Source organism: Comamonas trifloxystrobinivorans (assembly GCF_043359985.1).
GTDB classification, from domain to species: domain Bacteria; phylum Pseudomonadota; class Gammaproteobacteria; order Burkholderiales; family Burkholderiaceae_C; genus Comamonas; species Comamonas trifloxystrobinivorans.
This window is the reverse complement of record NZ_JBHZGV010000013.1, coordinates 155,077-240,249: the sequence shown is the minus strand read 5'-3', so window position 1 is coordinate 240,249 and position 85,173 is coordinate 155,077. Positions and strand designations below refer to the sequence as shown.

General features: G+C 63.5%; 80 protein-coding genes. 53 read left to right on the top strand and 27 right to left on the bottom strand.

Going from position 1 to position 85,173, the window contains the following annotated elements; genetic code table 11:
• Nucleotides 1–636: 636 nt before the first annotated feature.
• From gorA to ACFIQF_RS17575, 22 genes are all read left to right on the top strand, one after another.
• The gene (gene gorA / locus ACFIQF_RS17680) at nt 637–2,037 is read left to right on the top strand and encodes a glutathione-disulfide reductase (protein WP_393944857.1); all 1,401 of its coding nucleotides are present in this window, start codon (nt 637–639) and stop codon (nt 2,035–2,037) included.
• A 112-nt stretch (nt 2,038–2,149) separates the two neighbouring features.
• Nucleotides 2,150–3,400, top strand: a complete 1,251-nt coding sequence (locus tag ACFIQF_RS17675) for a M48 family metalloprotease (RefSeq protein WP_393944855.1) — start codon at nt 2,150–2,152, stop codon at nt 3,398–3,400.
• A 184-nt stretch (nt 3,401–3,584) separates the two neighbouring features.
• On the top strand, nt 3,585–4,418 hold the full coding sequence (locus ACFIQF_RS17670) for a hypothetical protein (protein ID WP_393944853.1): 834 nt from the start codon (nt 3,585–3,587) through the stop codon (nt 4,416–4,418).
• Between the two features lie 189 nt (nt 4,419–4,607).
• Complete coding sequence (locus ACFIQF_RS17665) at nt 4,608–6,296, top strand: AMP-binding protein (protein WP_393944851.1); 1,689 nt, start codon at nt 4,608–4,610, stop codon at nt 6,294–6,296.
• Nucleotides 6,297–6,383: 87 nt separating this feature from the next.
• Entirely contained in the window at nt 6,384–7,142 is a 759-nt protein-coding gene (locus ACFIQF_RS17660; RefSeq protein WP_393944849.1) for a 5'-methylthioadenosine/adenosylhomocysteine nucleosidase, read from the top strand.
• A 79-nt stretch (nt 7,143–7,221) separates the two neighbouring features.
• A complete protein-coding gene (locus tag ACFIQF_RS17655; RefSeq protein WP_393944847.1) occupies nt 7,222–8,442 on the top strand; it encodes an MFS transporter in 1,221 nt (406 codons plus the stop codon).
• A 246-nt stretch (nt 8,443–8,688) separates the two neighbouring features.
• Complete coding sequence (locus ACFIQF_RS17650; RefSeq protein ID WP_393944846.1) at nt 8,689–9,465, top strand: SDR family oxidoreductase; 777 nt, start codon at nt 8,689–8,691, stop codon at nt 9,463–9,465.
• Nucleotides 9,466–9,481: 16 nt separating this feature from the next.
• Complete coding sequence (locus ACFIQF_RS17645) at nt 9,482–10,012, top strand: cupin domain-containing protein (protein WP_224150541.1); 531 nt, start codon at nt 9,482–9,484, stop codon at nt 10,010–10,012.
• Nucleotides 10,013–10,030: 18 nt separating this feature from the next.
• Nucleotides 10,031–10,909: an alpha/beta fold hydrolase gene (locus ACFIQF_RS17640; RefSeq protein WP_393944844.1), complete on the top strand. Its 879-nt coding sequence runs from the start codon at nt 10,031–10,033 to the stop codon at nt 10,907–10,909.
• A 15-nt stretch (nt 10,910–10,924) separates the two neighbouring features.
• Nucleotides 10,925–11,761: an IclR family transcriptional regulator gene (locus ACFIQF_RS17635; RefSeq protein ID WP_184704287.1), complete on the top strand. Its 837-nt coding sequence runs from the start codon at nt 10,925–10,927 to the stop codon at nt 11,759–11,761.
• 13 nt (nt 11,762–11,774) lie between these two features.
• Nucleotides 11,775–12,581 (top strand): SDR family oxidoreductase, encoded by an 807-nt coding sequence (locus ACFIQF_RS17630; protein WP_393944843.1) that lies wholly within the window; start codon nt 11,775–11,777, stop codon nt 12,579–12,581.
• Between the two features lie 157 nt (nt 12,582–12,738).
• Complete coding sequence (locus tag ACFIQF_RS17625) at nt 12,739–14,433, top strand: thiamine pyrophosphate-binding protein (protein WP_184704284.1); 1,695 nt, start codon at nt 12,739–12,741, stop codon at nt 14,431–14,433.
• A 40-nt stretch (nt 14,434–14,473) separates the two neighbouring features.
• The gene (locus tag ACFIQF_RS17620) at nt 14,474–15,271 is read left to right on the top strand and encodes an aspartate dehydrogenase (protein WP_393944842.1); all 798 of its coding nucleotides are present in this window, start codon (nt 14,474–14,476) and stop codon (nt 15,269–15,271) included.
• Between the two features lie 18 nt (nt 15,272–15,289).
• The gene (locus ACFIQF_RS17615) at nt 15,290–16,765 is read left to right on the top strand and encodes an aldehyde dehydrogenase (RefSeq protein ID WP_184704279.1); all 1,476 of its coding nucleotides are present in this window, start codon (nt 15,290–15,292) and stop codon (nt 16,763–16,765) included.
• A 170-nt stretch (nt 16,766–16,935) separates the two neighbouring features.
• Nucleotides 16,936–17,898, top strand: coding sequence for a VOC family protein (locus tag ACFIQF_RS17610; protein ID WP_184704277.1), 963 nt, complete (start codon nt 16,936–16,938; stop codon nt 17,896–17,898).
• A gap of 26 nt (nt 17,899–17,924) precedes the next feature.
• A complete protein-coding gene (locus ACFIQF_RS17605; RefSeq protein WP_393944840.1) occupies nt 17,925–18,917 on the top strand; it encodes a Bug family tripartite tricarboxylate transporter substrate binding protein in 993 nt (330 codons plus the stop codon).
• A gap of 49 nt (nt 18,918–18,966) precedes the next feature.
• A complete protein-coding gene (locus tag ACFIQF_RS17600) occupies nt 18,967–19,941 on the top strand; it encodes a Bug family tripartite tricarboxylate transporter substrate binding protein (protein WP_393944839.1) in 975 nt (324 codons plus the stop codon).
• A 24-nt stretch (nt 19,942–19,965) separates the two neighbouring features.
• Nucleotides 19,966–20,187, top strand: coding sequence for a recombinase-like helix-turn-helix domain-containing protein (locus ACFIQF_RS17595; RefSeq protein WP_184704273.1), 222 nt, complete (start codon nt 19,966–19,968; stop codon nt 20,185–20,187).
• Nucleotides 20,188–20,206: 19 nt separating this feature from the next.
• Entirely contained in the window at nt 20,207–21,232 is a 1,026-nt protein-coding gene (locus ACFIQF_RS17590) for a Rieske 2Fe-2S domain-containing protein (RefSeq protein ID WP_393944836.1), read from the top strand.
• Nucleotides 21,229–22,188 (top strand): PDR/VanB family oxidoreductase, encoded by a 960-nt coding sequence (locus ACFIQF_RS17585; protein ID WP_393944834.1) that lies wholly within the window; start codon nt 21,229–21,231, stop codon nt 22,186–22,188. Before ACFIQF_RS17590 ends, ACFIQF_RS17585 begins: the two co-directional genes overlap by 4 nt.
• A 24-nt stretch (nt 22,189–22,212) precedes the next feature.
• Nucleotides 22,213–23,268: a porin gene (locus ACFIQF_RS17580; RefSeq protein ID WP_393944832.1), complete on the top strand. Its 1,056-nt coding sequence runs from the start codon at nt 22,213–22,215 to the stop codon at nt 23,266–23,268.
• 87 nt (nt 23,269–23,355) lie between these two features.
• Entirely contained in the window at nt 23,356–24,624 is a 1,269-nt protein-coding gene (locus ACFIQF_RS17575) for an MFS transporter (RefSeq protein ID WP_393944830.1), read from the top strand.
• Nucleotides 24,625–24,726: 102 nt separating this feature from the next.
• On the opposite strand, the gene corA is transcribed toward ACFIQF_RS17575, so the two are convergent.
• The 4 genes from corA to tsaB all read right to left on the bottom strand — a co-directional run bounded on the left by corA (nt 24,727) and on the right by tsaB (nt 28,092).
• Nucleotides 24,727–25,713, bottom strand: a complete 987-nt coding sequence (gene corA / locus ACFIQF_RS17570) for a magnesium/cobalt transporter CorA (protein WP_184704263.1) — start codon at nt 25,711–25,713, stop codon at nt 24,727–24,729.
• 258 nt (nt 25,714–25,971) lie between these two features.
• A complete protein-coding gene (locus tag ACFIQF_RS17565; protein WP_393944828.1) occupies nt 25,972–26,868 on the bottom strand; it encodes a uracil-DNA glycosylase family protein in 897 nt (298 codons plus the stop codon).
• 34 nt (nt 26,869–26,902) lie between these two features.
• A complete protein-coding gene (gene rimI / locus ACFIQF_RS17560) occupies nt 26,903–27,388 on the bottom strand; it encodes a ribosomal protein S18-alanine N-acetyltransferase (protein ID WP_393944826.1) in 486 nt (161 codons plus the stop codon).
• Entirely contained in the window at nt 27,385–28,092 is a 708-nt protein-coding gene (gene tsaB / locus ACFIQF_RS17555; RefSeq protein WP_393944824.1) for a tRNA (adenosine(37)-N6)-threonylcarbamoyltransferase complex dimerization subunit type 1 TsaB, read from the bottom strand. The genes rimI and tsaB overlap by 4 nt, the downstream gene beginning before the upstream one ends.
• A gap of 160 nt (nt 28,093–28,252) precedes the next feature.
• Between tsaB and dacB the strand changes: the two genes are divergently transcribed.
• Nucleotides 28,253–29,869, top strand: coding sequence for a D-alanyl-D-alanine carboxypeptidase/D-alanyl-D-alanine endopeptidase (dacB, locus tag ACFIQF_RS17550; protein WP_393944823.1), 1,617 nt, complete (start codon nt 28,253–28,255; stop codon nt 29,867–29,869).
• A gap of 194 nt (nt 29,870–30,063) precedes the next feature.
• Here the strand turns inward: dacB and ACFIQF_RS17545 are convergent, their stop codons facing one another.
• The 6 genes from ACFIQF_RS17545 to ggt form a co-directional block, all read right to left on the bottom strand.
• The gene (locus ACFIQF_RS17545; RefSeq protein WP_393944822.1) at nt 30,064–30,948 is read right to left on the bottom strand and encodes a LysR family transcriptional regulator; all 885 of its coding nucleotides are present in this window, start codon (nt 30,946–30,948) and stop codon (nt 30,064–30,066) included.
• A gap of 97 nt (nt 30,949–31,045) precedes the next feature.
• Complete coding sequence (locus tag ACFIQF_RS17540) at nt 31,046–31,789, bottom strand: amino acid ABC transporter ATP-binding protein (protein ID WP_393944820.1); 744 nt, start codon at nt 31,787–31,789, stop codon at nt 31,046–31,048.
• Between the two features lie 9 nt (nt 31,790–31,798).
• Complete coding sequence (locus ACFIQF_RS17535; protein WP_393944818.1) at nt 31,799–32,887, bottom strand: amino acid ABC transporter permease; 1,089 nt, start codon at nt 32,885–32,887, stop codon at nt 31,799–31,801.
• 7 nt (nt 32,888–32,894) lie between these two features.
• Nucleotides 32,895–34,079 (bottom strand): amino acid ABC transporter permease, encoded by a 1,185-nt coding sequence (locus tag ACFIQF_RS17530; protein ID WP_393944816.1) that lies wholly within the window; start codon nt 34,077–34,079, stop codon nt 32,895–32,897.
• A 40-nt stretch (nt 34,080–34,119) separates the two neighbouring features.
• On the bottom strand, nt 34,120–35,133 hold the full coding sequence (locus tag ACFIQF_RS17525; protein WP_393944815.1) for an amino acid ABC transporter substrate-binding protein: 1,014 nt from the start codon (nt 35,131–35,133) through the stop codon (nt 34,120–34,122).
• Between the two features lie 36 nt (nt 35,134–35,169).
• A complete protein-coding gene (ggt, locus tag ACFIQF_RS17520) occupies nt 35,170–36,765 on the bottom strand; it encodes a gamma-glutamyltransferase (RefSeq protein WP_393944814.1) in 1,596 nt (531 codons plus the stop codon).
• Nucleotides 36,766–37,217: 452 nt separating this feature from the next.
• On the opposite strand from ggt, the gene ACFIQF_RS17515 reads away from it, so the two are divergent.
• On the top strand, nt 37,218–37,763 hold the full coding sequence (locus ACFIQF_RS17515) for a GAF domain-containing protein (protein WP_393944813.1): 546 nt from the start codon (nt 37,218–37,220) through the stop codon (nt 37,761–37,763).
• A gap of 355 nt (nt 37,764–38,118) precedes the next feature.
• Here ACFIQF_RS17515 and ACFIQF_RS17510 read toward each other — a convergent pair whose 3' ends face one another.
• Complete coding sequence (locus tag ACFIQF_RS17510; RefSeq protein ID WP_393944811.1) at nt 38,119–39,003, bottom strand: LysR family transcriptional regulator; 885 nt, start codon at nt 39,001–39,003, stop codon at nt 38,119–38,121.
• A gap of 129 nt (nt 39,004–39,132) precedes the next feature.
• Here ACFIQF_RS17510 and argC point away from each other — a divergent pair, with 129 nt between their 5' ends.
• Complete coding sequence (gene argC, locus ACFIQF_RS17505; RefSeq protein WP_393944874.1) at nt 39,133–40,059, top strand: N-acetyl-gamma-glutamyl-phosphate reductase; 927 nt, start codon at nt 39,133–39,135, stop codon at nt 40,057–40,059.
• A 55-nt stretch (nt 40,060–40,114) separates the two neighbouring features.
• On the top strand, nt 40,115–40,258 hold the full coding sequence (locus tag ACFIQF_RS17500; protein WP_393944809.1) for a hypothetical protein: 144 nt from the start codon (nt 40,115–40,117) through the stop codon (nt 40,256–40,258).
• 123 nt (nt 40,259–40,381) lie between these two features.
• On the opposite strand, the gene ACFIQF_RS17495 is transcribed toward ACFIQF_RS17500, so the two are convergent.
• A complete protein-coding gene (locus ACFIQF_RS17495; protein WP_393944808.1) occupies nt 40,382–40,840 on the bottom strand; it encodes a hypothetical protein in 459 nt (152 codons plus the stop codon).
• 442 nt (nt 40,841–41,282) lie between these two features.
• Between ACFIQF_RS17495 and ACFIQF_RS17490 the strand changes: the two genes are divergently transcribed.
• Nucleotides 41,283–42,155: a TIR domain-containing protein gene (locus ACFIQF_RS17490; RefSeq protein ID WP_393944806.1), complete on the top strand. Its 873-nt coding sequence runs from the start codon at nt 41,283–41,285 to the stop codon at nt 42,153–42,155.
• Nucleotides 42,156–42,530: 375 nt separating this feature from the next.
• Nucleotides 42,531–42,869, top strand: a complete 339-nt coding sequence (locus tag ACFIQF_RS17485; protein ID WP_393944805.1) for a hypothetical protein — start codon at nt 42,531–42,533, stop codon at nt 42,867–42,869.
• A 157-nt stretch (nt 42,870–43,026) separates the two neighbouring features.
• On the opposite strand, the gene ACFIQF_RS17480 is transcribed toward ACFIQF_RS17485, so the two are convergent.
• Nucleotides 43,027–43,935 carry a LysR family transcriptional regulator gene (locus ACFIQF_RS17480; RefSeq protein WP_393944804.1) on the bottom strand — a complete coding sequence of 303 codons (909 nt, stop codon included), beginning with the start codon at nt 43,933–43,935 and terminating at the stop codon, nt 43,027–43,029.
• A 136-nt stretch (nt 43,936–44,071) separates the two neighbouring features.
• Here ACFIQF_RS17480 and ACFIQF_RS17475 point away from each other — a divergent pair, with 136 nt between their 5' ends.
• The gene (locus ACFIQF_RS17475) at nt 44,072–44,950 is read left to right on the top strand and encodes a pirin family protein (protein WP_393944802.1); all 879 of its coding nucleotides are present in this window, start codon (nt 44,072–44,074) and stop codon (nt 44,948–44,950) included.
• Between the two features lie 143 nt (nt 44,951–45,093).
• Here the strand turns inward: ACFIQF_RS17475 and ACFIQF_RS17470 are convergent, their stop codons facing one another.
• The 4 genes from ACFIQF_RS17470 to purE all read right to left on the bottom strand — a co-directional run bounded on the left by ACFIQF_RS17470 (nt 45,094) and on the right by purE (nt 48,861).
• Nucleotides 45,094–46,092 carry an SGNH/GDSL hydrolase family protein gene (locus tag ACFIQF_RS17470; protein ID WP_393944801.1) on the bottom strand — a complete coding sequence of 333 codons (999 nt, stop codon included), beginning with the start codon at nt 46,090–46,092 and terminating at the stop codon, nt 45,094–45,096.
• 100 nt (nt 46,093–46,192) lie between these two features.
• Nucleotides 46,193–47,188 carry an L-threonylcarbamoyladenylate synthase gene (locus tag ACFIQF_RS17465; RefSeq protein ID WP_393944799.1) on the bottom strand — a complete coding sequence of 332 codons (996 nt, stop codon included), beginning with the start codon at nt 47,186–47,188 and terminating at the stop codon, nt 46,193–46,195.
• 9 nt (nt 47,189–47,197) lie between these two features.
• On the bottom strand, nt 47,198–48,370 hold the full coding sequence (locus ACFIQF_RS17460) for a 5-(carboxyamino)imidazole ribonucleotide synthase (RefSeq protein WP_393944797.1): 1,173 nt from the start codon (nt 48,368–48,370) through the stop codon (nt 47,198–47,200).
• On the bottom strand, nt 48,367–48,861 hold the full coding sequence (purE, locus tag ACFIQF_RS17455; RefSeq protein ID WP_393944795.1) for a 5-(carboxyamino)imidazole ribonucleotide mutase: 495 nt from the start codon (nt 48,859–48,861) through the stop codon (nt 48,367–48,369). Before purE ends, ACFIQF_RS17460 begins: the two co-directional genes overlap by 4 nt.
• A 112-nt stretch (nt 48,862–48,973) precedes the next feature.
• Between purE and trxA the strand changes: the two genes are divergently transcribed.
• Together trxA and ACFIQF_RS17445 are read left to right on the top strand one after the other, a co-directional pair.
• Nucleotides 48,974–49,930, top strand: a complete 957-nt coding sequence (gene trxA, locus ACFIQF_RS17450; RefSeq protein WP_393944793.1) for a thioredoxin — start codon at nt 48,974–48,976, stop codon at nt 49,928–49,930.
• 239 nt (nt 49,931–50,169) lie between these two features.
• The gene (locus ACFIQF_RS17445; RefSeq protein WP_393944791.1) at nt 50,170–51,144 is read left to right on the top strand and encodes a DUF6882 domain-containing protein; all 975 of its coding nucleotides are present in this window, start codon (nt 50,170–50,172) and stop codon (nt 51,142–51,144) included.
• 130 nt (nt 51,145–51,274) lie between these two features.
• Here ACFIQF_RS17445 and ACFIQF_RS17440 read toward each other — a convergent pair whose 3' ends face one another.
• Nucleotides 51,275–51,682, bottom strand: a complete 408-nt coding sequence (locus ACFIQF_RS17440) for a hypothetical protein (RefSeq protein ID WP_393944790.1) — start codon at nt 51,680–51,682, stop codon at nt 51,275–51,277.
• A gap of 279 nt (nt 51,683–51,961) precedes the next feature.
• Between ACFIQF_RS17440 and ACFIQF_RS17435 the strand changes: the two genes are divergently transcribed.
• Nucleotides 51,962–52,645 carry a hemerythrin domain-containing protein gene (locus ACFIQF_RS17435; RefSeq protein ID WP_393944788.1) on the top strand — a complete coding sequence of 228 codons (684 nt, stop codon included), beginning with the start codon at nt 51,962–51,964 and terminating at the stop codon, nt 52,643–52,645.
• Nucleotides 52,646–52,751: 106 nt separating this feature from the next.
• Here ACFIQF_RS17435 and ACFIQF_RS17430 read toward each other — a convergent pair whose 3' ends face one another.
• The gene (locus ACFIQF_RS17430; protein WP_393944786.1) at nt 52,752–54,275 is read right to left on the bottom strand and encodes an FAD-linked oxidase C-terminal domain-containing protein; all 1,524 of its coding nucleotides are present in this window, start codon (nt 54,273–54,275) and stop codon (nt 52,752–52,754) included.
• A gap of 221 nt (nt 54,276–54,496) precedes the next feature.
• On the opposite strand from ACFIQF_RS17430, the gene ACFIQF_RS17425 reads away from it, so the two are divergent.
• Complete coding sequence (locus tag ACFIQF_RS17425) at nt 54,497–54,910, top strand: hypothetical protein (protein ID WP_393944784.1); 414 nt, start codon at nt 54,497–54,499, stop codon at nt 54,908–54,910.
• Between the two features lie 101 nt (nt 54,911–55,011).
• Here ACFIQF_RS17425 and purU read toward each other — a convergent pair whose 3' ends face one another.
• Nucleotides 55,012–55,860 (bottom strand): formyltetrahydrofolate deformylase, encoded by an 849-nt coding sequence (gene purU, locus ACFIQF_RS17420; protein ID WP_393944782.1) that lies wholly within the window; start codon nt 55,858–55,860, stop codon nt 55,012–55,014.
• A 566-nt stretch (nt 55,861–56,426) separates the two neighbouring features.
• Here purU and ACFIQF_RS17415 point away from each other — a divergent pair.
• Nucleotides 56,427–58,898, top strand: a complete 2,472-nt coding sequence (locus ACFIQF_RS17415; RefSeq protein WP_393944780.1) for an adenosylcobalamin-dependent ribonucleoside-diphosphate reductase — start codon at nt 56,427–56,429, stop codon at nt 58,896–58,898.
• 624 nt (nt 58,899–59,522) lie between these two features.
• Here ACFIQF_RS17415 and ACFIQF_RS17410 read toward each other — a convergent pair.
• From ACFIQF_RS17410 to ACFIQF_RS17400, 3 genes are all read right to left on the bottom strand, one after another.
• The gene (locus ACFIQF_RS17410; RefSeq protein WP_393944778.1) at nt 59,523–59,828 is read right to left on the bottom strand and encodes a BTH_I0359 family protein; all 306 of its coding nucleotides are present in this window, start codon (nt 59,826–59,828) and stop codon (nt 59,523–59,525) included.
• A gap of 163 nt (nt 59,829–59,991) precedes the next feature.
• Entirely contained in the window at nt 59,992–61,278 is a 1,287-nt protein-coding gene (locus tag ACFIQF_RS17405; protein ID WP_393944776.1) for a DUF3108 domain-containing protein, read from the bottom strand.
• A 73-nt stretch (nt 61,279–61,351) separates the two neighbouring features.
• Complete coding sequence (locus ACFIQF_RS17400) at nt 61,352–62,131, bottom strand: IclR family transcriptional regulator (RefSeq protein WP_393944873.1); 780 nt, start codon at nt 62,129–62,131, stop codon at nt 61,352–61,354.
• Between the two features lie 148 nt (nt 62,132–62,279).
• Here ACFIQF_RS17400 and ACFIQF_RS17395 point away from each other — a divergent pair, with 148 nt between their 5' ends.
• Nucleotides 62,280–63,344, top strand: coding sequence for a fumarylacetoacetate hydrolase family protein (locus tag ACFIQF_RS17395; protein ID WP_393944774.1), 1,065 nt, complete (start codon nt 62,280–62,282; stop codon nt 63,342–63,344).
• Nucleotides 63,345–63,481: 137 nt separating this feature from the next.
• On the opposite strand, the gene ACFIQF_RS17390 is transcribed toward ACFIQF_RS17395, so the two are convergent.
• Complete coding sequence (locus tag ACFIQF_RS17390; RefSeq protein ID WP_393944773.1) at nt 63,482–63,928, bottom strand: MarR family winged helix-turn-helix transcriptional regulator; 447 nt, start codon at nt 63,926–63,928, stop codon at nt 63,482–63,484.
• Between the two features lie 263 nt (nt 63,929–64,191).
• Here ACFIQF_RS17390 and ACFIQF_RS17385 point away from each other — a divergent pair, with 263 nt between their 5' ends.
• From ACFIQF_RS17385 to ACFIQF_RS17320, 14 genes are all read left to right on the top strand, one after another.
• Nucleotides 64,192–65,904, top strand: coding sequence for an FAD-dependent monooxygenase (locus ACFIQF_RS17385; RefSeq protein WP_393944771.1), 1,713 nt, complete (start codon nt 64,192–64,194; stop codon nt 65,902–65,904).
• A gap of 28 nt (nt 65,905–65,932) precedes the next feature.
• Nucleotides 65,933–66,166 carry a DUF2783 domain-containing protein gene (locus tag ACFIQF_RS17380; RefSeq protein ID WP_393944769.1) on the top strand — a complete coding sequence of 78 codons (234 nt, stop codon included), beginning with the start codon at nt 65,933–65,935 and terminating at the stop codon, nt 66,164–66,166.
• A 41-nt stretch (nt 66,167–66,207) separates the two neighbouring features.
• Entirely contained in the window at nt 66,208–67,524 is a 1,317-nt protein-coding gene (hmgA, locus tag ACFIQF_RS17375; protein ID WP_393944767.1) for a homogentisate 1,2-dioxygenase, read from the top strand.
• Nucleotides 67,525–67,606: 82 nt separating this feature from the next.
• A complete protein-coding gene (gene fahA, locus ACFIQF_RS17370) occupies nt 67,607–68,926 on the top strand; it encodes a fumarylacetoacetase (RefSeq protein ID WP_393944765.1) in 1,320 nt (439 codons plus the stop codon).
• A 226-nt stretch (nt 68,927–69,152) separates the two neighbouring features.
• The gene (locus tag ACFIQF_RS17365) at nt 69,153–70,358 is read left to right on the top strand and encodes a tyrosine-type recombinase/integrase (RefSeq protein ID WP_393944763.1); all 1,206 of its coding nucleotides are present in this window, start codon (nt 69,153–69,155) and stop codon (nt 70,356–70,358) included.
• On the top strand, nt 70,355–71,509 hold the full coding sequence (locus tag ACFIQF_RS17360) for a PDDEXK nuclease domain-containing protein (RefSeq protein ID WP_393944761.1): 1,155 nt from the start codon (nt 70,355–70,357) through the stop codon (nt 71,507–71,509). Before ACFIQF_RS17365 ends, ACFIQF_RS17360 begins: the two co-directional genes overlap by 4 nt.
• A 326-nt stretch (nt 71,510–71,835) precedes the next feature.
• Nucleotides 71,836–72,345 (top strand): RadC family protein, encoded by a 510-nt coding sequence (radC, locus tag ACFIQF_RS17355; protein WP_393944759.1) that lies wholly within the window; start codon nt 71,836–71,838, stop codon nt 72,343–72,345.
• Between the two features lie 283 nt (nt 72,346–72,628).
• Complete coding sequence (locus ACFIQF_RS17350) at nt 72,629–72,979, top strand: DUF2958 domain-containing protein (protein WP_393944757.1); 351 nt, start codon at nt 72,629–72,631, stop codon at nt 72,977–72,979.
• A gap of 102 nt (nt 72,980–73,081) precedes the next feature.
• Nucleotides 73,082–73,552: an SRPBCC family protein gene (locus ACFIQF_RS17345; protein ID WP_393944756.1), complete on the top strand. Its 471-nt coding sequence runs from the start codon at nt 73,082–73,084 to the stop codon at nt 73,550–73,552.
• Between the two features lie 505 nt (nt 73,553–74,057).
• A complete protein-coding gene (locus tag ACFIQF_RS17340) occupies nt 74,058–74,885 on the top strand; it encodes a DUF932 domain-containing protein (RefSeq protein ID WP_393944754.1) in 828 nt (275 codons plus the stop codon).
• Nucleotides 74,886–74,950: 65 nt separating this feature from the next.
• Nucleotides 74,951–77,011 (top strand): ParB/RepB/Spo0J family partition protein, encoded by a 2,061-nt coding sequence (locus ACFIQF_RS17335; protein WP_393944752.1) that lies wholly within the window; start codon nt 74,951–74,953, stop codon nt 77,009–77,011.
• Between the two features lie 62 nt (nt 77,012–77,073).
• Nucleotides 77,074–77,280, top strand: coding sequence for a hypothetical protein (locus ACFIQF_RS17330; protein WP_024087539.1), 207 nt, complete (start codon nt 77,074–77,076; stop codon nt 77,278–77,280).
• An 856-nt stretch (nt 77,281–78,136) separates the two neighbouring features.
• Nucleotides 78,137–78,451 carry a DUF736 domain-containing protein gene (locus ACFIQF_RS17325; RefSeq protein ID WP_393944750.1) on the top strand — a complete coding sequence of 105 codons (315 nt, stop codon included), beginning with the start codon at nt 78,137–78,139 and terminating at the stop codon, nt 78,449–78,451.
• 426 nt (nt 78,452–78,877) lie between these two features.
• Nucleotides 78,878–79,834, top strand: coding sequence for an IS110 family transposase (locus ACFIQF_RS17320; RefSeq protein ID WP_393944749.1), 957 nt, complete (start codon nt 78,878–78,880; stop codon nt 79,832–79,834).
• A gap of 44 nt (nt 79,835–79,878) precedes the next feature.
• Here ACFIQF_RS17320 and chrA read toward each other — a convergent pair whose 3' ends face one another.
• From chrA to ACFIQF_RS17305, 3 genes are all read right to left on the bottom strand, one after another.
• The gene (gene chrA, locus ACFIQF_RS17315; protein WP_393944747.1) at nt 79,879–81,108 is read right to left on the bottom strand and encodes a chromate efflux transporter; all 1,230 of its coding nucleotides are present in this window, start codon (nt 81,106–81,108) and stop codon (nt 79,879–79,881) included.
• Entirely contained in the window at nt 81,105–81,434 is a 330-nt protein-coding gene (locus ACFIQF_RS17310; protein WP_431193946.1) for a PadR family transcriptional regulator, read from the bottom strand. Before ACFIQF_RS17310 ends, chrA begins: the two co-directional genes overlap by 4 nt.
• A 243-nt stretch (nt 81,435–81,677) precedes the next feature.
• Nucleotides 81,678–81,974 (bottom strand): helix-turn-helix domain-containing protein, encoded by a 297-nt coding sequence (locus tag ACFIQF_RS17305; protein WP_393944746.1) that lies wholly within the window; start codon nt 81,972–81,974, stop codon nt 81,678–81,680.
• A gap of 215 nt (nt 81,975–82,189) precedes the next feature.
• Between ACFIQF_RS17305 and ACFIQF_RS17300 the strand changes: the two genes are divergently transcribed.
• The 4 genes from ACFIQF_RS17300 (at nt 82,190) to ACFIQF_RS17285 (ending at nt 84,903) form a co-directional block, all read left to right on the top strand.
• Nucleotides 82,190–82,537, top strand: coding sequence for a DUF2958 domain-containing protein (locus tag ACFIQF_RS17300; protein WP_393944744.1), 348 nt, complete (start codon nt 82,190–82,192; stop codon nt 82,535–82,537).
• 343 nt (nt 82,538–82,880) lie between these two features.
• A complete protein-coding gene (locus ACFIQF_RS17295) occupies nt 82,881–83,654 on the top strand; it encodes a DUF2285 domain-containing protein (protein WP_393944870.1) in 774 nt (257 codons plus the stop codon).
• 83 nt (nt 83,655–83,737) lie between these two features.
• Nucleotides 83,738–84,019: a helix-turn-helix transcriptional regulator gene (locus tag ACFIQF_RS17290; protein ID WP_393944742.1), complete on the top strand. Its 282-nt coding sequence runs from the start codon at nt 83,738–83,740 to the stop codon at nt 84,017–84,019.
• A 26-nt stretch (nt 84,020–84,045) separates the two neighbouring features.
• On the top strand, nt 84,046–84,903 hold the full coding sequence (locus tag ACFIQF_RS17285) for a replication initiator protein A (protein WP_393944740.1): 858 nt from the start codon (nt 84,046–84,048) through the stop codon (nt 84,901–84,903).
• The last annotated feature ends 270 nt before the right edge of the window (nt 84,904–85,173 follow it).

Genomic DNA, 85,173 nt, shown 5'->3' with positions numbered 1-85,173 from the left:
GGCTACTTGCTGGCGGGTCAGCAAATAGGCATGCAGGAGGTAGCCGCAGGCCAGTGGGAGGTGTACTTGTGCAACACACGTATTGGCTACTTCAACCAAAGCGACAAGGACGGAATCGAAGACGACTACATCACCCTCAAGGTGTTACCCATGTCTGTGAACTAGTTTGTTACCTATGTCCTTGACTCGAACACCCTGCAGCCAGCGTCCCCGACCGCCCCGCGTAGCGGGGCAATCGGGGCAACCTGCGATCGGAGAAAACGCCGGCGTGCGTCATAACTCTCTCCGCGCCAAGGCGCTCCGTTCAAACAGATGACGCAAGTCAGAGCACGAAGTTTGGCTGTCCTGCGGCAGCCAAACCGCCAGCGTTTACTCCGATCGCAGGCGCTGGCTGAAAGGGGTGGGGCAGCCGAACTTCCAACAGCCAACAGCCAACAGCCAACAGCCTGCGTGAATTGCGCTGATTGACTTACGCTCCCGATGGGTGAGTGGCTACTTTGGTGCGGGCTATGCGCGCATGCAAAGCAGCCATTGCGCAGCGATGCCCGCAAGCTTGCTGCGGCATTGCAAGCGCTGGCGGACCGGGCGGGCGGTCTTTGCCAGAATGGGGTGGTCATCAATACACAGGAGAGAGCCATGTCGCCAACCCATAGCTGGAATGCAGATTTGATCGTGATTGGCGGTGGCTCGGGCGGAGTGCGGGCGGCGCGCATGGCGGCGGGCCGGGGCGCCAAGGTGGTGTTGGTGGAGTCGGGTGCCATGGGCGGCACCTGTGTGAATGTGGGCTGTATTCCGAAAAAGTTGTACAGCTACGCGGCGGGCTATGGCGAAGCGTTTGCCGAGGCGCGTGGCTACGGTTGGCAGGTGCCGGGCGATATTCAGCTGGATTGGGGCGCGCTGAAGGCGGCCCGCGCCAAAGAGATCACGCGCCTGAACGGTATTTATGAGGGCCTGATGTCGGGCGCCAAAGTGGAGCGTATCAACGGCAAGGGCAGCTTGGTGGATGCGCACACGGTAGCCGTACATCTGGCTGGCGGCGAGCAGCGGCGCATCACGGCCGCGCATATTTTGTTGGCTACCGGTGGCCAGCCAGTGCTGCCCGATGTGCCGGGCAAGGAGCACGCCATCGTCTCTGATCAAATGTTTGATCTGCCCCAGTTGCCGCGCCGCATGGCGGTGGTTGGTGGCGGTTATATCGGCTGCGAAATGGCGAGCATCTTCCATGGCCTGGGCGTGGAGGTCACGCTGCTGTACCGGGGCGAGCAGATTCTGCGCGGTTTTGACGACGAGGTGCGCGATTTTGTGGCCACGGAAATGCGCAAAACCGGCGTGCAGATTCAGCTCCATACCGACGTGAAAAGCATCAGCCTGGACGCTGCCAGCGGCGAGCGCGTGCTGCACCTGAGCGATGGCCGCGAGCTGCGTGTGGACCAGGTGCTGTACGCCGCAGGCCGCAAGCCGAATGTGGCCGGGCTGGGGCTGGAGGCTCTGGGCATTGCGCAAAGCAAGGGCGGCGCTATCGAGGTGGACGAGCACTTTGCCACCAGCGTTCCCAGCGTGTACGCGCTGGGCGACGTGGTGGGCCGCCTGGAGCTGACGCCGGTGGCGCTGGCCGAGGCCATGGCTTGGGTGGACCATGTGTTTGGCCCGGCTGCGGGCAAAACGGCGCGCCGCATGGATTACGAGAACATTCCCACCGCCGTGTTCACCCACCCGGAAATCGGCACGGTGGGTTTGGGTGAGGCGGCGGCGCGTGAGCGCTTTGGCAAGGTGCGCATTTACCGCAGCGATTTCAAGCCGCTGCGTCACACGCTCTCGGGCAGCAGCGGGCGCTGCCTCGTCAAGCTGGTGGTCGACGACGCGAGCGACCGCGTGGTCGGCTTGCATGTGGTGGGCCAAGATGCGGCCGAAATGGCACAAGGCTTTGCCGTGGCCATGAAGGCGGGCGCCACCAAGGCGGTGTTCGACCAGACCATTGGCATCCACCCGACCATGGCCGAAGAGCTGGTGACGCTGCGCGAGCTTTCCCGCACCTGACAGGCGCTGCTCGCCGGCCGATTCGTCGCAGCTTTGCAACGTTGTATAGCGGGTACCTATAGTGTCCGGGTAATTCATGCATGATGGCGGCTCTGTAAGAGGAGACACTGTCATGCCGGATTTGGTTTACCCGCGCGAGAAAACGCTGGGCTGGATAACGCTGATCCTGGGCCTGCTGGCCTGGTTGCTGATTGTGGTGGGTACCTTTGGCTTTGCGCTGGTCTACCTGCTGTTCGGCTTTATCTTCTATGTGTTTGCCCATTCCGGCCTGATCGCCTGGCTGCGCGGCACCGGCGTGCGCCTGTCGGACGAGCAGTTCCCCGAGCTGTACCTGCAGTACCTGCAGTGCTGCAAAAAGCTGAACATGGTGGACCCGCCCGAGGCCTATATTTTGCAAGGCGACGGCATCATGAACGCCTTTGCCACGCGCTTTCTCGGGCGCAACTTCGTCATCGTGCTCACCGACACCATCGATGCCATTCGCGCCCAGCCTGACGGCATCAACTTCTACTTCGGCCACGAGCTGGGCCACATCAAGCAAGGCCACCTGACCGGCCACTTCTGGCGCATGCCGGTGCTGTGGCTGCCGTGGATTGGCGCGGCTTACTCGCGCGCCCAAGAGTACACCTGCGATATGCATGGCCGCGCCTGCTGCGAACGGCCCGAATCGGCGGCGCGCGCGCTGTCCGTGCTGGCCGCTGGTGCGGAAAAGTGGCAGAACATCAACCTGGTGCAGTACGCGCGCCAGACCATGCAAAACCGTGGCTTTCTGCCCGATCTGCACGAGCTGATCAGCGGCTACCCCTGGCTCACCAAGCGCGTGGCCCGGATGCTCAGCCCCGGCACCAAAATGCCTGGGCGCAACCCGTTGAGCTACCTGTTTGCGTTGTTCGTGCCCTATGGCGGCCGTGCGGCTGGCGGTTTTGCCAGCATCATCGTGGTGGTGGCCGTCATTGGCATACTGGCCGCGATCGCGCTGCCGGCCTACCAGAAAGCAACGGGCGCAGGCGCCGGCGCGGGCGCGGGTGGCCTCAGCGGCATGCTGATGCAAGGCATGCAGGAAAAGCGCGGCAAAGAAGCCTTCAGCAAAGCCTGGCAAGAGGCCACCTCCGCACGCCAGCAACTGGGCCGCTACTACGAGCAAAAAGAAGAAGTGCCTGACAGCTTGGCGCAGGCCGGCGTGTCTGCGGCGGCAGCGGGCTCGCTACGCTATGACAGCAGCGATATGTCGCTCACCGCCAGCACACCCCTGGGCGCGCTGAAGATGGTGCCGACGGACGATGAAGGCACCGTGGTCTGGCACTGCAGCGCCTCTGGCCAAGCTGAGCGCTATTTGCCAGAGGTCTGCCGAGAGAAGGACTGATCGGTACGACTGCCGGCACGCCCCAGCCGACAGGCAGTGCCCCGAAAATGTAAGACACATTTTGCTACATGTAATGCCTAAGTCTCCAGAATCGGCCGGGAGCGCCTGGGCACAATGGCGGGCAGCCTTGCTATGATGCAGGGCTTGGCTGCGCCCGGGGCGCGGCTTTTATCTGGAATGCCGTATGTCTTTTTCTGTTGTTCGAACCCTCTCCTGGGCCGGTAGTGCTGCGGCGCTGGCTCTGCTGGCAGCCTGCGCGCAAGTCAAGCCCGATATGGTGCAGGTGGGGCGCACGCAAGTGGGGCTGGACGCCAACCCTGAGCTGCAATGGAAGTACTGGGGCACGGACAGCGAAATCCTGAACGTGCTGCCCGAGGACCTCTCCAAGAACAAGCCCCTGACGGCCAAGCTCTGGCAGATGCGCACCACGCTCGGCGAGCTGGTGGGCGTGATGTCGGTGCGCTCCAACGTGGACAGCCTGGACAACCGCAACACCGTCTGGACCGAGGATTGCCCCAAGCAGAAGGGTGTGCTGGTGGAGCGTACCCAGGGCCTGAATGTGGGCCGTGTGGATTGCCTGCGCATCAAGCGCACGGCCAATAGCATGGATTGGCTGGCTGCAAACGATCCGGCCATGGCTGCGCGCCTGGAGGCCGCTGGTGTGTTCTTCGCCCGGCCGGTGTCCTATGTCTCCTACCAGTACACCACCAGCAATGGCGGTTATGTGGAGGTGCAGGTGCTGGCAGACCATCGCCTTGTGCGTCCGCAAACGCGCAACAGTGTTGATTTTCTGGCTGCCGGCCGTCCGTTGGTGGATTGGTCGCAGGAGCTGGCGCTGTCCGTGCGGCAAAGCACGGGTTATCTCAACGGGGTGATGAACGTGCCCCCGTTTCCCTACGACATCGACACCAAGCCTTATTACGAAACCAAGACTGTGGATTCGGACGTGCTGATCAGCAAGGACACGTTCAAGAAGGATGCCCCTGCACCTGAGGCCGAAGCGCCAGTCAAGCCGTAGCGCGGCAGAGGCGCTCGCGGCGCATGGGCTGCCCAGCCCCGAACCAAGACCTGCCATGGCACAAACCATGGCATTTTTTTCGTCTGTTTCAGGGTATATCCAGACCCGCAGGCGCCGCAAACTCCGCACAATAGCGCAGATACCAATCAAAGACGGTGCGGTCAAACCGCATCCGCAGGAGACTTGTGCATGACAGATCGCCCCTGGCTGGCGGCCTATCCGGCCGAAATGCCAAAGGACATTGACCGGGACCATGTCCCCACCCTGGTGCAATTGCTGAACCAGGCATTCATCCAATACGCAGACCGCACGGCACTGCATTTCATGGGGGCGACCTTCAGCTACCGCCAGCTCGACCAGTGCAGCACGGCACTGGCGGCCTATCTGCAGACACTGTCGCTGACCAAGGGCGACCGGGTGGCGCTGATGATGCCCAATGTGCCGCAATATGCGGTGGCCGTGGCGGCGGTACTGCGCGCCGGGCTGGTGGTGGTCAACGTCAATCCACTCTATACCTCGTCCGAGCTGGACCACCAGCTCAAGGACAGCGGCGCCAAGCTGATGATCGTGCTGGAGAATTTTGGCGCCACGGTGCAGAACTGCCCGGCCCACCGCCAGCTCGACAAGGTCATTGTCTGCAGCATGGGCGATATGCTGGGTTTCCTCAAGGGCAATATCGTCAACTGGGTGGTGCGCCACAGCAAGAAGCTGGTGCCACCGTTCCAGATCGATCGCAGCATTGCCTTCAATGATGCGCTGCGCGAAGGCGAACGCCACCAGTTCTCGCTCGTGGATGTGGGGGCGGACGACATCGCCGCGCTGCAGTACACCGGCGGTACCACCGGCGTGGCCAAAGGGGCCGTGCTGCTGCACCGCAACCTGGGCTCCAACGTCATGCAGGTGCAGGCCTGGTACGGGCCGGCGCTCAAGACCATTCCGGCAGGCGAGCAGCCGCTGTGCGTCTGCGCACTGCCGCTCTACCATATCTTCGCGTTCACGGTCTGCTTTCTGCTGTCGATGCGCCTGGGCCACCAGGTGCTGCTCATCCCCAACCCGCGCGACATGAAGGCGGTGCTGGGCGAGCTGGGCAAGTATGAATTTCACACCTTGCCCGCCGTCAACACCTTGTTCAACGGCCTGATGAACCACCCCGATTTCGACAAGGTGAACTGGAAGAACCTGCGCGTGGTGGTGGGTGGCGGCGCCGCCGTGCAGCATGCTGTGGCAGAGCGCTGGCTGCAGCGCACCGGCCAGCCGATTGTCGAGGGCTACGGCCTGTCGGAAACCAGCCCTGTGGCCAGCTGCAACATCGTTGGCACTGGCAAGGAATCATCGGGCTCCATCGGTTACCCGATGCCGGGCACCGATCTGGCGATTCTGGACGATCTGGGCCATCCGGTAGCCCAGGGCGAGCGAGGTGAAGTCTGCATTCGCGGCCCGCAGGTGATGGCCGGGTACTGGCAGCGCCCGGACGAGACGGCCAAGGCCATGACCGAGGACGGGTTCTTTCGCAGCGGTGATATCGGCATCATGGAGGCCGATGGCATGTTCCGCATCGTGGACCGCAAGAAGGACATGGTGCTGGTGAGCGGCTTCAACGTCTACCCGAACGAGGTGGAAGATGTGGCAGCTGCCTGCCCTGGCGTGGCTGAATGCGCGGTGGTAGGCGTGCCGGACGAAAAGACGGGCGAGGCCATCAAGCTGGTGGTGGTGCGCAAGTCGCCAGACCTGACCGAAGCGCAACTGCGCGCCTTCTGCTCCGAGCGTCTGACAGGCTACAAGCGGCCCAAGTACATCGATTTTCGGGATGCCCTGCCCAAGACCCCTGTGGGCAAGATACTGCGCCGCGAACTGCGCGATGAGACCCTCAAGGCGTGAGCGCGTGAAAACGTTCTAAAAGCCAAGGCGGTTGGCAAAGCGGAGATTGCGGCGACAATCTCCGCTTTGTTTTTGCCTACTTCAGACGTGACCATCGCCATTCTCAGCGCCCTGCCGCAGGAGCAGGCAGGCATTGCCAACCTGTTGACCGAGCTGTCCATCACCGACCATGCCAGCCGCCGCTACACGTGCGGCAAGCTGCATGGCCACGCCGTGGTGCTGGCGCTCTCGGGCATTGGCAAGGTGGCTGCTGCCAGCACCGCTGCCACCTTGATGGAGCGTTTTGGCGTGCGGGCCATCGTATTTACCGGCGTGGCCGGCGGTCTGGGCGAGGGCGTGCAGGTGGGCGACGTGGTGGTGGCCAGCAGCTATGTGCAGCACGACATGGACGCCTCGCCGATCTTCCCGCGCTACGAGGCTCCGGGTTATGGCAGGGCGCGTTTTGACTGCGATGCGGCATGGAGCGCACAACTGGCACGGGCCGTACAACGCTGCGTGGAGGAAGAGGCCGCGGCGTGGACTGCCAAGCTGGGGCTGCCCGCCCCGCGCATGCACCAGGGCCTGATCGTCAGCGGCGACCGCTTTGTCAGCAGCGCTGCCGAAGTGCGTGTTCTGCAAAGCAGCTTGCACGCCGCAGGGCTGCACGCCATGGCGGTGGAGATGGAAGGCGCCGCAGTGGCCCAGGTCTGCGCCGATCATGCTGTGCCGTTTGCTGCCATGCGCAGCATCTCCGACCGCGCCGACGACAGTGCGCATATGGATTTTCCACGCTTCATCAGCACCGTATCGAGCCGCTACGCCCAGCACATCATCGGCAGTCTTCTGCAGGATCTGCCTGCAGCCTGAACGCATGCAGCCGGTAGCGAGGGTGACTGTGCACGGCGGCCATGCCCGGCACAATGGCGCGCTGGTTTGATGCGCGCCTATGCCGACAATGTCCCTTTTTTCGCCCAATCCCGGTGCTGAGCGGCCGGTGCTGACCACCTGCAAGCTCGGCTTGGGGCAGATGCTGTCGTGGGGTTCGGCGTTCTACCTGCCGGCCATCCTGGCGGGCGCCATGGGCGGGAGCCTGGGCGTGCCGGCATCCCGGGTGTTTGCCGCGTTTTCGCTGGCGCTGCTGGTGATGGCCTTTACCGGCCCGGTAGCGGGTCGGCTCATCGACCGCTGGGGCGGGCGCCCGGTGCTGATGGCGACCAATCTGCTGTTCGCCTTGGGCCTGGTGCTGCTGTCCCGTGTGCAGACGGCGGGCCAGTTGTTTGCCGCCTGGCTGCTGCTGGGGCTGGCCATGGGTGCCGGCTTGTACGAGGCCGCGTTTGCCACTGCCGTGCGCCTCTACGGTAAGGAAGCGCGCGGTGTGATTGTGGGCATCACCTTGTTCGGCGGCTTTGCCAGCACCGTGAGCTGGCCCATAACTACCTGGCTGTTGCAGTCCGTAGGGTGGCGCGACGCCTGCCTGGTCTGGGCCTGCGTGCAGTTGCTGGTGCTGTTGCCGCTGCATGCCACGCTGCCGCGCGCCCAACCCCGGCAGGCGATAGAGCCCGCGCCCGTGTCGGATGGCGCCGCCATGGCCTCCGGCCCGCCGCCAGTGGTGGCCCTGCGCGGCCAGTTGGGCACGCTCGCGCTGCTGGCGCTGACATTTGCCTCCGTGTGGTTCATCGGCACTTCCATGATGTCGCACCTGCCGCGCCTGCTGGCCGTGAGCGGCGCCACCGCCACGGCTGCCGTCGCGGCTGCGGCGCTGGTGGGGCCTGCGCAGGTGGCGGGCCGCATTGCCGACTATGCATTCCTGCGCCGCGCGCACCCGCTGTGGTCGGCGCGGATCGCGGTCATGGGCTACCCGCTGGCAGCCTTGGTGCTGGTGGGGTTTGGAGCTGCTGGCGGCTGGGGCTATGCCGTGGCCTTCGGTCTGGGCAACGGCATCATGACGGTGGTCATCGGCACCCTGCCGCTCGCCATGTTCGGCGCGCAGGGCTATGGGCAGCGGCAAGGCTTGCTGATGGTGCCAGCGCGCATGGCGCAAGCCAGCGCGCCTTTCCTCTTTGGCCTTGCGCTGGAGCGCTGGCACCTGGGCGCGCTGTGGGTGCTGGTGGCCGCTGCCAGCACCGCTGCCACGGCACTGTGGTGTCTTCGCCCCAAACAGGCCTGATGGGTGACCGGTGGCAGCGCGCCCCGGACATATCACCCTGATTCGATAGCGGATCGCGCATACGCAGTGCGGTCTGCGGGCTGATTTCTATCGCCATTACCGCATTCGACGAGGCCAGGCTCCGCGTCATTTTCCGCTCCATTGAGCCCATTTCCTAGGGTTTCCCCTCTGTATTACCCCCCTGGAGTGATCGCTACACTTGCGTTGTTTCAGAAATTAATCATTGTTTCTTAGGTGAAACGAATCATGAACCTCACACCCATGCCGCAAATTGGCCAGTTGCAAGGCCGTCGCATTCTGGTGACCGGTGCCGCGCGTGGCCTGGGCTTTGCTTTTGCACAGGCCTTGTGCGAGCACGGCGCCCATGTGGCGCTGGCCGATCTGCGTGCAGACCTGCTGCCGCAATCGGTGGCTGCGCTGCAGGGGCGTGGCTTTTCTGCCATTGGCATTCGCGTCGATGTCTCCGATCCAGCTTCGGTGCAGCAATGCGCGGAGCAGGCGGTGCGCGAACTGGGCGGGCTGGACGGCCTGGTCAACAACGCGGCAGTGACCGATTCCGGCGGCAAGGGCATGGACGACATTGAACTGGCCAAGTGGGACCAGGTAATGGATGTGAATGTGCGCGGCACCTGGCTGATGACCCGCGCCTGCCGCCCCGCGTTGCGTGAAAGCGGCCGTGGCGCTGTTGTGCATCTGGCCTCTGACACCGCGTTGTGGGGCGCGCCCAACCTGATGGCCTACGTGGCCAGCAAGGGCGCCGTGATTGCGATGACGCATGCCATGGCGCGCGAGATGGGCGCCGACGCCATCACCGTCAACGCCGTGGCGCCGGGCCTGGTGCTGGTGGAGGCCACGCAGTACGTGCCCGAGGCGCGCCACCGGCTCTACATCGACCAACGCGCACTGCAGCGTGAGCAGATGCCCGAGGACGTGGCGGGCGCTGTGGTCTACGCCATGTCGGACGGGGCGCGCTTCGTCACGGGCCAGGTTCTTGCCGTCAATGGCGGCTTTGTCATGAATTAACCGCAAGGAGCGAACCATGAGCGAACAGCAGAATATTCCCCGCACCTGGGATCGTCCCGCAGGCGCAAGCCTCAAGGACTGGATGGAGACGCGCATCGCGCGCTTCTCCACCCGCAAGTACGATTTCGACGCGCTGAAGTTCCAGGCCGACTTCGACCCCAAATACCGCCGTGGCCAGATGCGCTACATCGGCACTGGCGGCACCGGTGTTGCCTCCGACAGCAACACCATCCCCTCCGAGCACTTCACCTTCTCCACGATGGTGATCCCCGCTGGCAATGAAGGCCCGCCGCATATCCATGTGGATGTGGAAGAGGTGTTCTTCCTGATGCGCGGCAAGCTCAAGGTGGTGCTGACCACGCCCGAGGGCGAGCGCTTCGAGACCGTGATGACCGACCGCGACGTGATCTCGGTGCCCCCGGGTGTGTACCGCGAAGAGATCAACATTGGCGACGAAGACGCGCTGATGTGCGTGATGCTGGGCGCCAAGAAACCGATCACGCCGACCTACCCGGCCGACCATCCGCTCGCCAAGATCAAGCGCTGATCCAGCAAGGCCTGCACCATGACCACCGACACCGCCACCCTCTGGAGCGAAGCGCTCATGCGCAAGGCGCAACAGCTGGAATCGCAGTTCGCGCAGCGCTCGGTAGCGCTGCCCGATGGCGTGCAGCTGGCTGTGCGCGAGCGCCCGGCCGCCGGTGTTGCCGCGCAGACCGTAGTGCTGCTGCATGGCATCAGCTCGTCGGCGGCCTCATGGCTGGATGTGGCATTGGCGCTACGCCCTGACTGGCGCGTGCTGGCCTGGGATGCGCCCGGCTATGGTGCGAGCACAGCCCTGCCGCAGACCCATCCGCACGATACCGACTATGCCGCACGTCTGGGCGCCTGGCTGGCCGCAGAGGTGCGGGGCCCAGTGGTGCTGGTGGGCCATTCGCTGGGGGCGTTGATGGCAGCGGCCTGCGCTGCGCAATACGCACCCCAGGCGCTGGCAGGCGTGCTATTGCTCAGCCCTGCTGGCGGCTATGGCTCGCACGATGTAGCTGCCCGCGAAAAGGTGCGCAGCGAGCGCAATGCCTCGCTCGACACGCTGGGCGTGGCGGGCCTTGCGCAACGCATCGACCAGCGACTGCTCAGTCCTGGCGCGGACGCACTGGCGCGCGAGTGGGTGCGCTGGAGCACATCGCGCATGCACGATGGCGGCTACCGCCAAGCCGTGAACATGCTGTGCGACAGCGACCTGGGCAGGCATGCGCCGCTGCCCGTGCCCGTGCACATCGCTTGTGGCGAGCACGATGTGGTCACCACCCCTACAGCCTGCCGCCGCTGGGCCGGGGCCTGGCAGGTGCCTTTTTCCAGCATCGCTGATGCAGGCCATGCCAGTCCGGTTGAAAAACCCGGCGCGGTGGCCGAATGGATCGAAGATAGAGCCTTCTTACTTTGAACCAGGAATACAGCAATGACACAGACCAACCCTTCCGAAACCGGCTCTGAAAAGTACGTGGTGCCAGCGCTGGAGCGCGGATTGCGCCTGCTGCAGGAGTTTGGCCGCGACAGCCGCACCCTGGGCGCCCCGGAGCTGGCGCGCCGACTGGAGCTGCCCCGTGCCACGGTGTTCCGCATGCTCAACACGCTAGAAGGCATGGGCTTTCTGGAGCGCATCGACGGCGGCACCGAATACCGTCTCGGCATGGCCGTGCTGCGCCTGGGCTTCGAGTACCTGTCGTCCCTGGAGCTGACGGAGCTGGGCCAGCCTGTCATCGCCCGCCTGTGCGACGAAATCAGCTACCCCTGCAATATCGTGGTGCGAGACAACCGCTCGATTGTCTACGTCGCCAAGGTCACGCCGCCGCGGCCTCTGGCCAGCGCCGTGCACGTAGGTACCCGGCTGGCGGCGCACGGCACGGTTTTCGGCCGTGTGCTGCTCCTGGACTTTTCATTGGCGGAACTGCGCGCGCTCTACCCGGAAGAGCATCTGGAAGCGTTTTCGCCGAACACCCCCAGAACCGCGCTCGACCTGTTCAACCTGATCGAGGTCGACCGCGAGCGCGGCTACGTCTTCGGTGAGGGCTTTTACGAAACCTCGATCTCCACCGTCGCGGCGCCCGTGCGTGACCACAGCGGTCGCATCGTGGCTGCGCTGGGCTCAACGATTCCGTCACCGCATGCGGGTCAGGCCAAGGCAGCAGGCGTCGCTGAGCGTGTATGTGCAGCAGCCGATGAGCTCTCGGGCCTGCTGAACTATCGCCGTGAGGCACAAGCCGGTGCCCGGGTTCTGTCCATGCCGGGACATTGAAGGAATATTGCAAATGAGTGCTTTCCAGATCAAGGATGTGGTGGCGGTGGTCACTGGCGGATCGTCCGGTATTGGCCTGGCGACAGTGGAGCTGCTGCTGGAGCAGGGCGCTGCCGTGGCCTTCTGCGGGCGCAACGAGGAGCGCCTGCGCACTGCCGAAGCTGCCCTGCGCGAGCGCCACCCCAAGGCCCGTCTGCTGGCTGCCGTCTGCGACGTGCTGAATGCAGAAGACGTGCAACGCTTCGCCACCCAGGCGCAGCAGGTGCTGGGCACAGCAAGCATTCTGATCAACAACGCAGGCCAGGGCCGTGTGTCGACCTTTGCCGATACCTCCGACGAAGCCTGGAGCCAGGAACTGCACCTGAAATTCTTCTCCGTCATCCATCCCACGCGGGCCTTTCTGCCCCAGTTGCAGCAATCCGCCCAAGGGCGCGATGCCGCCATCGTCTGCGTGAATTCGCTGCTGGCATCCCAACCCGAGCCGCACATGGTGGCCACCTCGGCTGCGCGCGCTGGTCTCAAGAACCTGGTGCGTTCCATGGCCACCGAATTTGCGCCGCAGGGCGTGCGCGTCAACGGCATCCTGGTGGGTCTGATCGAGTCGGGCCAATGGCGCCGCCGCTTCGAGGCGCGCGAAGACAAGTCGCAGGACTGGGCCGCCTGGACCGGTGCGCTCGCCACCAAGAAATCCATTCCGCTGGCACGCCTGGGCCTGCCCCGTGAGGCCGCGCAGGCCATCACCTTTCTTGCCAGCCCCCTGTCGTCGTACACGACGGGCAGCCATATCGATGTGTCCGGAGGTCTTTCCAGACATGTGTAACACCCCCTGTGCGGCTGACGCCGCTTCCCCCTCTCTCGCTTCGCGGGAGGGAGACGACGCCCTCGCTGCGGAGCGGCCCTTGCTTGGCGTCCCGCCGATGAACTGCGCCGATGGCATGCGCAGCGCCTGCTATCACTAATACGGATCTGACAAGACCATGACATCTACCGCACCACAAATCACTGTCGGCGCCGCCGTTGCCGAATTTCTTGAGCACTGCGGCGTGAAGGCTGCCTTCGGGGTGATTTCCATCCACAACATGCCGATCCTTGACGCGATGTTCGCGCGCGGCAAGGTGCGATTTGTGATGGCGCGCGGCGAGGCGGGCGCTGGCAACATGGCGGACGCCTGTGCCCGCTCCACTTCCAGCCTGGGCGTATGCATCACCAGCACCGGCCCGGCAGCAGGCAACATCGCAGGCAGCCTGGTGGAGGCCTACACCGCAGGCACTCCGCTGCTGCATATCACCGGCCAGATCGAGACCCAGTACCTCGACCAGAAGCTGTCCTATATCCACGAGGCGCCCGACCAGCTCACCATGCTGGGCGCCGTCTCCAAAGCCGCATTTCGGGTGCGCAGCGCCGAAACCTGCCTGTCCACCTTGAAGGCCGCGGTACAGGCTGCGATGACCGCGCCCACGGGCCCGGTGAGCGTCGAAATACCCATCGACATCCAGCAAAGCGTGATCGACATGCCCTCCGACTGGTCGCCTTTGCCGGTGGCTGTTCTGGCACCCAACGAAGCGGCACTGGACGCGCTGGCAGACACGCTGGCCAAGGCCCGACGCCCGCTGCTGTGGCTGGGCGGCGGTGCGCGCCATGCCGGTGCTGCCGTGCGGCGCCTCAAAGCCCTGGGCTTTGGCATTGTCAGCACGGGCCAGGGCCGCGGCATTGTGCCTGAAGACGATCCGGCCTCGCTGGGCGCCTACAACATCCAAAAACCTGTCGAAGCCTTCTACCAACGCTGCGACGCCATGCTGGCCGTGGGCACGCGCCTGCGCAGCAACGAGACGCTGAAGTACGAGCTCCAGCTGCCGCGCCCGCTGCTGCGCATTGATGTGGACGCTGCCCAGCAAGGCCGCTGCTACATCGACGATGGCTTTGTCTGCGGCGACTCGGCCCTGGCGCTGAACGGTCTGGCTGATCGGCTGGAAGCGCGCGGCTACCGGGCCGATCCCGAGCTGCTGGCCGATCTGCGCCAAGTGCACGATGAAGTTGTGGCCACCATGCGCGATGGCCTGGGCCCCTACAGCACTTTGGTGCAACAGCTGCAGCAGGTGGTGGGCCGCAACTTCAACTGGGTGCGTGACGTGACTGTCTCCAACAGCACCTGGGGCAACCGCGAGCTGCGGTTTTTCGAGCCCAACGCTGGTGTGCACGCCACGGGCGGCGGCATTGGCATGGGTATGCCCATGGCCATTGGCGCGGCCATCGGCGCGGCGCAAAGCGGCTCGGGCCGCAAAACGCTGGGCCTGGCGGGCGATGGTGGTTTCATCCTGAACCTGGGTGAGCTTGCCACGCTGGTGCAGGAAGAGTGCGACACGCTGATCGTGCTGATGAACGACCAGCGCTACGGCGTGATCCAGAACATCCAGGATGCCTCCTATGGCGGCCGCCGCTGCTATGTGGAGCTGCACACGCCCGACTATGCGCAGCTGTGCGCTTCGATCCACCTGCCCCATGCTCGGGTGCAGAACTTCGATGAGCTGCCAGCTGTGCTGGAGTCTGCATGGAGCAAAAAAGGGCCTTTCCTGCTGGAGATCGACATGCGCTCCATTGGCAGTTTCAAGACCGCATTCTCCGGCCCTCCGGTGAACAAGCTGGACCAGATTCCGGCCACCAAGACCCAGTAAGACCTGACAAGACCGGATAAAACCTGGAAGGACCCACACCATGCAGATTGCTCTGATCGGTTGCGGCGCCATTGGCACCGCCTTGCTGGAACTGGTGAAGGACGATGTCGGCCTGCAGATCGCTGCGGTCGTGGTGCCAGCTGAAGGCGCCGAGGCCGCGCGTGCCGTGGCCCAGCGCCTGGCGCCGGGTGCGCAGGTTGTACAGGCCGTGCCAGCAGATGGCATTGATCTGGTGGTGGAAGCAGCAGGTCACGCTGCCATCGAACAGCATGTGCTGCCTGCACTGCGCCGAGGCGTGCCCTGCATCGTGGCATCGGTGGGCGCGCTGTCTGCAGCTGGCCTGCCTGAGCAACTGGAGGCTGCTGCCCGCGAAGGCCGCACGCAGGTGCAACTGATTGCTGGCGCCATTGGCGGCATTGATGCCTTGGCTGCAGCCCGCATCGGCGGCCTCTCCACCGTGCGCTACACCGGTCGCAAGCCGCCACATGCCTGGAGGGGCACACCGGCTGAGCAGGGGCGTGATCTGGATGCATTGGCGACCGAGACGGTGATTTTCGAAGGCACGGCCCGCGAGGCGGCCGCGCAGTTTCCGAAGAACGCCAATGTGGCCGCCACCGTGTCGCTGGCCGGCCTGGGCCTGGACCGTACCACCGTGCGCCTGATTGCCGACCCGGCGGTGCGCGAGAACCTGCACCAGGTTGAAGCCGCAGGCGCCTTTGGCAGCTTCGAGCTGACCATGCGCAACCAGCCGCTGGCAGCCAACCCCAAGACCTCGGCCCTGACCGTGTTCAGCGCGGTGCGCGCGGTGCGCGGCAAGGTGGCACCTGTGGTGATCTGACAACGAAAGAGTTTCATCATGTCGAATCTTGAACTGCTCCCCATCAACATCGGCGGCGAATGGCGCCTGGGCGGTGGCGACGAATCTGCCACGCTGTATCCGGCCACCGGTGAGGTGGTGGGCCGCCTGCGCGCGCCCAGTCTGCAGGATGTGGAAGAGGCCATCCAGAAGGCCGACCACGCATTCCGTACCAGTGGCTGGGCACAGAAGAAGCCGCACGAGCGCGCCGCTGTGCTGCATCGCGTGGCGCAGCTGATCCGCGAGCGCGCCGAGCCGTTGGCCCAGTTGCAGCGCCTCGACAACGGCAAGCCCATCAACGAAACGCGCGCCCTGGTGGCCAGCGCCGCCGGTACCTTCCAATACTTCGCCGCTGCCTGCGAAACCATGGAAGAGGCGATCACGCCGCCCCGTGGCGATTTCATGACCATGAGCGTCTACGAGCCCATGGGCGTGGTCGCTGCCATCACCCCGTGGAATTCGCCTATTGCGAGCGAAGCGCAAAAGCTAGCCCCCGCGCTGGCGGCTGGTAACGCCGTGGTCGTCAAGCCCGCCGAAGCCACGCCACTGCTGGCGCTTGAGCTGGCCAAGATCTGTGAAGAAGCCGGTGTTCCGAAAGGTATCGTCAGCGTGCTGCCCGGCCGTGGCTCGGTGATTGGCGATGCCATCACCAAGCATCCACTGGTCAAGCGCGTGTCGTTCACTGGCGGCACCTCCACCGGCAAGCACATCGCCCGCATCGCGGCCGACAAGATGATGCCCGTCTCGCTGGAGCTGGGCGGAAAATCGGCCACCATGGTGCTGGAAGACGCCGACCTCGACCATGCCGTCAACGGTGTGCTCTACGGCATCTTCAGCTCGTCGGGCGAATCGTGCATAGCGGGCTCGCGCCTGTTCGTGGCACGCAAGCTCTATGGCAACTTCATGGAGCGCCTCACGGCCAAGGCCGCTCAGCTGCGTGTGGGTGACCCGGCCGATGAGCGCACCCAGATGGGCCCGCTGATCACCGCCAAGCACCGCGAGTCCATCGAAAGCTATGTGCAGCTGGGCCTGTCCGAAGGCGGGCAGTTGCGCACTGGTGGTCATCGCCCCGAGGGCGCACTGTACGAGCGCGGCTACTACTACCGTCCCACCATCCTCGAAGGCGTGCAGAACGACTGGCAGATCTGCCAGCAGGAAATTTTCGGCCCCGTGCTCGTGGCCATGCCTTTTGACAACGAGGAATCGCTGCTGGAGCAGGCCAACGACAGCGTCTACGCGCTGGCCGCCGGTATCTGGACGCGCGACTACAAGGCCGCATGGCGCATCGGCCGCGCGGTGCAGGCCGGCACCGTGTGGATCAACACCTATAAGCAATTCTCCATCTCCACACCGTTTGGCGGCTGGCGCGACAGCGGCCTGGGCCGCGAGAAGGGCCGCATGGGCATCCAGCAGTACATGGAGCAAAAGAGCCTGTACTGGGGCCTGAACGAATCACCCCTGGCCTGGGCCAATTGAGATGCAACACCCCCTGAGTCGCTTCGCGCCTTCCCCTCTCTCGCTGCGCGGGAGGGGGACGACACCTTCGCTGCGGGGCGGCCCTTGCTTGGCGTCCGCCGATGGGCCGCGCCGGTTGCAGGCGATGTGGGCAGCGCGTGGCGCGTGATCGGGTGAAGAAAGGATTTTTTATGAGCGTACTGGGCATTGACGAAATCAGCTACGGCGCAGGCGATCTGGCGGCCTGCCGCCAGTTCTTCATCGACTGGGGGCTGAATCTGGTGACAGAGCAGGCCGATCGGCTGGTGTTCGAGACCCTGAATGGCTGCCGCGTCATCGTGGCCGCCACCGACCACCCTGATCTGCCACCGGCCATCGAAACAGGCCCCACGCTGCGCGAGGTGGTCTGGGGCGTGGAGAGCGCTGCCGATCTTGCGCTCTACGAAAGCCGTATCGCACAGCTGCCGGGCTTTGTGAAGCAGGGTGCGCGCATCGGCTGCACCGATCCCAATGGCCTGGCTGTGCGCCTGCAAGTGACGAAAAAGCGTGATGTGGAGGTGCAGAGCGCTGAGTACAACACCTGGAGCCGCAAAGGTCGCATTGACCAGGCGAGCCCGGCCTACGAGCGTGCCCAACCCATCGAGGTCGGCCATGTGGTGTTCTTCGTCAAGGACGTTCAGGCCTGCGAGCGCTTCTATGTGGACAATTTCGGCTTTGCGGCCTCGGACCGCTACCCCGAGCGCGGCGCCTTCCTGCGCACCGCACCCGACGGCGGTCACCACGACATTTTTCTGCTGCAGCGCCCCGATAAGCACGCTGGCCTGAACCATGTGGCCTTCACCGTACGCGACATCCACGAGGTCTTTGGCGGCGGCATGCACATCTCGCGCTGCGGTTGGGATACCCAGCTGGGCCCGGGGCGTCATCCGGTGTCGTCGGCCTATTTCTGGTACTTCAAGAACCCGGCTGGTGCGCTGGTGGAGTACTACGCTGATGAGGACCAGCTGACGGCCGACTGGCAGCCGCGCGAGTTTGAGCCAGGCCCTACGGTGTTTGCCGAATGGGCGATTGATGGCGGCCTTGACGGCAATACCCGGCGCCAAAAGGGCGTGGGCGGTGCCGACGGCAAGTTTCTGACCGACAAGCGCCACTGATCCCATCCGATACGGAGTTCAACGCGATGCAACGACGCATGCTCATCCCCACGCTGCTGACACTGGCCGCAGCCGCTGCACTGCCTGCTGCCCGTGCGCAGACGCAGGATGCCCATCAGGCGCTGGCGGCGGGGCAGTTCACCATCATTGCGCCGTTTCCGCCCGGAGGGCCAGTCGACACGCTGGCGCGCATGCTCTCGAATGGTCTTGCCGCACAGTACAAGCAAGTCTCCATCGTGGACAACCGCACCGGCGCCAACGGCAATATCGGCATCGAGGCGGCCCGGCGCGCCAAGGCCGATGGCCATACGCTGCTGGTGGTGCCGCAGGGCAACCTCACGATCAACCCTACGCTGATGCCCAAGCTGCACTACAGCGTGGAAGGAGACTTCGTGCCGGTGGCCTCGCTCGCGCGCACCGCCAACGTGATTGCGGTGAACCCGGCTGTGCCAGCGAAGAACATCGCAGAGCTTATCGCGCTGGCCAAGAGCAAGCCCGGCACCGTGAGCTATGCATCGCCCGGGGTGGGCAGCAGCCTGCACCTGGCAGGCGAGCTGTTCGGCCAGCAGGCGGGTGCGGATTTTCTGCACGTGGCCTACAAAGGCACGCCCCAAGGTCTGAACGATGTGATGGGGGGCACCGTGCCGATGATCATCGGCAACCTGCCAACGCTGCTGCCGCACATCCAGTCGGGCAAGCTGCGTGCGCTGGCTGTTACCGACGCGCAGCGCACACCCGAGTTGCCACATGTGCCCACGCTGGCAGAGGCTGGCGTCAAGGGCGTGGCGCTGTCGTCCTGGTACGGCGTGATGGCGCCCAAGGGCACACCGGCACCCGTGCTGGCCCAGCTGCAGCACGACATCGCACAGATCTTCAACGACCCGGCAAGCAAGGCGCAGCTGCAAAAGCAGGGCCTCAGCGTCTGGATCGTGGAAGGGCAGAAATTCGGTGACCTGATCCGCACGGAGACGGCGGCTTGGGCGCCCATCATCAAAAGCCGCGGGATCGAGGCGCAATAGACGGCAGGCAGCCCGCTAAACCAACCACCCACCACCACAAGAGCCCACCATGAAAACCTCTCGCCGCCAGATTTGCCTGGCCGTTGCCCTGCTGGCCACTGCCTTCGCCGGCAGCGCCATGGCCCAGGCCTACCCGAGCAAGCCCATCACCATCGTTGTGGCCTATCCGGCCGGCGGTGACACCGATGCCATGGCACGCCTGTATGCCGACAAGCTGTCGCAGCGGCTCGGCCAGCCCGTGGTGGTGGAGAACCGGCCCGGCGCCAGCGGCACCATCGGCACGGTGCATGTGGCCAAGGCCGCGCCCGATGGCTATACGCTGCTGCTCGCGCCCAGTACTTTCTCGATCGCGCAGTTCGTGCTCAAGACTTCGGCGGCGTCGAGCTATGACGTGTTGCGAGGCTTCGTGCCTGTGGTGCAGACCAGCGTGCAGCCGCTGTTCGTCGCCACCAGCCAGGCTTCGGGCATCAAGGATTTGGCAGGTCTGACCACCCAGGCCCGCAAGAGCGAGCTGACCTATGCCAGCCCCGGCAGCGGTTCGCCCATGCACATTCTTGGTGAAATGTTCAACAAGGCTGCAGGCGTCAAGCTCGCGCATGTGCCCTACAAGGGCGTGGCGCCCGCTGTCAACGACCTGATCGGCGGCCATGTACCCGCTACTTTCATGACCTGGGGGCCGATTGCTCCCTACGCTGGCACCAAGGCGAATGTGCTGGCTGTGGCCGATGCCCAGCGCAGCCCGCTCGCGCCCAACGTGCCCACACTGGCTGAGCTGGGCGTCAAGAACGTGGAAGTGACCGCCTGGCAAGGTCTCTTTGGCCCCAAGGGCATGTCTGCCGAGACCGTGAAGCTGCTGAACACCCACCTCAACGAAATCCTGAAGATGCCGGAAGTGGCGACCAAGATGGCCACCTTCGGCGCACTGCCTGCGGGCGGCGATGCGGCCCGGCTTGAGAAAACCAATGCGGCCGACTACGACCGCTTTGGCAAGCTCATCAAAGACCTTGGCATTCAGGCCGAGTGAACCGTTTTAGAAGGAGACCCCACCATGGCTGTTGACCGATACCTTGAACCGCACCAGGCACGCCAGCGCCCTGCAACCCTGTTTGAAGACCTGCTGGGCGATGCGATCGAGCGCGCCTTTGGCGAAGGGGTGCAGACGCTGCCCGAGCTGGTGGCCTACATCAACCGAAGTGGCCCCGCCGGAGAGAACGGCGAAGCCTGGACGGAGCAGAGCTTTGGCGCCCTGATGGCGCGCCTGGGCCATTGAAGCAGGAAAGGAGCACTCCATGAACGTACAAACCATCGCCATCGATCCCGTGGACCGCTTGCTCACCAAAGGCCTGAGCAACCTGTGGTACCCCGTCTGCCCGTCTGATTTCGTGCAGGACAAGCCCATCTCGCTGCGCCGCTTTGGCTACAAAATCGCGCTGTGGCGCGACGCCGCAGGCCAGGTGCATGCGCTGGAAGACCATTGCCCGCACCGGGGTGCGCCGCTGTCGCAAGGGGTGATCCTGGGCGACCGGCTGGCATGCCCCTACCACGGTGTGGAAGTGCGCTGCGATGGCACGGTGACCAAGGTGCCCGGCAGTCCCGGCTGCAAGCTGGAAGGCTCGCGCGCAGCGCTGGATTTTCATGTGCATGAAGCGCACGGCGCCATCTTTCTCTTCAACAGCGACAAGCATGTGGATGCGCCGCCTGCGTTCTCCATGCCAGAGGAGCTGACCTCGCCCGAGTATTCGAGCTTTCTGTGCTATGCCGAATGGCGCGCGGATTACCGCTATGCCATCGACAACGTCATGGATCCGATGCACGGCACCTTCCTGCACAAGCAGTCGCATTCCATGTCCGAAGGCGACAGCAAGGCCACGTTCCAGGTGCGCGATACCGACACGGGCTTCGTCTTCGAGAAGGCAGGCCAGCGCGGCGTGAACTTCGACTGGACCGAGTGGGGCGAGACCGACATGCACTGGATGCGTCTGGAAATTCCGTATCCCAAGACCGGCGGGCCTGGCGGCAACTTTGCCATCATCGGCTGCGTCACGCCCATCAGCCCCGAGCTGTGCGCGGTGTTCTTCTGGCGGTGCCGCCGGGTGCAGGGCTGGATGCGCGATACCTGGCGCTTTCTGTACCGCAACCGCCTGGAGGCCCGCCATTGGGCGGTGCTGGAGCAAGACCGCGTGATGATGGAGCAGATGGAGTTTGACGCCAACGAGCGTGAAAACCTGTACCAGCACGATATTGGTCTGGTGCGCCTGCGCCGACGCCTGCGCAGCCTTGCACAGGAGCAGCTTGAGGAAAGCGCCGCACCATGAGCAACAGCTTGCAGGCCTTCGTGCACACGTTGCGCTTCGAGGCCCAGGACACCATCAGCGTAGAGCTGCGCCCGGTGGATGGCGGTGAGTTTCCGGCTTTCACAGCGGGCTCGCACATCGACCTGCACTTGCCCAACGGGTTGGTGCGCAGCTACTCGCTGTCCAACGACAGCAGCGAGCGCCACCGCTATGTGGTGGGCGTGCTGCGCGACCGCGCCAGCCGTGGCGGATCGCGCTGCGTGCATGAATCGCTGCGCGTGGGGCTGCCCATCACCATTTCCGAGCCGCGCAACCATTTCGCCCTCGACGAGGGCGCTGCGCATTCGGTGCTGGTGGCTGGCGGCATCGGCATTACGCCCATGCTGTGCATGGCGCGCAGGCTCCAGAGCCTGGGCCGCTCGTTCGAGATGCTGTATTTTGCGCGCGAGCGCAAGAGCGCGGCCTTTCTCGCCGAGCTGCAGGCCCTGGGCATGCCGCTGCATCTGCATTTCGATGCCGAGGCAGGCGGCCCGCCTGATCTGCGAGGCCTGCTGGCGCAGCGCACGCCCGATGCGGGCCTGCACCACTATGCCTGCGGCCCGACGCCAATGCTCGATGCTTTCGAGAAGTTCTGCGGCGAGCTGGGGCACGCCAACGCTCACATCGAGCGTTTCACACCGGTGGAGGTCAAGGCTGCGACCGATGCCCTCGCCAACTACACGGTGGAGCTCAAGCGCCGTGGCCGCTTCATTGCGATCACGCCCGAGAAATCACTGCTGGACACTTTGCTGGAGGCTGGCGTCGATGTCGACCACAGCTGCTGCGAAGGCGTCTGCGGCTCCTGCGAGACACGCGTGCTCGCAGGCGTTCCCGATCACCGCGACTCGGTGCTCAGCCCCAAGGAGAAGGCGAGCAACAAGGTGATGATGGTCTGCGTCTCCGGGTGCAAGAGCGAGACGCTGGTACTGGATCTTTAACGACACACAAAGAGAGACAACACCATGAAAAAAATCGTGATTGCCGCTGGCCTGGCCAGCCTGGCAGGGGCAGCTGCAGCCCAATCCAAGGTCGAGATCTTCGGGGTCATCGACACCAATGTCACCCGGCTTTCGGGCTCGGGCTCGTCCAGCAAGGTAGGCCTTGCCACGGGCGGCGCCAACATCAGCCGCCTGGGCTTTCGGGGCACCGAAGACCTGGGGGGGGACCTGAAGGCGGGCTTCTGGCTGGAGGCGGGCCTCGATTCGGACACTGGCGCAGGCAAGGCTGCGGGCACCAGCGGCCTGGGCTTCAACCGCCGCTCCACCGTCAGCCTGCTGGGCAACTTTGGGGAGCTGCGACTGGGCCGTGACGATTCCGCCACCTTTCTGAGCACGCTGATCTTCGATCCCTTCCTCACCAACGGCGTGGGCGGCACGGGCGCATTCACCATTCTGGGCATTCCCGGCTCCGGTACCGCCACGGGGGGCGCGCCGATCCAGATCAGCAATGCGGTCAGCTACTTTCTGCCGCCCAACCTGGGCGGGTTCTACGGCCAGGCCCAGGTGGCATTTGGTGAGCACACCAAGAGCGAGCCCAACAAGAACCAGGGCGATTACCGGGGCCTGCGCGCGGGCTACCGGCAAGGCGCCTTCCATGGCGCGCTGGCCGTTGGCCGGTTCTACGGCGACAGCTCGGACAACAACATCACCGCCAGCAATGTGGGCCTGAGCTACGACCTGGGCATGGTCAAGCCGATGCTGCTGTGGGCCAGTGAAAAGCGCGGTTCGCTGAAAGTGACGGTGCTGCAACTGGGCGCCACGGCACCGCTGGGCAATGGCGAATTGCGCGCCTCTGTGGGCCACTACAACACATCGGGCAGAAATGCGGACTGGAACAAGATTGCCGTGGGTTACGGCTACAACTTCTCCAAGCGCACACAGGTCTACGGCACGCTGGCCTATCTCAAGAACAAGGACGGATCGAGCCGCGCCATCGGCGTGCAGGGCCTGAGCGCCACGGGCTCCACCTTGGGCGGCAAATCCACCGGCATGGAGCTGGGCATCCGCCATTTCTTCTGATCGCGGGCCATGCCCCACGCGCAGCCTTTGCGCAGCGTGCAGGGGCTGGCGCGAGCGTGCTCTTTTATCTCTTAGGAAAGTCGCACCATGAATGACTCCCGTTCAATGCGCTGGTGGGGCGTGATCACGCTGTTCGTGATCGTTGCCATCTCTTATGTGGACCGGATCAATATCTCGGTTCTGATCACGGACCGCGATTTCCTCTCGCACATCGGCCTGACGGCAGATGACCGCACGCGCCAGGGGTTGCTTGCCACCGCATTCATGGTGGGGTACGGGGTGTCGTCGCTGGTGCTTACGCCTTTTTGCGCGGCGCTGTTCGGCGTGCGGCGCAGTCTGATTGGCGGGCTGCTGCTGTGGGGTGTGGTGACCTTCCTGTCGCCCGCGATGAGCAGCTATGGGCTGCTGCTGGCTTCGCGCATTTTGCTGGGCGTGTCGGAAGGGCCGCTGTTTTCGCTGGCGGGCAGCTACATCAAGGCGCATTTCGAGAGCCGCGAAAACGGCAAGCCCAATTCGCTGGTCAACATGGGGACGGGGGTCGGGCTGGCTGTGGGTTATCCGCTGGTGGGGTATCTGGTGGCAGGGCACGATTGGGAAACGTCCTTCCATGTGCTGGGCCTCATCAATGTGCTGCTCGGCATTCCGCTGGTCTGGGCCTTCGTGCGCATGCCCAAGGTGGAAACCGGCATGCCCAAGCCGCAGTCTCTGGGCCAGGCTGTCGCTCAGGTGGGCACGATCGTGCGCGGCGCCATGCATACGCGCTATCTGTGGCTCATCACCATTCTGACGGCGGCCTTTCTGTCCTACCTGTGGGGCAGCAGCAATTGGCTGCCTGCCTACCTCAAGGAGTCGCGCGGCTTCTCGATGCGCGAGATGGGATGGCTGGCCTCGCTGCCGCAGTACGCCAGCGTGGCGGCGGTTTTTGTGGGTGGCATGATCATCGACCGCATTGCACGCCGCCAGGTGCCACTGATCTTCGTCTTTGGCAGCTTGGGTGTCGCTGCCGCCGTATGGCTGGCCATCCATATGGAAGACCGCTATGCGGCTGCGTATTGCCTGATTGCCGCCAATTTCTGCTGGGGGCTGATGAGCCCGGCCATCCCGAGCACCGTGCAGTACTGCGCGCGGCCCGAGCACATCGCCAGCGCCTATGGCGTGGTCAATGGCGCGGGCAGCCTGGTGGCGGGCTTCATGCCGGCCATCATGGGGGCTGTGATTGGTGCACTGTCAGCCCGTGGGGGCGTGGGCGCAGGCTTTTTTGCCGGTTTTGCGGCGCTGATCGGCACGCAGGTGGTGGTGATGCTGTGCGGCATCATTCTGTGGGTGCGCGAGCGCAACGTCACGCAGCAGTCATAAAAAATGAGCGCCTGGCGCTCATCTCTCGTCGATTCCAAGGTGATTCATGCTTGAAGTGCTTTTACAGCAGGCGCTTCAAGCATATTTTTTTGATAGCGCCTGCTACTTCAGCCAGCCACGCTTGCGGAAGTACAGCATGGGTATGAGCGCGCTGCACACCATCAGCAAGATGCCGTAGGCATAGCCGTATTCCCAGTCCACTTCGGGCATGTACTTGAAGTTCATGCCGTAGACGCTGGCGATCAGCGTAGGGGGCAGCAGGGCGACGCTGGCCACGGAGAAGATCTTGATGATCTTGTTCTGATTGATGTTGATGAAACCGACGGTGGCATCCATCAGGAAGTTGATCTTGTCGAACAGGAAGGCCGTGTGGTTGTCCAGTGATTCGATGTCGCGCAGGATCTGGCGCGCATCCTCGAACTGGTCGGAGTTGAGCATCTTGCTGCGCATCATGAAGCTGACGGCGCGGCGCGTGTCCATCACATTGCGGCGAATGCGGCCGTTCAAGTCTTCCTGGCGGGCGATGGCCGACAGCACTTCGCTCGCGTGGGTGTCCGTCACATTGCCGGCCAGCACCTGGGTGCTGACTTTTTCCAGGTCGTCGTAAATGCCTTCGAGCGTGTCGGCAGAGTATTCGGCGTCTGCGTCAAACAGCTTGAGCAGTACGTCCTTGCTGTCCTCGATAAGCCCCGGCGCGCGGCGCGCGCGCAGGCGCAGCAGGCGAAAAACGGGCACATCCTCGTCGTGGATGGAAAACAGCACGCCGTAACTTTTGAAAGCGGCGTTGTTCAGGTTCATGATGAAGGCCACGCGCACGCTGCGCGGGTCTTCGTCGTCATCGATCAGAAAGTCGCTGCGAATGTGCAGATCGCCATTGTCTTCTTCATAGAAGCGGGCGGATTCCTCAATGTCCTGGTCCATCGCGTCTTCGGGGATGGACAGGCCGTAGTGCTGCTTGACCCAGCGCTTTTCTTCCAGCGTGGGCGATTCCAGATCGACCCAGATCGGCTGAAAGCGCGCAAGATCCTGCAGCGACTCGATCTCTTCCTGCACCAGGCGGCCATTGGCGAGCGTAAAGATGTTGAGCATAGGCTCACTTCCTTGTTGTTTTTGGTCTGCAAAAGGGGGAATGGGGCGCTTCCAACCCTTGTGCAACAACGCGCGGCCAGGGTGGAAGCTACCAACTAGGGTAGGGATCCAAGGAGATTGCTCCGATTGATGGAATGGGCGCCATTATGGCACTGCAGCATGGCCCGCGTACGACGGTGCGCAATTACAGCCGGCTACCCGGGCGCCTGCGTTGCCATTGCCCCACGGCATGGCGAAGGCATGGGGTGGTGGCGGCTTTCAGCGGCCTGCGTGGGCCAGCGCCAGGCACAGATCGGCCCAGGTTTCGCCCTTGGCCTTGGGGGCGCGCAGCAGGTGGCTGGGGTCAAAGCTGACCACGGCGGGCAGCTCCGGGCCAATGCGGTGCACTTGCTGGCGCAGGCTGGCAAACGGCTGCTCGCCGCCCAGCAAGTGGCGCGCGGCTGGCAGGCCCAGCAGCAGCGCCATGTGGGCGCCGGTGTCTTGTACCAGCGCTTCGATGCTGAAATCGGGCGCTTCGTCGGGCTCTGGCTGGCCGGGCGCCAGGCGTGCCAGCGGCACCCAGTACACCGGCGCATCGCCCAGGCGCATGGCGCGCAACATGTTCAACAGCAGTTGGCCGGCCGGGCCTTGCAGCGCTGCGCCTTCGGGCAGCTCGGCTACCACCAGCCAGGCTGGCCCGGTGGCGGCCGGTGCAGCGGGTGCGGCGGCTTGGGCCTTGGCATCGCGCAAATCCAGCAAAACCGGGGCGCGCAAGGCAAAGCGCACACGCGGAAAATCCTGCGGCATGGCCTGTACGGGCGGCGCCGTGCGTGCGGCACTGGCGGGTTGTTGCGCTGGCGCTTGCAAAGGCGCTGGCTCGGCCACGGGCGCTGCGGGAGGCGCTTGGTCCAATGGAGCTGCTTGTGCCGCTGCTGGCGCTGGCTGCTGCTCTGCCTCGGCTGGCAAAACAATGGGCGCATTGCTGGCCCGGCTGATGGGTGCGGCGGGTGCTACGGGCACTGCTTGTGGCTGCTCTGCAACGCTGGCCGCCGTGCGCTCTGGCTGTGCTGGCGCGGCCTCGGCTGGCGCTGCGGGCGCAGCAGATTCCGGCCACCACAGCGGGTGGCCCATCTCTTGCAGCATGGCGCGTTGGCGGGCATCCAGGTTCAGGCTCATAGCAGGGCAGTGGGAATCAGGCGGGTCGAAAGGGTCAAGCGGGTCCGTCGGACGGTGGCAGCAAAAAGCTCATCACCACCGCGTCCTCACGTTCGATGTGGGATACCGGATAGTAACGCTTGCGCAGCCCCACCGACTGAAAGCCGAACTCCAGGTAAATCTGCTGCGCGCGGACATTGCTCTTGCGCACTTCGAGCCAAATGGTACCGGCGCGCACGCTGGTCGCCCAGCTGCGCAGCTGCTCCAGCAGCACCTTGGCCCAGCCCTGGCGCTGAAAGTGCGGGTTGACGGTGATGTTCAGCAAATGCACCTCGTCCACGCCTTGCATGGCTACAAAATAGCCCACCAGCTGCTCATCTATCCATAGCAACTGCATGGCGTAGCCCATGGCCATGGAGTCGATGAAATTGCCGCGCGTCCAAGGGTGGCTGTAGCACTGGTTCTCTACCGCGAGCAGCGTCTCCAGATCGTCCACCCGCAGTGCGGACCAGTGCAACTGGGGCGCGGGCTGGCGGCTCATGCCTGTTGTTGGGCGAGCTTGGCGGCTTCGCGCTCGGCCGTGGTTTTGGCCACTTTGTCGCGAATGTACAGCGGCAGCGCATCTTGCGCAGCCACCGCCAAACCTTGCGCCAGCAAGGCGGGCGCCAGGTTCAACAGCGCAGCAGCGGTTGGCAAGGCGCGCACATGGCTGGCAGCGGGCGCCAGGCGCTCGCCATAGGCGGGTTGGGCATTGCCGGCCACCACAAAACCGGCTGGCACTTGCACGTCTTGCGGCGGGCACACGCACATGTCGCCCTGCGCCAGCCATTGGCCGGCGTTGGCGTTGTAGCTATAGGCGGCGTTGTAAACCTCGTCCATACGCGCATCCAGACAGGCCAGCACTTGGGTGCAGCCGTGCTGGGTGCGGGCGTCTTCTGCCACAGCCAGCAAACTGTCTACCGGCAGCACGGGCACGCCTTCGCCGCCACGGGCCGCAAAGGCCAAGCCTTGGGAAATGGCGCAGGCGGTGCGCAAGCCGGTGAACGAGCCCGGGCCGCGGCCAAACACAATTGCGTCCAGCGCGTCAAAGCTCAGGCCGGCCTCGGCCATCAGCTTGCGGATGGCGGGCAGCAAATGGCTCGACGCCTGCGCGCCCCCGGCACCGCTGTGCAGCCAGCGCTGGTCGCTGCGCGCCACGGCGATGGAGAGGGTGTCGGTACTGGTGTCGAGGGCTAGGAGATTCATCGGGGGAGTGGCGGCGCCGCCGGGTTGCGGAGCGCCGCAAGACAGGCCTGTGGAAGGCAGGCAACACGGCATTATCGCGGCAAAGCCAAGGCTGCATGCCCGGCTTGGGCATAGCGGATAGACTGGCGCAATGCCCGTGTTTAGCCGTATAGCCACAAGAATGAAGCCTTTGAACCCGACCGAGGGAACCCCCATCCGCAGCCGCCACTGGCTGCAACCTGTTGCCATTGCCGTGATCGCGCTGGGCCAGGTGGCCTGTGCACAAACGCCAACGCAGGCGGTTGCCACCCCCGAGCGCCCAGCCGCTGCCACTACCGCTACCCAGGCCGCGCCCGCTGTGCAACTGGCTCCCAACACTGTCAGTGCACCGGCCGCAGCGCAAATACCTGTAGCGCCTGTTACAGCCGCGCAGCCAGCCAGTGCGATCCCGCCCGGCCAGTTGCCGGCCGAAGTCACTGCCGCCTTGCAGCGCGGCAAGCTGCCTCTGGATGCCGTCTCCGTGGTGGTCATGGACGCCAGCGGCACGCAGCGCCCGCTGCTCGATGTGCGCAGCGACGTGCAGCGCAACCCCGCATCGGTCATGAAGCTCGTCACCACCTTTGCCGCGCTGGAGCTGCTGGGCCCTGCTTACACCTGGAACACCGCCATCAGCACCGACGGCAGCATTGCCAAAGGCGCGCTCAACGGCAACCTCTACGTGCAAGGCTCGGGCGACCCCAAGCTGGTGATGGAGCGCCTGTGGCTGCTGCAGCGCCGGCTGCAAGAGCGTGGCGTGAAAGTTATCGTGGGCGATGTGGTGCTGGACCGCAGTGCTTTCCAGTTGCCGCCTATCGACCCGGCCTACTTCGACAACGAGCCCTTCCGCCCCTACAACGCGGTGCCCGATGCCATGCTGGTCAACTACAAAGCGCTGACCATCAACTTTGTGCCTGATGTGGCCGCTGGCGTGGCGCGTATCTCTTCCGAGCCCGCCGTGGCCAACCTCAACCTGCCCGCCAGCGTGCCGCTGGTCAACGGCAAAGGCGGCTGCGGCAACTGGCGTGCAGCGCTCAAGGCCAACTTTGCGCAGCCCGGCCAGATCCAGTTTGCTGGCGGCTACCCTTCTGCTTGCGAAGAGAACAGCTGGTCCGTAGCCCCGGCCGCGCCCGAAACCTTTGCTCCGCGCGTCTTTGAAGGCATGTGGCGCGAGGCCGGCGGCAAAATCACCGGCCAGGTGCGCTTTGGCAGCGTGCCGCAAGGCGCCACCGCGCTGATGCGCTTTGATTCGCCCAGCCTCACCGAGGTGGTGCGCGACATCAACAAATACAGCAACAACGTCATGGCGCAGCAGGTCTTTCTCACCCTGGGCAAACAGCGCGCCGGCGTTGGCACCTTCGAAGGCAGCCGCCAGGCCGTGGCCCAGTGGTGGAGCGAGCGCATGGGCGGCATGGCGCAACCCACGGTAGACAACGGCGCCGGCCTCAGCCGCGACGCCCGCATCTCCGCTGGCGGCATGGCCAAAATGCTCTCAGTGGCCTGGACCAGCAACGTCATGCCCGAGCTGATGGCCTCCATGCCCATCGTCGGCGTAGACGGCACCATGAAAAAAAGCCGCTCCAGCGCCGTAGGCGGCGCCCACCTCAAAACCGGCACCTTGCGCGACGCATCGGCCATCGCCGGCTACGTCAACGGCGCCAACGGCCGCCGCTGGGTAGTGGTGGCCATGGCCAATAGCGACAACGCGCCTGCAGCCCGGCCTGCTTGGGATGCGCTGATTGACTGGGTGGCTGGGCAGTGATGCTGTTGGGTGGATAGCTGCTGGCGCTGATGGGGGCGCTGGCAGGCGGTTTGATCACTTGGGTGCAGGGTTGGGGTGTCAGTTATCGACGCCGCTGGAGCATTGAGCCAGATGGGGTGCCCATGGGTAAGGCCACCACAAAAATCCGTCCGTTGCTCAACGAACTTGCGTTTGCTGGTTGGCATCTCGCCGCACTAGGGTTGGGCTCTTTGGGCGTAGGTTTTCAGCGAGTTCACCATTTCGCGCAGTATCGGGCTGGCGTTTTCTTCTGACCAGATGGCGCCAATGGGGCCCAGCTGGATGGCGGGCTTCAGTGACACGTCCGAGAGCAGTTGGATGGACTTGTAGAACGAGGCGACCAGCCCCGTTACCGCGCCCAGGCATTCCGTGCCTCGCAAATGGGTGTGGATGGTGGCCACCGAACCTGTCTCCACCCTGGGCAGGGGCAAGGAGACATGTTGCTGGGCGCAGGCCTCGTCCAGCTTCATGCGTGTCATGCTGGCAGTGGGGGGCAAAACCCAGGGGTATTCCAAAGCCTCTTGCCAGGTCGGTTTTCGTTTGCGTGCCAGAGGGTGGTCTGGTTTGCAAACAATTTGCACGGTGTCGTTCATCAGCACTTCGGTCACAAAGTTGTAGCGTTGCGCTCGCAGATCGATCGCGCCCACCACCAGATCCAGCTCGCGCTTATGCAGACGCTCCAGCAACGGAGAAAGCATGTCCTCCTCGACCGATATGGCGACGTTGGGGTGATTGTTGTGTAGCACGCTCAGCGCACCGGGAACCAAGACCAGCGCCGCCGAATGGACGCAACCGATTTGCAAGCGGCCGACCAGCCCGGACTGGATGGCCTTGAGCTCATCGTCGACGCGTCGCACGTCTCCTAGAATGCGCTCGGCCTGCCGCAGCAACACCTGCCCCGCCAAGGTCAGCGTCAGCTTGCGCCCGCGGATAAAAAGCGGACAGCCCACCACTTCTTCCAGCTCCAGCAACCAATGCGAAACGCCGGGTTGGGTCAAATGCAGAATTTCGGCGGCGGCGGTGATGCCGCCCGCTCGCTCCAGCACGAGCAGCATTTCCAAGTGCCGAAGCTTTAGCCGACGAGCCCAAGTGATGTCGCTAAGATCTGCCTTCATCCTTTCATGGTACCTGACGGGAAGCGGCATGGGGAACCCGCGATCAGTGGAGAATTTGTCCGAGAAAGGCCCGGGTTCGCGCGTTGCTGGGCGTGTCAAAGAACTCGTCGGGCTTGCCTTCTTCGACAATCTCTCCGCCATCCATGAACACCACGCGGCTGGCAACCTTTCGGGCAAAGCCCATTTCGTGGGTCACGCACATCATGGTCATGCCAGATTCCTCTGCCAGGCGCACCATCACATCCAACACCTCTTTGACCATTTCCGGGTCCAGTGCGCTGGTGGGCTCGTCAAAAAGCATGATCTTGGGGTTCATGCATAGTGACCTGGCAATGGCCACCCGCTGCTGCTGCCCGCCGGAAAGCTGGCCTGGAAACTTGAGGGCCTTGTCCGGAATGCGAACGCGCTCCAAGTACTTCATCGCCTTGGCCTCCGCTTCGTCCCGCGACTGCTTGAGCACCGACATGGGGCCCAGCGTCAGATTCTCCAGTACCGTCATGTGCGGGAACAGGTTGAAATGCTGGAACACCATGCCCACTTCCCGGCGAATGCGGTCGATGTTTTTGACGTTGTCCTTGAGCTCGGTGCCATCCACGCGAATCAGCCCCTGCTGATGCACTTCCAGGCGGTTGATGCAGCGGATCAGGGTGGATTTGCCGGAGCCCGAGGGGCCACAGATGACAATGCGCTCGCCAGCGGCAACCTCCAGATTGATGTCGCGCAGAACATGGTGTTGGCCGTACCACTTGCCAACGCTCTGCATTTCGATGATGGGGGCATTTTGCATGTTTCGTCCTCAGTGAGCCTCACGTTGCTTGGTCTTGGCTTCCAGCGACTTGCTGTAGGTCGACATGGCGTAGCAAAAGAAAAAGTAGATGGCGGCAATAAAGAGATAGGCCTCTACGCCAAAACCACGCCAGGTTGAATCGGACAAGGCTGCCTTGGCGGAGTTGGTCAGGTCAAAAATACCGACGGCAACCACCAGCGAGGTATCTTTGAACAAGCCAATGAAGATGCTGACCAAAGGCGCAATAACGATTTTTAAACTTTGTGGCAGCAGCACTTTGAAGGTGGTGGCCCAGTAACCCAGACCCAGCGATTCGGCGGCCTCTATTTGCCCTTTGGGAATCGCCTGAAGGCCACCTCTTACGGTTTCTGCAATATAGGCGGCAGCAAACAAGATGATGGCAATCTCGGCGCGCAGCAGTTTGTCGAAGGTCGTCCCCTCGGGCAAAAACAGGGGCAGCATGACAGACGACATGAACAAAAGCGTGATCAGTGGTACGCCTCGAATCAGCTCGATATACACCACGCAGATGGCCCGAATGACCGGGAGCTGCGACCTTCTGCCGAGCGCCATGAGAACCCCTAGCGGAAAGCCAACGCCAATGCCGAACGTGGCCATGATGAGCGTCAGCGGCAGCCCGCCCCAGCGGTCCGTCTCCACCTCGCTGAGGCCGAAGTACCCGCCCCGCATGAGCACCCACACCGCGCACAGGCAGAGCACCCATGCTCCTGCCAGCCAGGGTTTCCAAAACCTGCGGATGCCGCTGATGATCAAAATGCCGATCAGCAGTGCGGTGGCTGCCAGTCCTCGCCACTGCTCGTCATAAGGGTAGGTGCCAAAGAGAATGAGCCGGTGTTTTTCGGCAATGAAGGCCCAGCAAGCGCCTCCACTTTGTCGGCACTCTTGCCCGCTCGATGCAGTGAAGTTGGCCTTGAGCAGCGCCCATTGCACCAGGCCGGGCAGGGTGTAAAGCGCCAGCCATACCACCAGCACCGTGGCCAACACGGATGTGGGCGAGGCGAAGACATTTTTTCGCAGCCAGTCCAGAGGGCGTGGTGAAGCAGACGTCGCAGGCGCGGAGACAGAATGTTTTTGCATAGTCTTCTCAACGTCCTACCAGCGCAACACGGCGGTTGTACCAGTTCATGAAGATCGACACCAGAAGGCTGAAAATCAGATAGCTCGACATCAAAATCACGACGCCTTCAATCGCCTGGCCGGTTTGCGTGATGGTGGTGTTCATCACGGCGACGATATCCGGGTAACCAATGGCCACGGCCAGCGAGCTGTTCTTGATCAGGCTCAGGTACTGGTTGGTCATGGGCGGAATCATCACGCGCAAAGCCTGGGGAATGATGACTCGCCGCAGCGTCATGGATTTGGACAGTCCAATCGATTCGGCTGCCTCCCATTGCCCTTTGGGAATGGATTGCACGCCCGAGCGCACGATTTCGCCGATAAACGCTGCGTTGTAAGCCACCAAGCCGAGCATGAGGGCCGTGAACTCGGGCGATAGATTGAGGCCGCCTTGAAAGTTGAAACCGCTCAGTTGCGGTACTTCCAAGCTCAGCGACGCGCCGCCCATCACATAGCCCAATACTGCGCCGCCTAGCAACGTAGCTAGGGCAAACCAGGCCAGCTTTCCGGAAGTCAGTGGCGGCCGGTTGCTGCGCCGCAAGCGGTGCAGGATGACCACGAGCGCGATGAAACCCGCTGCCAGGCCACCAATGGCCCACGGCACCGCAGCGCCTTCCAAGCTGGGCAGTTGCAGGCCTCGGTTGGAGAGAAAAACGCCAGGCAGTGGCTGGTAGGCTTGGCGCGGACCTGGTGCGTTTTCGGTGATCAATGCATACCAGAAGAACAACTGAAGGAGCAGCGGAATGTTCCGAATCAGCTCGATGTAGCCCGAGACAATTTTTTGTACCAGGCGCACCGAGGACAGCCGCAACAAGCCGACAACCAAGCCCAAAACCGTAGACAGCACGATCCCGATGGCTGCCACCCGTAGCGTGTTCACAAAGCCCGCCAAGATCAAGCGGCCGTAGGTGTCGCCGGCGTGGGTGGGAAGCAGGCTTTCGCCGATGAGAAAGCCCGCCTCCTGGTGCAGAAAGGAAAAGCCGGTCGAGATATTGCGGGTCGCCAGGTTGGACATCGTGACTGATACCAGCCAGGCCGCACCGCCAACAATTACCAGCAATGCAATCACTTGATAAGCGATGCTGCGCACCGCCACACTGCCCCACCAAGGCTCTTTGGGCGGGGTGTTCTCGCTAGACGTGTGTGGTTTCATAAGGCCCCTGGCGATGAAGTCTGGACGCCAACCTGCGTGCTCAGCGCAGTGGCAAACCGTACATCAGACCCCCTTGGCGCCACTGTGCGTTTACGCCGCGGGGGAGCTTGACGGGGCTGCCCGCACCAACGTTTCTTTCGTAGCTTTCACCATAGTTGCCCACCTGCTTGATGATGGAGAAAGCCCACTTCTCGTCCAGCCCCATGCTCTTGCCCAGCCCCGGGGTCACGCCCAGAATGCGTTGCACGTTAGGGTTCTGGCTCTTGAGTTGCTCGTCGACATTCTTGGAGGTGATGCCGAACTCCTCGGCCTCCAGCATGGCATTGAGCACGTAGCGCACCACATTCAGCCAGGTGTCATCGCCTTGGCGAACCATGGGGCCGTTGGGCTCCTTGGACAGGTCCTCGGGAAGGATCACAAAGTTCTCCGCATCTCCCAGGGACACCCGCGTGATCGCCAAAGCGGATTTGTCGGTGGTATAGGCGTCGCAACGGCCGGAGGCAAAGGCGCGAACGGCTTCGTCGTACTTGTCAATCACCACGGGTTTGAAGGAAATCTTTTCCGTGCGGAAGTAGTCCGCCAGGTTCAACTCGGTCGTGGTTCCGGGCTGCACACAAATGGTGGCGCCGTTGAGCTCTTTCGCACTTTTCACGCCCAGCGACTTCTTGACCATGATGCCCTGGCTGCCATAAAAATTGACCCCCGCAGCCACCAGACCCAGCGAAAACTCGCGCGTCAAGGTGACGGTGGTGTTGCGGGTCAATACGTCCACTTCGCCCGATTGGAGGGCCGTAAAGCGTTGCTGCGTATTGAGCGGAGTCACCTTGAACTTGCTGGCGTCGCCAAACATGGCTGCGGCGATGCCTCGGCAAATATCAATGTCGATGCCTGTCCAATTGCCTTTGCTGTCCGGGTTGGAAAAGCCGGGAACGCCGGTCGAGACGCCGCACTGCACAAAGCCTTTTTTCTTGACGTTGTCGAAAGTGGCGCCTGCGTGGACAAGCCCTGCAGCCGCTACGAGACCCAGGCCCATGGTGAGTTTGAAAAATCGCATTTTTGTCTCCTTCGCTTGACTGGTGGATTGAACTGCTTAAACGCCTGCTGCATAGCCATCTCGCTGCGGGTCTGCGCCGCCACGGATGACACCATCAAAATGCGTAATGCCATGCACCCCTGCAAAGGCATATGAGTTGTAGCTGCGCCGTACTTCGTAGCCCTGGCGCACCAGCGCCTCTTCGGTGGTGCGCGGAATGCGGTTTGAGATGTCAATCGCATTGCTGGTGGCAACAACGCGCGGAGCGCTGATCGCTTCCTGGATCGGCATGCCCCAATCCAGAATATTGACCAATACCTGGGCCACTGCAGGCCCAATCCACGATGCACCCGGCGCGCCAATCGTCAGCACCGGCCGGTCTTGGTCAAACACCAAAGTGGGTGCCATGGAGGAAATACGCCGCTTGCCCGGCTCGATCGAATTGGGGCGCCCTGGCATGGGGTCGAACTGGCTCATGGCGCCGTTGAGCATGAAGCCCGAGTCCTTCACGATAAAGCCCGAGGGGTTGCCCAGGGTGTGGGTGAACGACACCATCATCCCGTTGGCATCCATTGCTGACACATGCGTCGTATGCTTGGACTCTGCTGCGGTGCGCCGATCCACCGAGGCCTTTTTGCCATGGTGGATATCGTTGGCAATGCCTTGCGTGTAGGCCTGCGAAAGCAGGCGCGCGACCGGGTTGTCCATGAAGTTAGGGTCCCCGATAAAGGCCTCCCGGTCTCTCAAGCCCACCTTCATCGCTTCGAACAGAATGCGTATGTACTCGGGCGAGTTATGGGCCAGCTTTGTCAGCTCGAAATGCTCCAAGATCTTGAGAATCTCCGCCACCAACTGGCCGCCAGCCGGCGGTGGAGGTGTTGCAATGCGCCACCCGCGGTAATCCACACTCATTGGCACCGACTCGGGAACCACCAAAGACGCAAAATCTTGCAGCGAAAGAATGCCGCCCTGGCTGCGCACGTCTGCCACGATACGCTTGGCCAAATCACCGAAATAGAACGAATCTGCGCCTTCGGCGGCCAACTGGCGCAGGGTTCGTGCCAGATCGGGGTTGCGCACCATGGCCCCCGGTTTCTTGTAGCTGCCGTCTTCCTCGAGATAGATTCTTCGCCCGTCTTCGGTCAGGCCCAGCTTCTCGCCGTAGTTCATGCGCCCGTACTTGCGCTCGTTCTGGGTAAACACCGTATAGACATGGGGCCGGATCATCCAGCCCGACTCCGCCTGCACGATGGCTTCCGAAAACAGCTCCGACCAGTTCAGCCGGCCAAACCGCTGGTGGGCATTGGAGAGCAGGCGAAGAATGGGTGGGGCCGTCACGGCCATGGCTCCGGCTTCGTTCACAAAGCCTTGCAAACGGTGACCAAACCCATCGGTCGTGTCGCCCAGGTAGATGCCTTCCCACTGATCTGCCCGGCTCTCCAGAGGGCAAGCGCCAAAACCTTCATACACGAGATGGGCACCCGAGGCGGGGTCGAAAATCTGCATCACACCAAACCCGCCAATGCCGCACATCAGTGGGTCCACCACCCCTTGGGTCAAGGCACAGGCAATGGTGGCATCCAGCGCATTTCCGCCTGCGCGCAGCACATCTGCGCCAGCCGCTACCGCCTCAGGCTGTGGCGCAACCACCATGGCGTGTGGTTCAGGAACTCTGTAAACGGGTTTGCGTGAGCTGGTCATAGTCATACTTCAGAAAAGAGAGGCATCCGCATATCGCCACTTTTTGTGGGAGCGGGTGTCATACCCATGGCACCCCGCGCATGTGATGGCATTCAAAACCTAGTTCGTTTATGAATAGATTGGTTCTATGGTCTCAATACCGAATTTGTTATGCCCGTACATGGCAGCACCAGCGCAACAAATCGGTTATTCCGGCCTCCATGCAGACAGCGGGACTGCTACCACGAGACAGATTCTGCGGATGGCAATGCATCAGAGCAAATAAATAATTTGGCTGGAGGCATAAGCAGTTTTGCATGGGCTGGGAGCGCCACTACAAGCAGGGTTGGCCCATGCGAAAGCACTTATGGGAGCAAAGAATTTGGGCATTTGCCTGCTCTGCAGGGCGTGGCCAGAATCGGGCCATGTACTCTTCCGATACCCTTTCAGCCCTGTCCCAACTGGTGCCCGCGCTGGCAGGCCGGCACACGGCAGAAAATGCCTTCAAATCGATCGAGACGGCATTGGCCCGCACGGTAGGGCACCGTTTGTTTACCGTTCTCATCATTGACGAAGCGCGCATGCTGGACCGCAGAATCTACAGCAGCGACCCCCTCAACTACCCCTGTGGCGGCACCAAACCGCTGTATGTGGACAACGACTTCTATCGCACTGTCGTCACCGCTGGTCTCTCACGCTACTGCCGTGACAAAGAAGAATGCCGGCGTGCCTTCTTTGACTACGATGTGATTGAGGCCTTGGGCTGCGAATCGGCAGTTAACGTCCCGGTTCGGTGGAATGGCGTCACCCTGGGTTCGCTGAACCTGCTGCACAAGGCGGGCTGGTATCACGAGGACATGGCAGACGATCTGGCGCTGTTCGCCACCATGGCAGTTCCGCTGTACAAGCAAGAGCTGCTGGCAATGCAAAATAGCCCAGCCGAGTTTGGCTCGTCTTTGACTGGGCAATGATCAACCTGCATAGAGCAGCCTTGCGCAGGCCAGAGCGGCGGCAATCGCAAAGGCTGGGAGCTGTGGGCGCATAGTCCAGCCAATCTAACACTGTTGGTAATTGCTATATTTTCAATAGCTTCTGGAGCACTCTGCTCGAACACGGCGGGCCGCATGCCGTTGGCAAGACGACAACGGGAACCAGTTCCTGGTGCGCTCCTATGAGAGCCAAAGAATCGCGCACTACTACCAGCAGATCTACGAAGCGCGAGGACACAAGCAGCGTTATTGGGTAGAGGCTAGTGCAGAGCCTTGATCGCTGACCTGAACCTGCTTGTCATCAAAAAACAAAGCGCATGGGCCCGTAGCACAGCTTTCATGCCAATCGCAAACCCCACAACACATCCAGCACATGCTGTGTGGAGCGCTCTATATGCCCCGTACGGTGCGCAATGCCGAGGCGTCGCCACAATGCCGGGCGCAGTGGCCGCATGACGATGCGGTCGTCGCTTGATGGCGAAGCAGTCTCATGCGGCAACAGCGTTGCGCCATAGCCGGCCGCGACCAGGCTCTTGATCGCGTCGTTGTAATTGAGTTGGATGCGCGGCACCGGCTGGTGGCCGCCAGCGGCGAACCACTCTTCTGTCTGGCGGGAAAGGCTTGTGGTTGCGTCGTTGAGGATCAGCGGTTGGGCTGCAAGCCAGTCGGGCGTAACGCGGGCCGGGCTGCGCCAATGCGCAGGCACAAAGGCCATGACCGGGTCGCGTCGCCAGGGCTTGATCACGAGCCCGGCCACCGGAGGCTGGGGCAAGGCGACTATGCCGATTTCCAAGGAACCATCTGCCAGCCGTGACAGCGTTTCTTGCGAAGTCAGCACGGCAATCTGGATATCGATGCCAGGACGGTTTTGGCGCAGCACTTCCAGCGCCTGCGGCAACAGGTGTGCAATCACGCCGGTCGAAGCACCGAGCCGCGCACGGCCTTCAAGGCCTTGAACCTGGCGTTGAATATCGTCCAACGCCTGCTCCGCATCTTCCAGCAAGCGGCGTGCGCGCTCCACCAGCACCTCGCCAATGGGCGATGGTTTGATGTGGCCGCGCTTGCGCGACAGCAGTGGTGCACCTATACGTTCTTCAAGCTCAGCAATATGCAGGCTGACCGTTGGCGGGGCCAGGTGCAGTCTGCGCGCAGCTTCAACAAATGAACCCCGGTCGGCAATGGCGACCAAGGTCCGCAAACGGTCCAGGCTGATCTCTCGCATGCCTATATCCAAATGAAGAAAAACTGAATTTTAGCGTTGCGAAATTCAACTTTCAATATTTTGGAGTTCCTAGGAACATCGAGGTTCTTCTCACGGGCCATGGCCCACAGCCACGGGAGTATTCCGCATATGAGCGTACCCATTGTTTTTATCGACGGCGACCAAGGCACCACTGGTTTGCAGATTCACGAGCGCTTGCGCAACCGGGCCGACATCCGTCTGCTCAAGCTCGCTGCAGCAGACCGCAAAGATTCGCAGCTACGTGCGCAAGCCATTAACGCTTGCGACATTGCCATTCTCTGTTTGCCCGATGCTGCGGCACGCGAAGCGGTTGCCGCCATTGTCAACCCGGCCGTCAGGGTGATAGACGCCAGCTCCGCACACCGGACCCATCCGGACTGGACTTACGGCTTCCCCGAAATGGCGCCAGGGCAGGCCGAACGCATTGCGAAGGCGCGCCGCGTCACCAACCCCGGCTGCTACCCGACCGGTGCAACAGGCTTGCTGCATCCGCTGGTGCAGGCCGGACTCATTCCGGCCGACTATCCGGTCAGCATTCATGCGGTGTCCGGCTATTCCGGACGAGGGCGCGCAGGCGTTGAGGAGCACGAAGGGGCAGGCGCCACCAGCGCACCTGCCTTCCAGGTCTACGGCCTGGCACTTGCGCACAAGCACGCGCCAGAGATTCAGCAGCAGGCAGGGCTCGCGCAGCGCCCCATCTTCGTCCCTGCATACGGTGCATTCCGCCAGGGTATCGTGCTGACAATACCGCTTGCGTTGCGGGTGCTGGCGCCCGGTGTAGACGGCGCTGCTCTGCACGCCTGCCTCGTGCGCCACTATGCAGAGGCAAAGCATGTACGCGTCTTGCCAATGCAGGAGGCCAAAGCCCTGGAGCACCTGGACCCACAGGCGCTGAACGGCACGAACGACATGCATCTGAGTGTTTTCTACAACGAGGAACACGGCCAGGTTCTGCTGTCTGCGGTATTTGACAATCTTGGCAAAGGCGCATCCGGTGCAGCGGTGCAGAACCTGGAGCTGATGCTTGCGCATTAGCGCCAGCGTAGCCCTTGGTGGATAACGGGGCTGGCCTCAGACTGTGGACTGAATCTTGCGCGACGCATCGGCCATCGCCGGCTACGTCAACGGCGCCAACGGCCGCCGCTGGGTAGTGGTTGCCATGGCCAACAGCGACAACGCGCCTGCAGAGCGCCCTGCTTGGGATGCGCTGATTGACTGGGTGGCAGGGCAGTAGGGCTTGGGTAGTTGCTGGCGCTTATTGGGGATGCTGGCAGGCCGTTGACTAATCAGATGCTTGACGCTTTGGTGCGGAGAAGGCGGGTTGATGGCTTGGGTTTGTGTGTCTGCCCCTGCCGCTTTAACGATCTGCCTCTTGGCTGATTGCTCTAAGAACGCTTACTGGGTCTCGAACATACGCAATGGCCCGCGAGCGCTGTAGTGCTGCCTCAATCGCAGCAGTGCTTGAATCCACGACCCTCCAGAACTCAATAGAGAAGAGGTCGGCGTTCAAGGTTTTGCATAGATCGCAAAGTTCGTTTGCGAATTCTGTGATGTTGACACGAGCATCCAATCGGGCACTGATTTCAGCGCTGAAATCGGAGTCCAGAACAACATCTATTCTGTTTCCTTTGTCCGATCCATAAACGAGCCAGTCGGGAAGCACTTCATACGGATCTCCGAAGCGTTCATGTAGCCAGGCTTGAGCCGTCTTGACCTCACGGTCCATGAATGTGGGCGCGTCATATCCCTCTGGGCCACGCGTTGGCAACGGTGAACCGTGAGGCAGGAGCGCCAGATCGAATTGCCAAGTGGCCATCAGTGAACTCCTATGGATGCGACTTGGGGAGGACTCAAGACATTTCAGATTTTCATTTCGTATGCTTAACTGTAACTGTCTTCTATGGTCCGACCCTAGGCAGTCTGCTCTTCTATCTGCAGCTATGCAAGACGGCACACTAGCATTGCAATATCTGTGCTGTTATGGGAAGGGCGTCTGCTTTCCTTTGCTGTCATTCGTGCCTCATCGGCTGATCGCCTCGATCGGCGATGGCTCCGTAGCAGTCTTCCTGAGCAAACGTCCCAATGCAGTCGGCAAGAATGACTCTGTTACATTTCTAGAAAGTTAGTCCTCGGCCTCCGTGAGCAATGGTGTTAAGCATGTTCCCTTCTAGATCCATCGCAACGATGCTTTATCCTTCTCCACCAGGCGTTCCTACGGCACGCTGGTTACCGCAGAAATTAGGTTTCATGAGATAAAAATGACCAGCATATTCCTTAGCCACAATTCCCAAGACAAGCCATTCGTTCGTCGGCTGGCCCGCGACCTTGACGTGCATGGAGTCAAGTGTTGGATTGATGAAGCAGAAATCAAAGTTGGAGACTCACTCATTGAGAAGATTCGTCAAGGACTCGACTCAATGAGCTATGTGGCCGTCGTTCTTTCTCCCGACTCCGTTAACTCAGCGTGGGTTCAAAAAGAGATAGACGTCGCTATGAACCAAGAGATCCTTGGTAAGCAGGTCAAGGTTCTTCCTCTTCTATACCGAAAGTGCGAGCTACCGGGATTTCTTCTCGGAAAGAAGTATGCTGACTTTACTAATGATGAAAGTTATGAAGTCGCACTTGAGGACTTCGTGCGAAGTATCGGGGTAGTCTTTCGCCGAAGCGTACTTAGACGTCCCGAGCAAGGCCAGCACATCGGGCGAGCGCTAGACAAGGCTTGGGCGAGCGGCCTGCCTGTTTTGTCCAGCCCATTTCACAGACCATTCCAATACATCGGATTGACAATTGATGCCGCTGCAAAGGCCGTTGGAGGTATTCCGAACGAAGTAGGGAACATCATCCTTGAGAGTGAAGAATGCCGGTTGGTTCTCGAGGCGGAAGGAAATTTCATCAACTATGTTGATATAGAACTCAAACGAACTGCGCCTCATCAGCAGTCAGAAGAGTTTGACTCGGAGATCATTCTTGGGGCGCTTAGCATCAATCCGGCCGAGTTGGAGTTGGTCAAAAAAGCTGTCCACTACCATCATTACAGTGACCATAGGCGAAAGCTCAAGGTGAGCGTTTCGTGTCTCTATGACGGTGCCCCTTTAAGTGTCGGTTTTGGCGGCAAGTACTACGGAATGTAAGGCCGCCGGCGTAAAAAAATAAACTAACCATTCTGTTGATGAGACGCCTTGCCGGCAGGCTTCGCTAATGTCAAACGTTGATTAACTGCTTGTCTTGTGGTGATCGGTGGCTTTGGCCGATAGCAGCCACCAAACAAGCCACCTATGGCCATCTACTCGGTCCGCCCACCAGCGCCTCCAACGCCCATGCCATAATCCGCCCAGCCCCCGTAAAGGGGCTGGTGCGTAAGAACACCAAAAAGCAAGCGGTGTAGCCTCCTCGACAGCGAGGCGTTTCACTCAGGAGCAAGGAACCATGAAACCAATGGACCTCCCCCACCGCAGCGCGAGCCACGCGCACTGTCACCATCTCTCGCAGAAAACGGGAGGTGCGCAATGACCGAAGCTTTCCGCGATGATCCCCAGCCGTTCGATTTGCATGCGGCGGCCCACGCCAATACGGTGGCTGGTTTTAACTACTCTCTGCGGCTGCAACACCACCAGGCGGCCAGCTTGGCCCGCAGCCTGCGCGGTATAGAAGCGGCCGCCCGCGTGCTGGTGGCAGAGACTGGCGAGGATTACAGCGACACCGCCCTGGTTTTGGGCGGCTACCTGCGCAGCGGCTTGATAGAAGCCATAGTGACCATGGCCGCCAATGCGGGCGAGTTGCTCGATATGGTGAACGACCAAGCCCAAGCCGCACACAAAGACAAAGCGGCGCAGCCAGCACGCTAAGCCAAGGCCTTAGCGCCTCAACCATCAAAACAGAGCCCGCCGGTGTGTTGCATCGGGTGGGTTCTGTGTTTTTATTGGGCTTGGTTTTGGATTGCATGGGTGCAATCCGCCTGGCGCTGCAAACTTATCCACAAGCATCGCACGCCTTGCTGCACTCTCAGCATTCCACCTTCGAAAACTCCAACGCCAAGTGGTCGATCAAGGCACGCACGGCGGGCAGCATGCCGCGGCGGCTGGGGAATACGGCGTGTATGGCGTCTTCGGCCGGGCTCCATTCGGGCAGCACTTTCACCAGCGTGCCATTGGCGATTTGCTCGTGGATCATGATCATCGGCAGCTTCACCACGCCCAGGCCCGCCAGCGCGGCGCTGCGCAGCGCCACCATGTCGGTGGTGATGAGGCGCGGCTGGTGCGGCACGCTCACGGGCGGCAGCTCGCTGTGCTGCAGTTGCCAGAGAAATTGTTGCTCGGGCGAGCCCAGCCACAGGCTCGGCCAGCCGGCCAGATCCTGCGGTGAGCGCGGCAGGTTTTGGCGCGCCAGCAAGATGGGGCTGGCCACCAGATGCTGTTTGTGTACCGAGAGCATGCGTACCGACAGGTCGCTGTCTTCCAACGGCAGCGTGCGCACGCGGATGGCCAGGTCCATGCCTTCGCCGATCACGTCGACACGGCGGTTGGTGGCGTCGAGCTGCACGGTCACTTCGGGGTAGCGCAGCATGTATGTGGTGAGCATTTGCTCGACCAGCTCGTGCAGCAAGGTGATGGGGCAAGACAGGCGCACCACGCCGCGTGGCTCGGTTTGCACGGCCTCGATGCTGCGCTGCGCGGCGTCGGCCTCTACCAGCATGGCTTTGCAGTGCTGGTAGTAGGTTTGGCCCAGTTCGGTGACGGCAAATTTGCGCGTGGAGCGCAGCAACAGGCGCACGCCCAGGCGCTCTTCGAGCAAGGCCAGGCGGCGGCTGAGCTTGGATTTGGGCATGCCCAGGGCGCGGCCAGCGGGCGCAAAGCCGCCGTGGTCTACCACCTGGACAAAGTAATACAGATCGTTGAGGTCTTGGTGCTGCATGGGGGTGTGAGCGGTTTATCGTTCATTAAATAGAACGAATCGAGCAAATTATGCGCTCTTCTGCTGGCAGTGTTCCATACCCATAATTCTTGCTCGGCCCGGCGCGTTGTTTGCACCGGCCAGACAAGGAAACACGATGAAGAAGATTCTGCAGGTTCAAGACGCACCGCGCCAGCACTGGGTGGGCGACGGCTTTCCCGTGCGCTCGCTGTTTTCTTACCAAAGCCACGGCAAGGCGTTGAGCCCATTTTTGCTGCTCGATTTTGCCGGCCCTACGCAGTTTGAGCCTGCCGCTCAGCCGCGTGGCGTGGGCACGCACCCGCACCGGGGTTTTGAGACAGTGACCATCGTGTACGACGGCGAGGTGGCGCACCGCGATTCCACCGGCCAGGGCGGCGTGATTGGCGCTGGCGATGTGCAGTGGATGACGGCGGGCGCCGGCATTTTGCACGAGGAGTTCCATTCGCCTGCCTTTACCGAGCAGGGCGGCAAACTGCGCATGCTGCAGCTGTGGGTGAACCTGCCAGCCAAGGACAAGAGCGCGCCTGCGGGCTACCAGGCCATTAGCAACGCACAGATCCCGGCCGTGGCTTTGCCCGGCGGCGGCCTGGTGCGGGTGATTGCGGGCGAGTTTGACGGTAACCGTGGCCCGACCGTTCGCGGCCCGGCCAACACATTCACACCCATGAACGTGTGGGATGTGCGCCTGAGCGCTGGCGAGAGCGTGACGCTGGATTTGCCCGAGGGCTGGAGCACGGCACTGGCCATGGTGCATGGCACGGCCTTGGTGAACGGCGAACATGTGGCCCGCGAGGCGCAGTTGGTGGTGACCGAGCAGGCGGGTACGTCGATCACCGTCGAGGCCAACGGCGAGGTGGCGTTTTTGCTGATGAGCGGCGAGCCGATTGACGAGCCGATCGTGGGCTATGGCCCGTTTGTGATGAACAGCCAGCAGGAGATCGTGCAAGCAGTGAACGATTTCAACAGCGGCAAGTTCGGCTCCATGCAGGCCTGATGTTGGCGGGCACAAAGCCGCGATGAGGTGCTGGTGCTGGTGCTGGTGCTGCTACGCAGCGTAGACGCCACTGGCTTTAGCGTGGGCGCCATGAAAAACGGACACCTAGGTGTCCGTTTTGCTGTGTGCTCGGTGAGCTGGGCTTACCAGTTGGCTTCCATGCGGTCCTGGATCCAGGTGCCGAGCTGGCGGTGCGCCTCGGGCGTGTAGCTGATCTTGTCGGCAAACAGGTATTGCTTGATTTTCTCGTTGGTGACCAGCGTGGCGTCGGTGCACAGCGAGGAGTTCACCTGGTTGGCGCCGATGTTCATGCCATTGCTGGCGTCCACGCTGTTGCACAGCGTTTCTTTGGCGTTGGTGAAGCTGTAGTTGCTGGGGTCGCCGGTGAGGCGGTTGAAGTAGTACTGCACGTCGGCGTACAGCACTTGGCGGCCGTCCATGGCGTTGACCTTCAGCAGCAGGGCATTGTTGAAGGCGGTGGTGGCGTCTTCGAGCAGCTTGCTGGGCTTGGGATCGGCGCCTTCCTGGGCTTCGTCCAGATCCTTGGCCCACAGCGTACGGCCCAGGTTTTGCGAGCCGATGACCATGATGCGCGGGGCGCCTGCCTTGTTCAGGCGAATCACCTGGTCGCCCATCAGCGAGCCGGCGGTAGCCATGTCGGCCAGGTAGGCGTCCTTGGTCTTGGTGCCGGCGGCGTATTCGTTGTAGCCGGCGATGATGTCGCTCATGCCGCCGCTCATCAGCACAAACTGCTTGCTGCCGAAGCTGGGGTTGGCGGCCAGGAAGCTGTCGATCTGCGCGGTGATCGAGGGCGCGTTGGTGACGCCTGTGGCATCGGCCTGCGCCACGCGGGCATTGCCTTGGGCGTAGGCGGTGCCGCCTTGCTTGGCGGGCGCCAGCGTCAGGTCGTATTGGTTAGCCACTTCCAGCGTCCAGTTGTTGATCGCGGTGGTCGTGGTGGTGACCGAGTAGGGGCGGCCATTGGGGTTTTGTCCCAGGTCGCTGAGCGCATCGCCAAAGGTCACGAGGCTGTCGGGCTTGACCGAGTTGGCGACGGAGCTTGAGCCACAGGCCGCCAGCAAAGCTACCGAGGCCGCAGCCACAGAGCTCAACACGGTACGGCGCATCCAGTTTGCTGCCATGAAGGTTCTCCAATTAGTAGTGCGTAGTGTAGCGAGGCTCACAGACGCGTCCAAACAATGCAGGTAAAGAGAGGTAAAACGGAAAACGGCCCACGCGCGCTCAGGCCGCTGCGGCCCGCTGCAGGCGGTCGGCCACGCCTTCCCAGTCGGCGCTCTCGGGCGGCGTTTCTATCCAGATCAGTTGCGCGCCCCAGGTGTCGAAGTTGCGCAGCATGCCAAACAGCTCGTGGGCGGCCGCCAGTGGCGTGTCGGGCATGCGGCGCAGCAGCAGCTTGGCGCTGCCGGCCTTGAGCGGGCTGCGGTGGTAGATGGCGATGTTTTTGCCGTCGGCGCCCAGAATGTCGAGCGCCGATTGCAGCTGCTTGGCGTTCATCAAGCGCACCTTGGCGTTGGGCGCGTAGTGCGCCAGCAGCGTGCCTGAGGCGCGCGGCGTGTGCTCGGGCAGCTCTTCTTTTGAGAGCGCTCGCAGGCCGCAAGCGCGCTCGATATCGTCGCGCGAGACAGCGCCGGGGCGCAGCAGCACGGGCACGCCACGGGTGCAGTCGACAATGGTCGATTCAATGCCTACTTCGCAAGCGCCGCCATCTAGCACCAGCAGATCGTCGCCAAACTCGCTGGCCACATGCTGCGCCGTAGTGGGGCTGACGCGGCCAAACTTGTTGGCGCTGGGCGCCGAGACACCCCAGACGGGCGGGCTCAGCTGCTGGCAGGCCTGCAACACGGCATGCGCCACCGGGTGCGATGGGCAACGCAGGCCCACGCTGTCTTGCCCGCCGGTCGATGCCTCGGCGGCACCGGGCAGGCGCGGCAGAATCAGCGTGAGCGGGCCGGGCCAGAAAGCGTCGATCAGTTGCTGGGCAAACAGCGGCACTTCCTTGGCGTAGCGCGTGATGGCGGCCGCGTTGGCCACGTGCACGATCAGCGGATGGTTGGCGGGCCGGCCCTTGGCGCTGAAGATCTGTGCCACGGCGGCGTCGTTGTCGCTGTCGGCTGCCAGGCCGTAGACCGTTTCGGTCGGCAGGCCGAGCAGCTGGCCGGCTTGCAATGCCTGGGCGGCGGCCTGGACCGAGGTGTCCAGCTGTCCATCCAAAATCACGTCAGTTCCTTAAAACGCTTCGATGCCCAGAATGGCGGCCGCTTTCAAAGCGGTCTCGCGTGCCTGCTCGGGCGTGGCGGCGGTGATGTTGAGGTGGCCCATTTTGCGGGCGCGTTTGGCATCGACCTTGCCGTACAGGTGCAGGTGGGCGCCGGGTAGAGCCAGCACCTGGTCCCAGGCGGGCGTTTGCGCGACATCGCCGTTCTTGAACCACAGATCGCCCAGCAGGTTGAGCATGATGGTGGCGCTGTGCTGGCGCGGCTGCACCAGCGGCAGGTTGGTCATGCAGCGCACTTGCAGCTCGAACTGCGACACATCCAGCGCGTTCTGGCTGTAGTGGCCGCTGTTGTGCGGGCGCGGAGCGATTTCGTTGACCACGAGCTGGCCGTTGTCGAGCACAAAGAACTCGACGCAGAGCACGCCCACGTAGTCCAAACCGATTGCTACAGATTTTGCAGCAGCAATGGCTTGCTCGGCTTGCGCAGCGGGCACGTTGCCAGCGTAGACCTCGGTGACCGCCAGAATGCCTTCGCGGTGCAGGTTGCGCTGCACGGGCAGGTTGACGATGTCGCCATTGCGGCCACGGGCCACGATGACCGAGCATTCGTGCGCCAGCGGCAGCATTTTCTCGAGCACGCAGGCCACGTGTTGGAGCTCGTCCCAGGCGGCGACCAGCTCGGCGCGGGTTTTGACGCGGATCTGGCCCTTGCCGTCGTAACCCATGCGGGCGGTTTTCAAGATGCCAGGCAGCAGCGCGTCGTTGACGGCGGCCAGTTGCTCGGCCGTCTCGATCACCGCATAAGGTGCGCAGGGCACGCCACACTTCACGAAGTGGGCTTTTTCAGCAGCGCGGTCTTGTGCAATGGCCACGGCAGAGCCGGCGGGCGACACAGGCAGGCTTTGTGCCAGTTGGTTGAGCGCGCCAGCGGGCACGTTCTCGAATTCGGTGGTGACGGCCGCGCACAGTTTGGCCAGCTCGGCCAGGCCTTGCGGGTCTTCGTAGCCGGTGCGGATGTGGTGGTGGCTCACCAGGCCGGCGGGGCTGGTTTCGTCTTTGTCCAGCACGGCGGTGAAGTAGCCCATGGCTTGCGCGGCATGCACGAACATGCGGCCGAGCTGGCCGCCGCCCAGCACGCCCAGCGTGGCGCCGGGCAGGATCACTTGGTTATTGGCGGCGCTCATTCGTTCACCGGCAAGGTCATGTTGCGGGCGGCTTCGGTCTGCTCGGCGCGGAAGGCTTCGAGTTTGGCACGCAGCGCGGCGTCTTGGTTGGCGAGCAAGGCCACGGCAAACAGCGCAGCATTGGCAGCACCAGCGTTGCCGATGGCAAAGGTGGCCACCGGAATGCCCTTGGGCATTTGCACGATGGAGTGCAGCGAATCCACGCCTTGCAGGTGGCGGCTGGCCACGGGCACGCCGAGCACTGGCACGGTGGTTTTAGCGGCTATCATGCCCGGCAGATGGGCGGCGCCGCCGGCACCGGCGATGATGGCCTGGATTCCGCGCTCGGCTGCGCTCTCCGCAAAGCGGAACATGTCGTCGGGCATGCGGTGTGCGGAGACTACCTTGGCCTCAAAGGCGATACCGAATTGCTGGAGAATGGCAACTGCGTGCTGCATGGTCTCCCAGTCGCTGCTGGAGCCCATGACCACGCCTACTTGGATGGGTGTCATAGTGTGCGTTGGCGGATAGCCTTGGGCAAGATTGCCGGCCCCGCGCCAGGATGGAACCCGCCATTTTACTTTTTGCAGTGAAGCTGCCTGTTCAACACGGATTTATAGCGACATGATCGACGTCACCATTCAGAGTTTTGAAGCCGAAGTCATTGCGGCCTCGATGGCAGTGCCAGTGCTGGTGGATTTCTGGGCACCCTGGTGCGGCCCTTGCAAAACCCTGGGCCCGATTCTGGAAAAGCTCGAAGTCGAGTACGCCGGCCGCTTCAAGCTGGTCAAGATCGATTCCGACCAGGAGCAGCAGCTCGCCGGCATGTTCGGCATTCGCTCCATTCCCACCTGCGTGCTGATGATCGGCGGCAAGCCGGTGGACGGTTTCATGGGCGCCCAGCCCGAGGGCAAGCTGCGCGAGTTTCTCGACAAGCACGTGCCTTCTGAAGGCGCTTTGGCAGCCGAGGCTGGCGCAGACGAGGCGCAGCAACTGCTCGACAGCGGCGATGTGCAAGCGGCCCTGCAAATGCTGCAAGAAGCACTGGCCGCCGACCCGAGCAACGACGACGCCCGCTTTGACTATGTGCGCCTGCTGATCCAGACCGGCGCGCTCGACGAGGCCGAAGCCCAGCTCGAAGAGCCGCTCAAGCGCATTCAGCACCCGCTGCGCTTTGAGGCGCTCAAGGCATGGGCGCAAGCCATTCGCTTTGTGCACGAGGACGACCGTGGCGACTGGCCGCTGGAAAAGTTCGACGAGCTGATCGCCGCCAACAAGCGCGATTTCGACACTCGCTTTGCCAAGGCGCGTGCGCTGATGGCCGAAGGCCAGTGGCTGGCCAGCCTCGATGAGCTGCTCGAAATCATCATGCGCGACAAAACCTGGAACGACCAGGCCGCTCGCAAGCTCTACATCGCCATTTTGGAGCTGCTGACCCCGCCCAAGCCCAAGGATGACGGCGCTGTGCCCGGCAAAACCGCTGGCGGCATCGAGCTCACGGGTAAAGCCGGCAAGCAGGAAGACGAGCTCACCGCCACGCTCAACAGCTACCGCCGCCGCCTGAGTATGGCGCTGAACTGAGGCGCATTGGCAGCGCGTTGACCGCCTTTTGCGTGCCAAAGCCAGCAAAAAAGCCGGCCTTGGCCCTACACCCGGTTGCAACTGTGCCAGCGGGGGTTAGTGGTTTGCACCTATACTGATAGCAGCAAAGCGGTAATGGGCGCGCAACTGTGCCCGTTTGGGGCGCGGCCAAGCCAGCAGCAGGTGGTGCCAGCGCCTTGGCGCATGGGGCGTGCCGCCATTGCAGGAGAATCAACACCATGGGACTGTGGCAAAAACTGTTCGGCTGGCTGAACCCCTCGGCGCCAACGGCCAACCACGCGGACAATGCAGCCAGCCCAGGCCCGGCAACCCCGGTCGAGCCCGGCTTTGCCGCCGCACACGAACCCGCTTTTGATCCCCAGGCCAGCCTGGATAGCCCGGCCGCCATTCCCGGCGCGCCCGTTGCCCCGCACCTGGACGGGCCAGCCGCGGAAGCTGGCGCCGGCGACCACAACCCGCAACCCGATCTGTTTGAAGCCGCCGCGCAGGCAGAGGCGGCGCGTATTGCCGCGTTGCCCGCCGTTATCAACGACCCGGCCTTGCGCGACGCGCTTTCGGTCTACGCCGGCATGGCCTGGGACAGGCAGATCGACTTTGCTGAAAAAGTAGGCGATCGCGCCTGGTCGGCCGACACCAGCCAGGGCCTGATCCAGTTTGGCGACGACTTGCGCTTTCGCATGCAGGTGCTGGGCTCGTATTCTTTCCAATCGGGCACCTGGCAATGGATCTGGGCCAACACCCAGGCCGAGGTGCAGCCGGCATTTACCGAAGTGGCGCGCCAACTTTTGGGTTTTGGCAATGCGCAGCAACTGGCCTTGTTCACCCAGCCGCGCTCCGAGCTGCGCGAGCAAGATCTGCATGCCATCGGCCTGATCGCCGCCGGTGCCGACGAAAGCGCCGGTTACTACCTGGGCAATTATGGTGACGGCATTTTGCTGGCACTGATCGACCCGGCCCAAGGCCTGCCGCATGCCGCCAACAGCAAGCCCGAGCGCGTGCTGAGCGTGGTGCCGCAGCTGATCAGCGAGTTCGAGCTGAACCACCGCCTGTTGCTGCAGCACTACCTGCCCGCGAAGGGCTTTGCGCTGGAAGAGGGTGCGGCGCAAATCACTGCCACACGCGGCGCCAGCAGCATTGCTGCCAAGTTCGACGAGCAAGGCCGATTGAGCGGGCTGACGGGCAATATGAAGTGAAGCCCTGACCGGGAAGCAAACTTGCAAACGCTGCTGGCGTGCGTCTCGCGCCGCAGCCCTAAAACAGCAAAACCTGCAGTGCGCCAGCCCTGCAGGTTTTTTTGATGATTGGGCTCAGGCGTGTGCACCGTTAAAAGCGAAAATCCAGCGACTTGCTGCCTTTGCTAACCTCGACCGATTGGCTTTTCTCGCGCCCGTCCTTGGTGGTGGCTTTGACGGTGTAACGTCCTTCGGGGAGCTTGAGCAGGCAGACCGGGCCGCCGGCGGTAAAACTGGCCTCGCTGGCGCCTGTCAGTTGCACGCTGATGTCGGCCTGGTAGTCGCCCCCGGCTGCGGCAAACAGCAGGGCGAGCGGGTAATCCTTCATGGCCGAGCGCATGGCCTGGGATTCGTCCACGCCAATGCCGCCGCAGCGGTATTGCACGCTGCCGGCAGTTTGCAGCTCGGGTGTTTGTGCCATGGCGCCAGCGCCAGCGAGGCTGCAGCCCAGTGCCAAGGCGCGCAAAGTGGTGCTGAATGCGGTGTTGCAGAGGTTCATCGGTATGGTCCTGGTTGTTTTGGCTGCCGCTTCGCACAGCCAGCCAAGTGCCATGGTGCACCGCTGGGCACGGCTTGCCTGTCAGCCAAACCAGACAAAGGGCCGCGTGCTGGCCGTTGGCCTGAAGCGAAGCGCTTGGCGTTGTTGTCCGACAGCCTGTGCAGGGCTCGCGCCTACACCGAGCCCGGGTGCAGCGCATAGGCTGGACCTTGCGCGGGCGGGCAGTGCCCGCAGCGCCAAACCAGACACATGCATCTGCACAACGACGAAGGAGGCCCGATGGCAGCTACCCGCACTGCTGCAAAGCGCAGCACAGCCACCCCGGCGCGCAAGACGAGCGCCAAAAAGACGATTGCTAAAAAGGCGACTGTCAAAAAAACGAGCACCGGCAAAGCAGCCACGGCCAAAGCCGCTGCAGTGGCCAAAGCCAAGGCCGTAGCGCCCGGTTTAGCGGTGCGCATGGGCAGCACGCCAAGCACCAAGTTTCGCGGCAACCCCGATATTTTTGGCCGCCTGGTCGAAGACCACGACCGCCACCGCGCCTTGCTTGCCATGGTTACGCAAACGCAGGGCGCCTCGCCCGAGCGCAAGCGCTTGTTCAAGGAGCTGGTGCACGAGATCAAGGGCCACGCGGCCGCGGAGGAGCAGGCACTGTGGTCCAGCGTCATGCGCAACCCCCAAACCACGGAAGATGCGCGCCATGCCGTGGGCGAGCACAAGGAAATGGACAAGCTGCTGGCAGACTTGGCCGCGCGTGATATGGCCTCCAGCGGCTGGCTGCGCCACTTTGACAAGCTGCGCGAAGAATACCTGCACCACATTGCTGAAGAGGAGCAAGAGCAGTTCATCGCCGCCGAAAAGCATTTGAGTGCGAGCGATCTGCGCTATATGCGCCAGGTTTTCAACCGCCGCAAAGCCGAGGAAAAGGCCGCTGCCAAGGTGGTGAAGAAGATTCGGCGCTGATCGGACGCGGCGCGGATCAGGCTGGCTCTGGCGCGCCAGCCTCGGGCGTTAGAACGTGTTTACGATCTCTACGCAGTCGCGGCGCGAGGAGATCGTAAACACGTTCTTAAAAGCGCTCCAGCTCGGAGTGCTTGAGCAGGCCGCCGCGCACCAGCATCTTGCCGTATTCGGCGCAGCGGTTGAGCGTGGGAATGACCTTGCCAGGGTTGAGCAGGCCTTGCGGATCGAAAGCCGCTTTGAGCGCCAGCATCTGCGCGTTTTCTTCGGCCGAGAACTGCACGCACATGCTGTTGAGCTTTTCCACACCCACGCCATGCTCGCCGGTGACGGTGCCGCCCATGGCGACGCTGGTTTCCAGAATGTCGGCGCCGAATTTTTCGCAGCGCTGCAGCTGGTCGGGGTCGTTCGCATCGAACAGGATCAGCGGGTGCAGATTGCCGTCGCCGGCGTGGAAAACGTTGGCACAGCGCAGCTGGTATTTTTGCTCCATCTGCTGGATGGCCAGCAAGATGTCGGCCAGGCGTTTGCGCGGAATGGTCGAATCCATGCACATGTAATCGGGGCTGATGCGGCCGCTGGCGGGGAAGGCGTTTTTGCGCCCGCTCCAAAAGCGCAGGCGCTCTTCTTCGCTCTCGCTCACGCTGATGGCGGTGGCGCCGGCCTGGCGCAGCACCTGGGTCATGTGGGCGATTTCTTCAGCTACCTCTTCGGGCGTGCCATCGCTCTCGCATAGCAAAATGGCTTCGGCCGTGAGGTCGTAGCCGGCGCGCACAAAGTCTTCGACGGCGGCGGTCATGGGCTTGTCCATCATCTCCAGCCCGGCAGGGATGATGCCGGCAGCAATCACCGCGGCCACTGCATCACCGGCTTTGCGCATGTCGTCAAAACTGGCCATGATGCAGCGCGCCAGTTGCGGCTTGGGGATGAGCTTGACGGTGACTTCGGTGGCCACGGCCAACATGCCTTCGCTGCCGATCACGGCGGCCAGCAGGTCGTAGCCGGGCACGTCGAGTGCCTCGCTGCCGAACTCGATGGGCTCGCCCTCGACGGTGAAGCCCTTGATCTTGAGCACGTTGTGCACTGTCAGCCCGTATTTGAGGCAGTGCACGCCGCCGGAGTTTTCGGCGATGTTGCCGCCAATCGTGCAGGCGATCTGGCTCGACGGATCAGGCGCGTAATACAGCCCGTAGGGCGCCGCTGCCTCGCTGATGGCCAGGTTGCGCACGCCGCACTGCACCACTGCCGTGCAGGCCGCCGGGTCTACCCGCAGGATCTGGTTGAAGCGCGCCATCGACAAGGTAACCCCCAGCTCCAGTGGCAGCGCGCTGCCCGAGAGGCCGGTGCCCGCACCGCGAGCCACCACGGGCGCTTGCAGCGCGTGGCAGGTTTTGAGCACCGCTTGCACTTGCTCGTAGGTTTCGGGCAGGGCCACGACCAGCGGGCGCTGGCGGTAGGCGGTGAGGCCGTCACATTCGTAAGGCGTGGTGTCTTCGTCGTTCCACAGCAGGTTGTGCTCGGGCAAAACCTGGCGCAGGACGGCAAGCACTTCGCGCTGGCGTGTGGTGCGGTCAACCGGGCTGGCGGGGGTGTCCGCGCCAGAGCTGGCGGAGGAGGGGGCGGGCTGGCTCATGGCGACACTGTAGCAAGTTACAGCCGCGCCTCGGGTCGCTTAGGCATACCGGCTGCGCTTTGTTCGGGTAAGCCACAGGGGGCGGCGTAACCTTTGTTGGCAAACCATAAGTGTTGTTTATGAGAATATCCAATCAATGGATTCGCACACCGGGGGAGGGAGACCCATCACGGTGTAACGCAGACGAGCCAGACAAGAAAAAAACAAACAGGCAGACAAACATGCAAACGGGAGACCGCGTTCACCAGCGCGCCAGGCCAAGCCTGCTGGCGGCGCCATGCCAGCGCCCGCTGCGCCGGGCTGCAGCCCGGCTGGCTTTGCCGCTGGTTCTGGGGCTGGGCTTGGCGGCTTGCAGTGCTGCGCCCGACAGCGCCGACATCCAGGCTGCACTGCAGCGCCACTTTGCTGAGGCTGTGGCCCCCGCTCAACAACATTATGGTCAGGACGCCGGCCGTGCGCTGGTGCCCACGGTTCACGCCGTGGCATTGCACGGTTGCACAGCCCGGGACGGCGGCCATTATTTGTGCGACGCGCAGGTCACCCTGCACTCCCAGGTACTGGGCCAGCGCCACGCCACCACGCGCCTATTGTTGGCGCGGGATGCCCAAGGGTGGCGGGTGCTGTCGCAGTTGTAGCTGCCAACGCTTGATTGACAAGCGTTTGCGGCTCTTTTTACAGCCCAAACAAAGGCCAGTGCCTCGCGGCAACTGGCCTTTGTCTTGTTCGGGGTGGTGGCTTAGCGGAAGACGACGGTCTTGTGGCCGTTCATCAGCACGCGGTGCTCGCTGTGCCACTTGACGGCGCGGGCCAGCACCTGGCTTTCGGTGTCGCGGCCCTGGGCGGTGAAGTCTTCCACGGTGCGCGAGTGGTCCACGCGGGCCACGTCTTGCTCGATGATCGGGCCTTCGTCCAGATCGGCCGTCACATAGTGGGCGGTGGCGCCAATCAGCTTCACGCCGCGCTCATGCGCCTGGTAGTAGGGGCGCGCGCCCTTGAAGCTGGGCAGGAAACTGTGGTGGATGTTGATGGCTCGGCCCGAGAGCTTGCGGCACAGGTCGTCCGACAGAATCTGCATGTAGCGGGCCAGCACCACCAGGTCGGCTGCCTCGTTTTTGACGATCTCGAACTGCTTGGCTTCCACCTCGGCCTTGTTGTCCTTGGTCATCGGCAGGTGGTGGAAGGGGATGTTGTAGCTGGCCGCGAGCTGGTAGAAATCGCGGTGGTTGCTGATGATGGCGCGGATGTCGATGGGCAGCAGGCCCGATTTCCAGCGGAACAGCAGGTCGTTGAGGCAATGGCCTTCGCGGCTGACGAAGATGACGGTGCGCATCGGCTCGCTGGCCGAGTACAGGCGCAGCTTCATGTCGAGCGGCTTGGCGAACTCGGTCAGCGCGGCGCGCAGCGTGTCGTAATCGGTGTTGGCGCAGGCAAAGCGCACGCGCATGAAAAACAGGCCCGTGGCGTTGTCGTTGAACTGGGCGGCCTCTTCAATATTGCCCCCTTGCTCGAGCAAAAAGCCGGAGACGGCATGCACGATGCCGGTGCGATCGGGGCAGGAAAGCGTGAGGATGTAGGCGTTGGTCATAAGCATGCCATTGTCGCAGCACCGCGGGCTTAGCCGGAAAACCGAGGAATTGTTTTGATCCCGGGTAAAAGCTGCGACAGCAGGTGTAAATGAGTGTTAAATCACGAGCCCAGGATCTTAGCGCTTTTCCCGTGGACAGTCGCGCTGGAAACAAAAAACATGAGCAAAATCAACGCATTCTTGCTTGGCATGGTTTTGCAAAAATGATAGCGGAGAAGCGAACTACAATAGCGTCCTCACTCCCGAACAGGGGTGAAAAACAGGCGGCCATACGTTGCCTGGACAACAGGCCGGGCCCAGGCTGCGGCCACACAACAGTGCTGGTCTACGCGGTTTTCAAGCCCGGCTTTTGACGTTAAATTTGGGTGTCGGGCTAGCGCAGCGAGCCCGACACTGACTGACAGATTCCATTCCAAGATTCCCCTCAACCACGACGGCCTGCGCACGATCCGGGCCTGCCCATGGATGCGGGGAATTTGTCTGAAACACAGGCTTTTCGGCCTGATTTCGGGCTTCGGCGGGTAGGGGACGCCTGCCGCACCTATCGATTTTTGAGGACACACAACATGAAGCGCGACAACATCACCCAGCCGCCACAGGCGCTGGCACACCAGGCTTTGGCACCGCAGGCCATCAGCATGGATGTGCTGCAGGAGAAATACTTCAAGGGCGATGAGTCAAAAATCGACGACCTGTACGCCCGCGTGGCGCGCGCGCTGGCCTCGGTTGAGAAGGAAGACGTCCGCGCCGAATGGGAAGCCAAGTTTGTCGCCAACCTGCACGCCGGCGCCATTGGCGCAGGCCGCATCATGAGCGCTGCGGGCACCGACATCCAGGCCACGCTGATCAACTGCTTTGTGCAACCCGTGGGCGACTGCATCCAGGGTTTTGACGACGAGGGCTACCCCGGCATTTACGAAGCACTGCGCGAAGCCGCAGAAACCATGCGCCGCGGCGGCGGTGTGGGCTACGACTTCTCGCGCATCCGTCCGCGCGGTGCTGAGGTCAAGGGCACGGCTTCGATGGCCTCGGGCCCTTGCAGCTACATCAACGTGTTCGACCAAAGCTGCTCGACCGTGGAATCGGCCGGCGCCCGCCGTGGCGCGCAAATGGGCGTGCTGCGCATCGACCACCCCGATGTGATGGAGTTCATCACCGCCAAGCGCACGCAAGGCCGCTGGAACAACTTCAATGTGTCGGTCGGTGTGCCTGACGCCTTCATGCAAGCCGTGGTGGACAACGCCGACTGGCAACTGGTGCACAGCGGCCGCCCCGGCGCCAAGCTGCGTGCCGAAGGCGCTTTCCAGCGCGAAGACGGCCAGTGGGTCTACAAGACCGTGAAGGCCCGCGACATGTGGGACACGATCATGAAGTCGACCTACGACTTCGCCGAACCCGGCATTCTGTTCCTCGACCACATCAACGACGACAACAACCTGCGCTATGTCGAGCGCATTGCCGCCACCAACCCCTGCGGCGAGCAACCGCTGCCGTCCTACGGCTGCTGCGATCTGGGCCCGATCATCCTGACCAACTTCGTGCGCAACCCCTTCGGTTTTGGCGGATTGCCCAGCTTTGATTTCGACCACTTCCAGCAAGTGGTGGCTACGCAAGTGCGCGCCCTCGACAACGTGCTGGACGTGACCTTCTGGCCGCTGGAGCAGCAACGCGAAGAATCGGCCGCCAAGCGCCGCATCGGCGTGGGCTTTACCGGCATGGGCAACACGCTGGCCATGCTGACGCTGCGCTACTCTGACCAGGAAGGCCGCGACATGGCCAAGCGCATTGCCGAATGCATGCGCGATTCGGCCTACCGCGCGTCGGTAGAGCTGGCCAAAGAAAAGGGCGCTTTCCCCAAGTTCGACGCCAAGGGCTACCTGGGCAAGGGCACCTTCGCCAGCCGTCTGCCCAAGGACATCCAGGACGACATCAAAAAGCACGGCATCCGCAACAGCCACCTGCTGTCGATCGCGCCTACCGGCACCGTGTCGCTGGCCTTTGCCGACAACGCATCGAACGGTATCGAGCCACCTTTCTCGTGGACCTACACCCGCAACAAGCGCGAAGCCGACGGCAGCAAGAGCCAGTACCAGGTGGAAGACCACAGCTGGCGCCTGTACCGCGAGCTCGGCGGCGATGTGAACAACCTGCCCAGCTACTTTGTCTCGGCACTGGAGATGTCGGCCACCGAGCACTTGGCGATGATGGAAACCGTGCAGCCGTACGTGGATACCGCCATCTCCAAGACGGTGAACATCCCCGCCGACTACCCGTACGAAGACTTCAAGAGCCTGTACCTGCAAGCCTGGCGCGCCAACCTCAAGGGCCTGGCCACCTACCGCCCCAACAGCATTCTGGGTGCCGTGCTGGAAACCACGCCTGCACCTAAAGCCGAAGCACCTGTTGCAGAAGCAGCGCCCGCTGCCGCCATCACTGACCCGATGAAGGTGGTGATCGAGCGCCGCCCTGAAGGCGAGCTGAGCGCCGTGGCCGACAAGGTGGAATACTGGACGCAAGAAGGCCAGCAGCGCCTGTACATCATCGTCTCCTTCCTGCCGGTGCCGAGCGCCGACGGCAAGAGCATGGTGGACCGCGCCGTCGAGTTCTTCATGCCTGTGGGCCAAAGCGGCGAATCGCAGCAGTGGATCACCTCGAGCATGCGCCTGCTGTCGCTGGCAGCGCGTGGCGGCTTCCTGGAGCGCGCCCTGGCAGACATGCGCAAGGTAGCCTGGGACCGCGGCCCCGTGCGCCTGGGCACCTACCAAAAGGCCGACGGTACGCACGTGCCGATGTGGCACGATTCGGAAGTGGCCGCCATCGCCTACGCGGTGCAGCAAATTCTGGAACGCCGCCGCCAGCAAAGCCTGCCCGGCATCACCAACAGCACGGTCACGCCCGTGGCCGCTACACCCGTGGTGAACACCGGCATGCAGACCATGGCTGGCAAGAAGTGCACGGAATGCGGCGCGCATGCGGTGATTCGCAAAGATGGTTGCGAGTACTGCACGGCATGCGGTGCGGTGGGTTCTTGCGGCTAAGCCCCGCAATGGGGCTTTAGTGCGGTAAGCGCTGGCAGCTCTCGATAAAAAATCGCCCGAGTCGCTGGACCGGGCGATTTTTTTCGGGCTGTTTTTCTGCCAGCAGCTGGGTTTGTCGCGGGTGCGAAGCTGCGAGCGGTTGCTTCCTATGCTGAAGACTTCTGCGCTTCGCGCAGATGCCGGGATTTCGCCCCGGCGGGCGACTCACCTTTCTGGGCGCACAGAAAGGTGAGCCAAAGATGCGCCCCTACATCCAGCGTCCCCGAAAGCTTCGCGTAGCGAATCTTTCGCGGCAACCTGCGCCCGAAGCAAACGCCGGCGCGCAGACGAACTCACTCCGCGCCAAGGCGCTCCGTTCAAACAGCGTCTGCGAGTCAGAGCACGAAGTTTGGCTGTCCTGCGGCAGCCAAACCGCCGCCGTTTACTCCGATCGCAGGCGCTGGCTGAAGGGGTGGAGCAGCCAACAGCCGGAACATCCAACGGCCTGCGAGAATTGCGCGGTTTGGCTATCGCATGGGGTGGTCGGACGGATCGGGTGAACGAAGAGGCGGATCGTTCAGAGAACAAAAAAAGCTGCTGGCACGCAATCCACGCGCCAACAGCTCTTTGGCTGAAAAACTTATCTCAGTGCACGATCACCGGATGCTGGGCCAGGCCGGTGTAGCGGTCCAAGGTGGCTTCCACTTCTTCTTCGGTGGGGGCGTTGGTCTGCCAGGCCTGGATCTGCTGATGGAACATTTCTGCCCAGGCGCCGTCCAGGTACAGCTCTTTGCCGCTGCGCTTGTCCACAATTTCAAAACCCTGGCGCTGCAAATGGCGCAAAGGCTCGGTGACGGTGGGTGTGCTTACGGTTGCACCGTCGGTTGACAAGGGCAGTTCGGGCGTGAGGTGCAGCACCACGAAAGAGTCCGAGTCATAAATCATTTGCATGATGTTCCTCCTAATGAACCGCATGTGGTGGCAGACCGCCGGTTTGCAAGCCTGCGTCCACACAACCGTTGTAGCAGGTTTTGCCGGCTGGCAATGCAAACCATGCTGCATTTCTCAAAAAACGTAGCAAACAGGGGACAGCGCGACAGGGCTTTCCCGTAGATCAGGGTGTTGCGGGTGCAGGCGTGGCCGGGCTGTTGCCGGTTTTGCTGACTTCGGCCGATTGCAGTTGCAGATCGGCAAAATCGCCGTTGGCCTGCTCCAGGCGAATGCGCACCGGCAGGTATTGCATGTCCGGTGCGAGCCAGAGGTGGGCGCTTTGGTCCTGGTGTTTGCGCGGCTGGCGGCTCAGGCGCAAGGTCTGTTTGCTGCCGGCGGGCAGCTCCAGCGTTTCCGGGCCTTCGACGACAAAGGTCCAGACATCGGTAGAGCTGGCACTGGTGACGTTGATGGCAATGCTGCTGCCCTTGGGGTAGCGCTCGGGGCCGGCGGCGATCATGCTGGCGAGTTGCAAAAAGATGGACAAGCGGTCTTGCACGCCCGCGCTGGCCGGTTGGGCCTCGTTGTCGCCGCTATAGCTGATGCGGCCTTGCGCGGTATCGATCTGGGCACTGCGCTCTTTGCGCGCCTGGTCGACAAAACGCTGCGGCGCCAAGCCGTGCGGCGTGATGCGGCCCGAGCTGGACTGCGCGCGGCTGCCCACCAGAAAAGCTGATACCTCTTGCTTGGCCTGGTAGCTCAGACCGTCGGTCTTGAAGCTCAGCTTGGCCTTGGCCGAGTACTGAAAACCTTTGGCAGCGCCTTTGGCCTCGAATTGCAAGACGGCCGAGGGCGGCACGCGCACCGGCGGCAGCGGTGCGTTGTAGCCTGGGCTGCCAATGCCACTGGGCGCTTCGGGCGTGTGGCCCGCGCTGGCGGCGGCTGGTTCTTCTGCTGCGGCGGCTTTGGCGCCGGCGGCCAGCGTGGGCAGGCTGGATTCGGTGGAGCCAGGCACGGGCGCATCGCTCTCGTGCTCTTCTTCCGCCTCTTTGGCCAGCGCTGCTTCGCTGGCGCTCTCGGTGCTATCCGCGTTGTCCAGCAGGCTGTCGAGTGCCGGGTTTTGGGGCTTGCTGGGGCGGCTGATGGTTTGGGTGGGGCCCACAACGGCCAGGCTTTCGGGCGCTTGCTCGGGCGGGGCTTTTTGCGGCTCCACCTTGGGCGGAGGCGGCGCTGGCTTAGGTGGTGCGGCCTTGGGCGGCGTAGGCGCTGCGGCTACCGGGGCAGGCGCGGCGGGCGCAGGCGGGGCCGGTGGCTCGGGCGTGATCTGCCGGGTTTCAAAGCGCAGCTCTTTGGGCGTGGTGCCGGTGATGCGGGCGGTGCGCAGCATTTCTTGCATGCCCGGCCAAGCCAGCAGCGCCACATGGGCGGCCAGCACGGTGGTGGTCAGCAAAAGCAGCGGGCGTTGGCGCATGAGAAACCTGTCAATCAGCCAGTGTAGCGCCGGTGCATGGAGCGCAGGTCAAGGCGGGGTAAACAACGCTGCTTCAGACGCTGGCGCCGAGATCGCGCGAAAGCTGCTGCGCAATGGCTTGCAGGCGCTGGTCCATGGCACCGCCAAATGCCGGGTCAAACGTGGCGGCTGTGCCCAGTGTGGTGATGGTCAATACCAACTGGCCGCGCGCATCAAATACCGGTGCGCACAGCGCGATCACGCTGGGCAGCAAGGTGTCGACCACGCGGGCCACGCCGTGGGCGCGCACATCGGCAAACAGCTGGGTTGCATCGGCCTCGGTCTGCGGCAAATCCTGGCGTTGCGCCAGGCGGGCTTGTTGCAGCTCGTACTGCAGCATGGGCGCAACACGCCCGGCGGGCAGCCAGGCGCCAAAGCAGCGGCCGGTGGCGGACGAGAGCAGCGGCATCACATCCCCCAGGCGCAAGTGGCCGGTGGTGCCGTGCGGTGGCTCTTCCCAGTGCACTACGGTAGCGCCGTGGTTGCCCCAGACGGCCAGCGCCACGGTGTGGCCGAGCTGCTCCAGCCAATCGGGCATGCGCTCGCGGGCCAGGCGCACGGCGTCGGTGCGGCGCAACGCGGCCAGGCCCAGCTGCAAGGCCATGGGGCCCAGGTCGTAGCGGCTGGTGGCCGCGTCTTGCTTGACGAGGCCGCTGCGCTGGTAACTGACCAGGTAACGGTGCGCCTTGGCAGCCGGCATGCCTGCGGCAGCGGCCAGGTCTTTGAGCGCCAGCGGTCCGGGTGCGTCGATCAGCGCCTGCAGCAGTGCGAAGCCCACTTCCACAGACTGGATGCCAGCGCGGTCTTTGTCCAGGGGATTGTCCATGGCAGCAGTTTAAGGTATTCTAAATAAAGCAACGCATTTCACTAATCGTAATTTTGCGTCGGTGCACAGACAGCGGCCCCCGCCGTTGCCAGGGTGGAAACACATACCATAGCGGGTTCAACATCGAAAGCTAGGCATGAAGCTTGCAACCTACAAAGACGGATCGCGCGACGGCCAATTGGTCGTGGTTTCGCGCGACCTGCGCACCGCCCATTACGCCACCGGCATTGCCCATCGCCTGCAGCAGGTGCTGGACGACTGGGCTTTCTACGCCCCGCAGCTGCAGGATGTGTACGACGCGCTCAACGCCGACCGCGCACGCCATCCCTTCGATTTCAACCCTGCGCAATGCATGGCGCCGTTGCCGCGCGCCTACCAGTGGCTCGACGGCTCGGCCTACCTGAACCATGTGGAGCTGGTGCGCCAGGCGCGTGGCGCAGAGGTGCCGGCCTCGTTCAAGACCGATCCGCTCATCTACCAAGGCGGCAGCGACGACTTCATCGGCCCCTGTGACGACATCGTGGTGCCGAGTGAGGCCATGGGCATCGATTTCGAGGCCGAGATCGCCGTCATCACCGGCGATGTGCCATTGGGCACCAGCCCGGAAGACGCGCTCGACGAAGTGCGCCTGCTGCTGCTGGCCAACGATGTAAGCCTGCGCAATCTGATTCCCGCCGAGCTGGGCAAAGGCTTTGGCTTTGTGCAGAGCAAGCCGGCCACCGCTTTCAGCCCGGTGGCTGTGACGCCCGACGAGCTGGGCGACGCCTGGCGCGGCGGCCGCGTGCACCTGACGCTGCAAACCAGCTGGAACGGCCGCAAGGTCGGCCTGTGCGAAGCCGGGCCGGACATGACTTTTCACTTTGGCCAGCTGATCGCCCATGTGGCCAAGACGCGCAATCTGCGCGCCGGCACCATCGTCGGCAGTGGCACGGTAAGCAACCCGGGCGTCGAAAAGCATGGCCGCATGGACTGGCCCAAGGGCTACGGCTGCATTGCCGAAAAGCGCAGCATGGAAGTGATCCAGAACGGCCAGGCCACAACCGAGTTCATGCAGTTTGGCGACAGCGTGCGCATCGAGATGAAAGGCAAGGACGGCCACAGCATTTTCGGCGCCATCGACCAATCCGTCGCCTCGCTGCACCAAGCCCGTGAAGATGCGCAGCGCGAAGCAGACGCTGCCGCAGAAGGCGAGGCCGTGTAATGTCCGCGCTGCACGCCAGCACCCAGCCGCGCTGCGTTCAGCGCTCGGCCGGGCATGCACAGCGTGCAGCGGTTGGTGAGAATGTGCTGGCGCTTGCTGCAGGTTTTTCGCAGCCGGGCCATGCGCCGCGCCCGCGCTTATTCGGGCAGGCTGGTCTTGCGGGCGTGTTGCAGCAGGCGGTCGAGCAGGGTGTCGAGCTGGGCTTGCTCCTCAGGCGTGAGGCCGGCCAGAATCTCCTGGTTGCGGCGCGCCACCACACCCATCACTTTTTCCCACTGCGCCTGGCCTTTGGGTGTGAGCGTCAGCACCACGCCACGGCCGTCCACCTCGCTAGCCTGCTTGAGCACCATGCCCTGGTCGACCAGGGCCTGTGTCGAGCGGCTGGCCTGGGCCTTGTTGAGGTTGGCGCGCATGGCCAGATCGTTGACCGACAGCGGGTGGAACGAGCCGATGGCCGCCAGACAGCGGCCTTCGCTGATCGGAATGCCAACATCTTCCTCGTAAGCCTGTTGCGTGGCACGGTCGGTGATTTTGGCCAGCGCATGCAGGCGGTGCGTATAGGTACGGTCCAGCGGCGTGTTCACCACAATTCCTTTAATAAATGCCGGGGGAAAAAACGGTTTACGCGACTATGTCACGGCGGCCGGGTTTTCGGAAGGGCCAATGTTGCGCCCGCATCTAGTGCTTTCCCTAGCCTAGGGAAAACCCATGGCAGCTCTGGCGCGCTAACTTCGATAATTGTTGCGCGTGCAACAATAACGGTCACTGTACCACCGCACGCAACTTCTTTTTGCACTGGTGCGGCGCCGCAATGGCTGGGCAGCACCAGCATTACCACGAGGTTGTGATGGCTGCTGCTTACGAATTTGTTCCCTATCCTTTCCAGGCCCAGCGCTACGGCGCCAGCCTGCCTGCTTTGCAAGACGGGCGCGACCCGGTGCGCCGCCCCGTCGTGGTGGTGGGCGGTGGCCCGGTGGGCTACTGCACCGCACTCGGCCTGGCCAACCACGGCGTGCCGGTGGTAGTGCTGGAGGCCGATGATTCGGTCTGCTTTGGCAGCCGCGCCATCTGCATCTCGCGCCGCAGCCTGGAGATTGTCGAGCGCCTGGGCGCGCTGCCCGGCTTTCTGGCCGAAGGCTTGCCGTGGACGGGCGGCCGCAGCTTCTACCGCGACCAGCAGGTGCTGCATTTCCTGATGCCGCAGGACGAAAACCAGAAGCTGCCGCCGATGGTGAACCTGGCGCAGTACAGCATTGAGCAGTTTCTGCTCGACGCCTGCGAAAAGCGCAGCGACCTCATCGAGATCCGCTGGCAGAACCAGCTCCAGGGCATCAGCAGCCGAGAAGACGGCGCCACGCTGCAAGTGCACACGCCTGATGGTGATTACGCGCTGGACGCCGATTGGGTGGTGGCCGCCGACGGTGGCCGCAGCTTTTTGCGCGACGCGCTGGAGCTCAAGCTGCAAGGCACCAGCTACGAAGGGCGCTATGTCATCGTCGACATCCTGATGGAAAGCAGCCGCCCGACCGAGCGCCTGGCCTACTTTGATCCCGATTGCAACCGCGGCTCCACCGTGCTGGTGCACAAGCAGCCCAACAATGTGTGGCGCATCGATTACCAGCTGCAAGACGGCGAAGACCCGGATGCCGCCATCCGGCCCGAGAACGTGCTGCCGCGCGTGCAAAGCCTGCTGGACATGATGGGCGAAACCGCGCCCTGGCAACCCATTTGGACCGGCATCTACAAAGCCAATGCGCTGACCTTGCCCGACTACCGCCACCAGCGCGTGCTGTTCGCCGGCGACGCTGCGCACCTGGTGCCGATTTTTGGCGTGCGCGGAGCCAACTCCGGCATTGACGACGCCGACAACCTGGCCTGGAAGCTGGCCTATGTGGTCAAAGGCCTGGCGGGCGAAGGTTTGCTGGGCAGCTACAGCGCCGAGCGCGTGTACGCCACGCACGAGAACCTGAGCTACGGCACCAAGAGCACCGAGTTCATGGCGCCGCCGTCCTTCGCCTTCAGCCTGATGCGCCAAGCCGTGCTGGGCCTGGCGGTCGACCACCCGGAGCTGGCCAGCCTGGTCAACCCGCGCCAGACCTCGGCCATCACCTACCGGCTCTCGCCACTCAATGCGCAGGACGACAACGCCTTGTTCACGGCCGGCCCGGTCACTGGCGCTCCGCTGCCCGAATGCCCGCTGCAAATCGCTGGCGCCAACGGCCTGCAAGCGGGCCACGTGACCGATGTGGTGCAGAACCGCTTCACCGTGCTGGCCTTTGCGCCGCAGGCGGCCCAGCAGCAAGCACTGCAAGCCGTGGCCGATGAGATGGTGGCGCAGGGCGTACCCGCGCAACTGTTGCCCGTGCTGGGCAAAGCCGCAGCCGCGCCTGCGCTGGTCGACAGCGAAGGCAAGTTGGCCGCCATGTATGGCGCATTGCCTGGTGCGGTGTATGTGCTGCGGCCCGATGGCCACGTGCTGGGCCGCTGGCAGGGCGGGCAGCAGGACGCGCAGGCGCTGGCCGCCTCGGTCCGCCGCGCATTTGCCAAAGCTTTGGCCTGAAGGCCGCCACCGTCACAAGGATTGCCCCATGAACAGCACCAACACCTCCAACACCGCAGCGCCCCGCTTGAGCGAGGCCGAACTCGACGCCGTCTACACCCAGTTCTGCCACCAGATGACAGCGCTGGGCGAGGCGCAAGCCCCTTTATTCATGGCGCGCTTTGCGCTGCTGGCGATGAACCGCATCGGCGATGCCGCCGCGGTGCAGAAGCTGGTAGTGCAAGCGGCCAAAGACATGGCTCCGGCGCAGGCAGCCGCCTGAGCGAGCCTATTCGAGCCTTTTTCTAACCAGGAGACAAGACCATGAGCACCCCGCAGACCGCAGCCGCGCCCGCCGCCCGGCAGTACATGACAGGCTTTGCCAACGAATGGGCCACCGAAGCCATCGCTGGCGCGCTGCCCGTGGGGCGCAACTCGCCCCAGGTGGCGCCGCTGGGCCTGTATGCCGAGCAGTTGTCGGGCACGGCCTTTACCGCACCGCGCCACACCAACCGCCGCAGCTGGCTCTACCGCATTCGCCCTGGCGCCATGCACGAGCCCTTCAGCGAAATGCAGCTGCCGCTGTGGAAAAGCCTGGTCACCGGTGGTTTTGACGAGGTGGCCACGCCGCCCAACCAGCTGCGCTGGGACCCGCTGCCCATGCCGCAAGAGCCGCGTGATTTCATCGAAGGCATGGTCAGCATGGCCGGCAACTCGGCCTGCGGTATCCACCTGTACGCTGCCAACCGCAGCATGCAAGGGCGCTACTTCTACAACGCCGATGGCGAGCTGCTGATCGTGCCGCAGCAAGGCCGCCTGCAATTGGCTACCGAAATGGGCGTGCTCGATGTAGAGCCGCAAGAGATTTGCGTGGTGCCACGCGGCGTGCGCTTCCAGGTGCGTTTGCTCGATGGCACGGCGCGCGGCTATGTCTGCGAAAACTACGGCGAACTGCTCAAGCTGCCCGATCTGGGCGTGATCGGCTCCAACGGACTGGCCAACCCGCGTGATTTCCAGACGCCGGTGGCTGCGTATGAAGACATCGAAGGCGATTTCGAATTGGTTGCCAAGCTGCGCGGCCATTTCTGGAAAGCCAAGATCAACCACTCGCCGCTCGACGTGGTGGGCTGGCACGGCAACTACGCGCCCTACAAATACGATCTGCGCCGCTTCAACACCATCGGCTCGATCAGCTACGACCACCCCGATCCGTCGATCTTTCTGGTGCTGCAGTCGCCCACGGCGGTGGCAGGCGTCGACTCGCTCGACTTCGTCATCTTCCCGCCGCGTGTGCTGGCCATGCAGGACACCTTCCGTCCACCTTGGTTCCACCGCAACTTCGCAAGCGAATTCATGGGCCTGATCGAAGGCGCTTACGACGCCAAGGCCGAAGGCTTTGTGCCCGGCGGCGCTTCGCTGCACAACTGCATGAGCGGCCACGGCCCCGATGCCGACACCTTCGAAAAAGCCAGCAAAGCCGACACCAGCAAGGCGCACTACATCACCGATACCATGGCCTTCATGTTCGAGACGCCGGCGGTGATCCAAACCACCAAGTACGCGCTGGAAACCGTGCAACTGCAGCACGAGTACTACCGCTGCTGGCAAGGCCTGCAAAAGCACTTCAAGCCGCAAGCCTGAGCCTCGCGCCTTTACCATCCATGGAAAGCTGCTGGCGCCGCGCACCGGGCGCCAGCAGCGTTTTACCTCCGAGAGACAAAACATGAGCCAACTGAACGAAACCCACGATCCAGAGCTGCAAAGCTGGCTGGCCAGCGCCAATGCCGCCGGCTGCGATTTCCCCATCCAGAATTTGCCGTTTGCCAGCTTCAAACGCCAAGGCAGCGACGAAGCCATGCGCGGCGGCGTCGCCATTGGCGACCAGATTCTGGACCTGGCCCAGCTGGCCGCAACCGGCACTTTGCAAGGTGACGCACTGCAAGCCGCCCAAGCCGGTGCGCAGCCCCAGCTCAACAGCCTGATGGCGCTGGGCCCGCGCCACTGGAGCGCGCTGCGCCTGGCACTCTCGCGCGGCCTGCGCGCTGGCAGTGCCGAGCAAAGCGCCTGGCAAGCCTGCCTGGTGCCGCAAGCACAGGCGCAATACGGCGTGCCCGCCCGCATTGGCGATTACACCGATTTCTACACCTCCATCTACCACGCCACCAACATCGGCAAGCAGTTCCGCCCGGACAACCCACTGCTGCCCAACTACCAGTGGATTCCGATCGGTTACCACGGCCGTGCGTCGAGCATCATCATCTCGGGCCAGCCCTTCAAGCGCCCGGTCGGCCAGACCAAGGCGCCTGATGCCGCGGTGCCCACTGTCAAAGCCAGTGCGCGCATGGATATCGAGCTGGAGATGGGCGTGTTCGTCGGCACCGGCAACGAGCTGGGCGAGCCGGTGGACATCACCGAGGCGGAAGACCACGTGTTTGGTCTGTGCCTGCTCAATGACTGGTCGTCGCGCGACATCCAACCCTGGGAATACCAGCCGCTGGGCCCTTTCCTGTCCAAAAGCTTCGCCTCGCACATCTCGCCCTGGATCGTGACCATGGAAGCGCTGGCGCCATACCGCACCGCTTTCACGCGCCCTGAAGGCGATCCGCAGCCGCTGCCGTACCTGGACAGCGCACACAACCGCGCAGCCGGCGCGCTCGACATTCAGCTGAGCGTTGGCCTGCAAACCAACCAGATGCGCGCTGCCGGCCAATCGCACGCACAAATCACCAGCAGCAACTACCGCCACGCCTATTGGACGGTGGCGCAAATGGTGGCGCACCACACCGTCAACGGCTGCAACCTGCAGCCAGGCGATCTGCTGGGCACTGGCACCTTGTCCGGCCCCACGCTGGACCAGGCGGCCGCGCTGATTGAGCTGACCACCAGTGGCAAGAACCCCGTCCAGCTGCCCAATGGCGAAAGCCGCACCTGGCTCGAAGACGGCGACTCCATCGTGCTGCGCGGCTGGTGCGAAAAGCCCGGCGCCGCCCGCATTGGCTTTGGCGAATGCGAAGGCACCATGCTGCCGGCGCGCAAGCTGTAAGCGGCTCGCCAACCTCCATCCCCAAGGCGTGCACTGCACGCCTTTTTTCATTTCACCATGACTCCAGCACCGAACTTTGCTGGACTACGCCGAAGCCCGATACAGCAGGTTTATCAATAACTTAGGCGAGTTCAACATATGCCGGTGCTTTCCGAAACCTGACCTGACCTCCCTGCTGGTGGCCCCTATGAGGCTCTTGGGAATCGGGTCTTTCCGAGGAGTCATCATGGCGAAAATCAAGCTCACCAAGTCCGCCGTAGAGGCGGCGCAACCCCAGGCGCAGGCTGTCGAACTCAGGGATACCCTGGTGCCCGGCTTCCTGTGCAAGATTACCCCATCGGGCCGCAAGGTGTTCATGCTCCAGTACCGGACGAACGCCGGCGAGCGCCGCAAGCCCGCCTTGGGCCAATACGGGGAACTGACCGTCGAACAGGCCCGCTCGCTGGCTCAGGAATGGCTGGCCCAGGTGCGCCGGGGCGGCGACCCGGCCGCAGACAAGGCGCAGGCGCGCAAGGCGCCCACGGTCAAGGAGCTTTGCACGAAGTTCATGGAGGACTACTCCAAGCTGCGCAACAAGCCCAGCACCCAGGAAGGCTATCAGAGCGTCATCGACCGCAACATCGTCCCGATGATCGGCCGGATGAAGGTTCAGGACGTGAAGCGCCCGGACGTGGCCGGGATGATGAAGAAGATGACGCACAAGCCGGCCGACGCGAACCGCACGTTCAGCGTCATGCGCCGGATGTTCAATCTGGCCGAGGTGTGGGGCTACCGGCCCGACGGCACCAATCCGTGCCGGCATGTCCCGATGTTCCCCAACGGCAAGGCCACCCACCTCATCAGCGACGAGGACATGGGCAAGCTGTTCCGTCATCTTGAGCATCTGGAGGCCGAGGGACTGGAGAGCTACGTCATCCCGCTGGCGATCCGGCTGCAATTCGAGTTCGCCGGCCGTCGCGGCGAAATCGTCACGCTCCAATGGGATTGGGTGGACTTCGAGAACCGGCGCGTCGTCTGGCCCGACAGCAAGACCGGCGGCATGTCCAAGCCCATGAGCGAGGAAGCCTATCGGCTGCTTTCGGCAGCACCGCGCCGGGACGATTGCCCGTATGTGCTCCCATCCCCGAACCATCCCGGCCAGCACCTGACCACGGGCGAGTATTACAACGGCTGGAGCCGTGCGCTCAAAGCCGCCGGTGCAGCGCATGTCGGTACGCACGGCATCCGGCATCGCTCGGCTACCGACATTGCCAACTCGGGCATCCCGGTCAAGGTCGGCATGGCGCTGACGGCGCACAAGACCGTGGCGATGTTCATGCGCTACGTCCATACCGAGGACGACCCGGTGCGCAAGGCGGCCGAACTGGTGGCGAACCGGCGCAAGACCATCACCGGGGCGCGGCAGCAACAGCCACAGGAGGCGACGGCATGAGCACCCGGACACCCAAAGCCACCACCCTGCCTGCCGGCTACGCCGGCATCCACGGCGGCATCGTGGAACTGCTAGATGCCGCGCGCCAAGCGGCGGCGCGCAGCGTCAATGCGCTGATGACGGCCAGCTATTGGGAGGTTGGCCGCCGCATTGTGGAGGCCGAGCAGCAGGGCAAGCGGCGCGCGGGCTACGGCGAGCAGTTGATCGAGCGGCTGTCCGCTGATCTGACCGTGCAGTTCGGGCGCGGGTTCGGTGTCAACAACCTGGAGAACATGCGGCGGTTCTTCCTCGCGTATCCCCGCTCCGAGATTTCCCAGACAGTGTCTGGGAAATTGGGCGGCGGGCCGGCCTCAGAGAATTCCCAGACGGTGTCTGGGAATTTGAGCCTCGCCGAGCTGGCGCAGGTGTTCACGCTGCCGTGGTCGGCCTACGTGCGGCTGCTGTCGGTCAAGGACGACCATGCCCGCCGGTTCTACGAGGCCGAAGCCCTGCGCGGCGGCTGGAGCGTGCGCCAGCTTGACCGGCAGATCGGCAGCCAGTTCTACGAGCGCACGGCCTTGTCCAAGGACAAGGCGGCGATGCTGGTCAAGGGCGCAGCGCCGAGGCCCGAGGATGTCGTCAGGCCCGACGACGCGATCAAAGACCCCTATGTGCTGGAGTTCCTGAACCTCAAGGACGAGTATTCCGAGTCCGATCTGGAAGCCGCGCTGATCCAGCGGCTGGAGGATTTTCTGCTGGAGCTGGGCGAAGGGTTCACCTTCGTCGGGCGGCAGCGGCGTTTGCGCATCGACCAGACGTGGTATCGGGTGGATCTTCTGTTTTTCCATCGCAAGTTGCGCTGCCTGGTCATCATCGACTTGAAGCTGGGCAGCCTGTCCCATGCCGACGTCGGCCAGATGCTCATGTATTGCAACTACGCCAAGGAGCATTGGGCCTATCCCGATGAAAACCCGCCCGTGGGGTTGATCCTGTGCGCCGACAAGGGCCATGCCCTGGCGCGGTATGCACTGGAAGGCTTGCCGTCGAAGGTGATGGCGGCGAACTACCGTACCGTGCTGCCGGATGCCGAGCTGTTGCAGAAGGAGCTGGACGCCACGCGGCGCTTGTTGGAATCGCGCACGTCGAAGCAGCCCAAGAAACTCCCGCAGTAGCTGGGCGTCTCGGCGTGCCGCCGTCGGGTTCGCGGGCTGCGCCCCGCGCCTCGTTCCGAGTCGCGGCCATCCGGCTTTGACCCCTGACGCCTCCGGCCCTTGTGGGCCTGCGCGCTCCGCTTGCCCCAAATGCCGACCCCGTGCAGTGGGCGGGGTGTAGGCGGTCTTGCTGTTCCCTTCACCGTATCACGGCGTTCTCGCCGTCAAGGGCGGCGCGCGCTGTGCGCGCTTGCGTCCTGGCGGCCGTCTGCGACCCCTGACTGCTTGCGCTGCGCCGTGCTGAACACGGTTCCGGGCAATTCCGCCCGAGCAACCGGAGCACGATCATGTCGCAACTGTCCTTTTCCTCGTTCGATGCCGCGCTGATGGTGCGCGACTCCCAAGGTCACTACCTACCGGCGACGGCCGACCAGATTCTGGAGGCCGCGCGCCAGGCCATCGAGCACAAGATGCAGCGCGGTGCCTCATTCGGTTCACCGTCGGAAGTCAAGGAGTACCTGCGCGCCAAACTGGCCGGCTTCGAGCATGAGGTGTTCGCGGTGCTGTTTCTCGATACGCGGCATCGCCTGATCGACTATGCCGAGATGTTCCAAGGCACCATCGACTCGGCCGAGGTGCATCCGCGAGAAGTTGTCAAGGCGGCCCTTCGGCATAACGCGGCGGCGGTCATCATTTCGCACAATCATCCCAGCGGCAGTCCAGAACCGAGCGCCGCTGATCGGACGCTGACCCAGCGGCTCAAGGAGGCCCTGGCCTTGGTGGACGTTCGCACGCTAGATCACATCATCGTGGCGGGCAGCCTCACTACGTCCTTCGCCGAACGTGGCTTAATCTGACCAAGGGGGCTTCGGCCCCCTTTTTGCTGCGCCCGGTGGCGCAACGCCGGCCCTCGCGGGCCTGCGCGTGCTGCGCACTTGCCGGAAGTTGGGGTGCGTGGAGGTGTGAGGGAGGCGGTCTTGCTGCTCCCTTCATCGTGCCACGGCGTTCTCGCCGTCAAGGGCGGCGCGCGCTTGTGCGCGCTTGCGTCCTGGTGGCCGTCTGCGACCCCTGACTGCTTGCGCTGCGCCGTGCCCCGGAAGGGCTGGGCAATTCCGCCCGGCAACCTTTCAGGAGTTCACCATGAACAACGCACTCATCACCGACGAGCAACGCATCGTGCTGCTGGCCAACGGCCGCGAATCCTTGGAGAGCCCGGACTTCGATCCGGCGCCCGTGGTCAAGCTGTTCACGCCGGATGCCGGCGCGACCTGGCTGCTGACCGAGATTGATCCCGATGACCACGATCACGCTTTCGGGCTTTGTGACCTGGGCATGGGGATGCCGGAACTCGGCTGGGTCAGTTTGAACGAGCTGGCGAGCGTGCGCGGCGGGCTGGGCCTGCCGATCGAGCGCGACCTGTCGTTCCGTGGCGAGAAGCGGTTGAGCGCCTATGCGCGCGATGCGCGGCTGGCCGGGCGTGTCGTTACCTGACTTGGCCCTGGGAGCGCCGCAAGGCGCTCCTTTTCCGCGGCGGGCATCTGTTTTGGCCGCATGTCCTAAAGTCATGTTTGTGCTGACCGTTGGAGTAAAGCTATGACCGATTCGACGATACGCCGCGATGTGGCATCCAGACTCATCAAGGCGCCGCCCTCGGCGATCTACGACGCCTTTGTGACGCGCGAAGCCGTGGTGCAGTGGCTGGCACCGCAGGGCGCGACGATGGAGATCCAGGTCTTTGAGCCGCGCGCTGGCGGGCTGTTCCGAATGACGCTGACTTTTGCGGCTACGCCCGGCAAGTCAACGGCCAACACGGATGTGGTGGTCGGGCGCTTCGTCGAGCTGGTGCCGCAGCAACGCATCGTCCAGGCATTCGAGTTCGATTCGCCTGATCCGGCGTTCGCCGGAACGATGACGATGCGCTGGGTTTTGGCGGCGGCCGTGGGTGGTACGAGCGTCACGGTCACTGCGGAGAACGTGCCGCCTGGCATTTCCCACGCAGACCATGAGATCGGCATGAATTCGTCGCTTGCCAATCTCGCTGCCTTCGTCGAAGCGCATCAGTAGCAAGGGCGTCCCCGGCCACCTGGGAGATGGCCGGTCGCGCTGTCGTGCTGCGCATCGAACCCCCTGCGGGGTTTCGCCCCTGTCGGGCTTCCATCGTTCCCTCGCTCCGCTCGGCTGACGCCTCCGGCCCGGCTTCCAGATCCGGGCCTGCGCGCTTCGCTTGCCGTGCGGTCGGCGCAAGGGGAAGGCCGTTGCCATGTCCAGCCGTCTTCCCTGACTTCATCACCTTGTCCGCGACTGTAGCCCGCTCCCGTGTGCCATCAAGGCGCGCAGGGCCGTGTCCTCGGCTGCGCCTGCGGGCCGCACCAACCCTGCGCTTTTCTCCTTGACGGCCCCCGTCCGCGCGCTCCTGACCGTCGCGGGCGATGAACTCAGGAAAGACGGTGGCAACAGGGCCAACCGGGTTCCTCGTGCCGACCGCACCGAACAGCCGAAAGGCTGGGCTCCGAATCTAGGAATCCGGTGTGCGGTGAACAGCAAACCTCTTTTTGTCAGGAGAAAGACCATGCAACTCGCCTCCCGTTTCGCTTCCCGTTCCCCCGCGCTGCGCAGCGACTACCCGCTGTCCGATGACCAGATTCACCGTGTAGCGCCGTCCATCTTCGCGGACGCCCCGCATGCAAGCCGTTCCCATCGGTACGCCTATATCCCTACGGCGGCGGTGTTGACCGAACTTCGCAAGGAAGGGTTTCAGCCTTTCATGGTGACGCAAACCTGCGTGCGCGATGAAGGCAAGCGCGAGCACACGAAACACATGCTGCGCCTGCGCCATGCCAGCCAGATCAACGGCGCGGAAGCCAACGAAATCATTCTGCTGAACTCGCACGATGGCACCAGCAGTTACCAGATGTTGGCGGGGCAATTCAGATTCGTGTGCAGCAATGGCCTTGTGTGCGGCGACACCGTGGCCGATGTGCGCGTGCCCCATAAAGGCGACGTAGCGGGCCAAGTCATCGAAGGCGCTTTCGAGGTGCTGCGCGGCTTTGACCGTGTGCGTGATTCCCGCGATGCCATGCGCGCCATCACGCTGGACGAAGGCGAGGCCGAAGTCTTCGCCCGCGCCGCGCTGACTCTCAAGTACGACGACCCGAACAAGCCCGCGCCCATCACCGAAAGCCAGATTCTGATGCCGCGCCGGTTTGAAGACCGCCGCCCCGATTTGTGGAGCGTGTTCAACCGCACCCAGGAAAACCTCACCAAAGGCGGATTGCATGGCCGCAGCGCCAACGGACGCCGCCAGCAGACCCGCCCCGTGCAAGGCATTGATTCGGACATTCGCCTCAATCGCGCCCTGTGGCTCTTGGCCGATGGCCTGCGCCAGTTGAAAGCCTGATCCGTCCCTCCGCAGGAGGGGCGGTTTCCCCTCCATTCCTTGTTTCACTTGATTGGAGAACCACCATGAACGCCGTTACCCAAACCGAAGCCCGCGCCGTCCACACCGCCGCCAATGTGCTGCAAGCCGCCGACCCGACCAAGAACCTGATTCTTGTGCCGCTGTCGCGGCTGGTGTTGCGCCCTACGGGCCGCAATGTGCGCAAGACCCCGCGCATGTCCATCCCTGAACTGGCCGCGAGCATTCAGCGCGTGGGCCTGCTGCAAAACCTGATCGTGATTGCATCCGCCGATGGCGAGCATTACGAAGTCGTGGCCGGTGGCCGCAGGCTGGCCGCGTTGAAGCTGCTGGCGAAGAAACACCGCATCGCCAAGGATTGGGAGGTGCCTTGCCTGCTGGTGGCCGATGGCACGGCCCGAACCGCCAGCCTCACCGAGAACGTGCAGCGCGAAGCCATGCACCCCGCAGACCAGTTTGAGGCATTCGCCGCGCTGGTGGCCGAAGGCCGACCCATCGAGGACATTGCAGCGGATTTCAGCGTTACGCCGCTGGTGGTGCAACGCCGCTTGAAGCTGGCGAATGTCTCGCCGCGCCTCATGGCCGACTACCGCGCCGATGCCGTCACGCTCGATCAGTTGATGGCCCTTGCCATCACCGACGACCACGCCGCGCAGGAAACCGCGTACTACGAGGCACCGACATGGCAGCGCCAGCCGTCCGCGTTGCGCGACCGCCTCACCGAAAGGGAAATCGACGCCTACCGGCATCCGCTGGTGCGCTTCGTCGGGCTGGACACCTACGAAGCCGCAGGCGGTGGCGTGCGCCGTGACCTGTTCGCGGAAGGTGACGCGGGCGTGTATCTGACCGATGCCGCGCTGCTGGACAGGCTGGCGCAAGACCGGCTGGCGGGCATCGCCGCCGAGGTGAAGACCGAAGGCTGGGCATGGGTGGATGCCACGCCGGGCGTGACCCATGCCGACCTGCACGCCTTCCAGCGTGTGCCGAGGGAGCGGCGCGAACCGACCAAGCGCGAAGCGCAGCGCATCGAAAAGCTACAAGCCAAGGTGCAGGCCATTGGCGAAGCCCTCGATGATGCGCTGGACGCCGAGGATGAGGACAAGGCCGACGCGCTGCAAGAGGAAGGCGAAGCCGTGGGCGAGCAGTTGCAGGCGCTGGAAGATGGCTTGCAGGACTACAGCCCGACCGCGAAGGCCGCAGCCGGTGCCATCGTCACCATCGACCGCAACGGGCAGGCCGTGATTCATCGCGGGTTGATGCGCGAGGCCGAGGCCAAGGCGCTGCGCACGCTGGAACGCCTGCGCCAGGGTTTCAGCGGCGAGGATGCCGGGAACGACGACGAAGGCGGGGACGGAGACGGCGACGGGCAGCCCAAGACCGCCGCCATGTCCGACCGGCTGGCGCAGCGGTTGAGCGCCCACCGCACCGCCGCGCTGCAAATCGAAGTGGCACGGCATCCGCAAGTGGCGTTGGCCGCGCTGGTGCATGGCATGGTGCAGACCGTTTTGCACGGCAGCCACTACGGCCCCCGCCATGATGCGTTGCCGCTGGGCGTGAGCCTGAAAGTGCAAGACCGGCTGGAAGGCATGGCCCCGGACTGGCCGGAATCGCCTGCTGCCGTGGCGCTGCGCGAGTTGCAACAGGTGGTGGGCGAAGCCTTGCCGCAGGACAGCGCCGAACTGTTCGCCGCGCTGCTGGCGAAGTCGCAAGACGAACTGGTGCGGCTGCTGGCGGTATGCGTGGCCGTCACGGTGGACGTGGTGACACCCCGCACCACGCGGCAGCAGCCGGGCGAGGAACTGGCGCAGGCCGTGGGCCTCGACATGGCCGCATGGTGGCAGCCGAGCGCAGAAGGCTACTTCAAGCACGTTCCCAAGGCCGCAATCTTGCAAGCCGTGGGCGAGTACGCGCCGGATTCCGTCACCCGGCTGGCGAAGTTGAAGAAGGCCGACATTGCCAGCGAAGCCGAGCGGCTGGTCGATGGCACCGGCTGGATGCCCGCCATCTTCAAGGCCGAAGACACGCAGGCAGCACCGCAGGAGCAAGACGACGCCCCGGAGGATGCCGAGGCAATGGCGGATGAAACCGCCGTGGCGCTGGCCGCTTGACCCACGCCGACAGCAAGCGCCCCGGCCTCGACCGGGGCGCTTTGCTGGAAGGAGAACATCCCATGACCTACACCACCAGCCGCCCCCGCATGGCGGCGATCTATGCCCCCGGCACGGTACGCGCCCGCCGCTGGCACGGCGAAGGCGACGTGCGCGGCTACCGTCCGCCCTCGGGCTGGTCAGCCCGCGCCGACCTGACCGACATTCACCCCATCACGGGCCGCGCCTTGCCGCGTGCCGTGTGGTGGCTCATCGAGACGAAGGAATAACCCGATCAGCACCGCGCCCAGGCCGTTCCGTCCTGGGCGCGGTGAACAGCAAAATCCGGGCGCGGCAGTGGCCGCGCCCGGTGTTCAAGGCCAGCAGCCGAATCAGAACGCCGCCGCCTTCGCGGTGGCTCAGGCGGCGGCGTTGAAGCGGCCGAGCATCCGCCCGGCCCACACCTGCGCGCTTCGCTTGCCTCCAGGGGAAAGCCCCTGCGGGCTATCCCCGCCACGCACGGCTTGGCGCCCCTCGATACCGCCGAACCGGCTACGCCGGATCGGCCCAGCCAGCGCCCCGCCGTGATGGACGGGGCGCTGGCGAACACGCCGGAGTTTGCTGCGGCAGGTTGTGCAAATGCGTGCCGTCCTCAACGCTGGCGGTTCGTACCCATCACGTCCACGAAGGACGGTTCACGGACAACCCGCCCAGCATCGCTATGGAGCTTCCGCGCCACGCCTCAAGACCGGTGCCGCAAGGTGCGGTGGGGCCTTTCTTGCCTGTCGTTGGATGGTTGACTTGGCCCGCGTCAGCGGGCGAGCCGGAGCAGCCTTCATGCGGGGATGCCGAGCCGGCCCTATCTCCTTGCGGTGCGGTTCGGCCCAAGGCGTCCTTGTGTTGTTGTGAATCCTGGCGGTGGCGCGGCTGCGCCTCGGGCTTCATGGCTGCAACCGTCCGGCGAAAACAATTTCCCCTGCTTTGTCACTGCGTTCGGCGCATTCCTCGCGGGACAAATTTTTTTCGCCTCCCGGCTCTCCACTGCGTTTCGACCGCAAGCGGTGCAGCCAGCCCGTCCCCCGCCGGCCGGATCACAACAAGGACGCGATGGGCGCGAACCTTGTTCCACCGTAAGGAGAAATCATCATGGCCAACATCGGCAGCTTCACCGCAGAGAAAGACGGCTTCACCGGCACGCTTCGCACCCTGACGCTCAACGTCAAGGTCAAGCTGGTGCCCAACGACAAGGGCGACAACGAGAAGGCCCCCGACTTCCGCCTGCAGGCGGCCAGTCACGACATCGGCGCGGCGTGGAAGAAGACCAGCGAGGCCGGGCGGGAGTACATCTCCGTGACCCTCGACGATCCTTCGTTCCCGGCTACGGTCTACGCCCGCCTGATCGAAGGCGAAGACGGCACGCACGACCTGATCTGGTCGCGCAGCAAGCCCCAGGCGGCGTGACCGCCGCCCGCAGCGCCCCGCCACACGGCGGGGCGCTGCGCTGTTCGTTCGTCCCGAACGCGGCAGCAGCAGGCAGTGCCCCGTAGCGGGCTACGTCCCCTTGTCTGAGAGCTGTGTCTGTGGCTTCTGTCAGGGCATGGCGTGTCGGCGCGATGCGCCGCCGGGCTTTACGGGCTACGCCCCGTGCCGTCTTTGCCGTCACGGCCATCCGGCTCCAATCCCTTGTATCTTTGAAATGCGTGTTCGGCAGTGCCGTCACGCCCGGACCTGTCAGGGTTCGGGGTTGGCCGCAGCATGTAGCCCGTCATCCCTCGGTGCCTATCGAGCCCGTGCGTGAGTCCTGGGCGCATGCTCGCGCCCGATCTCTGAAAGCCCGAACAGTTGCGTGAACGCCGTTCGCATTTGCAAGGAAGGGACGCAGGGATCATGGCCAATCAAGTCGCAGTCGGAATCGACATCTCCAAGAAGACCATGGATGTAGCCATTGGGCACGAACAGTCCACGGCAATATTCAGCAACGATGGTGCCGGGCATCAAGCGTTGATCGAGGTGCTGAAGAGCCATCAGGTCTCGCTGATCGTGATGGAAGCGACCGGGCAGTACCAACTGGCCTGTGCTTGCGCTCTCCAGGCTGCGGGGTTCGCAGTCGTTGTCATCAACCCCCGGCAGGCCCGGGACTTCGCCAAGGCCATGGGGCGATTGGTCAAGACCGACAGCGTGGATGCCAGGATGCTGGCGGAATTGGCCCAAGTGCTGAATCTGCGGCCTGATCGAGATCGCTTCATCAAGCCAATGCCAGACCAAGCGCAGCAGTATCTGCATGCGTTGGTACTTCGGCGTCGACAGTTGGTGCGCTTGCTGGTCAGCGAGCGCCAACGCAAACACATGGCGCACGCGGAGGTGGTGCAGGATATTGCGGAACTGATGGATATGCTCTCGACGCAGCTTGAGACGCTGGATCGGAAGATTGCGGAGCACCTGGCCCAGCACCAACCCAATCTGGCCACCTTGCTCAAGAGCGTCAAGGGCGTTGGTCCGGCAACGGCTGCAACACTGATTTCCGAGCTGCCGGAGCTAGGCCAGCTCAAGGCCAAGCAGATCTGCGCGCTGGTAGGTGTCGCACCGATGAACCGGGACTCGGGTCAGGCGCGCGGCAAACGCATCATTTGCGGCGGACGGGCCACGGTCAGGAGTGCGTTATACATGGCCGCCATCGTCGCCATGCGCTTTAACGCCGTGATACGGCAGTGCTATGAGCGCCTGCTCGCGGCTGGCAAGCCGAAGAAAGTGGCCATCGTGGCTTGCATGCGCAAGTTGCTGGTCATCATGAAAGCCATGGTCAAAACCGGGCAGCCATGGAATGAGCCGCTTGCGCCGGCATGACTTTCTAGATGGTGGCGGTGTCCCTGTGTCCTGGCGCCAGGGCTTTAGATGCCCATCGCCATGACCCAGCCCGCCAGCCCAGCCAGCAGCACCACGAGCGCTGGCGGCACCCGCCCCACCGTCAGCAGCCCGAACGAGAGCAGTGCCAGCCCGAAATCCGCCTTGCCGTGGATGGCGCTGGTCCACACCGGGTCGTATAGCGCGGACACCAGGATGCCGACCACGCCGGCGTTGATGCCCGCCATCGCCGTCTGGATGCCCGCGCGGTGGCGCAGTCCTTCCCAGAACGGCAGCGCACCGACCAGCATAAAGAAGGCCGGCAGGAAGATGGTGCCCAGCAGTGCCAGACCGCCGATCCAGCCATGCAGCGGCCCCTGAGCGATGGCGCCGAGATAGGCCGAGAACGTGAACAATGGCCCCGGCACGGCCTGCGCTGCGCCGTAGCCGGCCAGGAAGTCGGCATTGCTGACCACGCCGCTGGGCACCACGGTGGCCTGCAGCAGTGGTAGCACGACGTGCCCGCCGCCGAAGACCAGTGCGCCGGAGCGGTACACGCCTTCCAGCAGCGTGATCGTGGACGAGCCTGTGGCCGCAGCCCACAGGGGCAGCCCGACGAGCGGCGCGGCGAACAGCAGTAGCGCCACGACGCCCAGTTTGCGCGAGACAGGATAGCTGTGGGCCTGGCCACCACCGGGTTGCGCGATCTGCAATCTCCACCAGCCCAGCAATCCCGCCACCGCGATGGCGGCAAGCTGGCCTGCAGCCGAGGGCAGGATCATGGTCAGCAGCGCCGCCAGAATGGCCAGGGCGGCGCGTGGCCGATCCGGGCACAGCGACTTGGCCATGCCCCAGACAGCTTGCGCCACGATGGCCACGGCCACCACCTTGAGCCCATGCACCCAGCCGGACTGGGCCAGCCCCTGGTACTCCGCGATGCCGAAGGCGAACAGGATCAGCGCAATGGCCGACGGCAAGGTGAATCCTGCCCAGGCCGCCAGCAGCCCCAACCAGCCCGCACGGCCCAGCCCCAGCGCCATGCCCACCTGGCTGCTGGCCGGCCCCGGCAGGAACTGGCACAGGGCGACCAGATCGGAATAGCTGCGGTCATCCAGCCAGCGGCGGCGTTCGACGAACTCCGAGCGGAAGTAGCCCAAGTGCGCGATCGGGCCGCCGAAGGAGGTCAGCCCCAGCTTGAGGAAGGCGCCGAAGACTTCGACGGGTGAGCCGCGCGCGGCTGCGGCCTCATGCTGCAAGGTGTTGGTGGAATCGGTCATTTGTGCATCGCCTCCCCGGTGAACTCCCGGATGCGTTCCTTGGCCAGCGCCAGGCCTTCCTTACCTTTGGGCGTGATCGTGTAGAGCTTGCGCACGGTGCGCCCTTCACGCTCCTGGCGGGAGACGAGGTAGCCGTCGCGCTCCATCTTGTGCAGCATCGGGTACAGCGTTCCTGGTGAGAGGCGGTAGCCGTGGTGGGCCAGCTCGTCGATCATCCATTGCCCATAGATCTCCTGCTCGGCCGCGTGGTGCAGCACATGCAGGCGGATCAGCCCCGACAGCAGGTCGTGGTGCTCCATGGCGCGGGGTGTTGGCTTGTCTTTCATATCGAATAACGATAACGAAATTCGATAACATCACGAGGCAAAGTCTCTATGAGGAGTAGGCAAGCTTGGTCGGGCGCCTTAGGCCGCTTGACTTTCAAGACAGTTGCTCACGCCTTCGCGCCTGCGGCGCTGCGCGCTTCGCTTGCCTCCGGGGGAAAGCCCCTGCGGGCTATCCCCGCCGCGCACAGCTTGGCGCCCCTCGATACCGCCGAACCGGCGGCGCCGGATCGACCCGGCCAGCGCCTACGGCTGCTGGGCCGCTGCTGCGAGCTGGCTTTCAGCCTCGCTCATCAGCACGGCCGTGCTGCATTCGAGCGCGCCGGCGATCTTGAAGATGATCGCCAGCGTGGGCATGTGCTCGCCGCGCTCGACCTTGCCCATGTGCGAGCGCTCGATGCCAGCCAGGTGTGCCAGCGATTCTTGCGCGATGCCGCGTTCCGTCCGCAACGCACGCACCGCCGCGCCGAAGGCTTGCGCCAACTCGGCATCGTAGGTGGTGGCGCCGGCCGGTCGGCCGCGCTGAATGGGGCGCTTCTGCATAGACAGAAGCGTCAAGTCGCAGCACAATTAAAACCACGTTATATTTAACTCTTTCATTGAAATCTCACTGTTTTGCGTTTTTACGGAAATCCGCATTTGCGGCTTGCTACAGAAGCGCAAAGCCACGGAATCACAATCGTGCTTTTTCCCAAATCCGCCGATGCGGCTTTGCGCTTTCACGCTTGGGCGGATTTGTGAATTGGGAATAGACCGCCATGAAGCCACTCATCACCGAGGACGAGCGCCAGCGCCTGCTGGCCCACGGCCAAGCCCGTGCCGACGGTCAGGCCGGCGACCCGCTGCCCGTGGTGCGCCTGTTTACCCCGGACGCACACCTCACCTGGCTGATCGCTTCGCTCGACCCGGCCGACGGCGATACGGCCTACGGCCTGATCGACCTGGGCCTGGGGATGCCCGAGTTGGGCACCGTGAAGCTGTCTGACCTGGCATCCATCGTCGGGCCGCGCCAGCAGCCCGTGATGCGGGATCGGTATTTCCAGGCGGCGCGGCCCCTGTCGGAATATGTCCGGCTGGCCCAGGAGAACGGCGGCATTGTCGATTAAGCCAATCGCGTTCCGGCGCAGCCGGGCGTATTGAGACTATTTCCGTCGGAATTCGGATTTGCCCGGTCTCAATTCGCACTCTTGCACCGAAATAGGGCGTTTGAGACGAAAACGGCCACGATCTTTGGCGCGGGTTGCGGCACCTTGATTTGTGCCGCGTGACGTTTTTGGACTGCGCGGCCGTCGTATTCGGACGCATTGCGCAATACCCCGGAGCCAATCGGTCTTGACACTTGATGTTACAGCTTAAACAGGTTCGGATGATGTTTTGATGTGGACGCGGTAGCTCCGTTCTTGAACGCCCGTGACGACGTTCCTGCTGTTCGACGGGAGCTTGGCAATCATGGGCAATCCGCACCATCTTGCGCATTGGTATCCGACCGCCGCGTACCTCTACATCCTGTGCCTGGACACGCTCGCACTGGCCTGGGAGTACCTGCGCCGCCATCCCGACTACCGGCTCGACTGGCTGCGCCACCAGCGCCGGCCGCAAGCGGCGCAACAGGCGGCGCTTCGCTGGGGCTTGCGTCTGCTGGAAGACCCGGCCCTGGATGCGCGCGACGCGCATCCGGCCTGGCTACCCGGCCACGATGCCGTGGTGCAACTCCATCCCGATGCCGATCCGCCGCCCGAGGCAGCGGCTTTCGAGTTCTGGCACATCCCCGGTCACAAACAACTGCTGCACGACGGCAAAGGGCTGACGCTGATCGCGCGCAGCCCCGGCCATTGCGCGCGCTTCGCGCTGGCGCCCGGCCTGGAGGACGGCATGGCGATCGCCTATGCCAATCGCGGAAGTGGCGGCGGCGCTGCCGCGCCTGCGCGCAGCGCGACGTTGGCCACCGCCAGGCCCCGGCCCACACCGGCCGCGATGCTGGAGCTGCACACCCTGCAAGCGCTCGACGCGACCCTCGCGGGCGCGTCCTTGCGCGACGTGGCCGAAGGACTATTCGGCGCTGACGCCGTGGCGGCCGACTGGCACGCCGACGGCGACTTGCGCGCTCGCGTGCGCCGCCTCGTGCGCCGGGGCAATGCGTTGATGCGCGGCGGCTATCGCCGGCTAGCACAACTGCCGCCGCTTGAGAAGGGACGTTTTGATGGGGATGCAAAACGTCCCTGAGCAGCGGAGCTTCGTTTTCTGAGACTGCCTCCATCCGGTTGCGCTGTGTGGCCGGAGCTTTGAAAGCGATGGAGGTTCACCCCATGCGTCCTGCACCCTTGCGGCCTGCCGCCACTGTCCCGACCGCTGCCGCGCAACCGCAGCGTTACCTCACCAACGACGAAGCCGCCGAGTACCTGCGCCTGTCGCCGCGCACGCTGGAAAAGCAGCGCGTGATCGGCGGCGGCCCGCGCTTTCGCAAGTTCGGCCGGCGCGTCATGTACGCCGTGGCCGACCTCGATGCCTGGGCTGCGGATCGCAGCTTCGAGACGACCTCCGATCCTGAGTACGCCGAACAGCACGCGGCGGACAGTCGTGCGCGCTGATCGCTGGCACGCGCCAGGCCATCGCCATGTCCAACCCTGCGCTGCCGTCCCGGCAGCGACCCTCGCAAGAACGCGAACAGCTCGACCTGTTCCGCGCCTTGCCGGGCGACATGGCTCCGCGCGACAGCCAGGACTTGATGGCCTTTCCGTTCTTCTCGCTGGCGAAGTCGCGGCGCACGGCGCCGATCGACTTCCGGGCCAGCAACGTCACGATCCGCGTGGAGGGAACGGCCGAGCACGGCATCGCCACGATCTGGGACGCAGACGTGCTGATCTGGGCTGCTTCGCAGATCGTGGAGGCGCGCGACGCAGGCTTACGCCCGTCGCGGCTGATGCAGGCCACGCCCTACGAGATCCTGCGCTTCATCGGCCGCGGTACGTCGCTGCGCGACTACCAGCGTCTCAAAGCAGCCCTGGATCGCCTGCAATCGACCACGGTGGCCACGTCCATTCGCGAGACGACCGGGCGGCGCCTGCATCGGTTTTCGTGGATCAACGAGTGGAAAGAGCTGGCCGATGCCAAGGGCACGCCCTTGGGGCTGGAGCTGATCCTGCCGGACTGGTTCTACGCGGGCGTACTCGATGCGGCCCTGGTGCTGACCATCGACCCGGCGTATTTCCGGCTCACGGGCGGCATCGAGCGCTGGCTGTACCGGCTGGTGCGCAAGCATGGCGGGAGGCAGCAACACGGCTGGCAGTTCGATTTTCGGCACCTGTATCGGAAATCGGGCAGCGCCACGCGCTTTTCGGACTTCGCCTACGACCTGCGCGCATTGGTTGCGCGGCAGTCGCTGCCCAGCTACGTCCTGGGCATCGAGCGGATGCCGGGCGATGGGGTCGAGCTGCTGACCTTCCGGCCCGTGCCGTTCACGGCACGGGGATAACTGCGGGAAAAGCGGTGGACGGGCTCGTGCTATCAGGAGTACGGGGTATCGTGCTATCGGGAGTACGACTATCGTGCTATCAGGAGTACGGATCGGCCGCAAAGCCAATGGCGGCGCGGGTTTCGGCCTCCCTTAACTTCCCTAACTTAAATTCTCTAACGGTTAGTAGAAGCGCCGCGCCACGGTGGACAACCGCCGTGCAGCCACCAGCGCAGCGGCAACAGCCGGGCTTTCCAACACGGAGGGCCAGGCCATGATCGTCGCGCTGCT

Excerpts from the sequence above, each read along its gene's own strand:
- gorA (WP_393944857.1), top strand. The coding sequence starts at position 637 with ATGTCGCCAACCCATAGCTGGAATGCAGATTTGATCGTGATTGGCGGT.
- ACFIQF_RS17675 (WP_393944855.1), top strand. The coding sequence starts at position 2,150 with ATGCCGGATTTGGTTTACCCGCGCGAGAAAACGCTGGGCTGGATAACG.
- ACFIQF_RS17670 (WP_393944853.1), top strand. The coding sequence starts at position 3,585 with ATGTCTTTTTCTGTTGTTCGAACCCTCTCCTGGGCCGGTAGTGCTGCG.
- ACFIQF_RS17665 (WP_393944851.1), top strand. The coding sequence starts at position 4,608 with ATGACAGATCGCCCCTGGCTGGCGGCCTATCCGGCCGAAATGCCAAAG.
- ACFIQF_RS17655 (WP_393944847.1), top strand. The coding sequence starts at position 7,222 with ATGCCGACAATGTCCCTTTTTTCGCCCAATCCCGGTGCTGAGCGGCCG.
- ACFIQF_RS17650 (WP_393944846.1), top strand. The coding sequence starts at position 8,689 with ATGAACCTCACACCCATGCCGCAAATTGGCCAGTTGCAAGGCCGTCGC.
- ACFIQF_RS17645 (WP_224150541.1), top strand. The coding sequence starts at position 9,482 with ATGAGCGAACAGCAGAATATTCCCCGCACCTGGGATCGTCCCGCAGGC.
- ACFIQF_RS17640 (WP_393944844.1), top strand. The coding sequence starts at position 10,031 with ATGACCACCGACACCGCCACCCTCTGGAGCGAAGCGCTCATGCGCAAG.
- ACFIQF_RS17635 (WP_184704287.1), top strand. The coding sequence starts at position 10,925 with ATGACACAGACCAACCCTTCCGAAACCGGCTCTGAAAAGTACGTGGTG.
- ACFIQF_RS17630 (WP_393944843.1), top strand. The coding sequence starts at position 11,775 with ATGAGTGCTTTCCAGATCAAGGATGTGGTGGCGGTGGTCACTGGCGGA.
- ACFIQF_RS17625 (WP_184704284.1), top strand. The coding sequence starts at position 12,739 with ATGACATCTACCGCACCACAAATCACTGTCGGCGCCGCCGTTGCCGAA.
- ACFIQF_RS17620 (WP_393944842.1), top strand. The coding sequence starts at position 14,474 with ATGCAGATTGCTCTGATCGGTTGCGGCGCCATTGGCACCGCCTTGCTG.
- ACFIQF_RS17615 (WP_184704279.1), top strand. The coding sequence starts at position 15,290 with ATGTCGAATCTTGAACTGCTCCCCATCAACATCGGCGGCGAATGGCGC.
- ACFIQF_RS17610 (WP_184704277.1), top strand. The coding sequence starts at position 16,936 with ATGAGCGTACTGGGCATTGACGAAATCAGCTACGGCGCAGGCGATCTG.
- ACFIQF_RS17605 (WP_393944840.1), top strand. The coding sequence starts at position 17,925 with ATGCAACGACGCATGCTCATCCCCACGCTGCTGACACTGGCCGCAGCC.
- ACFIQF_RS17600 (WP_393944839.1), top strand. The coding sequence starts at position 18,967 with ATGAAAACCTCTCGCCGCCAGATTTGCCTGGCCGTTGCCCTGCTGGCC.
- ACFIQF_RS17595 (WP_184704273.1), top strand. The coding sequence starts at position 19,966 with ATGGCTGTTGACCGATACCTTGAACCGCACCAGGCACGCCAGCGCCCT.
- ACFIQF_RS17590 (WP_393944836.1), top strand. The coding sequence starts at position 20,207 with ATGAACGTACAAACCATCGCCATCGATCCCGTGGACCGCTTGCTCACC.
- ACFIQF_RS17585 (WP_393944834.1), top strand. The coding sequence starts at position 21,229 with ATGAGCAACAGCTTGCAGGCCTTCGTGCACACGTTGCGCTTCGAGGCC.
- ACFIQF_RS17580 (WP_393944832.1), top strand. The coding sequence starts at position 22,213 with ATGAAAAAAATCGTGATTGCCGCTGGCCTGGCCAGCCTGGCAGGGGCA.
- ACFIQF_RS17575 (WP_393944830.1), top strand. The coding sequence starts at position 23,356 with ATGAATGACTCCCGTTCAATGCGCTGGTGGGGCGTGATCACGCTGTTC.
- corA (WP_184704263.1), bottom strand. The coding sequence starts at position 25,713 with ATGCTCAACATCTTTACGCTCGCCAATGGCCGCCTGGTGCAGGAAGAG.
- ACFIQF_RS17565 (WP_393944828.1), bottom strand. The coding sequence starts at position 26,868 with ATGAGCCTGAACCTGGATGCCCGCCAACGCGCCATGCTGCAAGAGATG.
- rimI (WP_393944826.1), bottom strand. The coding sequence starts at position 27,388 with ATGAGCCGCCAGCCCGCGCCCCAGTTGCACTGGTCCGCACTGCGGGTG.
- tsaB (WP_393944824.1), bottom strand. The coding sequence starts at position 28,092 with ATGAATCTCCTAGCCCTCGACACCAGTACCGACACCCTCTCCATCGCC.
- dacB (WP_393944823.1), top strand. The coding sequence starts at position 28,253 with ATGAAGCCTTTGAACCCGACCGAGGGAACCCCCATCCGCAGCCGCCAC.
- ACFIQF_RS17540 (WP_393944820.1), bottom strand. The coding sequence starts at position 31,789 with ATGCAAAATGCCCCCATCATCGAAATGCAGAGCGTTGGCAAGTGGTAC.
- ACFIQF_RS17535 (WP_393944818.1), bottom strand. The coding sequence starts at position 32,887 with ATGCAAAAACATTCTGTCTCCGCGCCTGCGACGTCTGCTTCACCACGC.
- ACFIQF_RS17530 (WP_393944816.1), bottom strand. The coding sequence starts at position 34,079 with ATGAAACCACACACGTCTAGCGAGAACACCCCGCCCAAAGAGCCTTGG.
- ACFIQF_RS17525 (WP_393944815.1), bottom strand. The coding sequence starts at position 35,133 with ATGCGATTTTTCAAACTCACCATGGGCCTGGGTCTCGTAGCGGCTGCA.
- ggt (WP_393944814.1), bottom strand. The coding sequence starts at position 36,765 with ATGGTGGTTGCGCCACAGCCTGAGGCGGTAGCGGCTGGCGCAGATGTG.
- ACFIQF_RS17515 (WP_393944813.1), top strand. The coding sequence starts at position 37,218 with ATGTACTCTTCCGATACCCTTTCAGCCCTGTCCCAACTGGTGCCCGCG.
- ACFIQF_RS17510 (WP_393944811.1), bottom strand. The coding sequence starts at position 39,003 with ATGCGAGAGATCAGCCTGGACCGTTTGCGGACCTTGGTCGCCATTGCC.
- argC (WP_393944874.1), top strand. The coding sequence starts at position 39,133 with ATGAGCGTACCCATTGTTTTTATCGACGGCGACCAAGGCACCACTGGT.
- ACFIQF_RS17495 (WP_393944808.1), bottom strand. The coding sequence starts at position 40,840 with ATGGCCACTTGGCAATTCGATCTGGCGCTCCTGCCTCACGGTTCACCG.
- ACFIQF_RS17490 (WP_393944806.1), top strand. The coding sequence starts at position 41,283 with ATGACCAGCATATTCCTTAGCCACAATTCCCAAGACAAGCCATTCGTT.
- ACFIQF_RS17485 (WP_393944805.1), top strand. The coding sequence starts at position 42,531 with ATGACCGAAGCTTTCCGCGATGATCCCCAGCCGTTCGATTTGCATGCG.
- ACFIQF_RS17480 (WP_393944804.1), bottom strand. The coding sequence starts at position 43,935 with ATGCAGCACCAAGACCTCAACGATCTGTATTACTTTGTCCAGGTGGTA.
- ACFIQF_RS17475 (WP_393944802.1), top strand. The coding sequence starts at position 44,072 with ATGAAGAAGATTCTGCAGGTTCAAGACGCACCGCGCCAGCACTGGGTG.
- ACFIQF_RS17470 (WP_393944801.1), bottom strand. The coding sequence starts at position 46,092 with ATGGCAGCAAACTGGATGCGCCGTACCGTGTTGAGCTCTGTGGCTGCG.
- ACFIQF_RS17460 (WP_393944797.1), bottom strand. The coding sequence starts at position 48,370 with ATGAGCGCCGCCAATAACCAAGTGATCCTGCCCGGCGCCACGCTGGGC.
- purE (WP_393944795.1), bottom strand. The coding sequence starts at position 48,861 with ATGACACCCATCCAAGTAGGCGTGGTCATGGGCTCCAGCAGCGACTGG.
- trxA (WP_393944793.1), top strand. The coding sequence starts at position 48,974 with ATGATCGACGTCACCATTCAGAGTTTTGAAGCCGAAGTCATTGCGGCC.
- ACFIQF_RS17445 (WP_393944791.1), top strand. The coding sequence starts at position 50,170 with ATGGGACTGTGGCAAAAACTGTTCGGCTGGCTGAACCCCTCGGCGCCA.
- ACFIQF_RS17440 (WP_393944790.1), bottom strand. The coding sequence starts at position 51,682 with ATGAACCTCTGCAACACCGCATTCAGCACCACTTTGCGCGCCTTGGCA.
- ACFIQF_RS17435 (WP_393944788.1), top strand. The coding sequence starts at position 51,962 with ATGGCAGCTACCCGCACTGCTGCAAAGCGCAGCACAGCCACCCCGGCG.
- ACFIQF_RS17430 (WP_393944786.1), bottom strand. The coding sequence starts at position 54,275 with ATGAGCCAGCCCGCCCCCTCCTCCGCCAGCTCTGGCGCGGACACCCCC.
- ACFIQF_RS17425 (WP_393944784.1), top strand. The coding sequence starts at position 54,497 with ATGCAAACGGGAGACCGCGTTCACCAGCGCGCCAGGCCAAGCCTGCTG.
- purU (WP_393944782.1), bottom strand. The coding sequence starts at position 55,860 with ATGACCAACGCCTACATCCTCACGCTTTCCTGCCCCGATCGCACCGGC.
- ACFIQF_RS17415 (WP_393944780.1), top strand. The coding sequence starts at position 56,427 with ATGAAGCGCGACAACATCACCCAGCCGCCACAGGCGCTGGCACACCAG.
- ACFIQF_RS17410 (WP_393944778.1), bottom strand. The coding sequence starts at position 59,828 with ATGCAAATGATTTATGACTCGGACTCTTTCGTGGTGCTGCACCTCACG.
- ACFIQF_RS17405 (WP_393944776.1), bottom strand. The coding sequence starts at position 61,278 with ATGCGCCAACGCCCGCTGCTTTTGCTGACCACCACCGTGCTGGCCGCC.
- ACFIQF_RS17395 (WP_393944774.1), top strand. The coding sequence starts at position 62,280 with ATGAAGCTTGCAACCTACAAAGACGGATCGCGCGACGGCCAATTGGTC.
- ACFIQF_RS17385 (WP_393944771.1), top strand. The coding sequence starts at position 64,192 with ATGGCTGCTGCTTACGAATTTGTTCCCTATCCTTTCCAGGCCCAGCGC.
- ACFIQF_RS17380 (WP_393944769.1), top strand. The coding sequence starts at position 65,933 with ATGAACAGCACCAACACCTCCAACACCGCAGCGCCCCGCTTGAGCGAG.
- hmgA (WP_393944767.1), top strand. The coding sequence starts at position 66,208 with ATGAGCACCCCGCAGACCGCAGCCGCGCCCGCCGCCCGGCAGTACATG.
- fahA (WP_393944765.1), top strand. The coding sequence starts at position 67,607 with ATGAGCCAACTGAACGAAACCCACGATCCAGAGCTGCAAAGCTGGCTG.
- ACFIQF_RS17365 (WP_393944763.1), top strand. The coding sequence starts at position 69,153 with ATGGCGAAAATCAAGCTCACCAAGTCCGCCGTAGAGGCGGCGCAACCC.
- ACFIQF_RS17360 (WP_393944761.1), top strand. The coding sequence starts at position 70,355 with ATGAGCACCCGGACACCCAAAGCCACCACCCTGCCTGCCGGCTACGCC.
- radC (WP_393944759.1), top strand. The coding sequence starts at position 71,836 with ATGTCGCAACTGTCCTTTTCCTCGTTCGATGCCGCGCTGATGGTGCGC.
- ACFIQF_RS17350 (WP_393944757.1), top strand. The coding sequence starts at position 72,629 with ATGAACAACGCACTCATCACCGACGAGCAACGCATCGTGCTGCTGGCC.
- ACFIQF_RS17345 (WP_393944756.1), top strand. The coding sequence starts at position 73,082 with ATGACCGATTCGACGATACGCCGCGATGTGGCATCCAGACTCATCAAG.
- ACFIQF_RS17340 (WP_393944754.1), top strand. The coding sequence starts at position 74,058 with ATGCAACTCGCCTCCCGTTTCGCTTCCCGTTCCCCCGCGCTGCGCAGC.
- ACFIQF_RS17335 (WP_393944752.1), top strand. The coding sequence starts at position 74,951 with ATGAACGCCGTTACCCAAACCGAAGCCCGCGCCGTCCACACCGCCGCC.
- ACFIQF_RS17330 (WP_024087539.1), top strand. The coding sequence starts at position 77,074 with ATGACCTACACCACCAGCCGCCCCCGCATGGCGGCGATCTATGCCCCC.
- ACFIQF_RS17325 (WP_393944750.1), top strand. The coding sequence starts at position 78,137 with ATGGCCAACATCGGCAGCTTCACCGCAGAGAAAGACGGCTTCACCGGC.
- ACFIQF_RS17320 (WP_393944749.1), top strand. The coding sequence starts at position 78,878 with ATGGCCAATCAAGTCGCAGTCGGAATCGACATCTCCAAGAAGACCATG.
- chrA (WP_393944747.1), bottom strand. The coding sequence starts at position 81,108 with ATGACCGATTCCACCAACACCTTGCAGCATGAGGCCGCAGCCGCGCGC.
- ACFIQF_RS17310 (WP_431193946.1), bottom strand. The coding sequence starts at position 81,434 with ATGAAAGACAAGCCAACACCCCGCGCCATGGAGCACCACGACCTGCTG.
- ACFIQF_RS17305 (WP_393944746.1), bottom strand. The coding sequence starts at position 81,974 with ATGCAGAAGCGCCCCATTCAGCGCGGCCGACCGGCCGGCGCCACCACC.
- ACFIQF_RS17300 (WP_393944744.1), top strand. The coding sequence starts at position 82,190 with ATGAAGCCACTCATCACCGAGGACGAGCGCCAGCGCCTGCTGGCCCAC.
- ACFIQF_RS17295 (WP_393944870.1), top strand. The coding sequence starts at position 82,881 with ATGGGCAATCCGCACCATCTTGCGCATTGGTATCCGACCGCCGCGTAC.
- ACFIQF_RS17290 (WP_393944742.1), top strand. The coding sequence starts at position 83,738 with ATGCGTCCTGCACCCTTGCGGCCTGCCGCCACTGTCCCGACCGCTGCC.
- ACFIQF_RS17285 (WP_393944740.1), top strand. The coding sequence starts at position 84,046 with ATGTCCAACCCTGCGCTGCCGTCCCGGCAGCGACCCTCGCAAGAACGC.